Source organism: Chryseobacterium artocarpi (genome assembly GCF_001684975.1).
GTDB classification, from domain to species: Bacteria; Bacteroidota; Bacteroidia; order Flavobacteriales; family Weeksellaceae; genus Chryseobacterium; species Chryseobacterium artocarpi.
In genome coordinates this window covers 461371-576713 of record NZ_MAYH01000001.1, presented here as the reverse complement: position 1 = coordinate 576713, position 115343 = coordinate 461371, and the positions used below count along the sequence as shown (strand labels likewise).

Here is a 115343-nt window from a genome sequence, read left to right as displayed (position 1 = left end):
GTTCTCTTCCCAACATTGAGTTGGGTTCAGCATAGTCCCAGAAGTACTTAAGTGCATCTTGCTGTACTTTATCCATCAACTGTTCATCGGTAATATTACTTTTGACAGTTTTATTTTCTGTTGTTTTTGGTTGGGAAACCTGAGCATTTTTACAGGAATAAGTAAAAAATAAAGAAGTTACGGCAATTGTCAGTAGGGTCCTTTTCATTGGTATCGTTGTTTACTGGTTATAAAATTAGAGGAGAATTTTCACTCTCCTCTAGTTTATGATTATTATTAATATCCTGGGTTTTGTTGGGATAGACCTCCTGATTCCATGATGAATTCATAAGGAAGTGGGAATAGCTCATGTTTTCCAACCTTGAAAACTTTTCCGCCATCCGCAGCCATTGCAGCTGGCGCCTGACCTGTTCTAACAAGATCGAACCATCTGTCATGCTCAAAAGCCAATTCTAATCTTCTTTCTTTCCAGATTGCTGTTCTTACATCTGCTTGGGAAGTTGCTGTAGTTGGATTAATCTTAGCTCTTTCTCTTACTTGGTTTAATAATGTAATCGCAGTACTTGTCTGACCTAATTCATTAGCTGCTTCTGCTTTGATTAAAAGAACCTCAGCATATCTCAGATAACGGATATTGGTGTCTGTATTTTCTTTATCGTAGAACGCAGATGAATAAGCCTTATAATTGTAGAACTTATTTTCCACTGTTTTAGGAATATATCTTCCATCATACAAAGTCATATCTCTGTGAATGATAGTAGCATCTCTTCTTTCTGTATCTCCTTCTGCTGTATAGGCATCATACAATCCTTGAGTAGGCGTTGCAAATCCCCAGCCCCAACCTCCGGAACCACGAACTCCTTGTACCTGACTATATTGTTTTATAGCTCTACCAGCATCGGCACCTGAGCCTTGGATTTCAAAGATAGATTCTGCATTATTTTCTCCTGAAACTTTATAAATATCAATAAAATTAGGAGTTAGAGAATATCCTGTTACCAAATCGCATTGCTCCGCTGCCAATTGCCATTTTTTCTGATATAAATAAACCTTAGCAAGAAGCGCATGAGCAGCTCCTACTGAAGCTCTACCAATATTATTTCCGGAATATACAGATTTATTAGGCAACGATTCTATAGCATCTTTCAAATCCTTTTCAATAAAAGCATATATTTCCTCTTTGGACACTCTTGAAAGCTGCATTTTCTTATCTTCTTCATTTCCTAAAACAGGCACTCGATCTACCATTGGTACTCCTCCAAATGATCTTACCAACGTAAAATACATAAAAGCTCTTAGGAATTTTGCTTCACCTGTTAATCTTTTACGTAACTCAGCATCTGCCTTATCCAATTGTGGAATATATTTCAACGCCTGGTTAGCTCTATTGATCCCCTGATAATTAGACGTAAACAATTCTTTAAAAGAAGGAGTAGTTGCAGTAATATCTAAAGCATCCAAAAGATTTTTATCTGAACCATTATCCCCAACCGTAGAACCTTTATCTGCATCATCAGAAATAATAGAAGTTACTCCGATCCAGGCAAATGTACTCATATCCCAATCTAGAAACTTAGCATAAATAGAGTTTACAAAGTAAGTAGCACCGTCATTATTATTAAATTTATCAAGATCATCAATTGTCATAGATTCTGAAGGCTTCACATCTACAAACTCATCACTGCAACTTTGTACAGCAGCTACTGATCCTAATAACATTAAAGAGACTAATAATATCTTATTTCTTTTCATTTTTTCTAAAAGTTTACGTTTACACCGAATACAAAGGATCTTAAAGTAGGATAAGCATTCAATTCTACCCCAGCCAATTTGTAAGGATCACCTTCTGTTTTTGCATCTGCAGGATCATATCCTGATAATTCTGTTGAATATCCTGAATATTTTTGCCATACAAAAGGATTGATTGCACTTACATAAAACTTCACAGATTTCACATAATCCACTACATTTTTCACAGTATAACCAATTGATATATTATTAATTCTAAAATAATCTCCGTCTTCAAGGTAATATGTAGATGCCAACGGATTATCTGTAGCTGGTTTTGGATTTGTACCAGTTGGATTGGCTGAAGTCCAATAATCTTGTGCTACTGATGATTCAATATTTACGTTGTTACTTCTTTGAGCTTTTTTACCATTATAAACACTAAACCCAAATGCTCCGTATCCATTTGCAGCAAAATCCCAGTTTTTATAACTTACTGAAACATTAACTCCTAACATTGACTTTGGAATATAAGAGTTGAAGTATTTTCTATCACCAGCATCCGCTCGTCCTGTAACACCATTTCCGTTAAGGTCTTTATACTTCATATTTCCATTAGCATCCAAGCCGTCGTATTCCCATAAATAAAAACTTCCTAACGCGTGACCTACAGTAGAACCATTAAATAATTTTACCCATTCTCCGTTACTTAAACTTCCTCCACTTAGCTGAGCAATATTTTTGTTTGTATCTACTCTGGTAAGTTTATTTTCATTGAAAGAGTAATTAGCTCCTAAAGAGTAAGACCAGTTTTCACCTACTTTATCAGCCCAGTTCATGGAGAATTCCATACCTCTGTTTCTTACTGCACCAACGTGAGAGTAATAAGTTTCAGACTGTCCTGATGTCATATAATTCGTAATACCAAGAATAAGGTTCGTTGTTTCTCTGTTATAGGCATCAATGCTACCTGTTAATCTCTTATTGAACATTCCGAAATCCAAACCTAAAGAGCTTTCTTCCGTAACTTCCCATCCTAATACCGGGTCATACCCTTTGTTTACAGTAATACCGTTACTTACCGGATTTGCATTTCCAAATCCATAATTATAATTTACACCAGAATTTAATGGAAGATAATTTAATGGAACTTTTTGGTTTCCTAATTTACCCCAACCTCCTCTTAATTTTAATAAGTCGAAGAATCCGTCTTTCATAAATTCTTCTTCAGAGATAATCCATCCTGCACCGAATGAAGGGAAAGTACCCCATTTTTGTCCAGCTGCAAACTGAGAAGATCCGTCACGTCTGATTGTTGCACTTAATAAATAACGATTCATTAATTTATACTGAGCTCGAGCAAAGTAAGAAACTGTTGTATTTCTATCGTATTTCACTGATTTTAAACTCTGAACATTATTCACATAATCAGTTCCATTTAAGTTCCAGTAGTTAGAATCATTTAATAATAAATTTTTTCTTTTAACAATTAACTGATCAATACCATTCATAACAGTAGTTTCAGTACCTATTGTTGCCTCAATATCATGAACTCCTAATTTTTTATTATATGTTAAATAATTGGATAAAGCCCAGTTATAATAATCTTCTCTTGTATTTTCAAGCGTATTTTTAGGGTTTGTACTAGAAAAACCGTTTGGAACTCTTGTAGGATCCCCAGCAAGCCAGATAGCAACTTCATCTTTAAAATTATAAGCTTTATAGTTACTATATTCTCCACTAAATTGAGATGTAAATTTCAATCCTTGAATAATATCTATATCTAGTTTCAGCCCTCCTTGTAATACTGTATTTCTATTCTGCTCATTATTAAGCAATAGCTGACTTACAGGGTTTGTTACATCATTAAACTTATAACCGGTATAATCCACAATACCTGTTGTAGTATTTACATAAGGCATTCCAAACTGTCCAGAAGCATAATATACAGGAACCATTGGAGATTGCTTATATGCTGTAGTAAAAGCATTAAAAGGTTTAGGAGTAGCTTTTGTGAAGGCAACACTTAAATTTTGAGATAAAGTAATTCCCTTTGTAATTTTAAACTCATTATTAGTCCTAATTGTAGCACGGTTATAATCTGTACCTCTCAAAATAGACTGCTCATCATAATTACTTAAACTAAAGAAATATTTTGCAGCCTCGGAAGAACCAGAAATAGAAAGATTATGCTGATTGTAAACCCCAGTTCTTGTTATTTCTTTAAACCAGTCAGTATTTACAGGCTGATTAGTAGAAAACCTATCCTGGTTGAGTGCTATATTATTATAAGCAGCAAATTCTGACGCGTTCGCCATTTTTACTGTTTTCAGAGGAGTTCTTACACCCACTAATCCGTCATAAGAAATATTTAATTTTCCTTTTCCTGATTTTGTTGTGATAATAATTACTCCATTAGCAGCTCTGTTACCATAAATAGCCAATGCAGCTGCATCCTTTAGAATATCATAAGTTAAAATATCATTGGAATTGATATTATTGATATTATTGAAATACATTCCATCCACAACATACAATGGTGATCTTGCACCTGTAACAGTTCCCATACCTCTGATCATTACAGAAGGAGTAGATCCCGGCATATCAGATGCGATAATCTGTACCCCTGCAGCTTTCCCTTGAATTGCCTGCGTAGCATTCAAAACTTTAGTCTTGGTCACTTCCTCGGCACTGATAGAGCTAATTGATGTGGTGTTATCTACTTTCTTACGACTACCATATCCAATCATGACAACTTCGTCAATTTTCTGGACCTTGGTGGAGTCATTTGTAACCTGTGCATTCACGTTCATTCCGAAGTATAAAACGGCGATGAGACATGGATACTTTAAATTACTTTGTTTCATATAGTTTCAATTTTATTCGTACAATCAAAATTTCGGTAACATCTTTGTTTGAGTTAAATTAATTTCTCAAAAAAAGACATTAGCCAAAAATATAAAAAAAACCGAACCATGTTAAATTTTGTTAAAAATTTAAAAACAATTCTGTTTTTTTAAACATAAACAAGTAAATATTTAAATTCCACAAACTAAAACCCAATTTATACATCAAATAACCATCATATCCCTAATTATAAAATATCAATTTCCGTTAAAAAATTCACCAAATCATAACACTAAATTTAATATTTTGTTAAATAGATAATAGTATTTACCTTTGGTGCAGTTTTTGAAAAAAGCAATAAAAAGATCAATGAAAAAATATATCATTGCAGCCGCTCTTGCAATCGGGACCGGTGCTGTTATTACAACTACGGTACAATCTTGTACTACACTTGCCACTTCCGATATGGGACTTTCTATCATCAAAAGAATGCTACTCAATGGTATTGATAAAGGAATGGGAATTTATACCAATAAAGAAGCCTTTTTACAAAATAATATGGTAGACAAAGCCCTTCCTAAGGAATTGAGAGAAATAAACTCCCTTCTTGAGAAGATTGCACCATCATTGGTGGCTAAAGAAAGAGATTATATTGCTCAGGCTGCGGCTTATACCGTAAACACTTCCAGACCCATCTTACAAGGTGCAGTAAACAGTCTGAATGCACAGGACGTTACCAGAATTATTCAGGGAACTACAGCCACTCAAATTTTGAAGGAAAAAACATCGCAGCAACTTATTGCAGCTATCGCTCCAAAAGTAGATGAAAAGCTGAATGAATACGGAATCGTAAAAACCATCAACACAGCCTTGTCCGGAAGCAATTTTTTGGGAAGCCTTTTAGGCGGAAATACAAACACTGTAAATTCAGGTGGACTGAGTAAACTTGCCTCTGAACAATTGGTGAGCGGGCTTTTCAATATTATCGAGGATTATGAACATCAGAACTCCAAGTCCCTGTTAGGACCATTTGGAAAATAGGAAAAATTTCGTTATATTTATATTATATTAATAATTGCAGATGGATATATTACAAGGAAATCAACACGCAAGTCCTGAAGATTTCTACAAGTCTTTAAAGGAAAAACTGGAAGGTCATCATGATTTTCCTGAGGATTATTTATTTAAATTTATTATTCCTACAGACCAGACAAAACTTACTGAAATTTACAGGGTTTTTGATGGCATCAAGTTTACATTAGGAAACCGCGAAAGCAAAAATGGAAAATACACAGCCTGCAATATCAATGCATTTGTATTGGATGCTAATCAGGTAGTGAATATTTATAAAGAAGTAGCAAAAATAGAAGGCGTTATTCTATTGTAAAACATTAAGGACTGTCAGATTTGACAGTCTTTTTTATTTTTAAAAATAAATAGCATCTTAATAAAAAACAAAACCGGCTGTTTCATTTAGAAACAGCCGGTTTTTATATGTATTTATTATTTCTCAATAAAGAACTTTACATTTTCAATAGGTCTTCCCAACATTGCAACTGAACCCTTTACCAATATTGGTCGCTGGATCAGTGAAGGATTTTCAGATAGGATTTTGATCCACTCTTCTTCTGAATAATTTTTATCAGCGTAATTTTCCGTATATAGCTTATCCGTTTTACGAATGATATGGAAAACACTCTGGTTTAGCTTTTTCAATACTGTTTTAATCTCCAAAACACTTAATGGATCTTCAACAATATTGATAATCTCAAAAGACACTCCGTTTTCATCAAGATACTCTAATACAGCATTTGACTTTGAACAGTTTCCGTTATGTAAAACCTTGACTAACATTTCTAATTATTTTAAAATTAAACTTGCTCTGTAACAAATTTAACAACAATCTAATGGATGTTCTCTTAATACAGTGATAAAAGTTTGTTAAAACAATCCGTGTAATTCTGCTTCTATTTTTTCTAGGATAAAACCGAAATCTTCAGGTTTTTCCACGAAATCCAAATTATCTACTTCAATTACTAAAAGCTTTCCTTCTGTATAGTTGGAGATCCATTTTTCATACTTCTGATTAAGTTTTGAAAGATATTCAATACTTATTGAAGCTTCATATTCTCGTCCTCTTTTGTAGATTTTCTTTACAAGATTCGGAACGTCTGATTTTAGATAAATTAAAAGATCCGGTGCAGATACAAAAGATTTCATCAGATCAAAAACCGATGAATAGTTGTTGAAATCTCTGTCGGAAAGAAGATTCATATCATTTAAGTTTTCTGCAAAAATATGTGCATCTTCATAAATGGTACGGTCCTGAATGATATTTTTACCGCTTTCTCTGATTTCTTTTACCTGACGGAATCTGCTTCCCAAGAAATATACCTGCAGTGCAAAGCTCCATTTGCTCATATCTGAATAGAAATCCTCCAAATAAGGATTATGATCTACGTCTTCAAACTGTGCATCCCATCCGTAATGCTTAGAAAGCATCGTAGTTAAAGTTGTTTTTCCTGCTCCAATGTTTCCTGTAACTGCAATATGCATATTCTTTTTCCTTGTATTTACTGATTAATTGATAAGCTTTTATACGCCTGCAGTCTGAACTTCGGAAGCATCCTGAATCAATTTTTCCAATGTATTGTCTTGAGGTTTTATTTCTTCACCTTTTTCATTGGTTTTTTCTTCAGCACTTTCCGCTGGTTTATCTGTCGGTGGCTGTATTGCTTCAAGCTGTGTTTCCAGTTGTTTTTGCTGCCTGGCTTTCTTTACTTTTTCAAGACTGTAAAGATAGAGTTTGTTCCCGTTGATTTCAAAATAAGAAAGGATGTTTTTATCCACAATTTGTGCATCCTGATCTTCAAAAAGAATCGTCATCCCTTTTTCGGGAACATATTTTAAAATTGAATTATTAGCGATAACTAATATATTATCATTCTCTCTTCTAAAACGTTTTCCGTTATTCACAGGAGCTTCAAAGAGTTTTTCAAATTTGAGGCTGTAAATTCGGATATGATTTTTAGTAAGAATATAGACTTTACTTTCATACACCAGAAGATCCATAAAATCTTCAAAGCTGATATCGAACGGAAATGAATTAATGGTAGTATCATTCCTGAAATTGTACTGTATCAAACGTTTTGTACTGTCATCCAATAGCCACAGCTGCTGTAAATCTTCAGCATATGCCATTCTGATGAACCCGAATTTCTGTTTGAAATCAATACGTTGAATTTCATTCATATTTTGATCTACAAATTTCATTTCCTGGGCATTTTCAGAAAACAAAGGTACATTCAATGGATTTTGTACAGATTGCACCTTATACGGAACCGTAAGCATCATTTTTCCGATCTGCTTTCCTAAGGAATCGTATTTCGTAAAACTAAAGTCTTTATTTTTATAGATATACAGATTTCCGTAGTCATCGGCAAGCATATCTTTGGCTTCCTTCAACTTTAAGGTATCTAAAGGAAGAACTTTCTGTGCTGCGGAAGAACAGAAAATGAAAATGCATATTAGATAGATTAATCTCAATTTTATAATATTAAAGATCATTTCTTTAAAAAGAATGCAAGCAATTTACACTTTTATTTAATAACAATTTCATAGATTTTTTTCCAATTTTTTCCTGTTATCAGCATATTATCACCTTTAAAAGCAATTCCATTCAAGACATATTCACTATTGCCTTCGTTGTTTTCGTTCGTCAACTTTGTAAAATCAAATTTTCCAACAACTTCTCCTGTAGCAGGATTAATCTTTAAAATGATAGGTTTATGCCATACATTTGAATAAATAAAACCTTTATGATATTCAAGCTCATTCAGATTTTCATAAGTTTCAGTATTTCCGGCAACAGGAACTATTTTCACAACTTTTGAAGGGTCATTTACATCTAAAAAGTAAAGATTTTTTGAACCATCAGTCGCTACAAGATTTTCACCATCATAAGTAAGTCCCCATCCTTCTCCAATGATATTCGGTAAAGGAAATTCTGAAAGTTTTTCCAATGTATTTTTATCATAAATAAAACCAATTTTATTACGGTAAGTCAGCTGGTAAACTTTATCTCCGACAATAGTACAACCTTCAGAAAAAACATTTGCAGGCTGTTTTTTTATGATAGTAGGAACCGTTGCACCCAAAGTATATTTTATAAGTTGAGACGCATTGTCCAAACCATCACTTTCATATACAGTGTTTCCTTCTACTAAAAATCCTTCAATGAAATTATCCGGGTTATGAGGGTAATCTGCTATAATCTGATAAGGTATTTCCTTTTCTTTATTCTTTGTGAATACATTAATAGTAGCATCCTGACTGAGAGTTTCTCCGTTTTTTGTTTTAATAATAAACACAACCTTATTATCTCCTAAAGTAAAAAATTTAGGATCAATCGTTAAATTGGTAGTTTCTTTATCATTAAAACTAATTGTAATACTTTCTGCATATTCTGAAACTTCTTTTGGAAGCTCTAATCTATCACCAAAATGATAGCCTCTTGTTTCTCTTTCATTATTATAGTCAGCAAGAGAATCCAGCATTTTTTCTTTATTGTTGCAAGATACTAACAGAAAAAAGGCAATAAAGCCAGCTATTACTTTTAGTCTCATGGTTTTTTTCATCATTTTTAAAGAATAAAGATTATACAAAAATAGCGCTACCTAAGGAACGCTATTTTTTATAGATAAACTAATATTAGAATATTATTTCAACTTAACTTCATAAATCTTCGACCAGTTCTTACCTGTTACCAGCATATTATCACCTTTAAAAGCAATTCCGTTCAATACATCATCGCTTCCTTTTGTATTTTGTTTTGCAATTTCTGTGAAATCGAATGTTCCTACTACTTCACCAGTTTCCGGATTGATCTTTAGGATAATTGGTTTTTGCCAAACATTAGCATATACAAAACCTTTGTGATATTCCAGTTCATTTAATTGGTCATATGCCTGAGAGCTTCCTGCCACAGCAATATATTTGATCAGTTTTGAAGGATCATTCACATCAAGGAAATATAAAAGCTTACTTCCGTCTGATGCAATCAGGCTTTTACCATCATAAGTAAGCCCCCAACCTTCACCAAATACATTTGGATAAGCAAATTCTGAAAGAAGTTTTAATGAATTTTTATCATACACATATCCTTTCTTACTCTGCCATGTCAGTTGATATACTTTATCTCCTACAATGGTACTTCCTTCAGAGAAGTCTTCCTGAGCCTGTTTTGTAGATGCGAGAGGCGTTGTAGTTCCTAATGTATATTTTAAAATCTGAGAAGAACCGTTCTGTCCGTCACTTTCATAAATGGTATTTCCTTCAATCTGGAATCCCTGTACAAAGTTTTTTGGATCATGAGGATATTCTGCGATAATTTCATACGCTAAATTCTTTTCAGGATTTTTCGCGAATACATTGATCGTTGCATCCTGATTCAATACTTCTCCGCCTTTGGTTTTGATATTAAATGTAACGGCATTGTCTCCCAATGTAAAAAACTTAGGATCAATTGTTAAATTGGTAGTTTCTTTATCTCCAAAGCTAATGGTTACGCTTTCTGCATTTTCCGTCACCTCTTTCGGAAGCTCCAGCTTATCACCAAAATGATATCCTTTTGCTTCCATTGAATTATTATAGTTATTCAATGTATCAAGGATTTCTTTATCCTTATTACAAGATGCCAATAATAAAATCGCTGCGAAACCCGCTATTATACTTTTTTTCATTGATATTCTAAATATTTCCCCAAAAATAGCAAATTTTATTCCGTAATGCCAACATTATCCACAGGTTCACCAAATTGTAGGATATAAGCATTATTGTTACAGATCTAAAACCGTCTCACTTTCCATTCAAAACGAATCTAAAATATGGAACAAAGTCTGGTAAATTAATCATGCTTCCTGTAATTCAAAAGTTTCTTTCTCAATCTTCATATTGATTGAAACCCAGATTTCATTGTCGATTTTTGCTTCTTTTCTAACATCCGGATCAATAGTAAAACCTACTTTTTTGTAGCACTCAATGGCTCCGGTATTCCAATCATAAACATTCAGTTCGGCAATTTTTCTGTTATAGTGACTGAATCCATATTTCAGAAGTTCCTGCATTACTCTCTTCCCATAACCTTTACCACGGTTATTTTCGTCCCAGATCAATATTCTTCCCAGCAGAAAAGTGTCTTCTTTTAGAAATATCTGAGCATGACCAATGATATTCTGGTTCTCCAGATCAACTATTTTGAATAATGTTCTCTTTTCATCAGACAAATCTCCTTCAAGCTGATCTTCCGTCAAAGGGAAGTGATACATAGGACCCGCGAACTGAAGTAATGATCTTTCATCTTTTATATTTGAAATCAACGCTGGAGCGTCATCGATGGTAAATAACTGTAACTCTATCATGGTTTATTTTTCTACGTACTCTTTTAAACTTTGTCTTATAATAGCATTCCATCCTGCTGTAAAATTTACTCTTGAAAAGCCGTCTCCCAAATCTTTAAAATTCTCAATTCCTTCATGAATTAACTTCACCAATGTCTCTTGCTCTTCCGGCTGTAATTCCCAAGTAACTGTAGTTTTCAGAGCTGAAAAATCAGGATATGCCCAGGAATGTTTTAATTTTTGATTGGGAATAATTTCCAGGATTTCGCCTTGATGATGATATTTATTTTCGCCACCAGGTTCATAGAAATTAAACACTTTCCCTACTTTCAGTTCAAAGTCTTCGATATTAAAATACCAGGACTTCATTTCGCTTTTTTCTGTTAATGCTTTCCATATTCTTTCAGCCGGAGCATTGATCTTATATTGAACGATGATTGGTGTATCCATATTATTAAAGTTTAAATGAACTCCTATTTTTAACAACAAAAGTCACAAAAGAATTTTAGTACTTAAGTTGTTTTAAAGTTAGTCATCTTACAGTTGTAAAGAGCACTTAAGTTTGAAAATTTGTAGATTTTCACTTTGTGTTAACTTTAATTTTAAACTTAGCTTAAATCCTTTTGTGACTTTTGCAGTTTATAGCTTTAAATATTATCAGTGAGAAAAGCCGGTAATTTTCGCTTCATCAAAATCCAATTGCATTTCGATGGTTCTCATTACATGATCATCAAATATTTTCTCTCTTTTCATTCTGTGAAGTTCGTTTCTCTGTGCCTGAATGACTTGACGGAGCACATCTTTATTTTGATTGATCGCTGTGACATAATCTCCCGTGGATGCCATACATTGAGCTTTATCTGCCATCAGCATCATTTCATTTTCCAGTTTATGCTTTTGATGGCGGACTAAACTGTTGGTTACTGCTAAATCTGCAAAATCATCATCTAATTTACGTAATGCTGTTTCTTTCAACTTACGCATTAAAATGACTTCCTGCTTTTCTTCAGGCAGCTCGCTTCCCGCATCTTGTATGTTTAACAGTTTCAGGATCGGGCTAAGTAATAACCCTTGTCCTACCAATGTAATTAAGATAATAACAAAGGTTACAAATAAAATAATATTACGGTGCGGAAAGGCTTCTCCATTAGGTAAAAAAGCAGGAATAGATAATGCTGCTGCCAATGAAACAACTCCTCTCATCGCTGCAAAACTGATGATAAAAGGTTCTCTCCAATCTGGTTTCGGAACTTTTAGCCTTAATTCTTTAGAGCAAAGTCTTGGAAAATACATCAATGCATAACTGTACACGATTCTCGTTCCGATAATAGCTCCACCGATTATCACGCTATAGAAAATACCTTCTGAAACAGTATAATCCGTTAATCCTTCAACTACTATTGGTAATTCAAGACCGATGAGGATGAAAATAATGGTATTCATCAGGAATATTAAAACACTCCAGACGTTTCCGGACTGAATTCTCGAGGTATGGCTTAAATAGCAATGCGAGTTATAAGACATCAATAATCCGCCCGCAACTACCGCTAATACTCCTGAAAAGTGAAAATGCTCTGCACCAACATACATGATATAAGGAACAATCAATGTAATAACCGTATCAATATTGGAATTTGTAGGAATAATTCTCAGTAATGCTCCAAAAGCAAAGCCTACAGCCACTCCTACAGCAATCCCACCAATCGCCATGGTAAAGAAATCCTGAACGGCATCTCTCCAAATAAACTGACCTGAAATAACGGCTGCCAAAGCAAATTTAAACACAATTAAACTGGATGCATCATTGATCAAGCTTTCTCCTTCCAGAATATTGGTAATCTTTTTTGGAATTTTCATGTGTTTCAATACCGAAGTGGCTGCTACCGCATCTGGTGGCGAATTTACGCCTCCTAACAAGAATCCCATTGCCACTGTAAGCCCCGGAATAATAGATGATGAAAGGTATGCAACAACAATTGACGTTAAAAACACCAGTCCAAACGCCATGGAAAAGATCTGTTTTCTCCATTTGTGAAAATCCTGCCATGAGGTAAACCATGCGGCTTCAAAAAGAATGGGCGGAAGAAAAATAAGGAAAACAAGATCGGGTTCTATTTCTACACGAGGCATTCCCGGAACGAAGCTTATCAGCAACCCTGCGATCACAAGGAAAATAGGATAAGCTACCTTCAGTTTCTGCCCAATCATTACTAATATCATTACAGACAGTAAGACTACAATAGATATTATAACATAGCTGTGAATCATTTTGATGTAGTTTTTTTAAGTATTATTTTTTGTTGAAGTTTAAACAACGATTTATTTGATTTTTGTTCAAACTGTATCGTTTTTTTATCTGACCTAGATTGTATTAAAGTACAATATTATTTTTCGGAGTAATGGCTGGCGGAAGATCAGTTTCATCCAGCATATCTCTCATATCAATTTCTATGGTACGGCTGATCTGAGTGATAGGAACATCATTGGCACTTCCCTCGAAAGGATTTACAGATGCCTCTCCTACGCTATCCAAGGTATGAAAACACCATGTAACCAATAGTGAAAAGGGAATATTAAACCAAATTGTCAAGCCTTCTACTGCAGAACCTTCTCCCAGTTTATCAAATTCTTTTAGCAATCCGAAAGGAACAAATACAATGAATAATAATAAAAGATAAGTCGTAATGGAAGAAAAGTTTCTTGGATAAGGAAAATTCTTGATACGTTCAGCTTTCCCCTGACTGTCTGTGAATTTCACCAATTGCTGGTTGATTTGCGTCCATTGAAAATCATTGATCTCTCCTTTTTCATAAGCTTCAGATAATTCTTTACTTTGACTTGCCATCAATTGAGTAGCTCTGTTCTTTTTGCTTAAAATATAATGAAGTTCTGCTCCCGAAAGGTACTTTTTCAATTCGTCATCCAGTTTTGTAACCCTTTCCGAGATTTCATATTTTTTGGCATATTCATCAAACTGTGCTGTTCCTGTATTTTCCCAGACTCTCGGTTCTCTAAGCTGAAATCTCAAAGCCGTAAGCCATGCATAATGACGGAGAAACATTTCTTTTACTTTATTCGGATCTTTTGAAATAAGAGAATCTCTTAGAATATATCCAAAACTACGACTGTCATTGATGATCGCGCCATAAATCTGTCTTGCTTCCCAAAGCCTGCTGTAGCTTGCATTATTTTTAAATCCTACAATAAAGGCAACGGCGGTTCCCATAATTGCAATGGGCTGCCAAGGCACGGAAAGGAATTTCCATCCCAGAAAATATAGAATGGTAGGAATGGCTGCCAGTACAATTAAGGCGTAAATACTGCGACGTGTCCAATTGATAAATTCACGCGCGCCAAATCTTTTTCCTGAATGCATATGTGTTGTTTTTTGTGTTAATAATTTAATGTTTTTTTCATCAGGTCGCATTCAGCAAGGAGTGTCAATATTAGTTTTTGGTAAACGGAATATTGTTATAAAAACCAATCTGAATCTGTCCTCTGTTTCTGTTTTCCTGAATCTGGTTCATATACCCTGCTTCAATTCTCATATTTTTATTAATGACATATCCTAAAGCGCCATATACCCTGTTTCTATCGAAGACCGGACTGTCAAAATGCAGGAAAATCTCATTATAAACGGATGCATAGAGTGTTTTCGGCAGCATTTCCTTTTGGGTAATCGGGATATTAAATCCTAGCATATAACGGAACCTCATCCTGAAATCATCCTCTAAAAAACGTTCTTCTAAACGATAACGATGCTGAAGATTAAAACGTCCAAACTTCTGCTTGGTAATAAACTGCTGGAAAATTCGGTGTTCTATATTTTCTTTTTTCTCTCCGTTTACATAAGGCTGGCTGAGAATAAATCCATATCCCAACAATACATTATTATTGTTTTCCGTTAAATCATATCCTATCCCAGTACGAATCAAAAGCTGTTCAAGATCTCCCACTGCATCAAAGTTTCGGTACTGAATCTCATTATGCCAGTTCAGTTTTTTGCTGATCTTATTATTCCCAAAATACATATACCAGGCACCCAGATCACTTTTCTGCGCAAATGTAAAAACGGATCCCAAGCCCAATACCGTGAATGCCAACTTCGTAAAAATCTTTTTCATGTTTATCAATTACTATTATCTATCGTTTTTAACAAAATTAATATTTTAAATCAATAATAGCAAAATAATTTTTACCTAAACACTTTACACTGAAATCAATAAACAATTTTTCCCTTTTTACTCAAAATTAAAAATAAAACCGACAGGTTGTACTGTCGGTTTACATTTATAGTTTTATCTATATTATCTTACGGGTGTTGTTGCATTTTAGCCGGATCATCATAATTTACCATCCAGTTGATCCCGAATTTATCGGTAAACATTCCGAAATACGCTCCCCAAAATGTATCAGCCATCGGCATCGTAATATGTCCTTCAGAAGAAAGTCCATTGAAAAGTTTGTCTGCTTCTTCTTTAGATTCTGCATTGATGGAAATAGAGAAATTGTTCCCTGCTTTAAAGTTAGAAGCCCATTCTCCACCTGTATCGCTTCCCATTAAAACCGTTTCTTTGGAAATCGGAAGGGTAACGTGCATGATTTTGTCTTTATCTTCCTCAGGAGTTTCTTTTCCTTCCATTGGAGGCATTTCTCCGAAAGTTCCGATGTAAGGATATTCTCCTCCGAAAACTGATTTATAGAAATCAAATGCTTCTCTACAGTTTCCATTGAATGTTAGATAAACGTTTACTGATGCCATGATTGTTTTTTATTAGTTAAGTTTTAATTAGTTTTTAAGAGATGGTAACTTCAACTGTATCTTAGGACTACCTGTGCTGATCAATCAGAATCATATTCCCATCAGGATCTTTCAGATAGATGTGTTCCGGTCCTGAAGTGGTTTCATCAGCTTCTTTTTCAATTTCTATTCCTCCTTCTTTTAAATGTTTCTGGATCTCTCTGACATCATCAAAAGATTCAAGATTTTGTGCATTTTCATCCCACCCAGGATTGAATGTAAGCATATTACCATCAAACATTGCCTGAAACAAGCCGATCAAGGTAGATCCGTTTTTCATGATCAGATAATTTTGTTCTGTACCCCCAGCCATTGTACTGAATCCTAATTTTTCATAAAAATCCTTAGACTTCTGAAGGTCTTTTACACTTAAACTGATTGAAAATGCTCCTAGTTTCATATATTGATTGAGTTTAGATTGAGGCTGATTTTGAATATCGAGCCTTATTTAGAAGTGTATTTCTTATAAATAGGAATGAACTGATTATTGATTTTTCAGGTTTGTTTTGAACTCTAATGTTCCATCATAACTTTTCCAGTTTCCGATCAGTTCAATATACTCGCCTTCAATTTTTTCGGTTTTCCTGTTCCATTTAAAATTATAAACGAAACGACCTTTAAATAATCCTGAATGTTTTCCTTTATTCTCTTCAGCCAATTCATATTCCCCAAATACAGTTCCCTGTTTCTTGGAATCTTTATATTTTGAGATTGTGATTTTACCTTCAAATTTTGCATAGTTGGTATCCACGAGCGAATATCCTGAAACAAAATACTCCTGATCATTCTTTTTATTCTGTTCAGCGGTATTGATTTTAAGCTTCAATTCCTGTCCCTTACTTCCGATTGTTCCTACGTAAGGTTTACTGTTATTCAGCCATGCATTTGAAATATCTGGCATTTGCCCCAACATAAAATTGGCAGCCAGGATGAAGAGCAATAAAAGTTTTTTCATACGGTGATTTTTAAACTCCGAATTGTGACAGGTGATGGTTCAGATGTTTTGCAAACATATTATTCCATTCCTGCGCATTTAGTTTTCCAAAAGAGAAAGATTCTTTACCATCGAAGGCATCTGCTCCCAACTGCTGTGTTTTCTGAATAAAACCAATCAGTCTTACTTTTTCCTCATCAAAGTTTTTTCTTCCCGTCACTAAAAACTGAGGGGCTGTAGGGGAATCTCTCGGGTATGATTTCTCACCCACCACTTTAGGTTTCACAAAAGTTTTCAGAATAAACTTAGCAATCGCTCCCGGCTTTTTATGCTTTTCCGGCTCGTATATCATTTCATAAGTTACACAACAGTGCGCCAACATTTGGTCTACTGTCATTTTCCCCCATAATCCATGAGTATCTTCAACGAGTTTGTTTATTCTATCTATGTAGTTCTGAGCATCTTTTGCATCAAATACATTTTCCATATACTTTCTAAATTAACTATAGACAAATATATTAGTTTTTTCGTTTGATTTTTATCGACTACAAATTTTTTGTTGCCGGTTTTGAGATAATAATTAATGAGGTTAAGAATCAGAGGGATTAAAAAACATACTACTCTATTTCAGACGTTCCTTCTACTTCAATTTCCTGAGATGTTTCTTTTTTAAAGATAAACCAAAGCTTAATTTTTAAAGCAATCCATCCTATAATAGCATAAATTATCAGAAGAATACTTAGATGTTCTAAATATGGATAGGTAAGTTCTACAGAACCTTTTTGAATCAATAAGATTTTAAACGCCTGTAAAAAAGGGGTTAACGGGATAATATTAGCGATAAACTGAACGAATGCAGGCATCGCACTTAATGGCCATGTAAAACCACTGATGATGAAAGCTGGTGAAGCAATAACCATAAGAATCTGTGTTGCTTTCAATGCATCCGGAATTAATATACTGATAAATACACCAAGGAAAGAGGCAGAGCCCACAAAAACAGAGGTCAGAAGAATAAAATTGAATATTCCTTCCGGCATCGGAACCCTGAAAATCATATGCATAAAGTAATAAATACTTACGATCAGAATAGAGGAAATCCAGATGGGAATTACTTTAATTAACATCGTTGGAAATGCCCATTTTTTCATTTTTCGGTATTCTTTTACAAAGGATCCTCTTTCAAATTCTGCGGCAAAACTCACTGCCATTGCCAATAAAATCACCTGTTGTAATACTACAGCCAGCATTGCAGGCCACATAAAGATCAGATAGTTTCCCGTGGTATTGAAAAGTGTAATATAATTGGCTTTGAAAGGCTCGTATTGTGTAGCGGCTTTTGCAGCCGGCATTCCCGCTTTTTGTAGGGCTTTGATAGATGCTCCAGCAGAAAATGTTCCGATGGTAAGCTGAAGTGCTTTTGAAGCGAAGTTTGCTGTGAGAACGTTTCCTGTATTGATATAAACGTTCAGTTCAGGATATTTTTTCTGAAGCATATCTCCTTCAAAGCGCGAGGGAATAATAACAACCGCTGCTGCTTCATGCCTGATTACTTCATCTTTTATACTTAAAGGTTCCTGTAAATACTTGATGATCTTGATGCTTTTATTATCATCCAGCATTTCCGTCAATTGGTTTGACAAAGGAGTATTGTCTCTGTCAACAACGAGTACAGGAGTATTTTCAACTTTTCCGCTTTTGTAGACAAACCCCAGCAAGGTTGCATAAAAGACTGGTGCCAAAAAGAACACAGTCCTTAAGGTAGAATTGCCGATAAAAAGCTTGAACTCACGTTTTAAAAGACGGAAAAATTCCTTCATCTGTATATTTTAATATTTAAAAAAGTCAACGAGTAAACATTTCTTTACGAAAAGCCTTCATTGTGTTTTGTTTCTTATTATTTCAGGATTACATTGGCGTTTACCAAAAGACTTTTTGCTTTATTCATGTCTTTAGGTTTTACCTTAATCTCATAAATTGCATCCTGTAGCTGATAATCCGGATAAGCTGTCGTAATATCTGCATATCTTGTCAATTGCTTGATATAAACTACATTTCCTTCAAGATTCTCTTTATTGTAAACTACCTGCATATTCACGTTCTGCCCTTTCTTGTATTTCGAAATAGCACTTTCAGGAACGGTGAATCTGAAATAGGTACTTTCGGGAATATATCCGTTGAATAATGCAAAACCGGCTGTTGCCAATTCTCCGGTATTCAGGCTTATAGTTTCAATTTCCATATCGTTTGTAGCAATGATATATCGTTCTGAATATGCTACATTAGCTTCCTGCAATGCACCTTTAGCCTGAGATGCCTGTCCTGCAGCCATTTCTATTTTTTCGAAACGGGTTCCTCTGTTTACATCATCCAATTCTGCTACTACTGCATCATATTGAGCTTTTGCTCCCTGAAGTTTTGCATATACTTCATCGTGTGCCTGTGGAGACATTAAGCTGTCCCTGAACATATTGTTAGCTCTTCTGTAGGATTTTTGTGCAAATTCGTACTGTTCTTTTAGTCCTTTATATTTTGCCTGAAGCTGTTTCAGCTGATCTGGTGTCGCTCCGTTTTTAGCCATCTGTTCCTGAGCCGTTGCTGCACTTACCGCACCCTGTGCCTGTGCTATTTTTGCTGAAACTTCCGGTACATCAAGCTGAGCCAGTGTATCTCCTTTTTTCACTGTTTGCCCTTCGGATACGTATATTTTTAAGATTCTTCCTGTAACCTTTGGAGCAAAAGAGATCACTTCTTTTTTCGTTTTTCCTTCCGGTTCCTTGATCTTTTCATTTTTCTTGTCGCAACTTCCCAATAAAAACAGAGAAGCAATGAGTATAGATATATTTTTATGCATCATTTTAATTTTTAAGGGATTAAGTAAAATTTGGTAATATCCAGTTCCTGAGTAGATCTCATCAATTCTATTCCTGCCCTTCTTTGGTTGAAAATAGCGTTTTGGTATTCCAATTCTGAAGTTTCAAGATCATTTTCAGCATCAATAAGCTGTGAAGATTTGCTCATCCCGTATCTGAATTCTTTTTCAGCCTGTACCAAAGCATTTTTTGCCAGTTCTTTTTCTTTAGCCTTTAGAGTAATCTGTGCCGTAGCAATATCATAATTGGTTTGATTATTGGCTAAATTCAGGGTAAGTTTTTTCAGTGCATCTTCTTTCTGATTCTGTAATACCTCTTTACCAACCTTAGCTGTTTCTTCGGCATGCTTTCCTTCTTTTCCGTCAAAAATTTCCCATTTAAAACCTACTCCTGCTGTGATCAATGGAAAAACATTAATATTGTTTGGGCTCCAGTCTAACTTTTTACCTTCATAGCCTAATAAAGGAACTGCTGGCACTACATTTTCAGAGCTTTTAATTCGGTTTCCATACAGTCCGATATAATATGCAGAAGCCATCAGCTGTACTTTTGGAATCATCCAGGTTCTTTCCGCCTTTATTTTATAATTGGCAGCACTGATCCCATGTTCAAGGGCACGAATTTCCGCTCTCTGTTCTATTCCTTTTTCTGCGGCAAGCAATTCTACAGGAGACAAAACAGGATCTATCATTCTCAGACGTTCTCTGTCAATTCCCGTTAAAATATAAAGCTGAGTAAGAAGTAATTCTTTTTTTCCTTCATATTCTACCACTTTTGCATTTAAAGTAGCCTGAGCCAATTCAATCTTTTTATGGTCATAAGGTGTGATCAAGCCGTACCCTAATGCTTTATCTGCTGTTTTTTTGTTGATGTCCAGTCTTTTTTTACTTTCATCCAAAACTTTTTTAGACTGATGGATCAATGCCAGCTGATCATAAGCTTTGGAAATAGTTGCCATCACCTCATCTCTGGTTTTTTCTAAGAGAATATCTTCGGATTTTTTCTTTTCTTCAACGGCTTTTTTGAGGTATTTAACTTTTCCTCCGGAATATAGAAGCATTTTAGCATCGGCTTTGGCAACGCCTGAAAATCCGGATACATTAAAGTTATTGTTAAAGGTTCCTTCGGGAATATTTATAAAGGGAGCCAGATTGATCTCTGGCGACGTCAGTCTTGCTGTTCCGTTAAGGTAACCTGCTTTACCGCTTAATTCCAGAGTAGGAAGAAAGATATCTTTTAATTTATGTTCGTCAAGATCGGTAAGTTTATTTTGGGTAACCTGCATTTTAAGATTCGAGTCCCGAACCATTGCACTATCCAGAAGTTCTTTAAAGTCCGGCGCAGACTGTGCCCAGCCCCAAGCAGGAAAAGCAAAAAAACTAAACGTAAAAATCAATAAATTGTTTTTCATGGTTTATGTTTATAACAAATATAATGCAAAATTTGTTAAAATAGTTAAAGAATAACAAACAAAACAGTGAATTTAAATTAAGTTTAAAATACGTTTAAGTATAAACTCCTTTGAAATAAAGTATTATCAAATCCGTTTAAATCTTAATTAAAAACTAAAAAACTTTGAAAAAAAATATAACTCTACTTTTAACGCTTCCCTTTTGTGTTATTTTTGCTCAACAAACAAAGGTTTGTAAGTGCTTTCAGCTTGAAAAAGTAAAGGACAGTATTGCATCTCATTCCATAAATAAATTCTTTCCGATATCTGAAGAAGAAGCCCTGAATCCGCCTTATCATTTTGTTTCGGTAGAATTTGTAAACGGACAAAAATCATTAAAAAAGAAAAGTCATCTTAAAAGACCGAAGCTTGTAAAAACAGTAGCAGATATTCCCAGTAATCTAATTATAAAGCAAGGAGAATTAAATGATTCAAAAGCCATCTTATATGCTGATGAAAGATTTGATTTTAAAAGTTATTATGTAAAAATTTCGAAAGATAATGGGAAGACATGGAAAAATTATTTTACAGGTTTGATTGTAAATAATAACTATTTCTTTAAACGGAATTCACAATATCCACTGTGGAAAGATCAAGATCACCTCCAGATCGAGACCGATATAAGAAGAATGATAAAATCGGCTGTACTTCCCGATATGCAGCCAGTATATGAAACAGTAAAAAGTAATGCTCTGATTACATTTGATCTTAACGAAATCACCAAAGATTCTGATGAAGATGGAATAAATGATATTGAAGAAATTAAAATGCTCTTTACCAATCCTTATTCAAAAGATACGGATGAAGATGGCATCAATGATTCTGAAGATAAAAACCCAAGATACAGAAACCCGAACAATGATTTTTCAAAACTTTGGGAGGGAATTTTATATGGATATTATGAATTTATTCAAAAATCAGATCCGGTGAATGAAGAATTCAACATTAATCTGACAACCTTCAGAGAAGATATGAAAAAACAAAGAGAGGATCTTCCATCGAAGAGAAATAATTTTATGAATTCTCTTCGGGATAAAGTGATTGTAACGGAAGACGAATATTTAAGAGGTATTGAACCTTATGATGAAAAAATCATTTTCATGTCTTTAAAGGAATATTCCATCTATAAAACATTCACCCATTCAGACTGGTCTGATATTTTTTACAGCAAAATGTTTCAATGTGATGAGCTTCCCGATACGTATGTTTTATTAGTAAATGCAGAGACTACCGGATACACTTATCTTATCAAAAGGACTTCGAGTGGATGGAATGTAAAAGTTATTGATCATTGGATTGCGTAATCTCACCCGTTTCAAGTAAAGATTTCTCCAAACAAAAACTCCTCACATTGCTGCAAGGAGTTTTTATATAATAATAGTCTTTGTTCGAGGTTTATTTCTGAACGGCTTTTTTCATTGCTTTATCAGCTCTTAGAACTCTGTAACGTACTTCAATATCTTTTGGTACATAGAATACTAAAGGAAGTTTACTGTTATATCTTACAATTTCCGGGCTCATTGTAACAAACTTTTTAGTCAGCTTATTATCCAGACATCCTTTCAATGTTCCTGCTGTATCACCATTGGATTCTACTTCATAATAATTGTACCCCCATCCTTGAAGATCCTGGCTTTTCATTTGCCCTGAAAGAAAATAATTGTTACAATCTAACATTTTCTCAATTCCTACAAAAATTTCAACTTTTAAATCTTCTTCATTTTTTGCAACCGGAAGCTGAATATATACTTGTTTAAATCCTTCTTTAGCTTTTGGGAACATTTCAATCTGCAGTTTTTCAAACTTTTCTGCTTTCTTCTGTGCGAAAGCACTTACCCCTACCATTAATGCCAATCCTGTAAATAAAGTTTTTGAAAATTTCATTTTATTTGGTTTTAAATTTTACGTATTTGCTAATAGCCAAAAATCATTCCAAAATTAAAATTACTGTTCCTTTCTGTATAAATTCACTTGTATAGAATGGTAGTTTTTCATTGTAAAAATAATACTTTATAACAATCTTGAAACATTACCAATCACATCATATTCAAACAATTGTTTATTTTTTAAACATGTATTAAATATAGAAATTTGTGGGTACATCTTTAATAAATCAATAAAACAAAAACTCCCCACATTGCTGAGAGGAGTTTCTATATAATAATAGTCTTTGTTCGGGGTTTATTTCTGAATGGCTTTTTTCATTGCTTTATCAGCTCTTAAAACTCTGTAACGTACTTCGATATCTTTTGGTACGTAGAATACTAAAGGAAGCTTACTGTTGTATCTTACAATTTCAGGGCTCATTGTAACAAACTTTTTAGTTAGTTTACCATTCAAGCATCCCATATTCGTTCCTGCTGTATCTCCATTGGATTCTACTTCATAATAGTTGTATCCCCATCCCTGAAGGTCTTGACTTTTCATTTGTCCCGAAAGAAAATAATTGTTACAGTCTAACATTTTCTCAACGCCTACAAAAATTTCAACTTTTAAATCTTCTTCATTTTTTGCAACCGGAAGCTGAACATATACCTGCTTATAACCTTCTTTGGCTTTTGGGAACATATCAATCTGTAGTTTATCAAACTTCTCCGCCTTTTTTTGAGCGAAAGTGCTTACTCCTACCATTAATGCTAATCCTGTAAATAGAGTTCTTGAAAATTTCATTCTATTTGGTTTTTTAAATTTACTTACTTCCCTATAGCCAAATATCATTCCAAAATCTGAACGTTTACTCCTTTCGTGTGTGAATTCATCTGTGGTGCATAATAATTCTGCATCGTTGTAATACCGTTTGAGAACTTACCTGAAGCATTAGCAACTACATCATATTCAAACACATATTTACCTTTTGGCATATATTGAATATAGAAATTTGTGGAGGCATCTTTTGTGGATTGATAATAGCCTAAATTATTCTTCCACTGATATCCTGACAAGGCATCAAGAGGTTCAAATCCTGCTGCTCTCATATCTTTAATATGAATAAACTCCATGGCTCTGTCTGTATTCAGGATCATTCTTACCGTTACTTTATCTCCAACTTTCAACGGGGTTTCCGCAGAAATTTTCTGAAGTTCTTCACCATTTACTGTTTTCACTTTTTTATAAAGCTCTTTGGTTACAGAAATATAGTTCTCGGATGATTTTATTTTATCCAGATCTTCATAATACTGCCAGAATAATCCTCCCTGAACTATTCCAGGACCTGGTTTGGTAATGGTAACGGTTCCAAGATTTTTATCTACAATATCTGTTTTCACAGTTGATTTCACATATCCTGTTGCATGAGTCTGAGGAACCAATTCTTTTCCGCCCCAAACGATCGTTGCTTTATCACTTTCAGCACCTGTCCATGATTTCCCTGAGTTTAAGATGGTAAAAATCACTTCAGCCGTACCTCTTGAACTTCCCCATGAGTTTACTTCTTTCTGTGTGACCAGCCAGATTTTCATTTCTTCAATGAATTTCTGATTATTTGGCTGCAACTTATTGAAAGCTTCCAAAGCTCCTGCATGGTTCACTACTTTTGAACTGAACCAGCCCCAATCATTTAGGTTTTGCTTCCAATAAACACCTTGAGTTTTGGTGTCTGTAGAAGTTTCTTTAAGGTAATTCATCAACTTTCCGGATACTTCGTTCATTCCATAATCGTTCATTAATAATGCAGCACGGTGTAATCCGAAGAATGTAAAATCTGTAAGTTTTGCTGTTTTTGCTTTTTCTTTTACCTGAGTTTTAAGTAAAGCTCCTTTTCCTTTTAAAGGATACTGTTTTTCCCAATAGTTTCTGGTATCAAGATAATCCATCACCCAATTATTCAAGACACTTTCCTTTTTATTCCCTGAATATTTATTGATCTCATTATCTACATACTGAATCAATTTTGTTATCAGTTCTTTTTGATCAGCACTTTGATAATCCTTCGCATTATCTTTTAACCAAACATTGATTTTACCAAGGTTTTTAAGAATATATAATGACACTCCGTAAGAGCTTGGATATCCTGCATACCATGAGAATCCACCGTCAGGGTTTTGTAGTTTTTTAAGATCATCCCAATCCTGACTGATTGAGTTTTTCATTGTATTGGCATCAAACAGAAGAGCGAGTTTTTGCATCTGTTCCTGCTCGTTTTTACTCTGTAATACCCAAGGAGTTTCATCCAGCAATAATTGTTTCAATTCCTGATTTTTTTCAAGATTTGAATTTAATAATCCTTTACTCTGATATTCTTCGAAGATGGTTTTCATTTTCGGATTTGCCTTAAAGATTTCAGAAGCCAGTACATCTGCAAACCATTTATTGAAAATAACATCTGCTGAGCTATTCTGATCATTCTTCAGACTTGGAAGCGCAAACATGATCTCCCAGATCGGATTGGTTGTCAATTCCAGCGTATTGGAAACATTAGAAGCTGTTGTAGAAGTATTATTTGTAAGGTTATCCAATACAAAGGTTTTCGTTTCTCCTTCTTTCACAAACACAGGCACAGCATCTGTTACCAGCATTCTGTTTGGCAATACTGCTATCGCTTGTTGTTCTCCGTCAGAATAATTCCCCGCTTTAGCAACGACTTTTAAAATAATGGAAGAAACGTTATTCGGAACTTTCAATTTCCATGTTAAAGCTCCGTTTCCCTTTTCATTCAGGTCAAAGTGCTGTGTTCCTGAAGTGATTCCGAATTTTGAAGATATATTTTCATTGGTGAAGGCATCCAGAATCTGTAGTTCTGCAGAACCGCTCATTTTTTTATTGGTTAGATTAGAAAGTTTTGATTGTAAATTCAATTCATCACCTTCTCTTAAGAATCTTGGATAATTTGGTGTTACAGAGAATTCTTTCTGAGTTACTACTTCTTTTTCCAATGTTGCCGATCTTGCATCTTTGGTATGTGCGAGGAACATCAGTTTCCATTTTGTAAGGGCTTCCGATGATGTGAATTCAAAGCTTACATTTCCTTCAGCATCTGTTTTCAGATCTGGATAGAAGAATGCTGTTTCGTTTAAGTTCTGGCGTACCGGTACTTTTTCTAAAGACTCTTCTGCCCCGCTTCCCTGGTTAGAAATATCTGCAACAGCAGCATCTGCCATTGGTGATGGTGGTGCAGACATTTTTGCTCTGTTTGCTCTCACTTCCATTGCCGCCATTTCTGTAGGTCCGGATTCCATTTTAGCAGCTGTCTTAGAAACAGGACGCACGCCATATGCCATTCTTTTAGGAATTCTCACAGCATCACCTTCTGTATTATAATAGAAATCTCCATCAAACCAATTGAAATTAGGAACCTCAATAGTATTTCCTTCCACATATTCCAATTCTTTGCTATATCTTTTCTGCATCAGATAATTACTTATCGCATAAGAAGATATTCTTGAGAATGGCGTAAGTAATTTATCCCAACTGTATTTATTGGCTGCAAACTGATCCAATGACATATCGTACATATTCGCCAGCACTTCTGCATTTACTTTTTCTTTATCGTTTCCTGTAACTTTTACTGTCCATTTTTCTTTTGAATTGGGTTCCAGCTTATCTCTGAATGTTACTGTTTCGATCTGTAAAGGCTTCTCTGTATCTTTTATTTTAAGAGAAACATTTTCTGTATTCACATCGTTGAATGCTACCAATTGAAACTGAAGATTCAGTTCGCTTACTTTTTTATCTTTTGGAATATTTGCTGTATACTCTAAAATTCCTTTTTTCAACGGATGAATTTCTGAAATTGTTTTTCCTGATCCATCCTGAACAAAAACATTCACCAATGCATCCGGAACTGCCGAATACACATACACTTTTGCCTGCTCTCCCCTTGCCACTTCATCTTTAGGAGCAATTACGGTAAGAAATGTTTTTTGAGATGGCTTCAAAGAGCTTTTCTCCCAAACACTAAAGTATTGTGACGCTTTAATGGTGTCTTTCCCTTCAATATTAAAAAGCTCCAATTGATAATCTCCGGCATCCAGTTTTCCTAAATCTAAATCAGAATAAGCTTTTTCGGCTGATGGTTGCTGTTGTTTTTCTATAACAACTCTTTCTGTTTTCCAGTTTTTAATTTCATCATTTTTATCAAACAGATCATGTGGAAACTTACTGATAAATTCTTCCTTGGAATATTTTGGAGCATCCTGAACTGCAGATTTAAAGTTATCTCTGAAAATTCTGTCTGGAGCCGCTAGTTTGGACAATTTCACCTGATAGGACTTTTTAAGATCCTGTTCGTTATAGTTTTTTGTTTCTACTTTTAGTTTTACATTTTCATCACTGAATGTATTCTTAACCTCATCAGCTTTAATATAATGCGAAACAGAGGCTACTTTCAGCTGAGTATTGGCAGACTGAGTCTCACCATTGATGTCTGTAGCTGAAGCATTAATCTCGTAATTATCAATCTGTATTCCATCCAGTTTTTCATCTTTCTTAAGATCAAGACGGATAACAAATTCTCCTTTTTCATTGGTTTTCGCTTCTCCTAATATTGAATTTTCATTATCATTATCTCTCGGATACCATCCAAAATATCTCCATCTGATATTATGTTTCTTGATCTCATAATTGATGGTTGTATTACTCAAAGCAACACCGGAAAACATCATTGCCTTACCTTTCAGCTCTATAGACTGTCCGTATTTGTACTCATCTTTTACAGGTTCGAAGGTGACTTCAAATTTTGGTCTTTTGTATTCTTCTACTCTGATATCTTTATATCCTTGACCTGTACCATCTGTTTTCAGATAGAACACTCCGTTCGATTTTCCTTTTGGCAGCATAAAACTTCCGTGGTAAGAACCGAATTCATTCGTTGTAAAATCCTGTGAAGAGATTTCCTGATTATTGATATCAAATAAAGTGATCTTTTGTTTTACCCCTGAAATCACAGATTCCGCTTCTTTGTTCAGCTGTGTATTGATCGCTTTGAAATATACTGTTTGCCCCGGTCTGTAGATAGCTCTGTCCGTAAAGATCTGAACTTTGGTTTGCGATACCTGATTGGGATTGTAATCATCTGCAATATTGTTTCCATAGACCGGCATGATATAGAAATCATTGGTTTTTGGCTGCTGAATCAGGAAAGTTCTGTAATAAGTCTTATTGTCAGTACTCGGGAATTGGAAAGCTCCTTTTTCATTAGTTTTTCCTTCCATTTTTTTAACAGGTTTATTTCCTGCAAATTCGTAGAAGGTAAGGTTTTCATTTACTACGGGTTTTCCGTTCTCACTATTAACCAATTTCAGTTTGTCCAAGTTTGCATTTTTGGAAGATTTGTTCTGAAAAATGATTTTATTTCCGGAAACCAAAAAGAAAAAATGTTGATCATCATTCATATCTTTTGCCTTTGCTCCGGCAACTGAATACTCCACCATATAAATACCAGATGGAAGTGGTTTTATCTCAAGTGACGTTTTATGCTCTTTATAATCATCAGGATTTGAAAGCTGATAATTTTCTTTTCTCACCAGACTTTTCTTTACCTTTTTAAAATACTCACCGTAATAAGGATTCTGAGCATATTTCATAAAGGGTTCAAAGTCTTCTTTTACTTCATAAATATTTAAGCTAAATTCTTTGACATTCTGTGACGATGCAACGAAATGAATGGGCAGATTATTCTGTGTCTGCTTCTCATATTGAATCGTTAACGAAGGATTTTTAATCTGATTTTCCTTGCTTTTTATGTTTCCGATAAAAGAAGATTTCGGGTATTCACTCTTTGCCTGTTCTGCTACAGCAAGTGCTTCTTTAAACTTACCTTTGCTGCTCAGCTCATCCATAATATCTTCCATGATCACCACTTTGTAATCTCCTTCGATATTGGATTTTGCAAGATCCTGAAGCTGCTGAAGTCTATCTTTACAATTATTGAAATTACAGTTCTCCACCAGCTTATCTTTCATGAAATACAATTTTGTATTCCCATTATTCTGGGCAATTAATTCATCAAATATAGTATTAATTGCTGTTCTGTTTTCAGTAAGTTCATTTTTGGTAAACAAATTATTTTCTGATAAAAAACCTATTTTTTTCACCGCATACCAATCATACAAACTTGGGAAATAAGCAATATCCCTGGTCTCCAGAAACAAAGATTTATATTTTTCCAAAGCAATCTTTTTCAGTTCCTGCTTCTGAAGATCCAGTTCCTGATAATTTTTGGTTAAATAATTTTTAAAATCCAGCTTGGTCCATGTTTCAATCTGTGAAACATCCTGGGTATTATTATTTGTTCTGCCATTTATTTTCCAGTAATTCTCATTGAAGTAATCCATAAAGAATCCGTTTACCAGCACTTTATAGACCATCTTTTCTTCTCCTTTCAGTTTTGTCTCTGTTTCCTGAAGTTTTTTGAAGAATTTTGAAGCAGAATCATTTTTATCATCGTCTACAGTTTGCTTTACAATACTGAACTCTGCTTTCAGGGAACGGATCAGCTGAATGGTGTTATTTTCTTTCATGGCTTTGTTTTCTAAGTCTAAAATGATTGGAAGATTAGATTTATAAGCTCCTTTCTGACTATTTTCTGCTATTTTTTTCCATTGGTCATCGTAATATTTTTGTGCGATAACCGGCGAAAAGCCCAGTGATAAAAGCGAAAGCATAAATATCTTGGAAAATCTTTTCATATATATTAATTTTGATAAATGAACATTTTAAAAATACTGAAAAAATCCGTCATAGACAGCCAGGTTTACGTATCCTTAATGGGAACCCTTTTTGCAGTATTTTTCATGAAAGAGCAAAACACATTCCGTTTCCCTACTATTCTGTTGATTTTCATTACGTATTTCAGTGGTTATCTTTATACTAAATATCAATACACTAAACATTTTTTTAAAATATTAGTTCTAAATGCTATCGCAGGCGTTATATGTGCTTTTCTTATCATTCATAATCATAATGAGATAAGACTTCTTAAATGGTTTATTATTGTAGTACTAGGATTGTTGTATAATAGTTTTTTTCTGGATGTTTACATTCGGAAGATTCCTTTATTAAAAGTGTTTTATGTGGGATTGGTCTGGGCATTGGTGAATTGCTGGCTTACTCTTCCGGAATTTAATTTCCCTATTTTTCTGATCAGTTTCTTTTATATTACCGCACTTGTCCTTCCCTTTGACATTCGTGATATGAAAAGTGATACGGTAAAGACCTTTCCAATGCTCATTGGTGTACAGAATACGAAATACATTGCCTACTCCCTTGTTTTTATCAGTAGCCTTATCGGAATTTTCTATCTGAAGCCTTTATATGCAACAGCTTTTTTTCTATCAAGTATTGTTACCTATATTTTAATTTATTTCTCTGAAAATAAAAGAGATGACTCCTATTTTTCATTTGGCGTGGAAACATGTTCAGCATTACCTTTTTTATTTTTACTAATAATGGAGTATTTTTGACGAATGATTATCAAGAAGCTTTCCCTGTACAATTTCAAAAACCACTCTGAGAAAAAATTTGACTTTTCCCCGCAGATCAACTGTTTTGTAGGTAATAACGGGGTGGGCAAAACCAATATTCTGGATGCATTGCATTATTTATCAGTTGGAAAAAGCTTTTTAGGAAATACAGACCTCAACAATATCAAAAAGGAGGAAGATTTCTTCACCATTGACGCTGAAATTCAAAATGATGACAGTGAAGACATTATCAGAATCACTCAGCCAAAAGAGGCAAAAAAAGTGATCAAAAAGAATGATAAAAGTTATGACAGACTTGCAGACCATATCGGTTACCTGCCCAGTGTCATGATTTCTCCTTATGATTCAAACCTTATTTCCGATTCCGGGGAAAGCAGAAGAAAATTTCTGGACTCAATGATTTCCCAAACGGATTCTGAGTATCTTTTTGATTTGATACAATACCAAAAAACCATTCAGCAAAGGAATGCCTTACTGAAATATTTTGCTAAAAACAGAACCTGGGATAAAGATTCTCTGGAAATTTATGATGAACCGATCACCAGATTCGGGACTAAGATTTTCAATAAGAGAAAAGTATTTGTAGAGCAGTTGAATCCTATTGTTCAAAACTTCTATCAGATCATTTCGGGTGGAAAAGAAACTGTTTCTGTCATTTATGAATCTCACCTTTTGGAAAGTAATTTTGCAGAACTTTTAAAGGAAAGTCTTGAAAAAGACCGTATGTTAACTTATACTTCTAAAGGAATTCACAAGGATGATCTTCTTTTTGAAATGGATCATGTGCTGATCAAGAAAATAGGTTCTCAGGGACAGCAGAAGTCCTTTCTGATCTCTTTAAAACTTGCTCAGATGAGTTTGGTTAAAGAACTGACAAAAAAAACACCAATTCTATTGCTTGATGATATTTTTGATAAACTTGATGATACAAGAGTGGCTCAATTGATTGAGTTGGTCAACCGTGAAAGTTTCGGACAGATCTTCATTACAGATACTCACAGGGAACGTACTGAAAGTGTTGTAAAAAAGATTAATGAAGAAAGTGTAATTTTTGATATTTAGTGGGATATGGGTTTCGGGATACGAGATGCGAATTATAATGTGTAAAGTAACTTTTAAGTAATAAAGCTTAAATAATATAAAGAAGAACATGATAAATCAAGTAATAGCTTGCAAATAGTTATTTTTTTATCTTACCTTTCATAAATACACAAATAAGATGAGCTATAGAAATTTAGATATTTACAAAATAGCTTTTGAGTTGTTTTTAAAAACACATAAAGCATCCTTTCTTCTTCCTAAATACGAATTATTTGAACTAGGAAGCCAGTTGAGAAGATCTTCTGATTCAATAATTACTAATATTGTAGAAGGATATGGAAGATCGATCTATAAAAATGACTACATTCGCTTTCTCGTATACTGCCACGCAAGTAATGACGAAACAATTAATCATCTTGAAAAGCTTATCATTCTATATCCTGATTTTTCTAATGAATTTGAAAGCTTAAGAAATGAATACAATATTTTAGGTGGAAAAATCAATGTATATAAAAAATGGGTAAAAGAAAACTGGAATGAAAATAAACAATAGAATATTAAAAAAATTCTTGTAAAACTACTCTAAATAGTATATTCCAACCTATAAGTACGAACCACGTAACACGCATCACACATCTCGAACCACGCAACACGACTATGAAGAAGAAAAAACGCGAATATCAATCATCTGAACTTGTGAAGTCCTTCGCAAGAATTTATGGTTTTGAAGATAAACTTGTGGCTTTTGACATTAAAGATTTCCTGGAAGATTATCTTGATGAAAGTCTTTTCAATGAGATCAGAAGTGTAAATATTGAAGACAAATGTATCATTATTAAGATTGATTCTCCCCTGCTTAAAAATGACTTTAAAATGCGTAAAACATTCTATCTTAAAAAGTTTCAGGATAAGTTTGGTGAGGATAAATTTGATAGTATTCAGATTCTATAGTTCTTCCTGTTTGAATATCACTTTATCATCCTGATTTACAACAAACTCTGTATTCATCATTGTTTTAAGGGAAAATATTTATAAAAAAAACTCCATTATATCTATATTAAGTGATATATTTAATACTCATAAAAAAATTAATATTTACCATGAAAAAAGTACTTAAGTCGAAGAAATTATCAAGAGAATCATTAAAAAAAGTTAAAGGTTCAGGACAAATGGTGTGCTGTGCAGTAAGCTGCATAGATATGACGGGATGTGGTTTTTGGGAAGAATTACCAGCAGAATGTCCGGAACTTCCTTATTGTGTATAATGAATACTTATTTTATAGAAAAAAAGCTACCAAAAATGGTAGCTTTCTTATTTTTATTAATGTTCCTCTGATTTATTGGAAACTGTACTGTTCATCAGGTCATCTGCTTTTTTATCCAATCCTGAGCGTAATGGCAGGAAGAACTTCAACGGATGTTTTATAAAATACCTGAAAATTTCTTTATAGATCTCGCTTACCTGTCCGAAATTCATTTTTCTCGATCTGAATGCCAGGAACATGGATAAACTGAAACTTACCAGGAAGTTAAAGAACCCTATTAAGAAAACGGTTACAAAAGAGATCCAGAATGTATAAGAATCTACTGAAAAATCTTTCCCGTAAAGCCCTAAAGCAAAGTTTCCTGCCGCAAAGGTAATGTGTCTGATATCTAAGTCTAACCCGAAGAACATTCCTACAGGTGCTGTGGCACCAAGGAAAACTCCAAACCAGAAATTCGATACAATTCCGGGCCAGTTTTTAGCATAGTATTTAGATAAGCCTTTAGCGAATTTTTTACCGAAAAAGTTTCTGATAGAAAGGTTTTTGGCAATTCTCTCCGGAATCTGGTAAAACACGGAGTTGTTTCCAATATTCCCTGAAATAATCCCCGAAATAAAAAGATAAAATCCCGCAATACTGGCATGTAGAATCGCTTTAGATTTGAAAGGATCAAGGTCTTTTAAGAGTTTGTCGGATCTGTCAACAGCAAGATTCTGTGAGAAAAATACGTCTAACCCGTAGATTATAGCAAGAGCTATCGGAAAAGCTAGTAATACATTTCCTACAAAGGCGATAAACTGGCTTCGAAATAGCTTGGATACAAGATGGGCAAATTCGGTATTATTTCTTTGACTGTTTCCTTCTTCGGATAATACTTTGGTCATGGTTGCAGCAGTCATCGCCGGTTGCTTTGTAGCCAGGGTGAATCCCATCAGATAGATCATCACAAACCCCATCGCATAGTTCATAGAGTATAAAAATGCGTGCGAAAAATCACTTCCCGGAATGTATCCATAAAGCATTTTCAGTACACAGAGTGCTCCTACGATAATCCCACCACCACTTGCTTTATAGAACATTGTCATATATTCCTTGCGTGTAGAAGTAATATAATGGGTTCCGGCTTCTGCGGTGTGATTGGTAATAAGATGTGAGATCAATCTTGTACTGTCATTGATCAGATCTGCAATATTATTTTTATGGGATTTATAATTTAATATATTAAAAACCAACTGTTTGGATTTAACCAGAACATCACCTTCATTATCAATCACCAATAATTGAACGATCTCATAAATTCTCTTCGTCTGTTGACGGATTTTCAGCAAAGATTGATTGATCTTCCCGGAAATACCATATTTATCAGAATTTTTAAAGGCTATATTTACAAATTCCAGACATTGTTCTGAATAAATTTTGATTTGCTTAAACCTGCTGTCTTTAGAATGCAGTTGCATTTCTGGATCTTTGGTAAGGTCTTCAGCCAAAGCCTCCAATTCATTTTGAAGCGCAAGAAACGGGTTATCCAGATTTCTGTATTGAGGAGCCATTCTCACGACTTCCACTTCCATCGCCATTCCTGTTACCCTCCATGAAAGGATATTCATAGAAAATATCAGTTCTTTTTTCACATTAGGCTTAATGATAAAATCTGAAGCTCCAATAAGAGTTAAAAACTCATCTATCTCATTTTCAGGAAGATTATGTAGATATTTTAAATCTTTTTTAGGTCTAAGGCTTACATTATCAATCATGTACCACACCGTTTTTTCATTTTCTACGGGAGGCAAAACCTTGTTCAGGATTCTTTTTTTAAGTTCAGGGAAAAAGGCATTCTCAGAAAGGATATTGGCTTCTGTCAATGAAAGATTGAAGGGTCTTCCTTTAAAGATATTATGGATATAATATTTAAAGTTTTCCGCAAAATTCGGATGGTTTCTAAGAAAATTAAGTACATCTGTAAAGTCAGCAGTTTTCACACTTTCCAAAAACTCTGCAAAGGGTTCCAAAGAAAGTGTTTCGTTCTTAAAAGAAAAGTATTTTTTAAGAACTGACTCAAAATTTGTACTGGAATTAAAGAATTTCATTAGTACAAAGATACTATTTCAAACTCACATTCCTCATCTGTCTCATGATCCAATTGTGTTTCTTTCTTAAATAAGGGGATGGATTCTTTGGGTCATATTTCTTTGGATTCGGTAATACAGCTGCAATCCACGCAGCATCAGACGCGCTAAGATCTTTGGATGATTTTCCAAAATAATATTGTGCTGCGGCTTCTACTCCGAATACTCCCTGTCCCATTTCAATGGAATTCAGGTATCTTTCAAGGATAATATCTTTACTCCATACTTTTTCGATAATAAAAGTATAGACCGCTTCCAACCCTTTTCTTACCCAACTTCTACCCTGCCAAAGAAAAACATTTTTTGCAGTCTGTTGAGAAATTGTGCTTCCACCTCTTATTTTTTTGCCTTTCTCATTATATTTCATTGCTTTTTCAATAGCTGTATAATCAAAACCGTCATGATCAAAAAATTTCTGGTCTTCAGAGGCAATAACAGCCTTTTTCACATTATTTCCCATTTCGTCGTAGGAAATATAATCTCTGTGCAGTTTTCCGTACTCAAAGAGTCCTCCTATCTGTGTAAGGGTAATCGGTGGATTAAAAAATCTCCCCCAAATGATGAAAACTACGTTCAGTACAAGAACGATGAAAATAAACTGTTTAATTTTTTTCCACATAACGTTATAAAAAGGAAAGGCAAAAATAAGCAAATACTCCGAGTTACTGCAATTCTTTCATATAAGTAAACTGATAATTCGGTAAAAGTTCAGGATGGAAGATCTTAATGTAATCTTTAAGGATTAAATCTGCTCTTACTACACCACTTTCAAAGAAATCATTGGCTTGCTTTCTCTCTCTTCCAGCCATGGTATACAGTTTTCCGTTATTGAATACATCGAGCTTTCCGTAGAAAGGATTCATCTTCAGCATTTCATTTTTCGAAGTATGATTTCCTGCGTTTACCCAGTATTGAACGCCGCTTGTTTTAGCATATACTTCTTCAAAGCTCATTGTCAAAGCTTTTTCATCCTTATTATCTTTCATAATATAAGTAGCGTTAGCATCAGCAATATAGTGAGCTACAGACGTGTTTCCACCAGGAAGATACCAAACATCACCATACATTTCATTCGCCAGAACTAAAGGTTTGTCTTTTGCTTTTAATGCCAGTTGTTTTAAATCATTGTAGTTCTTCTCAACCTCCTGATATTTAGCTTCAGCTTCTTTTTCTTTTCCGAAGAGTTCCCCGAACAATTTTATATATGCCGTTTTCTGCAATGGTTGCTGTTCCATGTACTCATCAAGGAATACAACCTGAATTCCATTATTCTTCAACAATTGATAAGCATTATCGAAACTTGCAATATAATTGGTGAAAATAGCATCCGGTTTCATGGAAATAATTTTCTCCACATCATATTTCTGATCACTTCCTACATTCTGGATTTTTCCTTCTTTGATCAGATTCTGGATTTTTTCTGAATAAATATACTCTGGACTTGACACTCCAATGATTAAATTTTCTGCTCCAAGCTCTGAAATATACCCAGCCATACTTGCATTAAGTAAGATGATTTTCTTGAAAGGAGTCTGATTCTGCTTGAAATTATAGGTAAAATTTCCAGATTTCAGCTCCAGATTTCCATCTTGTTCCTTGTATTGGGTGCGATTTGAGATATTTGTCCAATCTGAGGACGAAATTTTTGATTCTCTTTTACAGGCAATTAGCGAAAATACCGTAAATAAAAGTAAAATTTTCTTTTTCATGTTTCAAAGAACGGAAAAAAGTGGTATATTTGCAACCGTTAAACAATAACAAACAAACGGGCTCGTGGCGCAACTGAATAGCGCATCTGATTACGGCTCAGAAGGTTACAGGTTTGAATCCTGTCGAGCTCACTTAAGGAGACAACTATTTTATAGTTGTCTCTATTTTTTTACGTATAAAAGTTTCTATATCAAACTTTTACAGCCTGACATTTTATGGTTTGATCACTCATGTATAGTATTTTCTTTCTGTTCGTAAAACTTGAACCGCAACATGAGTTTACAGAAATATTTTGATAGTTATCACTAAAGGACTTTTGACTACTGACATCATGTTGTCACAAACCAGACTTAAATTTGTCTCACAATTATTTATTAAACAATAAAAACATGAGAGACTTACACAGTACAGCATCCAATCAAACCGAATTTCCAAAGCCTACTATGATTTCAGTTAACAATGTAGTATTAGAAGTATTTGAAGCAGGAAAACAAAATTCAGACAAACCGATTGTTCTCTGTCACGGTTTTCCAGAACATGCATTTTCATGGCGTTTTCAGATACCAGCTCTTGTTGCAGCAGGTTATCATGTCATTGTCCCAAATCAACGTGGCTATGGTAACTCATCTTGCCCAACCGAAGTAACTGATTATGATATAAAGCACCTGACGGGTGACCTTATTGCTCTACTCGACTACTACGGATACAAGGATGCCACCTTCGTCGGTCATGACTGGGGTGCAAATGTTGTCTGGAATCTGGCACTATTGTATCCTAAACGGGTTAATAAGATAATAAATTTAGCTCTGCCATATCAGGAGCGCGGAGAACAACCATGGATTGAATTTATGGAAACCATATTTGGAGAAGACTTCTATTTTGTTCATTTCAACAAAAAAGTGGGAGTTGCAGATTCTATAATGAATGAAAACACACCTCAATTCATGCGTAACATATTTCGCAAAGATGTACCTCCCGCTCCACCTGCTCCGGGAATGCTAATGATCAATCTTGCAAGAGCAGAAAAACCTTTTGGGAAACCTCTAATGGAAGACAATGAACTGTCTGTATTTGTTTCTGCCTTTGAATTATCCGGGTTTACCGGAGCTATAAACTGGTACAGAAACCTTGATAGAAACTGGCACCTGATGGCGAACATAAAGCCAATCATTCATCAGCCAACTCTGATGATATATGGAGAACAGGATACGATTCCAAAGTCTGAAAACCTGAAAAATATCGTTCCTAATCTGGACATTGTCAGTTTAGATTGTGGTCATTGGATTCAGCAGGAAAAACCGGAGGAAACAAACCTTTCAATTTTAAAATGGTTAGCACAACAGAATGCATCATAAGGAAATTGAAACATATAGTCCACAAAGCCAAACAGATTGGAGACAATGGTTGGAAAAAAACCATCAGTCCAAACAATCTGTTTGGCTTGTCTTTTATACAAAAAAGTCGAATATCCCTTCATTAAGTTGGAGTGAAGCCGTTGATGAAGCTCTTTGCTTCGGTTGGATTGACAGCACAAGGAAAAAGATTAACGACATTTCGTTTATGCAGTTTTTTAGCAAACGTAAACCGAAAAGCAACTGGTCAAAAATCAACAAAGAAAAAGTCCAGCAGCTCATTGGCAACAAAAGGATGACAAAAGCGGGTTACGAAAGTGTTGAGATTGCGAAACAAAACGGATATTGGACAATCTTGGATGAAATAGAAGAAGTGATAATTCCGAACGACTTAGAAATTGCATTCGAAAAACATAATGGCTCAAAAGATTATTTCCTAAGTTTGAGCAAATCAACAAGAAAAATAATATTGAGCTGGATTATCCTCGTCAGAAAACAGGAAACCAGGCAAAAGCGCATAGAGGAAGTCGTAGAAAGTGCAGCACTGAATCTTAAACCAAAACATTTACGATAGAAAAGCCTCAAACGGGTAGCTATTAATAAAGACTAGATGAAATTTAAAAAGTTGATTTTTTTTGTTTTATTTGGTTCAAATTATAAACACAACTACCTTTGGATTAATAATCATCAGTTTATCAGGTAATTGTCATTCAGCCATCCCTCAAAAACAGTAATAATCTATAGATCAATGAGGTTCATTTTTTGTATCGAAATATTAAAAATTGTCAACAGGATTCAAACAAAAATATAAATAATTCATTTTCAAATACATATTTCTAAAATATTTTCTATATCAGTAAAAAAGGAGTTTGGATAGCGTCCTGTCAAGTTCACACAACAAAAAATCGTTACTTTTTAAGTAGCGATTTTTTTATTATTAAACATGATAGGATTAATTCCTGCTATACTATATAATTCTGTAAATTTTTTCGGATCCGGGGCAAAAGTTGGGACTAGTACAAAATCTATACTTTTTATTGAAGCAACAGGTCTTTTTTTAATCGCAAAGAAAGATGATTCAAATGTTTTATTTTAGGGAGCAAAGAAGTGCAACTTTGTCACTGAAGAAGCTTCATGGATATGTATTCGCTTAGAAAGAATCAATAAAATTGATTCTATTCTTTGCTCTTGAAAACACGAGATAAGAGGCTAAAAACTTTGCTTTAAATTAAATTCCATAAATACAATATTCCCCCAGCTTTTGAGACTGATTCATTTTTGCTCTTTATAGAAAATTATTTTTTGTTGGCTTCAGCGTATTCTTCATCTGAGACAGCCTCTAAATTGTTTTTATGATTTTCGCAGGAATCCCTCCCACCACAACATTATCTGGAACATCTTTGGAAACCACCGCTCCAGCTGCAACTACCGAATTTTCGCCAATCGTAACTCCAGGAAGAATGGTTGCACTGGCTCCTATCCACGCATTTTTTTTAATATGAATAGATTTTCCTATCAATCCTTTTCTGTGCTGAGGTTCTAAAGGATGATTTTCAGTGATCAGACTAACTTTCGGACCGATTAAAACGTCGTCTTCAATCGTAATTCCGCCCAAAGTAAGAAAGGTACAATCAAAGTTAATGAATACATTTTTACCGATGCTGAGATGCTTTCCGTAGTTGATATAAATAGGTGTAAATACCGCTACATTCTCCAATTTTTCACCTACAATCTCACTTAATATTTTTAAAATCTCATCCGGTTCTGTGGAAGTATTTAATAGAATCAACTGTTTCTTAACTTCATAAGAAGCCTGCAGCAATTTATGAATTTCAGGATCATCAGGCATTATTGTTTCACCATTCCGAAGTCTGGCAAAAATATCTTTGTTAAAACTCATTTTTAAATATTTAGAAAAATAAAAACGCTAAAAATCCGCCAATTTAAAAAGTGGATTTAACTATTGCAATGTTCAATTATTTTAAATTCGTTCTGAAGAAATTATCCAGTTTTTCAAAAGGAATCACATCCACTTTGTCATATAAATCTACGTGAACAGCATTCGGAATAATCATCAATTCTTTCGGTTCCGCAGCCATTTTGTAAATATCTTCACTCATATATTTGGAGTGTGCATTTTCTCCGGCAATCAGAAGCATTGGTCTTGGAGAAATTTCTTTGATATAACTCAACATCACCGAGTTGGCAAAAGATATCGAATTGGTTTTCGTCCAGCCTTTATTGGAGTTTAAAGAACGTTTGTGATACCCTCTCGGCGTTTTGTAATAATCAAAATAATCCTTTACAAACTGAGGTTCATCACCGTTTAATTTTTCAGGTAAATGGGTTGTCGGATATTCAGGCTTTCCATTTTCAGCATCCACCCAACGTTGCAGGCTCATTGTTTCGAAAGCTTTCGTACGTTCTTCAGAAGTCATTTTATCATAATAGCCTTTAGCGCTCACTCTTGAAATATCATAAGCACTTGTTGTCGCTACTGCTTTCACTCGTTTGTCGGCAATGGTTGCATTCAATGCAAAAGTTGCAAAGCCACAAATCCCAATGATTCCGATTTTGTTGCGGTCTACATTGTGTTGAAGTCCTAAGAAATCAACTGCCGCACTGAAATCTTCCGTATTGATGTCTGGAGAAGCAATATCTCTCGGCTCACCTCCACTTTCTCCGGTATAAGAAGGATCAAAAGCGATAACAGCAAAACCCCTTTCCGCCATTTGATTGGCATATAAACCTGAAGATTGTTCTTTCACCGCACCAAAAGGTCCACTGATTGCCAGAGCTGCCAGTTTTTCGTTCCCTGCATTTTTGGGAAGGTATAAATCTCCGGAAAGCGTTATTCCGTAACGGTTTTTGAAGGTAACGGCTTTTCGGGTAACTTTATCACTTAGCTCGAAAGTATAATGCTCGTTTTGTTCTGTTGCATTCATTTTGGTTTGATTTGATTTTTTATTCTGCGCAAATGCCTGTCCGATAAAAAGAAGGGACAGAGCCATCACTGTTGTTACTATTTTCATATCTGAATTTTGTTTAAAAATTACTAATACAAAATTAGAAACAGCGGATTGCTAATAGTTAATGATAATCAAACCAAAAATTAAGAAAATCAAACCTCCGTCAAACGAAAAGCTTTTGGATTGGTTCCTGTTTGCTTTTTAAAAAAGTTATTAAAATACGTCGGATAATCGAATCCGAGCGCAAAAGCAATTTCTGAAATATTCCAATCGGTGTGTTGCAACAATGCTTTTGCTTCTGTAAGTATACGTTCTGTGATATGAGCTGTCGTCGATTTTCCTGTAACTTCTTTTACTGCACGATTGAGATAATTGACGTGAACATTCAGATTCTTCGCAAAATCCTGAGCGGACTTCAATTGCAGAGATTGGTCTGTAGTTTCAATGGGAAATTGTCTTTCCAACAGTTCCAGAAAAACGGATGATAGCCTTGATGCCGCATTTTTATTCTGATCAAAATTTTCTGCAGGTTCCAGCTTCAGAGATTCATGAATGATAAGACTGATGTAGTTGCGTATCAGCTCATCCTTATAAACATAATCGCTTTCCTGTTCTGCAATCATCTTTTGGAAAATAGTATTAAGAAATTGTCTTTGCTCTTCGGCAATTTTCAGGACAGGAGTTCCACCGATTTTAAAGAAAGATGACTGCTGTAAACTTTCAGAACGTTCAGAATTCTTAAAAAATTCTTCAGAAAAAAGAATGGTATACCCTTTATAAGTTGTTGAAATCGTTTCCCAGGAATAAGGAATATGTGGGTTTCCGAAAAAAAGCACCGTTCCTTCCTGCTCGAAACTTTTATCAGAATAATGAATTTTACTTTTCCCGGTTGTAAGGCAGATTTTATAGAATTCTTTTCTGCTGTATACACGGGTTTCACTCCCGTCCTGCTCAATCTGGAAGGCACGGAAACCTTTTAGTTTTAATTCACTATTAAACTCCGAAACAACTCTTTTTACCTTTCCTTTCATTTTTCAAAGTTAAGAAAATCAAACTATAAATATAAATACTAAAATGTATTTTGCTATAGCTTAATTATTCCTAGCACTAAAAAAAACCATCCATATCTACTAATGAGATGCCATATTTATTAAAGTTTATTTAACCATTGTCATGTACCCTTTAAAACAAGGAGTACCATTTTTATTTATAACAAAATTAATTCATCCTTTATTAAAAACGAATTTGGGAAAAACATACTTTTTTAAAATATCTCTTTTCCCGAATACAACTTAGAATATGATGAATCCCTGCTAATCTAATCAAGTGGTTTCTTTCCGGTAATAATATTATAAAGAACCACAATAATTGCGATTACCAATAGAACATGTACTAAATATCCTGTACTAATCCCCGGTATGATTCCTAAAATTCCTAAAAGCCACACCACAATACAGATAACTGCTACTAACCATAATATACTTCTCATAACAAAAAAATTAAAGTTATACAATAAAAATAGTCTCATTGCCCAGCTATTGGGACCTCATCTACCCAAAGGTATCTCTTTAAAAATGTTTTATTTATGATTCAGGTCATAAACAGAATTCTATTCTTTAATTAGCTCTACACAACCGTCATCCATATTTATTTCCAGCATTATTTATGAGACTGTCTCAAAAGTGTCATTCTGAATGAAATGCAATGTAATGAAGAATCTCAAACAATTGACCAACAATGAGATCCTTCCTTCGTCAGAATGACAAAAGCTAAATTATTTTGACTTTTGAGACAGCCTCTTTTTATTATCACATAGAATAGAATCATTTAATATTGCTCTGCCAATTATTTTTTTTGGTCGAAGGATCAGCCTTATTGAAGGATTATTTGTAATAAATAATCTTAACCAATCCAGGGCTAAACGGAGCTTATTTCGAAAACCTACCAAAGGAATAATATGAATAAACAGCCAGGTTAGCCAAGCTGTAACTCCCTTAAATGAAAATCCCGGAAGATCTACTACTGCATTGAATTTTGAAATAATGGCCATTGTTCCTTTATCTTTATATATAAATGGAGATAGGATTTTTTCATCTTCAATTCTTTTAAAATTCTTCCCTAAATTTTTACCTTGCTGAATAGCAACCTGTGCTAATTGAGGATGACCTTTAGGGTATTTTTCTTCCGTGGTCTGCAAGCATATATCTCCCAAAGCATAAATATGATCCGTTTCTTTAACTCTATTGTATTCATCTACTAAAATCCTTCTCCCTTTTCCTATACTTTCCAGAGGTAGCCCTTTTACTTCCCGTCCAATGACTCCTGATGTCCATATTAATGTTTCTGTTTCAATAGATTTTCCATCCGCCAGTATGACTTTTGAATCTACATAATCTTTCACTGCAACATTTAAAATAATTTTAACCCCAAGCTTATCCAATTTATCATAAGCTGCTTCCTGAGCCATCTTACTCATGGGAGAAAGTAAAGAAGGAAGTGCATCAATAAGATAAATATGAGAAAAACTCCTATTAATTTCGGGATATTCTTTCTCTGCTATATATTGTCCCATTTCAGCAATCATTCCCGCCAGTTCTACTCCTGTGGGACCACCTCCTGCAATCACGATATTCTGCAACTTCGGTGAGTCTTTCACATTCTTATTTCTTGCTGCTTCTTCCATGGTCAAAAGCATATAATTTCTTACATAAATTGCTTCATCAATAGTTTTCATAGGCAGGGCGCATTTCTGGACATTTTCCATTCCAAAGAAGTTAGATTCTGTTCCCATCGCTAAAACGAGCTCATCATATTGAAGTTCTCCATTCTCCGTTTCTATCGTTTTGGTTTCAGGAATCACCCTCACTAAACTTCCCATGTAAAACCGTACGTTTTTATAGTTTGAAAATAACTTTCTGAACGGATAACTAATATTAGATGCTTCAATAAAAGAAGTGGCAACCTGGTAAATAAGCGGCGGAAAAAAATGGTAATTGTTCTTATCTACCAATGTTATTATAAATCTGTTATCATTTACCAAAGATTTTATAAGATTAATCCCTGCGAATCCTCCACCTACAATGACAATATGTTTTTTCATACCTGATCGATGTTAAAGTTAAAATACTCTCACCTTCTAAACCTTGAATTATCACTATACATTTCCTAATCTATTGATAGCCTTTAAAAGATCTATTCCTTTTCCTAAAATTGGCTTGAAGAGATCTCCCTTTTCCTGTAAACGTTCTGCCATGTTGTAAATAGTAAAATCAGTTGGATGAAGTCCTTTTTTTACTTCATTCCATTCTAATGGTGCGGAAACAGGCGCTCCGGGTTTTGGGCGTACACTGTATACACTTGCCAAGGTCTGCGCTCGTCTGTTCTGTAAATAATCCAGATAAATTTTATTTTTATCTCTTTTTTGAAGACTTCTTTCCTGTGTCGTAAGCTCTGGAAGTTCCTGATGAACCAGCTGCATAAGCACATGTCCAAAATCTTTCACCTGATCATAGGTATATTTCGCTCCCATAGGAATATATACATGTATACCGGAACTTCCTGAGGTTTTCGGATAGCCGATAATACCTGCCTTATCCAGAACTTCTTTAACAGCCAATGCAGTTTCTATCACCTCTTCAAATGTATTTTTTTCAGAAGGATCAAGGTCAAGTACCAAATAATCTGGAAAATCGACCTTTGGTATACGGCTTGTCCAGACATTCAGTTCAATACAGCCTAGATTATTCAGATAGGCCAATGTTTCTTTATCATTACAAATGATATAATTGATGTATTTGTCATTACTTTCAGAGAATATTTTTTGCAGATTCACCCAGTCCGGCGTATGTTCATCCGCATCTTTCTGATAGAAGCTCAGCCCTTCGATTCCATTTAGAAAACGGTTGAGTGATTGGGGACGGTTTTTCAGATGGGGCAAAATAAATTTCGAAACACTCTGATAATAGTCTATAATATCACCTTTTGTAATTTCGTCATCAGGAAAATATATTTTATTCTGATTGGTAAGGGTAACCTGCTGTTTTCCGATTTTCCTGACTTTATCTGTTGCTTTTTTTGTCGTTGCTTTAGCTTTCATTTCAGGCTGTTTTTGAGGTGAATCCGTATCAAATTTTACATCTCTATTATCAATATCTTCTCTTAGTCTTAAAAAAACCGGATGCCGGTAGATATGGTCTTTCGTAAGTTCTGTATATTTTATCTCAGCTACCAATTCAGGTTGAAGCCATGTTGCTTTGGAATTGGTTTTAGGAGTTATTTTAAATGCCGATTGCTTCACCATCAGAGGTTGTAATTTCTGATAAATCTCTTTAAGGCTTCGCTCTGTAAATCCTGTTCCTGTATGTCCGCAAAATATGAGTTCCCCATTCAGGTATTTCCCTAAAATAAGGGACCCGAAGTGTTTTCTTGAGCCTTTTGGAGTAGTAAAACCACAGATCAGTGCTTCGTCACTTTTATGGATCTTTATTTTCAGCCATTCGGAGCTTCTGATGTTTTCTTTGTATTCACTGTCAGCTTTTTTAGCAATAATTCCTTCCAGTCCCATATTTTCGGCGACCTGGAAGAAATCCTTTCCGTTTTGAAGAACATGGTCGTGATACTTAATGACATCATCTTCAATCAGAGCATCTTTAAGCAGTTCTTTTCGCTGTAGGTAAGAAAGATTTTCTGTGGAATGTCCGTTCAGCCATAGCAAATCGAACACCTGATAGATGAGAACCAGGTCTGTATTTTGTTCCGCAATTCTCTGCAGCCATTGGAAATTAGGTTTTCCTTTATCATCATATGCAACGATTTCACCATCCAGAACCATTTCGTGACTCTGAATTTTGAGTGCATCTGCAACTTTTTTAAATGACTTTGAAAAATCCAGTCCGTTTCTGGAATACAGCCTGATTTCACCATTTCTGGTATCGGCAATCGCTCTATATCCATCCCATTTTATTTCAAAAGCCCAATCTTTGTCGTCAAACGGTTTTTCGCTTGTTTTACAGAGCATGGGCTTTATAAAATCGGGAAGTTTTCTCTCTCCGGAAAGTGCCGGCGTATAATTTTTGTAATGCTTTAAGCTTTCGGCGGTATTATTTTTTTTTTACTGCTTTTCTCCTGGAGATAAGCTGTGACTTTAGAATTTTTTGAAGTATGTTCTTCAGCATCATAGTCTTCTGCAACGGCATAGCGGTCTTTATGTTTGATAAGAAGCCATGCGTTTTCGTCTGTTGAATTTTTAATTTTCACCAAAGCAAACTCACCTTTCAGTTTTTTACCATGCAAAATAAACTTAAGGGATTGCTTATGCAGTTCTGAACGCATTACCAGATCATCGCTTTTTCCGTCTATTTTTTCCAAAGGTTCATAGGTTCCCTCATCCCAGATTTCCACTTCACCGGCACCGTAATTTCCTTTGGGAATACTTCCTTCGAATGTGCGATATTCATAAGGATGATCTTCCACCATCATTGCCAGTCTTTTATCTGAAGGATTAAGGGAAGGACCTTTCGGAACGGCCCAGCTTTTAAGAACTCCTTCCATTTCCAGTCGAAAATCGTAATGCAGACGTGTTGCTGCATGACGCTGAATCACAAATCTCAGTTTTGTTTTACTTTCTATTTCTTTGCCTTCCGGTTCGGAAGTTGCCTTAAAGTCTCTCTTTTTATGATATTCTTCTAATGGCATCTTACAAAAATTTAAAGTTGAACGAAAAATTATTATCTGATTAAAGTCTTATCCTGCTTTTCTTTTTCCGGATTCCAGGCTGGCTTTCAGCATTGCCATAAGGTCAGTTGCTTTTCCCGCAGGCTGTTTTGTTTCTTTAACTTTTTTTATTTTACCTTTTGCTTTCTGTTTTATAATTTTCAAAAGGTCTTCATTGTATGTATCCCTGTACTTTGAAGGGTCGAAAGTTTCTGCTAAAGATTTAATTAATGTTTCCGCCATTTTAAGTTCTTCAGCTTTCGGTGCTTTTCCTGATGGAATTTTCAGGTCTTCATACATTCTCATTTCTTCCGGATACCGCATTCGGTTTACCATGAGAATTTCATCCTGATAAGGACGAATCATGCAAAGAATTTCCCTTTCTCTTAAAATAAAGGAACCTATTCCTGCCATTTTTGTTTTCATTAAGGCTTTCAGCAATAATTTATAGGCAGCTTCCCCATTTTTTTGAGGTTCTAAAAAATAAGGGGTTTCAAAAAGAGCGGGATCCACTTCTTCTTCTTTTACAAACTGTAAGATGCTGAGAATTTTTGATTTTTCAGGACTTACCGCCTGGAAATCCTCATCTTCCAATACAATGTATTTGTCTTCTATTTTATACCCTTTTACTATATTTTCCCAGGCTACTTCTTTGTTGGTATTTTCATTTACCCTTTTGTATTTGATATTGCTGAGATCTTTTTTATCCAGCATATCCAGATCTAATGTACTCGATTCACTGGCCGAGTACAGCTTGATCGGTATATTCACCAATCCAAAACCTATTGCTCCATTCCAGATCGCTCTCATATTTTTTTGTTTTTAGCTGTTAGAGTACAAAACCTTTTCCAAATTGATCTAAATAGTATTTATTGGGATATTTTTATAAATTCTTTAACACCTTTATTTTCAAATCATTAAAAATCCAACAAACCATTCACCAGTGTTTTCCATTCAATTTTTGACACCCCAATCATTCCACCGGCTGCAATCAACAGGTTTCTGGCTTTGTCTAAAAACTGAGCATCCATATTAGGTGTTTCATTTCTCCCGTATATTCCTGCCTGAATAAAGTCTCTTCCTTTAAAGATTCCAAATGTAGAGGTAGCCTGATCAGAATAAAAATGTACTATATGTTCAGAGGTCTTATCCTGAGGGCTTTTCGAAGGTCTGCAAGTCATCATTACAAAATCAAGACAAATACCATGGGTTTGCTCTTCAAACAGATCCACAATTTCAACCCAGTCAAACCCCTTAGCTTCTACGGTTCCTGGTCCAGGAATATCTATCCTGATATAATCTCCGATTAAAGGATATCTATTAATCATTTCACCCTTCGAGTCGAAAAGTTTAAAATCTGCAAACCCTTCACCACAGTAGCTTTTCCAATTGTTGATTAACATAAGTCTTTCTCTAAGTTTGTTGAAAACCTGATCAACACGCTCAGGGGCAACATACTTTTTCTTAGATTCTGTGTCGTGGTAACTTCCTTTCTTCTGAATGGGAAGACCGAACATTTCTTTAGGTTTCATAGGTTTCATTTTTAATTTTCGTCGTAGGGTGTACCGATGTCTATTCAAGAGATCCTAACTTGTGTGTGACCTATTTTTCGGCTTTAAAACTGACAGATAATTACCTCTGCTCCAAGCAAAAGCAAATAAGCTGAGGACTCCTAAAATAAATGCTGTTGTTTTAATATTTTAAATATTTTGATGGGTTACTTTTTAACCATTTACAATCAATCCGCCATTGGGATGAAGTACCTGTCCTGTTATTTGTGAGGCATCTGAACCCGCCAGAAACAGAAAACTGAAGGCTATTTCTTCCGGAGTTGCATTTCTTTCCAAAGGAGGTATGTTAGGGTTTTCTTCTTTTTCATCAAATGTTTCTTCAGTAAGTGGTGTAGCCACAGGTCCTGGAGCAACGGCGTTAATACGGATTCCTTTTGGTTTAGCCTGTAATGCCAATGAACGGGTAAAAGAAACAATAGCTCCTTTTGTTGCAGAATAATCAAGGAGTTCAGGATGCCCCTGATAGGCAGAAACCGAGGTGGTATTGATCACGCAGCTTCCTTCTTTCAGATAGGGAAATACGACTTTCGTTAATAGAATCATTCCCACAATATTAGAATCAAAGGTCTGTCTGATGTTTTTTTCTTCAAGCTGTTCAATACTGTCTGCAGAAAACTGAACTCCGGCATTATTGACAAGAATATCAATTTTTCCAAATCCTGAAATAACTTCTTTTACCGTTTTTTCACAAAAATCATAATCATTGATATCACCTTGAAATATGATGCATTTTCTATTTAGGCTTTCAATTTCTCTTTTCGTTTTTTCAGCATCGTTATCACTCGAATGATAAATAATGGCAATATCTGCTCCTTCCAATGCAAAAAGAAGTGCTACAGCTTTACCGATTCCGCTGTCGGCTCCGGTAATCAAAACAGATCTGGTGTCTAATTTTCCCATTTCAAACTCTTTTAATTGATTGCTTCATCCACAGATTTTATTTTAAGATTAAAAGTCTGTTTAATTCGCTTTTAAAACACCCCAGAATAAATTCGGTATAGTATAGCTGAGCATTCAGAGCCTGGGTTTTAGGATGCAGTTCCAGTTTTTTAGTCAGAATAACCTCACCTTTATAGGAAAATGAGAAATAAGCGAAAATTTTATAACCGGAATTCCTGATGGGTGTACAATAGCCTGTTGTGGCAATAGCCCAGTCAGATTCATACAATTCTGCTACATTCAATGCCATTGTTTCTGCAATATTTTCAGAAACACAGTCGCATTCTTCTGCTTCCTTCCTGTTGACCTTTAGCAGTCTCACTTTTTCAGGTAAGGAATAGGTTGTCATTCCTCCTTTATAGAACATTGAAGCATTGGGCATCTGCGAAAAAGCCAGCTGCAAACATCCTGACGTAACACTTTCTGCAATGGAAATGCTCTCACCGATGGTCATAAGTGACTGGCTTATATATTCAAGAAGATTCTGTTGAAAATCCATAATAGTATATTTTTAATGAGGTTAAAAAAAGAAAGCTTAAAAAAGCTGCTGAATGAATAAATTGCAGTATTGCTTTCATATTAAAATACTTAAAGTGATTGTGTGTGGCATGAAGGATGTGTATGATTTAAGCGTTTCTTTCCATTTCATGGTCCCAAACTCTGTGTTTGGCTATTGCGTTAATGAATTTACCTGTCTGGTCTCCGTCTTCCCATGTTATAATTCCCGGGTCGTCATGCTGTTTCGCTGATACATTGGAATTATGATAAAGCACCTGAGTATCTGTCCCGAAATAAATGGCTTTACAATGTTTATAGGCTTCATTGATAAAATGTAGCACTAAATGTCTGTTTTCCGGGATTAATAATTCTTTAACAGCGTCTTCACCTCCTGCAATGTATAAAGCATCAAAGCAAACACTTGCCGTACTCGTCAGCGAATGTTTCGGAAGTAACGTTGAGCCATCGTTGGTTCGCACAGGCGCTAAACTCGGAGCAATAAGTTCCACCCTCGCCCCTTCTCCTTCTAGTTTTACTTTCAAATCATTAATCGCTCCGGCATCTACCCCTCCAGCAATGATAAACCCAATCTTTCTGCTTTGAATCGTATTTTTAACTGTATTCTGCATACTCAGAGCTTCGGAAATTTTTATTTTGGGTTCTCTTTCCTCACTCTGAAGCTCAATAATATTGCTGTCTGCCGGCAGGCTCTGATTAGGCCATTCCAGTTTTTTAACTTCCACACCTACTTTTTCTGCTACTCTCCATGCAAGGAACATATCAACGTACCCCAATTGCCCTACCATTCTTTCTCTGATTTCAGGACGTGTGACTTTAGACAATTCAAAAATCAGAGCATTCTGCAAGTGTAATTTTTCTGGTGTTGACTGGCTGTTGTAAAATAGTTTAGCCTGTGAATAATGATCTACAAAACTTTTACTTCTTTCTCTCACTTTCTCTCCGGAAATTCTTTCCTGCTGGGAAGCAAATCCACCTTCAGACATCATAGCCTGAAAAGGGCAGCCTCCTCCGATAGAATTTGGCTCATAACTGCTTTTTCCCTTGACAATCTGCTGCCTCATATGACCATCTCGCTGGTTGTTATGAATGGTATTGATTGATCTGTTGATGGGTATTTCATGAAAATTAGGAGATCCCAGTCTAGAAAGCTGAGTATCTGTATATGAAAACAGTCTTCCTTGCAGAAGTGGATCATTGGTAAAATCAATTCCAGGAATAATATGTCCCGGATGAAAAGCAACCTGTTCTGTTTCTGCAAAGAAATTATCCGGATTTCTGTTAAGCGTTAAAGTTCCAACGATTTCTACAGGAACTTCTTCTTCAGGGATCAATTTGGTAGGATCAAGAAGATCAAAATCAAATTGATGTTCATCTTCTTCAGGGATCAGCTGTACTCCGAAATCCCATTCAGGATAATCACCATTTTCGATGGCTTCCCATAGGTCTCTTTTATGAAAATCAGAATCTACTCCTGAAAGAATCTGGGCTTCATTCCAGGCTACGGAATGCACTCCCAATCTGGGTTTAAAATGAAATTTCACAAAATGAACTTTTCCTTCTTCATTGATGAATTTAAAAGAATGTACACCAAAACCTTCCATCATTCTGAGGCTCCTAGGAATGGCTCTATCACTCATTACCCACATAATCATGTGCATACTTTCGGGCATGAGTGAAATAAAGTCCCAAAATGTATCGTGGGCGGAAGCAGCCTGTGGAATTTCATTATCGGGTTCCGGTTTTACAGCGTGTATCAGATCTGGAAATTTGATGGCATCCTGAATAAAAAATACAGGCATATTATTGGCTACAAGGTCATAGTTTCCTTCTTCAGTATAAAATTTTATAGCAAAACCTCTTACATCTCTTGCCAGGTCCGTACTTCCTTTACTTCCCGTAACGGTTGAAAATCTCACGAAAACCGGAGTTTCTTTTCCAAGCTCTGTTAAAAATCTGGCTTTGGTGTAGCCTACAAGACTTTTGTTAAGTTTAAAAACACCATGAGCTCCGGAACCTCTTGCATGAACAACTCTTTCAGGAATTCTTTCATGATCAAAATGGGTAATTTTTTCTCTCAGAATAAAGTCTTCCAGCAAAGAAGGCCCACGCTCTCCTGCTTTTAAAGAATCCTGGTTGTTATTGATTTTTAATCCCTGATTAGTGGTGAGCTTTTCATTTTCATTGGAAGTACTGTGTACATCCAGCTGCTCTGCTTTTTGATTAGGTTCATTGGTTTTCATATTCATAATCTTTTTGTGGTTGGTATATTGTTAAAGCAGTTAATAAGGGAATACTGCGGCACTAATCTGCTTTGCTTTCCAGAATTTTAAGAAGGCTGTTGATATACTCTTCTTCTTTCAAAACTTTATAATAGGCTGTTTTAGCGTACAAAGTAAAGGCTGGGGATTCAAATCTTATTTCAGCATCCATATCTGTAGTTTCTGTTGTGTTTTTAGAATGAAACTCACGGATATTAAGTATATATTCTTCCAGATAAGTATCTATTACTCCTTTCAGAACTTCACAGGTAGCATTGTTTTTAATCTTTTCCAATGATTTGATCAGAAAAGCTGTAACTCCGTAAGAGTTGATGATAGGCGGAAACAGAGACTCATTCTCTATTGCATTGTTTTTGTCATTTAACCCGGAATGTTGCAAAGCGTCGTTTTCAAATGTCATATTTAAAAAATGGTATTAGTTATGGGAAGCTCTCAGATATTGTTCAAAATAATGAAGGTCATTTTTATCTTTTATGGATAAATAAAACATGATCTGTTCCGGTTCTTTTAATCCAATACTGCTGAAACAGTCGAAATGAGCAATTAATGCCTGTATATTTTCGATATCAATATCTTTCAGAATGATAAATAAAAGGAAGATATTTTCTCTGATCTCTTTGGCATAAATTGCAGCTCCATCCTCGAAACACTTTCCTGTATGGGATACTTTTACAAAATCAGTGTGTTTCAGTGTTTTTACAATTTTCTGACAGTCCATATATTTTGATTTCATGATTAAAATAAGCCACGTAGAAAAGACTACATGGCTCATTGCATAGTTTAGTCTTCTTGTTCTGCATCAAAATTGATGGATGTCTCCGCAATATCCGTAAGATGAGAATCTGTATCTTCTTCTTCCTGAAGGGTTCTTTCAAGAAGATCCGCAGCCTTGTCATGCCCCATCGTTATGGCTAGCTGAGCCAACCCGCCGTAAGTGGCAATTTCGTAGTGTTCTACTTTTTGTGCGGCAATAATTAATGCTACGTCTCTTGTTGCAGAACCATCTTCTGTTGATTTGATAACCTCTTCACCTTCTTCGATGATTCCTTTAATGGCTTTACATTCCTTCTTTTCAGGCTTTTCGTCAACGAGCTGGAAGACTTTTTCCAGACGCTTAACGTGTTTTTGGGTCTGAAGATGATGATCTTCAAAAGCATCCTTCAGTTCTTCTGTTGTAGCGGCTTCCTGCATCTTTTCCAATGCTTCAAGAATGGCATTTTCCGCATAGTAAATATCTTTCAGGGCACTCACGAAGAATTTGTGAAGCGGAGCATTCTTCATCTCATCTTTGTTGATGGTTGACTTATCTCCCGTACCTTTCTTGGCAGCAGGAACAGTACTGTTCGTTTCTAATATTTTATTGGGCATGGTGTGAATGGTGTTTATTTTGAAAAAGATTACCCCTTTATAAATATTTAAAGAGGTAATCCAGGAAAAAGAATTATGAATTACGTCTGCCTCCGAATCCTGAACGGCCTGAGCTTCTTCCACCTCCGTGGGATGCCTGTCCACCCATTCTTGCGATTCTTGTACGTTCTGCTTTACTCATTGAAGCAAATCCTCTTTTTGATGTGCCTGAGCCTGAATTAGAGCTTCTGCCGGAACTATTGCTGCTTTCGGATCTTGAATTAGAATTTCTTCCATTTCCTGATCTTCCTGAACCAGAGCCGGAATTTGAATTGCCGGAAGACCTGCCTCTGTTATCTGATCTTGATCCCGAACCGGAATTAGAACGTCCACGGGAGCTACCTCCTCCGCCAGAAGTAAATCTTCCCTGGCTGTCTCTTTGTTGGTTTCCGCTATTTCCTCTGCCACGGCGTCTATTATCGTCGTAATCGTCATCATCCTCGTCGTCATCATAATCCTCGTCGTCATAATCATTGTCATAACTATTATGATAATTGTCATCGTCATCATCATCTTCGTCAAAATAATCTTCATATTCTGCAAAGTCATCATCATAATCTTCATCTCTTGATGCATCGTTATATCCATGGTCATACCCTAATTGATATACTTCTTCAAGATTACTGGATGAGCGTCCTCTTGAACTTCGATTTTTTGAATTTCTAGTGTTCATAACTGAATTTTTATAATTAATATTTAGTGATGTCTATTGCTGGCCGTGACTAGTATTAGACAGCAATCAGTTAAGTTTATTTGATATTGAACGCCGAAGCACTGCTTCGTAAAATGATCCCCCAAACGGGATTTAGAATAATTTGTAATTCAAATGTACAGCTTTATATTTCACTTATTTATGACTCCAGTCATATTGAATGATTATTAGTATAGAATTTTTCTGTTTTCTATTTTAATTTTACCTTCCTGTTCCATTTTTTTCAAGGCTCTGATCACTGTCTCTACGCGGAGACCTACCAAATTGGCAATCTGTTGTCTGGTAAGCTCTACGGGGAAGCAATGCTCACAGTCCTCATCATGAAAACTTCTGAGATAGTCCAATAAGCCTTTTAATCTTACGGAAGGGTTTAGTGAAGCCATATTCTGCATCATCACCAGCTTATAATATAACCGCTGGGACAAACAATGATTCATTTCCATTGAAATATGCGGATATTTTTCCAGCAATTTCATAAAGTTGTTTTTTGGAAGTCTTATGATTTCTGTTGGAGATAAGCAGATTGCATTCATAGGATATTGCTTATCCAAAAAAAGAAGGGAATCGCCAAAACTCTGCTTTTTCCCAAGAATATTATGAATAAACTCTTTGCCTTCTTCATTATAAGTATTAAGCTTCATTTTTCCTTCCACAATCTGAAAGTAATATAAAACCTGGTCTCCTTCTCTAAAGACCATTTCTCCTTTTTTAAAGGTTTTCAAGTCTGCACCCGATGAATACAAAAGCGACTCTTCTATGTTCATACAACTTTTTGTCTTCATGGTCTCTAGTTTAAAATAAAGTTTTTTGGTGACGAAAAGTTTTAATACATAATTTTACGATCTTCTATCCTCAGCATCAGCGCTCTTTCCATTCCTTTGATGGTTCGTATTGTAGTTTCTACGCAAAGACCGGTAAGCCCCGCCATCTGCTGTCTTGTTAGAGGAACTTTAAAAGAATATTGCTGCTGATCTTTTGCAAAGCTTTTCAGATAATCCATAAGTGCCATAAGTTTTAGCATAGGGCTTTGGGAGGAAAGGTTCTGAGTCATAATCAGTTTAAAATAAAGTCTTTGAGAGAGACATTTATTCATTTCATAAGAAATTTCAGCATCTTCTCTCAATAAATTGAGAAATGCCTTTCGCGGAAGTTTTACTATTTCACATTCAGTGATTGCAACCGCATTCATAGGATAAGGCTTCTCCATAAACAATAAAGATTCTCCGATACTCTGACCATCTTCTATGATAATCTGTATGGTTTCTTTTCCTTCTTCATTGTAATTGTTCAGTTTTGCTTCTCCTTTTATAATCTGGTAATAAAATGCTGGCCAGGCTCCTTCTGAAAAAATCGTTTCTCCCGCTGAATACATATTAGTACTGGCTCCCATTGCATACAACAAATTTTCTTTAATAACCATAATTATTTTTTTTAATGTTTTCTGACGTTTAATAAAAAATATTACCGGTAACTTATAGATATGAGTACAAATATTAAACCTTCATGCTGTTAATTAAAGTTAAATCATTAAAAAAGGAAAAACATAAAAAGTATATTGTTGTCAGCTCATCATTAGCTCCCTTTATCAAAAACATCTAAATCAACAAATCAGATAACTCAATATAATTCAACAAATTAGATCAAGTTATAAAACGTAGATAAAATAAAGGTTAGGATGTAAGACTCAGCAGTATGCTTAAAGGTAGGGCTGAAACAATACTGATTTCATAATAATAAATTTTGCGGTGTGATTTACAAATTTAATTCATTATTTTCCCTTTATCTTATGATACTGATCATAAAAACAACATTCAAAATAAAGATAATCAAATCTCAAACACTATAATTCTGAAAAGCTAATAGAATATTTTACCCAACTCTATTTTTACCATTTTTTGCTTTTCCATTTTTTTTACCACCCGTATTACAGTCTCGATTCTTAGCCCAGTTAATGAAGCTAATTGCTGTCTTGTAAACGGGATCTGATAAGAAAAAGGTTCTTTATACTGATGATAGGTTTTCAAACAATCCATCAATTGTCTCACCCGATACAAGGGATTGCTTACCGAAAGATTATTAAGCATAATATACCTATAATACATTCTCTCCGCAGTATATTCATACAACTCCCATAAAGACTTGGGACATTTTTTTAAAAAAGCCAGAAATTTCAGTTTGGGAAGTCTCAGAATATCTGAATCTTCCAAAGCAATAGCATTGATAGGATATGGAACTTCCGAAAATAAAAACGTTTCTCCGAAACAATGCCCTTTGAAGGGAACACTATGAATAAATTCTCTTCCATCTTCATGGTAATTATTCAGTTTTACGCTTCCGTGTATTATTTGATAAAAATAATTAGGCTGTCCACCCTCTGTGAATATTACCTCATTTGCTTTATAAGTCTGCATTTCTGCTCCTAATGAAAGCAAAAGTTCTTCATTAAATATCATTTTTGAAGGCTAAAAGTTTTATTATTAATTTATATAAAACGAAAACATTAAAATTGCATTCCGGATAGTTATGCAAACGTTGACTAATTCAACAATAACGTTTCTTTATTGAGCCTCAAAAATAGATAAAGACAATATCAAAATTTATGATTACGATCATAAGTTATCTTCCAGAGCTTTTATCTTGAAAGAAATAGGAAGCATACTATCTTACCTGAAAAATTGGCTTTAACAATTTAGCCGTTTACAATTTCTCCACCATTAGGATGCAGAACCTGACCACTGATAAAACGTGAGTCATCACAGGCTAAAAACAAAAAACAAGGTGCAATTTCGTTGGGCATTCCTGCTCGTTTCATAGGTGAATCACTTCCAAACTCAGAATTTTTTTTAGGCTTAAATGAGGATGCAATTAATGGGGTCCAAACCGGTCCCGGTGCCACAGCATTTACTCGGATTCCTTTTTCAATAAGGTTTGCAGATAAACTTCGGGTGAAGGAAATGATGGCTCCTTTGGTTGCGGAGTAATCGATCAGTTTGGGACTTCCTCTGTAAGCAGTAACTGAAGAAGTGTTTATAATGCTTGCTCCTTTTTTAAGATAGGGCATTGCATATTTTGTAATCCAGAAATAGGAGAAAAAATTATTTTGAAAAGTTGTTAGCAATTGTTCTGTGCTAATTTTTTCAATAGATTCTGCTTCCCAATGGAGCCCTGCATTATTGACTATGATATCAATTTTCTTATGAATTTTAATACTGTTTTGAATTACTTTTTTGCAATGGTTTTCTTTTCCTAAATCTCCTTTAATCAAAGTACATGTTCTGGAGAATGCTTCCACTTCTTTTTGAGTCTGTTTGGCATCTTTTGTTTCGCTTAGATAAGCAATAATAATATCAGCTCCTTCTTTTGCAAACAATAAAGCTACCGCCTTTCCTATTCCACTGTCTCCTCCAGTAATTAATGCTACCTTATTTTTTAATTTCCCTTCTTTCGGATATTTCAATGGTGCTGTCTCCGGAACCGGATTCATATTTGTTTCTGATCCCGGTCGGTTTTGTTGCTGTAAGGGACGAATCTTTTTTTTAGCTGCTTTTTCCATTTTCTTCTTTTTTTAAAGAGCAACAAATAATATGCTACTTTTCAATAAGAATACTGCATCTAGTTTAGCTCACAGCAAAACCAATATTAATATAAACAATTGAAAATCTATCAATTAAAAACAAACAAAACACTTTACAAACCTATCTACAGCATAAATAGCTGAAGGCTTATTTCTTTTGCCTGAAGGATCCAAATTAAGTAATTTGTGGAACCAAATAGATTTTATTTTCAATGTGAAAATACGGCTCCCCTCTTCAACATAAGTCGACTGATATCTTTGGGTTAGTACGATCATAGCCATCATCTGTCAGCCTTTCTCTTACCATACATGAGATATGAGGAGCCATATTAATTTCATCATCAGACTCACCTTTTTTCTAATACTCCCATTTTATTTTGGCGTTTTATATAACATTTCTGGCAAATTTAATAAAAACGCCAATTGTAAATTTGTATTACAAAATAGATACACCTCCTACTTTTCTATAATTAGATGAGTTTATAGTAAGTATTTACTGTTAAAAGATAAAAATTCCTCAAAGGGAAAGGCATAGGAAGTTATATATTCAATACTTGGAAACTTATCTGTTGAAATTCAAGCTATCTTTGAGATAGATTAATAGTAAAAATAACATTCAATACATAAAAAATAATATTATGAAAAAAGTTTTTGTTGCGGGAGCCACCGGATGGGCGGGTTCTGAAATTAGCAGAGCAATATTTAATAATAACGAAATGATATTAACAGGCGGACTTTCTTTATCTCAAGATGGGAAAAATCTGTCAGAGATTCTGTCATTAAAATCGGACAACAATATACCATTGTTTAAATCTATAGAAGATGCAATAGAAAATGTAGAATTTGATATTCTTGTAGATTTTACCAAACCGGTGATCGCGAAGCATAATATCCTCACTGCTTTGCAAAAAGGCAAAAAAGTCATCATTGGAACTTCAGGGCTTACAGATAAAGATTACGAAGAAATAGAACGTATTGCCAATGAAAATAACACTTCTGTTCTTGCTGCTGGGAACTTTGCACTCACTGTTGTTTTATTGCAAAAGTTTGCTGAAATGGCCGCAAAATATATCCCTCACTACGAGATCATTGACTATGCGGATGCTAAAAAAATTGATGCACCAAGCGGAACAGTAGCAGAACTGGCTTATCGTCTTTCTAAAGTTCAAAAGCCTGAACTCTCTGTAGCCATAGATGATACCATAGGAAATAAAGAAACAAGAGGTGCAACAATAAACGGGATACAGGTTCATTCTGTTCGTTTGCCAGGTCACACGCTCGGCGTTGAAACTATTTTTGGACTCAAAGGAGAAAAATTAATACTAAGACATGATTCCGGAGAAAGTGCGGAGCCCTATGTAAAAGGAGTACTTCTTGCCATCAAAAATATTGATACTTTCAAAGGGTTACGAAGAGGATTAGACTCAATCATGGAATTTTAACAATACGTGTTTGAAGATACGCTTGTTTCGCCACCAATAAAAAAAAATCGTTGCTTAAAAAAGTAACGATTTTTTATTTTATTAATCTTTTTACCCTGAATGAGTGCCGGTCATTTTCTTTTCTCTCCTTCTCTGAAGAATAAGGTGAGCGGCATCCAGCATTTTAACGGTATGAATGTAGGGCATCACGATATTCCTTTCCGGGAGATTTTTATAGACACCCATTGAGAAATAGACGATGCCAGACATAAAATAATCAAATTCTTTGAGGGTGTATTCCCTGAATGCTTTTTTGAAAACCAGCAGTGGATTCCGATATTCCTTCTCCGAAAGCAAGCCAAGAACCCACGGAGAAATCTTTTCATTCTTGGTATATACAGTCCATTTTCTGTCCTTCAGCATGATGAGATAGCCTGCCCGGATGAACGACCTCATCGATTGGTAAAACTCAAATATCTCCGCCGGATCTTCATTGATCCAGCTATTCCTCTTTACGGCATAATTCATTATGTTACTGAGCCTTTCTTTGGAAATATCCAGCTCATTGAATTGAAAGAAAGTTTCCATCAGCTGTACCCCTGAGCGTTTCTTCCCTGCCCGAAACCGGGGATTGAAATCTGTTTTTATCTTTTTCATTGTTTGTATTTTTTATGTTATGGTCTACTATGCTTTTTTATAATTTCTCGCTGATTTTGCAGATAACGCAGATATTTATCAGCCTGTTTAAATAGTTAGATCTACACAACCCCTATTTTTTATTTTGAGCAGTGCTTTTATTTGAACCATTAAGGTTTTTAAGCGATTAAGAATAGTTAAGATCATAGCTGAAGTTATTTTTTTAAACCACAAAAGTCACAAAAGATTTATTTTAAACACTTTAGTAATTTTTAAGTTTAATTACTTTGCGCATAGAAGTTCACATAAGCCTTTAAAAATCTTTGATTTTTATTCTTTTGAGAACTTTTATTATATCTTAAATCTGCACAAATAGCTTTTGTGACTTTTGTGGTTAAGCTTAAAAAGTTTAAACAAGTTTTTTACTTAAATCCTTCATTTTTCTTAATGTTTTTTTTCATTTGTTTGTATTTTTAGAATGCATGAAACCATCAGCCTACCGATGTACGCTGAATTGTATGGTAAATGATGAATAGAAATAAAATCTGTGTTCCCGTGAAAGCCCTGAAGCCGCAATGGATTGTACACTCCACTGTACCCTATCATGATACTTTATATAATGAAGCAGCTTAGAAAAAGATGATTGTAGAAAAGCAGAACAGCATGAAATAAAAACGGCATGAGACTCTACAATATCTGAACTAGAGGTACTGGTATACCCAACACACAGATAAGAGAGCCCACGCCTAGGTCGTGAGCTTCCTGCTTATCGTCTTGTGTGTTTAAAAATTACCAGTTTTCTAGTACAAGATTCTAAGCAATAGCTTCTATTATTCTTTGAAGTATCGCAAAGCTACCTTTTTTGTAGCTTATTGGACAAATATAATACTATTTTTCATTATTGCGCACAGAAAACCGCATTATTTTTTTCACCTTTCTCGTAATTTGTTTTAATGGACGAAGAAAACGAAGTAACTATTGCCATCTGCAAATACATTTACACAAACTGGGTTTCGAAAGCAAAATCGCAGAGAGACTTTGCATCTAAATGTGACATTGAAGAAAGTACTGTTAGGAAAATTAAAAATATTGCCCTAGGAACTGCAAAAACCGAGTACAATATGTCTATAAAAACTCTAGCAAAAATTTGTCGAAAGAAAGAAATTACTCTAGAAGAGTTTTTTAGAAAAATAAACAAATAAAATCCTGATGAGAGTTGGGATTTCTTATTTTTATGGAAATCCGTAATGAGATTTTTTGGCTTTTTACTATTTTTATGTTTTATAAAATACTAAAAACTATTTCCACAATATTTAAACATGAAAATAACTAAAATTTCAGTCACCAACTTTCGTTTATTAGATAACATTTCAATAAATATAGAAGATGATATAACATTAATTGTTGGAAAAAATAACACTGGAAAAACTTCTCTTTTTGAAATCATTAACTTATTTCTAGGAGGAAAATATAAAATTTCCTTTCACGATTTTTCTCAAAATAGTTATGAAATTTTTGAAAATTGCTACAAAAAATTTAAAGATGAATTACTTGTTGAAGTCGACGAAGTTGAACGAGATCGACTGGAAAAGGAAATTATCTTAAATATTCCCAGAATTACACTAGAAATAAAAATTGAGTATAATAAAAATGAAGATTCTCTAATAAATATAAGCGACTTTATATCTGATTTAGACGATTCAAAAACAGAAGCAACAATACTCTTTAAACATGAACCTAGTGATACAATTAATCTGTTTAAAACATTTCATAACAGAGTAAATCAAGACATAAGATTAATTGAATGGTTAAATGAAAATATTACTGGATATTATTCCACACGTCTTTTTGGAGGAGATAACTTAATAGAAGATAATGTTTTAAGTAGAATTTCAAAAGTTTTATATTTTGAAAGTATTCAAGCATCTAGAAAATTAGATGACATTAAGACAGATAGAAATAGATCATTAGCAGTTGGATTTTCGGATTATTATCAAAATGTTCATGGTGATCAGGATGCTGATGTCGAGGCACTTAAGAATACTTTAAAAAATGTATCTACCGAATTGGATGAAAAATATGAAAAAGTCCTTGAAAAAATTCTAGAAAAGCTTAAATCATTCGGGGTTGATAAGGAAATAAATATTCCTGAAATAATACTAAAATCTAAATTTGACCCAGAGAGCATCATAAAAAATAATATAAAATATTTTTACAAAAATGGTGATATTGAACTTCCTGAAAACTATAATGGATTAGGATATAGTAATCTAATTTTTTTGGTTTTAAAAATTGTTTCCTTTATCGAAAATTTTAAAAAAAATAAAGCGAAGCATGAAACTGAAATCTTAACCATTCTTCTTGAAGAACCAGAAGCGCATTTACATCCACAGATGCAACAAGTATTTGTTGAACAGGTGAGAGAAACTATTGAAAAAACTTTATCAGAAGACAAAGTACAAGTGCAATTAATTGTCAGCACTCATTCTTCTCATATGATTGCTGAAGCAGGTCTAAATGTGAAAAGGAGTTTTGAGAGAATTAGATATTTCAACAAATTCAAAAAGGACAATAAAAATATTGTCGAGGTTAAGGATTTTAATGACTTTAAGCATAGAGAAACTAATAAAGATACCTTTAGATTTTTGAAACAATATTTAAACTTAAACAAATGTGATTTATTTTTTGCAGATAAGGTAATTATGGTTGAAGGTATCACCGAAAAACTTTTGATGCCTTTGTTTATAAAGAAAGTTGCTAAAGAATTGGAAAATGAATATGTTTCAATTATTGAAGTAGGAGGAGCTTATACTCATAAATTTAAAGAGTTTTTTAAATTTCTAAATACAAAAGTTCTTGTTATAACTGATATAGATTCTGTTGATTCTATCACAGGTAAGTCCTGTCATGTATTAAAAGCTGATGCAAATACAAGTAATTCAACATTATCTATATGGCTTCCTAAGAAAACGAAAATTTCAGAACTATTAGCTTTAGCTTATGAAGAAAAATTAGATGAATCCAAAACCATTAGAGTCGCTTTCCAAATTGCTGAAGATAATGAAAAATTTGTTGCAAGAAGCTTGGAAAATGCAATTGTTAATTGCAATCAAATATTTTTTAAAAGTAAATATTCTTTTGAAGAAGACGTAGAGGTAAATGTGTATAAATCTTTTTCTTATCAAAAACTTAGAAATTTAGATGACTTAATTTATATGGATACTGAAAAAGATCAATCAGAAGTAGACCCATCTTCTAAACAAAAAACAGATTTCACTTTCGATTTGATGACTTTTGATGAAAATTTAACTAAGCTTGAATGGAAAGTCCCCAAATATATTAAAGAAGGTTTGGAATGGTTAGCAAAAAATGATCACATGGAAATTACAAAAATTGACTAGAATGGTAGCATTTGACGAAGTAAAAGAATGTATTGATAAAAAATCAAGTTTTGTTGTTGAAGCTGGTGCTGGTTCAGGTAAGACATATTTATTAATCCAAACATTAAATCATTTAATTGAATTACAAGGTGATACTTTGAACTTGAATAATCAAAGTATTATCTGTATTACATATACCAATGTAGCTAAGAATGAAATTATCAAAAGAATTGAATTTAATGATTTGGTTAATGTATATACAATTCACGAATTTTTATGGCAATCTATAAAACAATTCCAAAAACAACTTAAAATTGAATTATGTAAACTCAACGAAATAAGATATCAAGAAGACATTGATAATGATAAAACGTCTAAGTATGTTAAAAACTTAAAAGACCGAGTTAGTAATATTGAAACAGTATCTTATAATGACTCCTCTTACCGTGATTTTGAAAATGGAGAGTTACATCATGATGATGTTATCGAATTGGCTAAAATGCTTTTTGAAAATTACTCTCTACTAACATCAATTGTAGCTCAAAAACATCCATATATTTTTATAGACGAATATCAAGATACGTCTTTAGATACAGTACAAACTCTAATAGATTTCTTATTAAAAAGGAATGAAAAATCTATTGTATTAGGTTTCTATGGGGATTCTCATCAAAAAATTTATGATACAGGTGTTGGGAATCTGGAAAACTATTACGCAGGAGAGAATAAAACTTTAGTATTAATTAAAAAAGAAGAAAATTATAGATCTTCAAAAGAAGTTGTAAAGTTGCTAAATAGCTTCAGAACAAATATTGAACAGAAGCCTCAAAAAAAAATACAAGGTTCAGTTAAATTTCTTTATTGGAAAAATCATCCTGAAAAAGGAGAAAAGCAAAAAGTAACTGAATTTGAAAATTCATTAAAAAGTTTCAAAAATGATTTCTATGATAAAGTTGTAAATAAATTAATAGAGCAAGGATGGGTTTTTAATACAGAATCAGACAAAATTCTAGTTCTAGCAAATAGTCGTATAGCAGAAAGAGCAGGGTTTTCGAATCTTTATAAATTATTTTCTCAAAGATTCACACAGTCTGTTAAAGAACGGCTTTTAGACAGAAATCATATTCTTATAAGATTAGTTGCTGGTTATGTTGATAAGAAAAACTCGCAGGAAAGACCAGTTGGATTAGAGCATTTATTAATTTACTGGAATCAGAACAACCATAATGAAGTAATTAGATTTATTAAAAAAAATGGCACTCTATTAAGTGAATTTAAACATTATAAAAAGAAAATAATATCTGAAACTTTAGATGATTTAAATAATAATAGAGGAACAAGAACAATCAAAGAAGTTTTAAAAACTGTTTTAGATAAAGGAATAATTTCATCAAATTCTTTGGATGAATATTTAAAAAGGATACATCAAAATTCAGAAGAATTAGACCAAGACAATAAAGAAAAAATTGAAAAAGACAAAAAATTCTATGAAGCCTTTATAAATCTACCTTATAAAGAAATTTTAAATTTCTGGAAACATATACAAAATGAAACTGTCTTTTCTACCAAGCACGGAACCAAAGGTGACGAATATAGAAACGTTTTAACTGTAATTGATGATACCGAGTGGAAACAAGAATATAACTTCAATAATTTTTTTAATGACTCAGAAGAAAAACCAGAAAGAAAATTACGTACACGAAACCTTTTTTATGTAGAATGTTCTAGAGCAAAAGAGAATTTAGTTGTGTTGATGCTATCTAAAATTGATGATGCAGCACTCGAAAACATAAAAAAATGGTTTGGGCAAGACAATATCATTGATTTACAATCATTCATTTAAAATCTTTATGAATTTTTCCTGACTTTGAAACAATTTTAAAGAAAATAGTCTTAATTACCGCTCAAAGTCGGGAGAATTTACAAATCGGAAATTAAAAATATCCTCACTCTCCGAAGTCTCCTGACTTCGGAGCAAGTTAAAAAAAGCAGCCTTATTTACGAGCTCAAAGTCAGGAGACTTTGCACAGCAGGGAATATCATGAATAGATGCCGGACTTAGGGCTATACTTTGAAAAACACCGTTCACAGAACAAACCACATGAATTTTGTAGCCATAAAAAAACATTTGCTGTGATGCGCAAAAACCTCTGTTTGGATAACAATACTGTTCATCTTTACCTATTTTATTCCGACACTTAAAAATAATTTCTATTTTTACAATTAATTTTTAACCAAAATGGCCAATCTATTTTGGAATATGAAATAAACATGAAAATAAAAAAAATATTATTTAGCATATTAGCCGCTCTTGTTTTAATGATATCAATATTCCTTTATATGAATAGGGATAAATTTGTCTATGTAGGTTCAGTAGATATTATTGAAGTCGATTGCAGCAAAAAACGTCAAATCTTGAGCGAAGTTTTAGAAAGTGACCAAAGGATTAGAAAATCAAATGAACTCATCAAATACGCTAAAGAAGACCATAGGAATCAAGAATTAGTGATTAGCATTATTGAAAAGTGTGGTATGCCAACATTAAAGGAAGTGAGTCAAAAACAAATGGATGCAATCTGGTTGGGACTGCAACATACTACTAAAGAAATCAGAAAAAAGTATTTTCCACAAATAGAGAAAGCGGTAAAAAATGGAGACTTATCTAAACAACAATATGCATTGATGAAAGATAGGATTTTAATGGATGAAGGAAACCCCCAAATATATGGTTCACAAATAGAAAATGGTAAATTGTATGAATTAGAAAATCCTGAAACGGTGAACGAAAGAAGAAAAGAAATGGGAATGGAACCAATAGAGGTTTATTTAAAGAATTTCAATATTCAGTTCAAGCCGAATTAACAACACAACATATAATCACGTAGACGACTCCGTTCATCATTAAATAGAGTGTGTCTTTTACATCAATTTTATTAAAAAACATCAACCTAGAGCAGTATAATACAAAATGCTAACTATCAACAAATTACACGTAAAATAATTTCTATATCAGTCATAAAAGAGTTTGAATAGCATCCTGTCAAGCTCACCAAAAGCTAAATGGCGCTACTTTAAGACAAGTAGCGCCATTTTTATTCTTATCAGTATCAAGTTGGATTTTTACAAATTTCTTGAAATTTCAGCACAAAATTTATGATCTAATAATCCTTCAAACCTATATTCATATAAGGAAAATCAAGTTTGGAGCTCTATCAAAAAGAATGTGGACCTAGCTGCCCACGTTCTTTTTTAATTACACCTTCTTTTGGTGACTGGGATAATTATTAAGTTTCAGTTTACTCTTTTAATCCAGGTATACTAGTTCTTTATTTTTTGAAAATCCAGATCCTGAAAATCAAAACTAAAATCTATATTAGGTGATATCCCTTTCATCTTTATACTTTGTGCTTTGCCTTCTTCATCTAAGCTAAACATAGCGAATGCATCACAATTCATATCTTTATAATCCCATTGAATGGCAAAAGTATTTGCCTTATAAAAACTCATAGGTCCATTTAGCTTTGGTGAGCGAAAAGATTTAAACCACAATTGATTTCCCTTAGAGAAAATTTCAATTTTTCCAAACCATTTATCTTCATATATCCCAATTACATCCTCATTTTTTATGGTTGTATTCTTTGCTTTGCTTACTGTCTCCCAAACTTTTTTGGTAACCTCATCTCCACTGCTTTTTTTCGATTGAAAATAGGCTGCATATTTATCTACCCACCCAAAATCATTAAGCCCTAGATAACTATCAATAATGGTTTGGCTAACTGCGGAGAAAACACCGCTCCCTCCGTTTTCTGTATTGGTCAAAATAACAATTCCCAAATTCAGATCAGGAATCATAGTAACGATAGAAAGCATTCCCGGCAAACCACCCGTGTGTGATACACTCAGATTTCCTTTTATATCAGATAAATTCCAGCCCAAGCCATATCCATTGAAATGTTGGTTATATCTTGGATTAGGATTCACGTGATCCACAGTATGTATGGTCCACATTTCATTTTGTCTTTCTTTTGTAAAGAGTTCTTTATCCAAAGCAGGACCATATTTACCTTTGTTTAATTGCACAAGCATCCACTTCGACATATCATCAACATTGGAAACAATTCCTCCGGCTGCTCCATTAATCATTGCTCCATATAAAGATATTTTTTTTAAGGTTCCTGATTCTGAAGAATGAGGGACTGCCATTAAGTTTATATCTTTTACCTGATTGACAGAACTGAACGAATTTTTCATTTGCAAAGGTTCCATAATGCGTTTTTGAACAAAAGCTTCCCAGCTCATTCCACTTACTCTTGCAATTACTTCCCCAGCAACCAAGTACAGCTGGTTATCATAATTAAATTGTGTTCTAAATCCTGAAACAGGGGTAAAATACTGAAAAGATTTCACAACATCTTTGATCGTAAAATCTGTACCATCCGGAAACATCATTAAATCACCTACTCCCAAACCAAGTCCGCTGCGATGACATAACAAATCTTCTATAGTGAAGTTCTCAGTGACGTAGTCATTATACATTTTAAATTCAGGAATGTATTTTTTCACAGGGTCTTGCCAGGAGATTTTTCCTTCATCTACTAAAATTGATAAAGCAGCTGTTGTGAAAGCTTTACTATTCGAAGCTATTTCAAAATTTGTATACTCATCAACAGGTAATTTCGTGTCTATTGATTTTATACCATACCCTTTTTTATGAATGATTTTTCCATCTTTTACAATAGCCACGGCTGCTCCAGCAACATTGAACTTTTTTATTGCATTAATAACAAGCGCATCTACTTCTTTAGAATTTATTTGTCCAAATAAATTACTATTTGAAAATAATGCAGTAATTGTAAAAATGAATAGAGACCATCTCGTTTTTGTCATAATTGATAATTTTATCATGGTTTTATCGCCACTAACTTCTTATTGTTTGAAGCTGAGGTTGTTTTAGATTTTAGATGGTTAAATATAGCATGAAATTGGAGAAGTTTTAGAGAAAGTAGTTGATCATTTGTATGATGACATCATGAAAACTAAAAAATAAAAATCACTTTACAATCGTTTACACATTTTCATAATCATTCTGTTCACATAAAAGACCTGATTAAATATCTACTCAAATTAGTATTGCTTCATCACAAAATCCATTTGCCTGTCAAATCCGGTTCTCAGATCATCTGATTCTGTTTGTATTTCAACGTCCGGCTTAATTCCTTTTGGATCATTGATGAAATGAGGAGTTCTCATTCCGTATTGAAAAGTAGGGATCCAAACCAGTGTTTTAGAATACGGTAAAATAAATGCCTGCCCTCCTGCATTGCTGTAATTGCTTCCTTGTGAATATTCCCCGTAAAATTTCCCGATTTTATGTTCTCTCATCAGTGCTAACAGATGCCCGGTGGTTGAAAAACATCCGCCATTGATCAGAACGCTAATCTTTCCTTTGTAAAAATTGGATTTGTTGTGTTGAAGTTTAAACCACCAATCTGTACTGTTGGTTTCTGTGTAACAGTTCAATCCGTCTTTGAGTTTTGTTTCGTTCAGGTTTATTTCTTCAATATTGTCTGGATATTGAGCATAATGCTTCCAATCTTTTACGCTTTTATATTTTGCTCCCATATAATCAAAATAGTAATAAGGGGTGCTGCTTATATATGAAAAAAGGTAATTGGCAATATCTGCAGAGCCACCGCTATTATCCCGTAAATCGATAATTAAGTTTTTAGTTTTTAAACTGTCAAGTTGTGTAAAAAAGTGGTCTAACTGTTTCTCTGCTATTTTTCTGTCGGCTTCATTATACCCATTTTCAAATGAACGGAATTTTAAAACAGCTAAATCATTTGTCCGGAACTCTGTTGTTAAGGGTGCTGTTTTTTCTGCAATACTACTATAGGTTTTAAATGTAATTCCCTTAAATATTTCTTTCATTTTAAGGTTGTTACGATCTGCATATTCAATTTCAAATTTTTCTGTTGGGTTGTAAATGAAATAATAGAAAGGAAAATTACTGAATCTTACATTTAATCCTGTTTCATTTCTGCCTTCAACATGAATGTATTGTTTCATTTCATTTACCACAGCATTGATGTCTTTCCCATTTATTTTTAAAATTCTTAACCCGGTATATTCTTTATTTTCCTGAGATGATTTATTAAAGTAATACTTGTCCCTAATTTTATAGATGCTGAATGGAAAAACTAATCTGTCATTGAGTAAACCAATAATTCGCCCCCTATCAACAGCTGTATGTCCGTCTTTAATTTTTGCCATTAAAGAGGCTGTCAATTTATAATATTCTATAAGGGAAAGATCTGTTTTTATAGAGTTTTTTAAAGATAAATAGGTTTTATCAAATTCATTTTTTGAGCAAAACATAAATTGCCCTGGATGAATTGTGTTCGTTAGATTATAGAGTTCTGCAAACTCGGCAATAACACTGTCTTTTTTCAACGATTTGTCAAGCAACCCCAGGTTTTTTAATGTTGTATTTTGTCCAAGAGCAAAATTGGCTGTAAACAATAAAAGTGGTAATACTGTCTTTACGTTTATCTTAAATATTTTCTTTACTCTACAACCTAGAGTTATGAAAGGTCGAAATTTCATTTGATAAGCTTGTTGTTTAATAAGAATGTTTTAATATCGTTCACTACGTCATTCGGGCGTTCGTCTTTTACGCCATGCCAGGTATTTTCATATACTTTATGAACAATAAAAGGTTTATGTTCTTCTGTAAGCTTATCATTTTCTTCTTTAAAATCGAACCAATCGTTTTTACTCACAGGGTCTAAAATAAGTAAAGGTTTATTGAGGTTTCGATAAATAATTTTTGGGTTTAGCTGATGTGTTGAAGCACCGAAAGCTGTTTTGGAAGTAAAGGGTGTGTAAATGATGGCAATATTTTCTTCTGCTGAATTTTCGCCGGTAAGTTCTTCTGCACCTGGATTTATTTCATACTTCCCGTTAGTATTTTTCTTGATGCGGGCATAAGAAGTAAAAATTTCTTTTTTCAGTTTTTCTTTTTCTTTCCCTTTTATTCCCCAATTGTTATACATAAACCAATAAGCATCAAACTCGTTGTCAAAAATCATTTCTTTTTTGTTGACATAATATTGTTTGGTTTCTTCAATATCTTTCCCAATATTAGCTGCCTTTGCCTGAAAGTCCCAAGCTACAGAACCACCATCTTCTAAGATAAGAGCCTGAACCATTTCCGGATAAGCATCATAAAATGCAGAACTTATGGTCCCTCCTCTTGACCAGCCTCCAATAATTGCTTTTTTGATGTTCATTTTATCTAAAAGGAATTTGATGTCATCTGCAACGTGATAAACAGAAAGATTTTTTGAAGGAATTGGGGTAAACCCGTGCCCATAATAGTCAATGGCAATCACATGAAGATTCATTTTGACCAATTGATCTATTATTTCGTACAATTCATATCCATTGCTATACGTTCCTGGAATCCAGACAAGTGTTGGATTTTTTTTATTTCCCCATTCCAAATAATGCATTTTTACATTATCCGTCTGAATATAATTACCGTGCTGCTTTTCGTATTTCTCAAATTCGGGTTTAAATTTTTGGAATAAACTCCGTTGTGTAATGGAATCTGTGGAAGTGTTTGTTTGGGCTTTTACTGAAAAATAGACCATGAAAGAAAGCAATAGACTGATATTTCTCTTCATAATTCACATGTTTTTACTTTGTTTTGGTTTGTTCTGGTTATTAGTTTACAAAACATAATAATACAGAGTTATTTCTTATGTTTCGAGGGAGCAATATAATGAATTTGAGGGTTACAACCGATATAATTATAAACAATCAAAATGCGCCACTTAAAAAATGACGCATTTTATATTAATTAATAACTTTTTATCTGTTCAAATCTGAGAAATAGAGACCGTAGAATATTTCTTTACGGAATAAACTTACACGGCTGCTCTCTCTCTATGATTATTCTTCGTGATTCTGTCACATATAGCCTAAGGAAAGATCCACCACTAATCGTATATATTCTGTTTCCAAATAACTGAAGGTCCATGTAACCATTATTTTGATCAAAATTATATATGACAATCTGTTGTTTTGGATAGAGTTCTTCTAAATTAACAGCCATTTTCATAGATTGACCAATAATATGAATAAGCCTGTTTTTATCATTTATACTCAAATAGCTGGTATTCATTTCATATTCGCGCGGATCTAATCTAATGGCATAATATTTATCCGATTGATCATTTACAATTTCATTGGTAAGAGTAGCCAATCTACCATTGGGAATAAAAATGGTATCAGGGCTTTCCTCTTTGGATTTAAAGTTTTCACTTGCTTTTACGGAGCCTTCTACTGTTAGCTTATCGTCCATATTAGCTTCCATTCCCATTCCGAAGGATAGGTTTTTCCAATTAAAGTTTAACCCATCAAACGTTTCATGTTGAGAGCCATAAAAATAATATTCATCCTTTTTTACAGCTACCAATCTACTTTCTGGTTTATCTACAATACCTGATCCCAAAGAATTGTCTGCAATTAATAAACCTGATCCTGTATGTATTGTGAATTCTGAATTGAGCTGTATCCCATTCTGAGCCATATAATTCCATTGCTGAATATTTGCACCGGAAAAATCTCCGTCTGTCCAGAATTTATACCAGGTTTTAGACCAGCCTCCATCAATTCCTTTTCTCATTTTCAGCATGGGAATCCCGGAACCATTCATCCCTGTCTGATTGGCAAATGCTAATTGATAAGATGAATCTCCTGTAGAGGCTGTTGTCCCGTCAAAAGGTGCGTAAGTCATTACTCCTGCATAATTTCCAGCTGCTTTCAAACCTGCACTCCCTGCATTTATAAAATCAAATCTGACTCTTCTGCCGGTTGAATTGGGTGCAATATCATCCGGATTTCTTGACCCGTCTCTTGATGTCACAAAAAAATTGGTAAGATTAACCGAATTATTTCCGCTTATCTCTAATTTTTGTCCTCCTTCAATTTCAGGATCTACATTGAGTTGAATCTGATTTTTGTTTACGGCATGCGTTCCCAGTGTTCCATTTGGGATAACAGGACTTTTTGTAAAAGTATTGGTATTTGTAAAAGTCTGATTACCGTTAAGTGCCGCATAATTGGTTAACTGAGAATTCAAAGATACTTGTGTTACATACCCTGATGAATTAAAGTTTCCTTCGTGGAATATCATCCATGATTTAGATCCATCTGCACTTTCAACCCGAGGATCCAGCTCATTATTTCCTCTATTAATATAAACACCACCGCCGGCTTTTTTATAGATCTTACTGTCACCATAAAGATTAATTCCAGTATTATCTTTATTAAAATTAATATTTCGCTCTGAATAAACTCCCTTGACATCGAATGTATAGAGGGAACCTGCTCCCGGATAATTGAATTGAGTATTAGTAGTTGTTTGAAATACCATATTGGGCAAAACTGTATTTCCCAAAAGCAACATATTTCCCTGAGAACTGAATACCTGACTTCCCATCAGGCTATTTGAACCCAATGCCGATATATTACCATTTAAAATTCCGTTCTGGGAATATCTGAGATAAGCTCCGTTATCCTGGTTTCCCGGAACTCTTAGTATAACCTGGTCTCCATTATTTCCATCCCATGATGTAGACAATAATTTTTTCTGAGCATATGAATCTCCAACTGTAATTAAATCAGATATTGCCCCATTAAAATGGATGGTTTCATTCTTAGCATAGAAGGCTTCTTTTATTTTGGAAAACACCGAGCTGTTTACTTCATAAATTTCTGCAAAAGCTAAGCTGAATTCCATTGCGGTATTCGGACCTGTAACATATACGTGACCTCCATTTGAAAAACCGGTTCCGGTTCCACATATCACTGCTCTCACATAAGTTTCCCATTTTCCAGTCCCGGCTTTTGATGTTAACCAGTTGACTGAAGCATTGGCTCCCATGTAATTTTCAGCATTATTAAATGTATATCCTACAGGAAGTTTAGCCATAAATTTTTGAATAAATACGGCATTAGCTCTTGCAATAAATCCAATGATAAATCCGCCTAGTCCCGGATCAGCTCCATTCCCATTGTAATTGAACCTTAGCTGCATTCCTGATCTATTCGGAAGATTAGCGGCAGCTTCTCTGGTCATCGTTACATTACCATTGCCGGCATTATTATAAATAGCGATATTATTGCTTCCGTTTCTGAATTCCTCATCTCCATATAAAGGATAAGCTCCCTGCAATGCGAGATTCAGTAAAGAGATTGGTCCCATCTGTGGATTGGCTACTGATGATCTGTTCCATCCGGAATATATCGTATTCTGAAAACCTACCGTTTTGGTAGAATCTATGGTCTGCTCTGAATTTCTATTAATATACTCTGTACTATCTAAAGACCCGTCAGCCTTTAAAAACTGGGCAGCTGTACCGCCCGTGACTTTATAGCCTTTAGAAGTATTATAATATGCGTATTTTATATCCATGATTAAAGATCTTTACGGGTTACTGTGATGGAAACAGCATTAGGTAAAGCAGAATCAAATTCAATGTCTATTTTATTTTGATCGGTTAATTTTACTCTACCATCAATTCTGTAAAGGGTCACCGTATCATACATTGTAACATCTACGTTTCTGCTCCCCAGATTGTGTGCGATACTTGCAGTACCGGAAATAGAAGTAGTGTATGATCTTGATGTATTACTTCCACCTGTTACTCTACCTTTAGCATCTACTGTAACCTGATTATAAGTTCCCGCCGTTACCCCTGTTGCAGCTAATGTCAGCGCTCCGGTAACATTTGCTGAACCGTCAAAAGTTGTTGTCCATGCAGCATCACCTGTAGCAGAAATTGTTCTCGGTGTGGTTAGTTTGGCAGCAGACCCGGTTGTATTGATGGATGCAGTACCTGTTAATAATGTCGCAGGAACGGCAATAATAGGGACTGTTACATTTCCAGAACCATCAATATTCTGTGCTGTAGCGGTAACTCCGGAAAGGGTAATCGTTCTCACCGTAGACCATTTTGTAGCAGAAAGAACATTTTTCGCTGCGTCTGCCGTATTATCTACGTTACTTAAACCTATATGGGATTTGTTTAAGACTACAACACCTGTTATTCCGTTTACAGAATCTACAGCTCCGGAGGTAATATATACGAATGCACTTCCCGTCCATCGGTAAGTTTTGTTCGTATCAAGAGATACATAGATTTTACCAGTTTCTCCGGCAATAAGGGTAGTATAAGATGCTTCTTTGTAAAACTTCTCGTCTGCAGCTTTATAATATCCTTCTAAAACATCATCCACATAAGATGGCAATTGAGATGCAGGAACCAACCCGGATCCATCTAATGTTGCCACTCCATTTGCGGCGCCTTTTTGTAATAACGGGATATAATTAGCTAAGTCCGATGAGGTAGGCATAGAACCCAGATTTACGGTAATTCCGTTGGCTGTCTGAACAATTCCTGTCACCACATTCCCTGTTCCTGAAGTAGTGACTGGTAAAGAAAATGTAGTTCCGGCTAGTGTCAAGCCATTTCCTGCACTATACGTTGTATCCGTAGCGACTAATGTGATTGTATTTCCAGACTGGTTAATTGTCATATTAGCACCAGCAGAAAGGGTAACATCACCTGATACCAAAGAACCTGATGCACCACCTTTCAGACGGGTAATAGTGTCTGGTGTTGTGAATGATCGGTTTGCCGAGAGATCATAAGAAGTACCGTTAATTGTTAAAGTTCGTGTTTTGGGTACATAATCTAGCGGATTTAAATTCCCGTCATGCCAAAAAGAACTGATTGCTCTGGTGCCACCACCGGCGGTTAAAATATCATTGTCTGTTTTTCCTTCTATTTTATACCCTACTGAGCTTCGATAATAAGCGTATTTAATGTCCATAATTATATTTTTTTGATTGTTATTTGGATGATGTTTGGTGGTACTGAATCAAATACCACTTCTATAGTATTGTTGTCTATTCTTTTTACTTTGAGAGGAATTGTAAACATGGTAACTGTGTCGTAAGCATCCATCACAAAGCTTAATGTATCCAGATCATGTTTTATTCTGGCGTCACCTCTTATTCTCTCTTCATATCTTATTTTTTGGGAATTCGCTGCATCTTCTATGGTTTTAATTTTACCATATACCACATCATTAAACTGGTTTTGATAAGTGACAGCACCCCAATTCGAATAGCTTCCGGCTAGATGAACTTTATCATCTGATATGCTTGTGATCATGGTGTCTTTAAGCAATTCTACCTGAGCTCTGTTTTCTTTGATATAGTCTACAATTTCCTGAAGGGTGTCAAGGCTTACATCATTAGAAATCAGCATTCCATTAATTTTTGTAATATGCTCAAGCAATTCATCATCTTTTGTTTGAAAAACATTTACAATTTCTCTGATCTGCTCTTTTGTATAGACGTTTCCTATCTCTCCATTTCCGTCTATAGTAGCTGCTAAATTGATTTTTAGTTTTTTCTTCCATTCTTCTACATGAGCTGTAGTAAGATTGGATGCGTTAAGCTTTGCCAGCACTAAATTATGTGCGTTCTGATCTTCAAGATGGTTTGTAAAGGTTGCGACAGAAAGCGTTTTTTGAAAAGCTTCCTGCAAGCCTGTTACCTCATCCATTTTGATTTTTTCATCTAAATGCCGGAACGAAGAAAAGGTTTCCTTAAACTGGTCTTCTGTAGGAATATCTCCTTTTTCGAACCAACTGAAAATTATGTTTAATGGTGTACTCATTTGATTATTGAAATTAGTTTTGATAAAATTGATTCGGGAAATACCTATATTGTTGATAGGTCAATCGGCTTGATTGAAATTTTTGAATAACTTTTGACTATATCCCTACTCCATCAACCTATAAATAAGTGAATTATTGATATGTCACCATCGCAGGAGCCATTTATATTGCCAATGTTTTGTAATTTTTTTGACATGAAGAACATCACTTACATTTCCCCTTACTCTCTCAGAATGATATTGTTCTGTAATTACAATGCTCAAAATTCATTTTTTTAAAATTCATATCAAAGTTTTTTGACCTCCCTATTCTGTAGTTGCAGCAGACCATTCTTAAAAGTGATCAGTATTATGTGAGTTATCAGGTAAAATATTATCGTAAACTTTTGTATTTTTAGGACAAAATACATTTTCTGCTTGCTCAATATAAGCGCAGCAAGCATCCACCCTATTATTTATTCATGAAAAAATTAAACCCAAGTTATTTCGAATTTTTCTTTTTCAGATATGGAATCATTGTTGTTTTTGTTCAGATAGTTTCCATATCACTACATATTTACCTCAAAGAAGAAGACCTTGTTTATCTGGCTATTCCAGCTATTTTATGTGTTCTATTTCTACTATTTATCTGTTCATCAGAATATCGGATTCTGAGAAAAAATCTTCCTCCTGCGAATGTTTTTCTAACTGATAATAGTCTTATCATTAATGAAGTTTCTTATTCTTCCGAACAAATTGAAGAAATTAGCTATATGTCTGTAAGAAATACGCTGAACAAATTCCCGGACTATTTTTATGAAATTAAAACTATTGATGGCGTATATTTTTATTTTCTGGATAAAAGGATGAACTGGAAAGGTGAGTCTCCTACAATGAAGTTATTAATTGCTAATCCTCTATTCTCTTCAAAAACAAAGGAAAAAGGGCAATCCAGTGAGGGATTTTCAGCATTTCACAAACAGGATAAATTGTAAAAATTTATATCAGATACCTATTTCTTTTATTTACCTTTGTTAAAGACCTAAATTTTCTCAATCATGAAGTTAGAATTATATCAAATAGATGCGTTTACAGAAGAGATTTTCCATGGCAATCCTGCCTGTGTTGTTCCTTTGAAAAGTTGGTTACCCGATGAGATTCTTTTAAAAATAGCCCGTGAAAATGCCGTCGCAGAAACAGCTTTTTTTATAGACAATGGGGACAGCATTCACCTGAGATGGTTTACTCCGGAAATAGAAATGGATTTATGCGGACATGCAACCCTTGCCACGGCTCATTGTCTTGCTTCCATTTTAAATTATGAGAACACCAGAATCGTTTTTGAAACCAAAAGCGGAGAATTGACGGTAGATGTAAAAGACGGATTTTATTATATGGATTTTCCATCAAGAATGCCTGAAGCGTCTACTCTTCCAGATACAATTTCCAAATCACTCAATATACAGCCTAAAGAGGTCTTCAAATCGAGAGACTATGTCCTTGTATATGAGTCTGAAGAAGAGGTAAAGAATATCCAAGTTGAAAGATCTATTCTTGACCTCATCAATCTGGATCCGGGTGGTGTAGTTGTAACTGCTCCAGGGACTGACAGTGATTTTGTTTCCAGATATTTTACACCGCAGTCATCTATTCTTGAAGATCCTGTGACGGGTTCTGCACACTGCTCACTTATTCCGTTTTGGGCGGAAAGATTAGGAAAAGATCAGCTTTTTGCCCGCCAGGTATCGGAAAGAGGTGGTGAACTTTATTGTGAAAACAGGAATGAAAGAGTGATTGTAGCAGGTAAAGCAAGAACTTATTCCAGTGGATATCTATGGATAGAGTAATGTGGTCTTGCATGGCTGCATTTTAAATATTAAGCTTGATTAGTACGACTAAAAGTATATATAAACAACAACGCCACTTATTTTTAAGTGGCGTTGTTTTGTAAAGATGATAAACTTAAAAAGTCTAACTATTATTCTGTTTTATCGTCTACCTTTTGATTATTTTCGCTGTTTTTATGAGGTTATTCACTAACTTCACGTTAATCTGATAAACTCCTGATAATACTCCGGAAAGATCTATATTTCCTTTTGTATCATTGATTTCTTTCGTAAGTATTGATTTCCCTGCTGTATTGTACACTGTTACCGAAAGAATCTTTTCTTCAGACGAAATGGTCACAATATCCTGCACAGGATTTGGATAAACTCTCAGCTGATTTTCCTGTATTGAAACTTTCTCAGCAGCAAAGTTATTTACCGGAGGTGTTACATTATTTACAGGACAGGCAATAGCTCTAAAAATCTTACTCTGAGTATTTGTACCATCTCCTAGCTCTCCTCTGCTATTATAACCGGAAATCCCCAAAGCTCCATCAATACTTATAGCAAGGGTATTTTGAGCTCCTGCTTCTATACTTTGCCAATCTGTAGCAGTCCCAATACGCATTGGTGTAGATCTGTTCGTCTCTGTTCCATCCCCTAACTGTCCCGTTGTATTATCTCCCCATGTCCAAAGCGTTCCATCTGTTTTGATTGCGATAACGGAGCCATTTAAACCGGTACGAATATTTCGCCAATCTGTTGCTGTTCCCACTTGTGTTGGAGTATTTTTTGAAATGGTGGTTCCATCTCCCAACTGCCCTTTTGCATTATCTCCCCAGCCCCAAAGTGTACCGTCTGCTTTGATTCCCATCGAATAAATACGTCCCACATTAATATCTTTCCAATCCGTGGCTGTTCCTATTTGAATAGGAGTAGTACTGGCTGTTAAAGTTCCATTTCCCAGTTGTCCTTTGGAATTATCTCCCCAAGCCCAAAGTGTCCCATCTGTTTTGATGGCAAGAATATGATTTCCTCTTGATGCAATATTTATCCAGTCTGTTGCTGTTCCTATTTGTACAGGTAAGGTTTTACTAACGGTGGTTCCATCTCCTAACTGTCCATACTTATTATTACCCCAAGTCCAAAGTGTTCCGTTAGACTTTACGGCTGCTATATGAGCCTCACCTACTGTAATATTTACCCAATCCGCTCCTGTTCCTACTTGTGCCGGTATATTTCTGCTGGTTGTTGTTCCATCACCTAATTGTCCATCATAATTCCGTCCCCATGTCCATAGTGTTCCATCTTCTTTGATTGCGGCTGAATAAGAAAGTCCTGCCTTGATGTTCATCCAGTCTGTTCCTGTTCCTACTTGTATTGGTGTATTTTTGTTGATAGTAGTTCCATCTCCCAATGCTCCATTAGAGTTATCTCCCCATCCCCACAATGTTCCATCTTTTTTTAATCCCATAGAATGATATAAACCAATGCTTGCACTTTCCCAACAACCATTATCACCTACAGGAAGTGTCGTAAAGGAACCTCCCGGCATCCAGACCACCTGGCTGAAACCACAGTCAGAGGAAACCCACCAATAGTAAGTGTTGTTGGGTAATAAATTGGTTAGATTTGCAGTTGTAGAGACAGTTGTATTTTTATTCCCTTCAGGGGCAGGATTTGTACTGTAAATATATACATAGCCTTTACTAGGAGTCTGAGCTGCTGCTGTCCAGCTAATAGTAGCTGTTGAAGAAGTAATATTTGTTACTGCCAATTGTGTTGGAAGAATACATACTTCAGGACAAGCAATAGAAACAAAAGTATTTTTATCATTATTAATCATATTCGTAGTTGTAGTCCCATCACCCAGCTGTCCTTGACTATTTTTACCACAAGCTTTTAAGGACCCATCGGTACCCTTTACAAGAACATGATTTTTTCCGGCATATATTTCCAGATTATCTAAAGAGGTACCTACTTGTACAGGAGGACCTACATTGATTACTTCATCTGTTCCATTTCCCAGCTGTCCATAATAATTATATCCCCATGACCAAAGTGTTCCGTCTGTTTTTGTTGCAAATGTATAACCATTTTCCGCGGCTATATTCAGCCAGTCTGTGGCGGTTCCTACCTGCATTGGAGTTTTATTTGAAACAGTAGTTCCATCCCCTAATTGCCCATAAACATTCGTGCCCCATGTCCATAATGTTCCATCTGTTTTTACGCCTACAGAATATCCACTTACAGCATCAATACTTTTCCAGTTCATATCTGTCCCGATTTTTGTTGGGATTGATTTTTCCGTAGTGGTCCCATCTCCCAATTGCCCGCTAAAATTCGATCCCCATCCCCATAGCGTTCCATCTGTTTTAATTCCTAATACACTATTGTATGCAGCATTTACAGTTTGCCAATTGGTATCCGTTCCTATTTGTATTGGAGTTTTTTTGGAAATGGTAGTCCCATCTCCCAGCTGCCCATATTCATTACGTCCCCATGCCCATAATGTTCCATCTGTTTTGATTCCTACCGTAAAGAATTCTCCTACACTAACACTTTTCCAGTTGGTAGCTGTTCCGATTTGTGTTGTAACTCTTTTTGAAATGGTAGTTCCATCTCCTAATTGTCCATATTCGTTACGTCCCCATGCCCACAATGTTCCATCTGTTTTAATAGCGAAGGTCTGGCTTGCACCGGCACTTACTATTTTCCAATTGGTTAACTTCCCTATTCGGGTCGGGGCATTTCTGCCATTCACATTCAGGTCCGCCAATTCTCCTGAGAAGTTAACTCCCCAGCCCCATAGCGATCCATCTGTCTTTACCCCTACGGAATGTTCTTTTCCTACACTAATACTTTGCCAGCACTGGGCAAAAGATTGTAAACTGATGAATACAAATAATAAAAATGTTTTTTTCATATTTTAATGTTGTGATATTTTCCTACTCGTATAGCTTTTCGGTTACGCTTCGTTTTAATGGTTTCTGAACTCCATATCATAAGTCATTTGAACACAAAACAATTTTGCGATCAGATAATTTCACCTTTGGTCAGTAGAAAATGATCAAATAAAGCCTATGTGACTTATTGATTTATAGCGTTAAAGAAATTTTGATAGATTAAAGTTGTATTACATTGCTGGAAACAATGAGTTTTGACGTATTCCAGAGAATAAGTACAGGTAATTCCGTTCATGATTTGATTAGTTTTCTGGTTATTTTTTAGTTTTTATTATACAAACAATATCATATATTAAAATAAAATGTATTATTTATTATAAAAATACATTTTTATTGAAAATATTCAAAAATAAAAGGAAATAAAAAGAATTTTTTATGATCGAATCAAATTCAAAAGATTTTTCCTCTAAAAATTCTTCAAAAAACAGCATCTTTCAAAAGAAAACGCTAAATATTCCGTTTAATTCTTAAATTTGGCTAATGCGAAAGAATCTTTATTTCATCATTTTATCATTATCTCTTACCAGTTGCTATACTTATCAGGTAAAAAAGCAACCAGATCCTGAGACCAACAATAAGCAGGCATCCCAAAGGAGCACACCTTCTTTTAATAACACTGCTGCACCCATGAAAACGTTAACGGATGAACCCAAAGCTCTAAATATACAGCAAACGCCTGTTCCAATCAATATTCAAGACAAGCTTACGCCTAATAAGAACGTTAAAATTGATGTTGATGGCAGAAGCTATAAAATAATAGTTGACAGATGGGAAAGTGACAGCCTGGTTGCTCACCCGGTTGGTAGCCCTAAAAAAGTCCTGAAATTCCATAAGAACCAGATCAATGCGGAGAAAATTGCCGAAAAGCGTTTTTCACAGCCTATCGCTGATATTATTACCGTTACTGCTTATGCCGGAATTGGTGCTTTAATCTGGTATCTTGTCCGTTAATTTTTATAAGTTATCTGCTTTGTGGATTGAATAGAATTATGATTATTTTTATAATCAACCAATAAACTAAAACCAAGTGCAAAATTTTAAACATTTGAACACTGCAAAATCATTTGTCCGTAATTCATCAATTACAGGAAAGAGCAGTTTTAATAAACCTTTACGAGGATTAAACTTCAATATATTAACGACTTTCCTATTGGTATTGAATGTTTTATTCAATAATTTGTCAGCAGCCAATCCGAAAAGCTTTACCACTACAAATGTGACATTTACCAGCTCAGGAATATCTCTTTCAGGAACAATTTTCAAGCCTGATCATGCTACTGCTGCGGTAGTGATCGTTCATGGTTCCGGACAGGAAAAAAGAATGACAGAGTTTGCAACGCTTCTGGCTGATAATGGTATTGCTGTTCTTACTTATGATAAACGGGGAGTCGGGGAATCCGGCGGAGTGTATGCAGGACCGGAAGTGGGAACCAACAATGTGGATGCCTTTAATCTTAACCTGCTTTCTTCAGATGTAAGCTCTGCTGTAGATATACTCTCTAAAGATTTACAAAATAAAGTACCCATCGGACTGATTGGGGGCAGCCAAGCCGGCTGGATCATTCCTTTAGCTGCTCAAAAAAATAAGAAAGTTAAATTTATGACAATCTTCAGCGGAGCGCTTATTACTGTAAAGGAACAGCTTCGTTTTCAGTTTTACACCAATGGAGATTCCAATTTCTGGGATACTCATACTGAAGATGATGCAAGGAAGCACATTATGACAGACCCTGACCGATATGAGTTTGAAGATACAGATCCCAACAAGACTCTTGCTGAGTTGTCTATTCCGGGATTATGGATTTTTGGAGGAAAAGATATTCAGGTTCCTGTAAATCTGTCTATTGAGCATCTGAATCAGTTAAAGCCTAACAAGACAAATTATGAATATAAACTGTATCCGGCTCTAGGACACAATACTGCATTTTCAGATTCCAAAGAACCTGTAGAATACGCTATAGCATGGATTAAAAACAGAAAATCATCAAAATAATATAGCACAGCTATCATCAAAAAAACCTAATCTCCGAAGTCCCCCTAACTTTGGAGATTTTTATTTTCTGACAGACAAAAACACTATAAAAGTGTTCACGAGATAGCTGTACCCCATTCTAAAGTGGCTATAGGTACTTATCTAACCCTCTGGAGGGACTTCCTAAGGGGCTACACCCCCTTGATGAACGGGTTCTACCCCCTTAGGTAAGGGGGTAGAGCCCCTTGTCTAACGGTCTGTAACCCCTTATCGAACTGGCTCTATACCGTTGTTGAAGGGCGTACAGACAGTTGTTGTACTACCTGGAGGGGGTTACCTAACGGGATATGGTACTTTGAGATAGCAAAAGGTAGCGACAAAGTCGCTGATGAAGCAGGATGAAGATGTGATTGTTTGGTTTAAACCACATAGAAACATAGGATTATAGCTACTAGCGAGTTGTTTTCTATGGATCTATGTGGTTTAAAAAAAGTATTTGACCACTATGATTATGTTAAAAGAATATCTTTGGCTTTTATTCACTTCTTAATTCTGCTATTTCTTTTACCAATTTGGGATACATCTTCTGTAGATCGGCACCTCCTTTAGGTTTTCGGTTCATCTCCCGGCTCATGCTGTCATAATGATTATCAGGATAAAGTTCGTTGACGGTATCTCTGATCTCAGATTCATCTTCATTATCATGATTTACTGAATATGCTTCATCAGATACATATAGCAGCCCTTCTGCCCAACAGTCCCCAATATTGAAACTATACTTTCCACTGACAAATGCCTGGATATCTTTTTTAATATCTTCATAGAACTCCTTCCCTTTCAGCAGTAGCCAACAGCGGAAGTAAATGAATCCGTCATCCGAAAGATAATCGTTAAAAGTGTAATTGCCATTTTCGGAAGTGAATTCACATTCAAGAATGATGGATAGTTCTGCTATTTCAGCGGTGTAGAGTTCGCTCAGCTTTTCCTGAAGGGTCTTTTCAAAAAGAATCAATCTTTCTTTTCCAGATCTGGAAAGATATGTTGTCAGGTTTTCCAGATGTTCATCGATATCATATTCGCTCCAATGGGCGTTTTTGTATTTATTTGATTTTTCGATGGCTTCCCAGAAATAGATATCTGCCTTTTCAGCTTCGGAGAGTTCTGTTTTTTGTGGTATTTCGGCATTTCCGAGGATTTCGGTGTATCCTTTTTTGGTTTTTTGACTGATCAGTTTTTCAGACTCTCGGATACATTCATTTTCATCTGCGAATTCTTTAATGGTTTCACGTCCTTTAGTGCCTGTCTTACCAAAAACTATTTTTTGTGTGTTTCCTTCATATTCAATATTCCAAAACTTGTCTGAGACTCCGTTTTGATTGATAAGATTCCTTTTCATAGTCTATAATGTGGCTTATGGATTTAAGGGAATGAAACTACAAAAAAATAAGGACCTCAGCTATTTTCTTCAGTTTTATCTTCACATAATACCCATAAAAATCCCCGGATTTCTCCAGGGAACTATTCAAATAAACTAATGATGAAAAACTTAATGTTAAAATTAACATGTTTTAATTCACCACATTATGAGTATAATCATAAAACTTTTCCAATACAGCTTCAAAATATCAAATCCTGAGTACTTCAATAGCATAAATAAAAAATCCCCGGATGTCTCCGAGGATAAAAACTAATAACCATGAACTCAAATTAAATATGAGAATCGGGTGCAAAGTTAGAACATAATAATCGTTTTTGCAATTGTCAAGTCAATGAAATGCATTAATATTTTATTTGAGTCAATATATTTCAAAAAAAAGCCCTATAAAAAGGTCTTATATAGGGGCAGATTTCTAATGACCACGCGTGTTTAAGTGTATGATATACGTAGTTTTACGGATACAGTTGTAGTAATAACTCTACAGGAAACCGTAAGGCTGTTTAAATCTTATTCAGTAGTTTCGCCAAAATTTCAAAAATATCACTACATATCTCATTATTAAACACTATTTTCGTGAAAACTAAGAAAAAAGCCATGGATAAAAAGCTAAACATAAATGCGTATATCCCAATTTGTAATAATAAATACCTAAATTACACGTGTTTAATTCTCATAATTACGAGTATACTAATTATCATTTATAGTCTTAATACTACAACTGGTGCAGAATATAGTAGAACATTGTCATCTCTTATGTTGATTCAGTTTTTATCATTTTTTGCAGGTAGCTTTTTAGGATTCCTTTTTGGCTTCCCTTCTCATAACAATAACAACAGCTTACTAGAAAAGTATCAACGTAATTCTTCACTAAAAGAAATAACTAGCTGGTTAACAAAAATTATTGTTGGTATTACTCTGGTTGAATTTAAAGATATTTTTAAATACTTAAAATTAATCATTCATCATCTATCTTATTCGCTAAGTAAAGACGATAGTCATACAGTTATTATTGGTTCTATCATAGGAACATTTTTTATTTTAGGATTTATAGTTTTCTTTATTTTATCTGTAACTACTATTTTTGAAGAATTAGTAGTTAACGATAAAAATATAGAATCAATATTAACAGGCGAAGCAATGAACCCAAATATTGTTTATGTCCATAATGAGGACAAATTAAATAATCATTTAAATTCTGACTTTTCTAAAATGGAACAAAAAGATAAGCAAGAAATTTTAAATTATGTTTCATCAAATGGTGTTGACAAATTAAACCCTTTATTAACAAAAAGACTTGGTAAGTTTTTATACGCAATGGATGAATACGAATTAGCAGCAAAAGCTTATGAAATGGCATACATTAAAGATAAAGATGAAAAAATAAGCTTATTAAACGCATGTTATATCAAAAGTAAATTACTTAAAGATTTCGATAACTCAAACAAAAAATTAAAAGAGTTAATAAAAAATGAACCAACTTACGCTCCCGCTTATTACAATTTAGCATGTAATTATAATAGGGAATATCTTGAATTCAAAGATGCAATTAAAACTGATTACGTGAATACGTTAAAAAGCAAAGCCGAAGCTAATCTTACCGAAGCCCTTAGGCTTGACAAAGGTCTTTATAGTGAAGCAAAGCAAGATGAAGCCTTAAATGGTATAGATATTGAAGATATATTTAGTAAATCTAAAGATGATAACACAGAATAAACATAGATAGTATGTATATTTAATATGCAAATATTGCGTATTAAATATATTTAATTAATTTTACACTCGAAAACTGACACAATTTCAAAAAACTACCATATGAAACTTCAAGATTTGATCAACATCTAAGATCTAAATGTCGAGTTTATTTAAACTCGTCACACATTCAGCAACTACAAACTAAGATTACATTAATGTTAGTTTGAAAAAAAAGAATCCCCACCTAAAAACAGTGGGGATCAGTTATTTAAAGACATAAAATTCAACAAGTTCACCTCTCAAAGAATAATAATCCTCACTCTTTCTTCTCCGGATCAATCCATTTAAAGTTTTTCTATCTACCGTAATTTAGCGGTTTCTTTTAGGTATTTTCACGGTTATGCTTGTAGTAATAACTCTACGGAAAACCATAATGCTGGAGTTTAGATTGTTTATATATTTGAGATATAAATTAATAAAGATGAGAAGTTTTACCAAAAAAGATTATGATCAGTTAAAAATTGAATTGGAAATATTTAAAACTAACGCTAAATTTACAGTAAATAATGACCACATATCAATTGGTTATCCAGCAAGAGATCAAGAATGTGAAAACTTTGCCGATTTAATTAGTAATTTTTTTGAAGAAGAAAAAATAAAGGTAAATAGATGGGATCTAATTAGAGAAGGTGAGTTACCCGATACAGATATATTGTTTCAAGATGCGCCCGATAATTCTATAATGATTTCTATATTTCCTAGATAATAACAATCCCCACTGTTTAGTGGGGAATTTTTATTTCGCAAAGAACAAATCAGCCTCCGCTTTTCTTCTTCGGATCAAACCATTTAAAGTTTTTCCGCCTGCTGTAATATATTTTGTGGTAAACCAGGTTCTGATTGCATCCTCGCCTGCTCTTTTGTTGATCAGGGAAAACAGAGTATCAGATCCGCCTGTATTGTAAGTGTGTGATACAAGGGCATCAAATTGGTTTTGAGTAAGGGCTATTTTTACTTTATTGTTTACTATTTTTTCATAGATTGGTAAAACAGATGAAAATAATTCTATTCCTTTTTCTTTTGTGATAGCCGGATCTTTCATGGTAACTTTCTTTCCACCCGGATAGTAAGTATTTCCGTACCCTATGGTTGGAATTCCCGCAGAATCAAGATAAGGTTTGGAGCTGAATCCTTCGAATGATACGATCAGATTGATTCCTTTTTGTGATGTTTTCATTTTTTTAAATATTTATAGATGAAAAAGACGATGATTAAAGCGATTCCTATCAGAGTGATGAAGATCCAGGCTGCAACTTCAAAACCTGTTGATTTTATCTTTCTTGTCTCTTCTGAAACCTTCGCCTTCACTTCTTTGATGGTTTCTTTTGAAACAGCTTTCTGAGCCACATCCTGAACAATATATACTGATTCTTCTTTTTTGACCTCTGATTTTTTATGGTCTGCTTTTGTATAATGGTTGCTGATGGTATATTCTGCATTTCCCATGATAGAAATACTTTGGACGGTATCTTTTCCCAGTACATTATGAAAAACAAAGGGATTGGATAGATCAGATTTTCCTTTGATCACCATATCTCCAGACATTTCATTTTTTGATTCTTTGAGAGATACGTCTTCAGATGTACTTTGAACTGATTGCAAGTTTTGTAAGCTTGAGGAATCGGTTTTTACATTTTCCGTTTCTGTTCTGTTTTCTTTGTAAGTGGTTGTAATTTTATGTTTACTCCTGCAGCCGAGCATGAGACCGCTCAGCAGAAGCAATATTAGAATTTTCGCTTTCATTGGTTTTATTTTTAAGTCTTTTGTTTTTTTAGTTTTCAATGCGAGGAATTCTAATTGAAATTCAATTCCTTACATGAATATTTTATCTTCTTTCACATATTCTTTTCTGATGCTGTCTACCAGCATGTCTAAGCTTACTTTATAGCTTTTATCTTTTAATGCAATGGCTTTTAAGCTGACATCCTGTATCACATTCATAATATTGGAACCGGTGAGCTCATATCGTTGGGCAATTTGATCTAAGTTGATATCATCCAGCTGTAATTGTACCGGTAAGTTTTGCTGCCAGATACGCAGACGCTCTTCATGCTTTGGATTATTGAATTGTATGCAGCTATGAAAGCGTCGCGTAAAGGCTTTATCCATATTATTTTTAAAGTTGGACGCTAGAATAATAAGCCCTGAAAAGGTTTCTATACGTTGTAATAAGTAAGAAACTTCCTGATTGGCATATTTGTCATGCGCATCTCTTACAGTGGTACGTTTCCCGAAAATAGCATCAGCTTCATCAAAGAATAAGATCCAGTTTTTATTTTCTGCTTTATCGAACAGTTTAGCCAATTGCTTTTCTGTTTCTCCGATATATTTGGAGACAAGCATAGAAACATCTATTCTGAAAACCGGACGGTTGGTATATTTCCCTAAAAGACTTGCTGCAAGGGTTTTTCCTGTCCCCGGATCTCCATAGAACAATACTCTGAATCCTGGCTTAAGCTTTTTCTGCATGCCCCATTCTTCCATAAGGATATGCCTGCTATTATACCATTCTTCGATATTCTGAAGCTCGTTTAGTGTAGCATCAGGGAGTATTAAATCTGACCAAGATCTAAGGGTTTTCACTTGTTCTGCCGGAAAATCATTGCTCATTTTAGGGAGAGATTCTAAGCCGAAGATCATCGTACTGAAGGCTTCAGGATGAATGCTGATCTGGCTATTCATTGCTATAGGATCATGACTGGAAAAAACAAGAATTTCTTCTCTGATTAAAACGGAATCTGATCCGAAATAATCCAGTGTTTTTAATCTTTCAGAAATATTTTCACCTCCTAAAATATACTGAATGGTCTGGATTGTAGGATAAAAGAGCCTACCATTATCATTGGTTGAACAGAAGTCGAACAATGTATTTCCCGGAAATTCGAGAAAGATACGCTTCAACAATGTTGGTTCCAATCTTGGAAGTAATGCTATTAAAAGGATAATAATTTCCTTATGGGTAAGCCCTTTCCCTGAAATATAATGTCCTAATTGAAAGTTTTCATGGTTATTGGGATTAAATTCAGGGGCTCCTATATTAAAATCCTCTGAAGGATTGTTGATACGCCATGTAATAACCTTTTCTAAATGAGTAAATAATTCTTGTAATTGTTCTGACTCCATGAGATTTGATTCTTGTTTATTGTTGAAACGATCTGTTTATTTTCCATTAAGGATAACCTCAGCTGACACGCTCCGATTTCACGGAATTTGTTAACTGATTTTGGAAAATTAGATATGGTAATTGTTGATGATGCTTCTCCGTTGGAAATCAATGGTGACACATCGGAAGTTTCCAGTATTTTAAAGAGTTTTTTACTGGATGAGGATTGTATTTTCAGGAATGGCAATAAAGTACATTACCTATTTTTTATCTATGATTCTGGAATTATATTTAATTTTTACAGAATGTGGCGTTTATATTGTGATTATTCCTGAACCTCAAAATAGGCACATTCAATTCTTACATTTCTGGTTTGTCTTACCTGCCCACCAATCCATCTATCTTGGTTAATTCCAGCTTGTAAATACCCCGTAGCTAGCAGTGTATCATTATCAGCATCAAAAATATCACATCGTACAGATTGAGTGAATGCACGAAGATCTGCATTAAAATTAAAAATCAGAAAATCCCATGCGCTATAATGATCCGTAACAGAATCTTCACTTCTGGCTCTGTCACCCCAATACTGAGAGGATACCATATATTGAATCGGAACTTCGGTTTTATTAATAAATTTAATTTTCGTGTTGATAATCTCTATTTTTTGTCCAAAATCTGCTTTATTAATTTCTAGTGCTACATTAAAATTATTCACTTCTCCAAGATAGAATCCATCAGGAATACCCGGCAAATTATTTCCAAATAATCGACTAATACGATAGCTCTTATTCAAAGCATAATTCAGACTATAATATACAGTTCCATTTAAATCACCTGATACTGTTTTTTTAATTTCAGCTGTATAAGGTGCGCTACCTAATAAGTATTGTTTTACTGCACCTAAACTCATAGCGTTTTTTATGGTAATCATTTGATCTTCTTCATTCGATGAACTTATGGCAACCTGCATTTTAATATCATCAATATTATTTGTAGTATAGTAAAATGTTGCATCATCTATAGTTACTAAACTATTGGCAAGGATTAATAATTCTCTTCTATTAAGAGTATCTTCCTTATGCTTTAAAGAGTCTATCAGGTCTGTGAACTGGCTTTGCGTTGGATATTTTCCGGTTTCGAAATAGGTTTTTAACTGGTCTCTGGTTATTAGTTTATTATCCTCCATACTATTTTTATTTCGTTTTGTTTTAAAGTTCAAAATTCATCATTTTTTAATTCCTGAGGAAGTTTTTGGGTTTATCTATTCTGTAGTTGCAGCAATTTTCAGATTAAAAATCATAAAATCATTCATTATAGTTGACAAAATAAATTTAAACCTATTTAATCTACAGAATAACTACATTCGATTCTTATATTTTTCATTCCCTTAACATGACCACCATCCAAAGAGGTATGATTTTCTCTGGCAACAAGATAAGCTGTTGTCAAAAGAGTATCATTATCGGCATTATAGATATCACATTTTATCGTATTCTCTATCTTTGTAAGATCTGCTTTGTAATTGAGATATAAATAGTCTCCCAGATCATAATGGTCAGTAACAGTATCTTCTGTTCTATACCTATCACCCCATCCGGTGGCTTGAAGTCTGTATTGGATAGGAACTTCCGTTTTGTTCACAAACTTCACATTGGTATGTAAAATGTTTATCTTTTTCCCGTAATCCACTTTTGAAAGCTGTATTGGCAATCCTACGCTTTCCAGTTCGCCAAAGTCGAATCCCGCAGAAACGGTCTTGAGATTATTTCCGAACAATCTCGCAATAGTATAGGTTTGATTTAATTGGTAAGTCAAATTATAATATTCATTTTCTTTTAAATCACCTTCTATAATTTCTTTTACTTTAATCGTATAAGGTGCGCTGCCTATAATAAACCTTCTATCTAATAAGCCTTTGAAATCTCCCGCTGAGAATACCTGATCTTCTGCATCGTTTGTGCTTATCACAAATGAAAATTTCAGGTTTCCCACATTATTTACTAAACAAATAATATATACATTATCGATAGATGCTAAATTATTAGCAAGGATTGCCAATTCTTTTTTGGTAAGGACATCTTCCTTAAGCCTTAGAGAGTCTATTAAGTCTGCAAATTGAACTTCTGTTGGATATTTACCGGTTTCAAAATAGGCTTTTAACTGATCTCTGGTAGTTAGTTTATTTTCTTCCATAATACTATTCTTTACAGCTTTGCATTCAGCATCACTGTTTGGGTTTTCAATGATTATTTATATTGTATTTTAAATTTGAGATTATTTTTGGGGATATATTTATAGCAGTATTATTTTTCATTTCTGTAATAATCACACTCAATTCTTACATTTCTGATTTCTTTTATTTCTACTCCACCTGTAGTTTGGATGTTCTGCCCAGCTTCCAGGTTAATGGTCTTTAAAAGCTTATTGCTATCCATATCATAGACACTACACCCTATAGACTGATTTGTGCCCCGAAGGTCTGCTTTAAACACTAAATAAAGAATATCATGCATATCATAATGATCAGTAACGATGCTTTTACCCGTATAAGGATTTGCCCATTGTCCTGCCTCTATCTTATATTGAACAGATACCTCTGTTTTATTAACAAATTCAATATTTGTGTGTGCAATTTTTAATTGTTGTCCTGCATTCATCTTATTTATCCTTGCGTTTAACCACCTATCCTCAGACATCACAAACTCTAATCCCTCAGGAATTGTTGGAAGAGTATTTCCAAATATTCTTACCATTCTGCTGGTAGTATCACTCGAAACAATCTCTAAATAATAATACTCATTCTCTCCTAATCCTTCTGCAGGGAATTTTTTTGTTCTAAAGGTATAAGGACCATTACCAAATAAATATTGCTTTATTTCACCTCTGGGCGTATTCTCTATAATGATCTCCTGAACCTCTTCATCATCAGAGCTGATCAATATTGGAAATTTTTGATTTTCAACACCAAACGCATAAAAACCAAGGTATACATTATTTATAGAGACAATGCTGTTAGCCATAATGATGGCTTCCTTATTCGTAAAGCGGTCTTTTTTATGCTTTAAAGAATCAATCAGGTCCGAAAACTGACTTTGTGTAGGATATTTACCTGTTTCAAAATAGGTTTTTAGCTCTTCTCTCGTGATGGGTTTATTTTCTTCCATGATAATATTTTTTACGGCTTATTGGGTATAAAAGCCTTAGGTTTTAGATGATTATTTATAGTATGTTTTTAAGATTCGAAACTTGTTTTTTGTGTTGGGAAAAATTTTGTAGCCCGTTATTCAGTAGTGTCAGTCCTTTTTTTTAAAAAATCGGATAGCTGGTTGCTTAAGTTTCAGTGCTCAAAATTCATACTTTTTTTGTTCATGGGAAAGTTTTTTGACCTTACTATTCTGTAGTTGCAGTGGGTTCTGTTTTTTTGGAGAATGAGATGTATTAGTGCTGGAGAGAAGAATTGAGTAATGGAGATTTTATAAACGCAAAGGTTTCTTCTTAGTTACGCTTTATTTTAAGTAAGCTAAGGAGGGAATCAATAATCGATTCTGATAAAGCGGCTGATTGATTTGCGTGATATTTTTTTTAAATTCTTTCATAGATGTTTCAATAAAAAGGCTCGGATTATAAAATCCGAGCCTTGTTTTTTACTATATGTTCAAAGTATAGTTTCCTTTATGAAGAGATCATTTATTAATCCAGTTTAAAGAAGAAATATACTACTGCCGCCCATTCTTTTTTGATGCCTTTTGCATAGCCTATAGTGCTTCTGCTACTACTTTCTACCGTTCCATCATCTTTGATATAACCAATGGTTGAACGGCTGCTGTTTTCTACTGTTCCATCGCTTTTCACATAGCCTACCGTAGAACGGCTCTTATTTTCAATTGTTCCGTCACTTTTGATATACCCAATTGTACTGCGACTTTTATTTTCAATCGTTCCGTCACTTTTAATATATCCTACTGTGGAATGGCTGCTGTTTTCTATGGTTCCGTCACTTTTGATATAACCTGTAGTACTGCGGCTCCCGGATTCTATAGTCTGTGCACTTATAGCAGAAAGCCCGAAGAACAAAGAGCAAAGGAATAGTGCTTTTTTCATATTTAAGATTTTAATGGGTTATTAATCTGGGGTTATTTGATGTATTCAAAAGTATTGATTATTCTTTTATGTTGGATGATTGAAATGAGACTGGGTGATGATTGGGGAAAGAAAAAGCGAAACTTTTTGTAAAGTTTCGCTTTATAAATTATAGTTTTATTTTATAAATTTAATGCTTTTTCTAAAGCATCACATCTTTCTTTGAAATAAGTTAGATCTACATCAGGAAATAACTTAGGAAAACGTTTAATAATATTTTTCATTTGATGTAAGACTCCCTCTGCTGAATACGTAAACGTACCGTCTTTAAATTTATCAAGAAAAGGTTTGGGACCATTAAAATAATAAGTACCAGCTTCCATATAACAAGGTTTGTAAGTGCCTAGTTTTTTTACAATATCCTGTGTATCAATATAAAAATATTGCCAATAATATACAGCTTTGCAAGCAATCATAGTATTATAGTATTCTTCGAAATTCATATCCATTTTAAACCAGATACCTGAATCAAAAAAATAAATAGGACAAGGGTAAACACCTTCCTCTCTTAATATACAACCATATGTCCCATCATCTCCATGACCTGACTTATGAAAATAATTAAGTTTAGGTAAAAACTCTTGCCAGATAGCTTCAGCTTCAGGTTGAGAATTGTTTTTCCAAAAACGGCTGTCATTATTGTAATTATCCCAAAAATGAGAAGGATACCCCAATGATTCAAAAAGACCTAAGATTTTAAAACCTCCCCAAAGATATTCTTCATCTAAATCATTAGTTGTAGAAGACCAATCTAAGATTAAGCTACTTATAGAATTGTACTGATAATCTTCTTCAGGAATTTCAACTTTAATCCAATCTTTAGCCCTTGTTAATATTCTTTGGCTTAAAAAGTCAGCATTTTTTATTACTTCTTCAATATTATTTTTATTTACTGTTAAGTTATTATTATACAACTCTTTAATAAAATTATTTAGTTTTTCAATTACTACCATGTTATTTGTTTTATAAATATAAATTAGAATGTTATTTGATTTGATGTTATTAAATTATCTATGGTAATCATTCCTGAAACAAAAATATCTTTATCAGCTCTATTTGCATAGTAATTTGTCATGCTCATTTCAAACATATTAAAATCATTAAACCATTTTATCTTTTTTCGTTCTTCATTTACAGCTAAAGCAAATTTAGGATTTAAATTTAATTTATCAACTAATAAAGTTTCCCCTAAATCATTAATATTATATGGCATCGCAGGCTTTCCTTGTACAAAAACAGCTTCTTTTTTGTCTACCAATTGACCATTAGCGTCATAATTCCCGTCTTTGTTTTTATAATCCCCCCATTCTACTTTTATTTCCTTAGGAAAATATTTATTATTTTCGTTTTCGTTTCCGATGGGATCATGATATTCTATAATAGTGGTTTTATACCACATAATCCTATGTCTTTCTTTTTCTTCTAGTACTTTTTTACCATTCTTTTCCGCTTCCTCTTCCATATTAGAGTTTACGACTCTTGTAATAGGTACTAAATTCCATTTTACTCCAGGTCCATGTATTTTATCATTCAATAAATGACCTCTAATATAGATAAGATCACGGATTTTGACTTCTTTAGCCGTACCTTTTTCTGTAGCATAATTCCATCCTAATGGATCTTGATAAGGACCACTACCTTTTGTATTTCCTGGCATCCAAGTTAATGGTTTAGCTTCCACTTCACGAGCTCTTCCCATATTATCTTGCGTAGATGTTACAAATGTTTTTACAGTAGTTGGCTGTACTCCATCGTCAAATTTAATTGTTTTAAATAATATTGATAGTTTATCTAAAGCTTTATCCTGCAATTCATTTTGCTCACTTATAATTTTTTGTTTTGCTTCAATTTTGGTTTCATTTTCACCATTTTCATTATTAACTTTTAACCTTATACGCTCATTCTCTAATTTACTTAGTTTCGAATTTAATGGTGCTACTACACTTTCATAATGTGCTATCCCAGCCTCAACACTTTTCTTTTCACCTTCTGTTTGAGCAACTTTTTTAGCATTATTCAAATGACTCATAACAGAAATAGGTGTACTTTGCATATACAATTCTGCATTTTCCCCTTCTCCTTTAAAGTAAAGTTTGTGATTAACATTTTCTATATTTTTAAAAGTAATTTCGTCATTCCACCACTCAATTCCTTTAGTTACTTTCCTATGTTCTCCTACTCTTTCCTCTTTCTTATCTTTCTTCCCTATTCCAAACTTCCCAAGTAATCCTCTAGCTTTACCTTTCACAAAAGTCCAGAACTTCACAATCGCATTTTCAATACGCTGACGTATTTTGCGTATCACTCCTACAACTTTATCTGCTAATCCGCCAATTCCCAGTAATGAAGCAAGGAAGCCAATCAGTACCGGAACAGCTTTACCTAATGCATTTTCTATTGCTTTGGCTACTGCACCTACATTTCCGCTGGCAATTGCTTTTATACTATCTGTAAAGGCTTTCACAAGTTCCATAATCTGAGCTGCTCGCTGGATGAAGAATTTCACTACATCTATAATCGCCATAGCGGCTTTTATAAAGGCTCCAACCGGAGTCAGTAATCCCATCACCCATTTAATACCTGCCTGGATCACCTGATTTTGGATGATGTCCATAATAGCATCCATTACTGTTTCCTTCAGGTCTGCAAACTGGTCTTTCAAATGTTCCCAAAGTCCGGCAACACCTTCCTTACGAACAATCTGAACCATTTCAAAACCTGTTTCAAGAACTTTCATTACAGGTTCTCCTATTACTCTGGCTCCAATAGCTCTAATGCCATTCCATGTTAAACCAAGCATCTGTGTGGTGATAGAGAATACTCCTTTTAGAGAAAATACATCTTCCGGCATGATTAAAGAAATACCTTTCATCGCTCCGGTCAACCATCCGAAGAATCCGGTTTTAAGGTGAGTCCAGATGTTAGCTCCAAAATTGGTAAACCCTTGTGAAACTCCTGCAATAAGGTTTCTGAAGAATCCTATCGGATCTGTTATTATTGCCTGAATTGCTTCTATCACACCAGACAATAGATTGGTAAGGGTGTTTTTAATTTCAATAATGATTGCAAAAACGCTTGTTTTAAGCACATCAAGAGCTTTATTAATCAATCCGCTGTTCTGTGATTTCAGTTCAGTAATTCTGGCATCAATACCTGCTACATTGTCTGCGTATTTTTTAGCTAACGTATCAATTAATGCATTTTTTTTGTTGTTTACACTTTCCTCCAGGGCATTGAACTTATTCTGGATTTCTGTGATAGCTTCCTTACCTATTTTACGTAAACTTGGTGATAAACTGTCGACATATGTTTGCACATCTTTTTTGCCTTTAGCGATTCTGGTCTTAGCTGCATTAAGCTGAGTGGTAACATGGGTCGCGATATCGTCGATATAACGGTCCATAACTTTAATGTACAGCTCTTTACCACTATCAAAATATTTATTAACCTCATCAGGCAAGCTGGTAAGTTTATCCCATACCAATAAACCTAGAGCCGCCATAGCTCCATAGCTCATACCTGCTCTTCTGTAACGTCTCATCTTGTAAGCTTCCATTTCTTTATGTACATGATCTTCAAATGCTTTTTTGGCTACCTTACTTCCTCTGTCAAATTTTTCTGCTACAGATTTATCAAGGTTATTTAAAATACCATCCACATCCGTTTTGGAGCTATTATAAATACTGTTAATACGATCTGCAATTTCTTTACGTTTCTGGCTGTCTTTGGTTGCAGTTTGCTTTTGTTCACCATGAGCATGATCTAAACCACCTTTACGGGCACTGTGCATCCCACTGATTTGACGGATAGCTTGTGATTGAGCTTCTTCTTTGGTTTTCGCCAATTCACTTCCTTCTGTTTTTCTAAACTGCTGTGTAGCGGCGGCACTTTGGGTTTTTGCGTTGTTCTTTTCTGCCAACGCTTTTGTAAACGATGGTTCATTGGAATTAGCAAGCATACTATCAGTCACACCATTAGCTTTCATCTCGTTATCAATACTTGCGGTTTGCTCCTGAATAGGCTTCTCCACGCTTGCTGCATCTCTTTTAACAGGCATTGCCTTTGCCACACTTGGTGTACCCGGAGCTTTACCAACGTTAGGTGTTGGCATTTTGGCAACAGGTCGTACAGGTTGTCCTGTAATATCAGGTTTTTTAGCTGTTGCATCAGCGATATCATGTGAAGCTGCATTTTTCTCGTTCTTCACATCACCCATTGCGCTTTTATTTACTTCCTGGATGTTGTTATTTTTCTCAAATTCATCTGCCTCTGCTTCATTTGCAGGAAGCTTTATTCCTTTGATTTTTGCAGTCAATAAAGCTTTAAACTCGTTTTTACTGAATGTTCCGGGTTGTTGTTCATCCATAACATTCACCTGCCCTGCCTGTGCCATACTTTCACGTTCATTGGATGGTGATGGCGCAGCAGCCTGTGCATCGTTACTTGCTTTTGGTGCAGACTCGTGGCGTTTCTGTAATTTGGCTGTGGTATTGATGCTACCACTCAGCTCCATAAAGCCTGGATTATCTTTAGCACTTGCAGGTGTTTTAACTTCACTATTCATCTCTACGACATCATCCGCAGGTAGTGATTTGGGTTGCTCCATAGGTACAATACCCGATTTCTCCGATGTACTTTTTGCCGTTGCCTGTTTGACTGTTCCGATTACTCCCGTACTGTTTTTACTTCCCTGATAAGCTACTGCTTGTTCCTGCACGGTTTTTGGAAGATAAGTTCCCGATTTACCATCATTGTAATCACGTGCCTGATCAATGCTAGTAGTCGCCATATAGCTTTTTTCGGCTACTTTGGTTTGGGGATGGTTGATATCGCCAGTTTTTGCCAGGCTATTCTGGAACTTTCCGTTCATTATTTCTGACCCTTGATCATAAATGTTTTGTAAGCCAGAAGTTGCTCCAACACTTCCATTACGTCGGGATTGTTGTGTTTGGGTTCTGACCACATCTACCTCAGATAGAGGGATGACCACCGAGTCTTTGGGGCTTTGTTTTTTGCCCTTACTCTGATGGGATTTGTTGTCTTTTTCTACAGGATTTGCTGTTTTCATTGACTTAGTTTTTTAATTTCATATTGAGTTAAAAGGCGAACAAAACGCAATGATACTACTGCGTTTTATATACCTGCTGAACTGAAAAATCAGTCCGTGTATGGTGGATTTCTTTAAGAAGGTAAATAACCGGAAGCGTGTTCAGCGCTGCAATGAGAAACAGGGAATGCTGAACCACTTCTGGCTTTCTCTCTTTTGAGTTTTCAGGTTATTAGTTTCAAAATTCACTCTTTTGGGGGAGAATTACCCTTTTTTCAAGTGATGGATTCTGTAGTTGCAGCAAAGTATTTATCAAGAAATATTTTGCCACAATGGTGTAAGTATTTGAGTTGAATTATTTATCGTTATGGTGTCATTAAGTTTAAATACTTACTATTTTCAACTCCTACTTTCCCGCTTCCTATTCTATTGAATCACATCATCTTTCTTTTCTTCTTCATCAGGCTGTCTGTCTGATCTCACTCCATATCTGTTTTCAATAAAAAGATTGACTGATTTGTCGATCCAGTTAGGTAAATTCGTTGTGATCATCTTCAGGAATTTATCGTAGCCGTAACCGAGAACAAACAATATTCCTGTTGAATACCATTTGTCGTGCAGCTCAGCTCTGTTCATCAAATAACTCATTGTAAAGCCTACAATGATGACGATCATCAGGGTGATGAAGTGTTCCCACGGCTGTTTTTTCTCTTTATTTTGTATGGAGACCAATACCCTTAATAATCCTCCTGAAAAAGCTATTGCAGTTCCGATCAAAAGGGCTTTTATACTATCCAAATTCATCTTAGTATTATTGATTAAAGTTTTTTATTTTTTTCAGTAAGTCTGATCGGCTCATCATTCTTGGCTCAGAATGTACATATCGTCTAAAAATTTTCTGATTTTTTTGATATTCTCACTATCATCGGCATAGGCTAATTCGTCAATAAGATCATTGATATCTTTTCTTTGATCTTCCAGCTTTTCCTTATTTTTTTTCTTTTTCTTCTTTTCTTTTTTTTTCATGGTTATAGAATTTTATTAAATGAGTATTAGTTTTTTTAATCTTTAGAACATTAATTCAGACTGTACCTCAAGGTCAAACGGTTTCTTTTTTAAGCTCATCTTTAATTGAAAGCAACAGAACTAAAAAGCAAAAACAGTTTTTCACCTGAGTATTTCACCTATAAATTTAAATTTGAAAAAGATTCAGACACCGTCTTCAGTGGAGTCCGGTGAGGTTGTTATTGAGGGTTTTATATTACCATCAAGCCTGTTCTTATCTTTTTGAGAATGAATAATTTCAAGATCTAATTCATGGTATATATTAGTTCTAAAAGATTATTTAATAATAGCATTCGACGGAATGCTTGCCCTGAATTTTGTTTAACGATCTTCAAACTAAGCCTGAAGGATGATATTGTATATTGTTCTTTCCGATAGAAACAGCATTTCTGTAAGCTCTGTTACAATCACCTTCATTTGTTTATTTTGATTACGTCTTACATAATCGATCACAAAATCTTTTCTTTTTTCTACTAATTCTTTACTACGTTTCATTTTCTCTGGTTTAAAAAGTTTTTTGGTTATAGTTTTTTGAATCAGGCTTATAATTCTTATTTTCTGAATGTTTAATTAAGTCCACAAGAACTCCGTAAAGGTTATTTTTTTAACCTTTGAGCAGAAGCATGATTCCATTATTAAGTTTTGTTTTTTGGGAAGCCGATATCAGGTTTTTTCGAATTGAAATATTACTGGGACTTCTGTTTTTTTAATTTTACTTTCATATAAATATTTCTATTGATAGTTGTAAGGAATTGATGTTTTATAGACAATTCAATAGGCAGATTTATATCCAGTGGCTTGTTTTGTAAAGTTGCACAACAGTCTATTTTGTTTTTATTAAATTATTATTAAAAAAGACTGAGTTTGTTTTACAAATTTCATTTGTCCTTCAGAATGTATTAGCTATTTTGCCGTAAACTATAATTAATCGATTTTTTATATGCTCAACGGAAGCATTCTACATTTTGGGATAGTTTTTATTTTTCAAGAAAACAAAGAACAAAAGGACTGCTTTATTCAGATAAGAATCAAAAACAAACGCATTTTAACGCCACAAAAACGAACAACAAACGAACAAACAACACTTAAATACAATTAAAAAAACGTAATTATTGCATTTAAATTAGATTTAAAAGGTTATCTTTGTCTTAATCAGCGCTGAAAAAAGCAAAAAACTTAAAATCCATTTATAAAAAGAACCAGGTAAAAATCAAACCCCACAATCCTTTTAATTACAATATTTTACAATATAATATCAAAGCTTCAAAACATCAATCCAGCATTAAATTATAAATATAATTTTGTATATTTGCCATGTTTCGTTCTAACGGCGAAACAAATATACGAACATTGTTCGTTTTTCAAAATATAAAAGCGAATATTTTGCATATTTTTTCCATGTAAACTATTAAACACATCAAAATGAACTATTTAGAATTTAAAGAAATCAGGAAAAAGCTCAACATGAAGCAAGCTGATATAGCAAAATCTATAGGAGTAGGTACCCGAGCCGTACAATATTGGGAAAAAGGCGAACGGAAAATACCGGAAACAACGGCTTATTTCGTCACCAATTTATTACAGGAACAACAAAATAAACTTAATGATGACACTGCTTCTCCTGTAGTTTTTTCAAATTTAAAGATCATGAATGTTCCGCTTGCGAATCAATATGCACAAGCTGGCTACCTAAGCAGATTTGCTGATGAAGAGTATATTGAAAGCCTTCCTACCATTCCTTTTACTGATGATATAGAACATCGTGGTGAATACATGTGTTTCGAAGTAAAAGGAGACAGCATGGATAACGGATCGTATGAAAGCTATCTGGAAGGTGATATTATTTTATGTAGAAATATCAGACAGGATTACTGGATGAGTAAGCTGCATTATGATAAATGGGATTTTGTTATCGTTCACAAAGAGAAAGGTATTTTAGTGAAACGAATCATCAATCACGATGTTGAGAATGGTATTATTACCCTTCATTCTCTGAATGAATATTATGAAGACATGGAAATCCACCTTAAAGATGTTGCCAAACTCTTCAATATTATAAGTACAAGACGTAAGAATAACAGAAGATGATCAAAGAACGGATTTATTCAATAAAATCCTCAAAAACTGAGGATTTTATTGAGATTTTTTGGTAAGCAATATTAGGTACTAGTACAATCCACCTCTTTAGTATCTTCAATCTCAGCGGTGTCTCTTTTTATACTATAAATTATATCAGGAGTAACATTCACAAACCTAATATAACCTAGTCCACGCGTTTTATATTTATCCTCTGCATCTATAAGAAATTTTCTTATATTTTCTTTTAATGCCGGTACAAGATTAGGCAAAAGAATTGTACTTCCTTTCTTTGGAACAGGTGTATCATAAGTAGCTCTAGTCTTCCAGGAATATCCGCGTCCTCCATTACACATCACAGGTCCTGTATCATCATCCTGTGCTAACCAATAGCATTCTAAAGGATCTTTCCATTCGCCGGATTTAAACTCCAAAACATCAGACCAAACCGAGATCACATCAATTCCTTTTGATTTACAATATCTTCTCATTCTTATGTATAAAAGCTTACCATCAGGGAGTTTTGCATCATTCATATCAATATATTCTGATGGATTATCAAACCCAACCTTTGAATGAATAATGTGCTTAAATTCTTTATCCAATGCTATCTGATATTCCAATGTTATAAGGTCAAAAGGATCAGCAAAATAATTTATTACCAACTGACCATATTCCACTTCATCTACCGTATGTACCTTTGGAGGTTCACAAGTAGCACACTTCCCGACTATAAATTCAATTTTCTCTTCATCACTAACAGCACCTGCAGACAATTTAACTCTTAGATCGTAACTACCAAGACTATTAATAGGCAATTTTATAAATTCTTTATCCAAATCATCTATTATATTATGGGGAATTTCAGTATCAGAGTCCGAAGGTTTATAATATGCAGTTGCTTCTCCTATCAAGTCGGAAGATTCGTACTCTAGTTTAAATGAAATATCACATTTTAAACTTTCCATTTTTATTATGTTTTATTGTGTTATTATTATATTTTTCCTAATATCCAGAGAGGTACAGTTCTACTAATGAAAAATACCTCCCTTAGATTATCAGATACGATATAAAGAATTTGTAATTAAGAAAGCTCTTTATATCATATATTGAACTGAGATTAATTCTAACTCACCACGACTTTAATTATACTGACCCCAAATGCATCACTACTAACATCTTTAACCAAAAGCTGGAATCTGTAAGTTCCACGACTTGGATTTTTAACGACAAGACTAGAATTATTAATATTCTCGAGAGTTACTTCCGGACCTTCTAATTTACTCCAGAAATATTCAAGATCATCCAGATGAGGTATTGCTCTACCTACACCTTTTAACCCAAAAGTATTATTAGTAAGACCAAATAGATCAACATATAGAACATCATCCCCTCCCGGATAAGATGTAATAACAGGCAACTCAGGAGTACAGCAAGTTGAAACAGGCTTAAGACTCTTAACTACAATCGTTGGGCGGTATTCTTTTTTATAAGTAAGTGTGTTTGATGTTGCTTTGTTATTTTCTTCATCTATTACAATAGCCTTATAGGAATTTGTACCGACATTATTTATAGAATCCTCAACTACATTTCCTGATGGATTTTCCGCGAATAGACTCCATGTACTACCTCCATCAGTACTTTTATGAATCTGAATATCTTTAATATCACCATCTGCATCACTTGCCAAAACTTCAATTGAGTAGCTACAAGCAGGTTCTGTACAATCTCTATCTGCATTTCCTGATATATCATTCCATCTGATTGAGACTGATGGTGCGTGACTTTCTTTTCTATAAGACAGTATATTAGAAGTTACTTCATTTCCTTTTTTATCAATAACAACAGCCCAGTACGACTGTTTACCTGCCTTGTTTATTGAATCCGAAACCATATTTCCTTCTGGATTTTCCGCGAATAGAATCGATGCACCTCCTTCAATACTTTTATAAATCAGAATTTTATCAATATCACCATCTACATCATTTGCAGAAACTACAATTGTGAAATTACAAACCGGTTCTCTACATAATCTTTCATCAAGTACTGAAGTGTCTTTCCATTTGATTGAGACAGTTGGGGGATGATTATTTTCATCTGGTCCGATTCCGATACTATTAAATCCAGGAAGACCTGCAATACCTCCTTCTTCTCTACATGACCCCACTAAACCAAATCTAAAGTAGTATTTTTTACCTATAGGTCTTGTGATCGTCCTTTTTGGGCTATAAGATCCGGATTCAGTACTCCATCCCGCTGAAGGATTTTCCGAAACAAAAATATTCAAGCCAGTAACTGTCGAAAGGTCTGATGGTAAGTCCCAATTAAATGTGAATGTCTGGTTACCATTATCATTATCAACTACTGTGTAGGTAATATCTGAAACCACCGGACAAGTTTCTGTCAGAGGCAGATTTACCTCAATTGTTTCAGCACACTCACCACTAATTACTTTTACTTTTACGGTTGGAATTCTATAAATGTTCAGCTCAGAGAAAGCATACGTAACAATTCCTCTTTCATCCGGCGCCATATTAACCCAACGACCATTATCCCAGAAGTCCCAACTGTAAGTATAATCTCCAATATTTTCTCCTGAAATCTTAAAGTTAACTATAGTATCTTTTGAATCTCCTTTTGGATAAGTAATAGAATCAGCTTTTATTTTGATATCCGGTTGTGGAAGTACTCTGACGGTGCATTTAGTAGGTTTTCCGTTTACAGTAAAGCTAATTTCTTTATTATAAAGCTCAGCGCTCACCAATGATGGGTTAAGGAAATACCTTCCGTCTACTAACACAACACCTCCGTTTAAGCCACCAGCTACAACAGCTCTCACATCACCATTCATAGGATATACAGTGAAAGGGATCAGGTCTGATTTGGCGCAAGCAATAGGGCTTGGCAAGCTTAATTTAACGTCAATTTTTGGAGTACAACATATGTAAGGAAGCGAAAAATCTGCAATCACTTTTGTATCTCTTCCTATATTATCAAAGATCAGTACAAAAGTACCTCCACGTTCTACACCGCGCTTATGTTCTAGCCCAGGATGTGCTTCTGCATACTCATTGAAATACGCTGTTGAAAGGTCTTTGTTATTCACCAATTCCTGTAAAGACAATGCCATAATATCAAATCCCAGCTGTTGTTGGTCTCTAATTTCCTTTATCTTGTCAAAAGCCTCTCTATAATCCATTCCCTGATGCCCTTCAATATTATAAAATGGATTATTGAATGTCAAATTCTCAAGAAACGAGCGATTGCTTATTCTGTCAAAATTCCATGTTTTTAGAAGTGCCTCTGAAGCCTCATAATAAAAAGGAATAGCTTTATTACTTAGTGGGTTTAACTTTTGAGACGGAGTAATTCTAATTTGGCTTTTAGTGCTTGAAAGTCTAAAGCTTTGTACCTGCTGATTAAAACGACGGATCAATAATTTAACCCTTTCCATTGCTTTTTCTTCATCTAAAACAGGTGAATTGTAAAACTGATGCCTAAAAGGATCCAGTTGCTTGTTGGGTATCAATTTCCCAAGCATTACATGTTTAGGAAAAGAAATCAAATCTGGAAGAGATACGGTAAATGCCTTAGGAAGTAATTTGATAATCTCAGAATAAGTATCCGCCAAATCCTGCACTACATCATAAGCATACTGGAACCCTATTTCTTGGGTAAGAATATTTTCTAATGTGCTTTTAAAACCTGGATGAGATGCTGTTCCCATTCCTATTACCTGAGAAATTGCGTTGATTTTCTCAAAAATAGCCTGTCCGTAATCATTTTTTTGTAAAACCTCCTGATAAAGCTTTTTGATATCGGAAGGGAGAATATTTGTATCAGTTTTATCATTTAAAATAAGTCTTTCTACAACTACTCTTTCTTGTTTTACCGGCTTCATAATATCCTTTAGAAACAAAGGATGGGTCTGAATACTATCTCTTCTGTTTGGCACAGGTTCACCGGTCACAGGATCAATGGTAAAACCAATCTGCCCGATAATATAAGCCATTTGTTTTTCTGTAGTAACCAGCACTTTGAGGTTTCGGATTTGCTGGATTCCGTGATTATCACAATCTACTCCTCTACAGGGTTTAATATCTTTTTCGTAATCTTCCAGATATAGCAAAACACATTTGTTTTCCAGATTTGAAAGATCATTAATAGGTTGAAAATCAGTAGTTGCTTCTTCAGCTGTTGCCAGTTCCCAAAGTTCAATCTGTTTTGTCTTTTTATCGTCATAAAACGGAGCATACCCTACTTTAAAGTTATCATATGCCTTAAAATGTGTGTATTTTTTGTTTTCTATGTTGATAGTTTTCAAATCACTCACATACAAATCTTTGCTCACTTCACTTGTTTTATTGAGGGTAAGCAAATCTCCGTCGGTTGTTATAGCTACTCCCTGGGAAAGCTGTATATTGTTCAACCGTTTATCAACATAAACGAGCTTAGGTTTGAAGCCACATACAACACCCACTCCCTCCAGCATTACTCTGGATAAACGATCCTGATCTTCAAAATAATCCAAAAATTCATTGAAGTGAGTTTTTTCTATGTATTGTCCTTTACTGAACTTTCGGTATCGGACTGCTATATTACTTAATTTATTATTCATTATTTTTCATTTTTAATGATTGATTAAGGTGATTTTTATAAACTTCTCAGGTAGAAATTCATCTACCCAAGAAGTATGTTATCACTACAGAATATATCATTCTGAATTGTGAGATTTTTTCAGATGTTTATTTACCTCCACAACCATTTATAATTGCAGACTGGATGTCACTTGCCTTATAACTTGCGTTCCAAGAACCACCTGTTCCTGTAGCTAATTCTTGCCAGATATACACTCCGTTTATAGCTGCATTTACTCCTGATCCTAATACAATCACTTTAATTGATCTGGCAATACATTCATTCTTCAGCCTGTTTATTTCGTTAACATCAGCAGCAGTAGCTTTATCATCATCTCCTCCAGGAACTTCGTCTGTAATAATGATAACATATTTAGCTACATTATTTCTGAATGCTCCGGCGATATTGTGCTCTATAACTCTGCTTAATGCCATATCGGTAGGCTCTGGTCCTCCTACTCCATATCCAAGGCTTAATCCACCTCCTGAGTTATTCAGTTTTCCAAGCTGCATAGTAAATGATGAAACGTTATTGTCTTTCATCACTTCCATTGCAGTGATCCATTGAGAAGTTGTAGGTCCGTTATTAATAAATTTCTGAGCTGCAGGTAAGCTTGTATAAGCAGGAACTGCTCCATAAGGAGACTCTGCTCCTCTTCTGAATTCATCTGCCAATACGATTCCTAATCTATATGCATTAGGCTCGGACTTTTTACGAATAGTTTCTACGATATCACTAGCTCCAGCTTTTGCTTCCTCGATCTGATATGCCATACTACCTGTATAGTCAAATATAAACACAACGTCCATACCTGAATCACATGGCGGCGGTGCAATAGTGATTGTAACTGTCGCAATATTACTGTCAAATTCACCATCGTTGATGTAATATGTGAAGGAGTCAGTAAGGTTTGTTGAACCATTATGTTTGTATTTAATCGTACCATCACCATTTAAGCTTGCTGTTCCATGAGTTGGCTGAGTTTTTATAAATACCGTTAACGCAGTATTTCCTAGGTCATAATCGTTAGCTTTAACTGCTATGTCAACAAATCCTCCTACTTCTGTTGAAGCGTGATCATTCACTGCTACCGGAGGTGACTTAACGTCGATAAATACCGTTGCAATATTACTGTCATCTTTACCATCATTAACACAATAAGTAAATGAGTCTGAAAGATTTGATGATCCATCATGGGTATAAACGAAAGTTCCGTTATTGTTTAAAATTACTGTTCCATATGAAGGATCTGATTTTTTAACAACAGTTAATAGATCGTTATCCGCGTCATAATCGTTGTCCAGAACAGATATAACGATTGTTTGCCCATGCATACATGAAACTTTATCATCCACAGCAATAGGTGGAATATTTGGTTTCCCTTTAGAACAACATACATACGGCAATGAGAAGTCTGCAAGCACCTGACTATTGGTTTCATCTTCGTAAATTAAAACAAAGGTTCCCCCCGGCTCTACTCCTGCCATGTGTTCTAAGCCTGATTTTCTCTCTAAAAACTCGCTTAAAAGCTCAGTTACCACTTCACTTTTCCTAGGATCTTCTTTTACAACAGTAATCCCGTCAGATGGTCCTTCTTTTGAGAATTCAGCTTTATTTAATAATTTTAATTTCTCGTCTAGTCTGGAGAGATTCAGCAGGGTACTTTTAGCGTCACCTTTATCACCACTGATCTCGCTGGAAATTGATTCTAATTGTTTTCTAAGTTCGTCAATAGACACTGTTTTTTCTCTTGATTCTTCACCGCTAGGTTTTCCTCCTTCTTTTAAAAACAATGCAATGACATCGAAACCTAATCCGTATTTCGCTTTAAGATCATTGATATTTTGTAATGCCGTTTTATAAGGCAGACCTAAGTGACCTTCAATTCTATAGAAGTCATTGTTATCAATGTTATAATTCAATGGATTCTGAACGAAATCATCTTCCGCCAGATTGGCTGTGTGATAGCTCAAGTTGTAAGTTTCTCTATCTGTTTTTGTTTTTTCATAGTTCCATTGAGTCAATAATGGTGTATTGACATTATAGTAATAAGGGATTGCTTTATCCCCCAGCCTTACATTAATATTGGAAGGGGTAATTTTAATCGCCCCGATATAGGTTTGGAAACCATTTACTTTCTGCACAAAACGATTGGCAAGCATCATCACTCTTTCATAGTTCTCATCATCATTTGTTGTAATAGGTGAATTATAGAAACCATGACGGAAATCTGTATGATCTCCCAACTGCAGCTTAGCTCCTACAGGTCCCAGCATAAGATGTTTTGGGAATGCTGCTATATCCGGACAGCATTCAGCATTAAGACGTAATAGCAATCCTTTAATTTCGTTGTAGGTATCTATAAGATCTTTTAATAAATCATATCTATATTGGTAATCATCCAATCTTGACCTTGTACTATCCAATAAGGAGTTTAGTTTATCATAAAGCGTCTGCCCTCCCAGGTTCATACTTACGCCAAGTGTAGCTGCAATCATATCAAAGCCCTTACTAAGGTCTCCCACAACGGTATTTGCTTCCTGGAACTTAATTTTTAACTGCTTTGCTTTTACAATACTAGGATCAAGAATGATTCTTTTATTTTCTATCTTTGGTAAGTTATCAAAAAGTGTTTCGTAAGCATTATGAACTCTGTAAATATTGTCTTTTGCATCACCTTCAGTCATAAGACCAGAGAGTGACGCAGGATCTGCTAAAAGCACTTTAAGATTAGAGATCTGCTCAGATCCTGTATGATCACAGTCTGCATCCTGACAAGGGTTTTCGTCATTCGAATAACTTTCTAAATAAAGAATTACAATTTTATCAAATAGCTTATCAATATCTTTTACAAGCTTAAAGCTTACGGCAATGTCTTTAGGAAGTTCCGCATATTCACTTTCTGTAATTAATTCTAAAAGAGGAATCTGGTTCCCTGCAATACGAAAGTTTTTATATTCAGCTACATCATCATATTCTCTATAATACTTATAAAAGTTAGTATTAAAGTTTATCGCAGCTACTGATGGCGTATATGATCTTCTTAGCATAATCAGGTCTCCGTCTGTAGTAACTCCGGCTCCTTGTGTAATGGCAAGGGTATTGCTGTTATCTTCTCCAGGTCCGGGTCTTGTTTTTCCTAGCTCTCCAGGCACTAAAACAGAATCTACGAAACTTGTTTTAAAACCACATACGATTCCTACACCATTCAGACGTGTTCTTGACAATCTGTCCTGATCTTCGAAATAATCTAAAAATTCGTTTAATTGCCCTTCTGTTAACGCCTGATTATCGTTGAACTTTCTATATTGGGTTGTTACATTATCTAATTTGGTATTCATTTTTTATCAATTTTATATAAGTTTGATTGTCCTAATATGATCTTTCCGTCTAATATGTCACTATCATCCGCGGCACAGTCCAGAAGCCTTCCTGGTTTATAGATATTATTTAAGTTACCCAGTGCATCCAATAAATCTGTAATGCTGTTTCCTAGGTTCTCAGTATTGTTTCTTGATTTATCTGAGAGATATTTTTTATAGGCAGCTTCAAATTCTGCCAGGTCATTCTGTGCTGCTTGCTTTTCGCTCAATCGATCTCCTACCCAGCAAATTTTTGCCAGAATATGAGCAGGAATTTCCTGTCTGATCACGGTCTCTGCATAACGTCTGAAATCAGGATCCTGAAAACGATAAGCAAAGCCTGGAAGAACAACACTTACGCGGTAAGAATAAGGATCATAAACTCCGGCTTCACAACCTTCACAAGATGACATAAGAGCTTCTGAATAATCTTTCGAGCCTGTTGTAGAATCTTTTTCTACAAGGTCATATGCAACTTTAAAAGTTTCTCCGATTGCCATACAGCCAATACCTCCCATCAGCTTATAATCTTTAGCGGTTGGCTTCAGCAGTAAGTGTTCAACAAGGAAAATACCTTCTTCTGTGAACTCATATTTAAAATACTTTACTGTTTCTTCGATTCCGTCTGCCAGATCATTTAAAGATGCATAAGGGTTGGTTTTCTTATGGGTAGCAATTACATTTTTCTTTACAGGATCGTCTACAATTTCAAAATAGTAGTTTCCGCCTCCTGAAAGATTAATTTTTATATTTCCTATGATATCACCTTCATATTCACCCTTTTTCAATTGTTCCAATGCATTTTCAAGGTCTTCCTGATCTATCTGAATGGTCTGATAGATTGCATCATTCAAATTCTGGGTTGCAATATGTTCAAGTTTGTAGCTGTTTACAGATGATAAGATAATATTCCCTTTACTATCTTTTATTTTCCAGGTATAGCTTTTCTTCCCTTCATTATCTTCTGTTACAATGATTGAGACCGGAGATTGTGAAAGATTTCTCTGTCTGTAATCTTTGATTCCAAGCAAACGGGCAACTCTTTTCTGAACACCGGAAACGTTTTTACTATTCCAGATATCCAAATCTCCAATCAATGTATAGTTATATCCTAAGCCTCTGTCTTTACTTAATGAAGTATATTCTTTTAAGAAGTTCTCTTTGTTCATTAAAACAATTTCATCGGTAGATTTTCCGTACAATGATTTCATTAAGAAAGTATAATCACTGAATGTCTCAGCAAAACGGGAAATTAAGTGATCTAAAACTTCATTTCTACGTTCAACACTGTTATCCAACTCTCTATATAATGAATCGGTCAGCTTATCATCACTTTCAGTATCATACTCATGGACCAGTTCATCAAAACCTTTAATATCTTTAAGGGCTTGCGTGAAATACGTTCTTTTTAAATTACCATTAACACTTAACACTTCTTTGATCTTCTCAAGGTGTTTGAAGTAACCGGCAAGGATCTGGTCAAAAAACAACAGGTAACCCTTCATTTGTTTAGCCAAAGCTTCTCTCTCCGGGGTTTGATTTCCTATAATTCCTGATTCTCCTACTCCATAAGTATCGGGGAATTCATTCAGAATGGTAGCATAATTTGCTATATCATATGAAGTTCCCTTCGGTAAGGCTAATTCTTTATTTTGTTTTGCATCATCTCTGAGTACTTTTTCTTCTCTTTTAAGAGTTTCTAAGTAATCCTGAACTTTTTTCTCATTGATGTTCAAAGGAAGTGAACCTTTGCTGTAACTGAATGAACTCAGCTCGCACATTTCCGGTTTTCTTCCTTTTTCAATGCAGATCATCCAATCATTATTTTTTCTGATCACATTGTCACAACCTGCAATAGAAACGTCATGAATCTCTTTAACACCATCAATCTTCATAATTTCACTGATGATATCAGAAAGACGAACTTCTCTTCTCAACTGGCTGTTTTTAAGCTCTTCAGTATCAATAAAACCGTTATTCAAAAGTGGTCCTTCAAAAATCTGATCTGTGCTCAGACCTTTTTCAAGCATTTGTTTCAATGAATAGAAATGAACCTCAGGAGACAGATAGTTATTGATCGTTCTTATTACTTTTGCATGCACCAATTCTTCATCTGCTTTACTTACAAGTCCGATACGGGCACATACCGCTACTTTTTGAGTTTCAACTTTTTTAATTTCAGCCAAATCTTCACAAAGCCCTCTATTGGAATGATAACGATCTAGTATTTGGGTATTTACATTTGATTTCTCACACCCCACTCCATCAGCATCAATTTCTTCAGCATAGTCTACGTAAAGGTCATACAAGCCTTTTATATCAAAGCTTTTATTCTTTTCTCCTATAGGTTTAAAGTCTAAGTTCCCGGTTTTACAATCAACGTAAAGCTTTTCGGTTTTGGGAACCAACCAACAATTTCGGATCGGTCTTACAATCCCTCCAGCCATGCTGATATCGATAAACAGTTTTCTGTAATCCAGCTCAGTTAAAGGTCTTGAAGGTAAAATTTCCGTAGCCTTCAGGAACTGTGTATGAATGTCCTTTTTTACATCATTGGATGCTAAGATATCTTCCATGTTCAGGTTCATTCTCATTCCAAGATCCGTTATGGCATAGCTTAAAACTTCCAAAGTGGTGATCCCGGGATCATGAGAGTTATAATCGGTCCAAAGTTTCCCGCCTAACTTTTCTATGTATTCAATCCCTGTTTTGCGTAGAAAATGAAAATCTGTCTGATCCCCGGTTTCTATATTTTTTGATATACTAATATGTTTATTTTCTGACATGATTATGTTTCTTCTTATTTATTATTAAATACATACCTGATCTGTAATAGTAACATTATGCTGCTTGGCTGATACCAAAATTGATTTCGGATCTACTTCGATTAAAGATTGTCTCTGTATAATATTATTTACCAGGATTTTAACTTCATCAATGTAATCTACATAATACAGCTGCTCCAGGTAGTTAATCAACTGATTAACATTCAACTCCACATTAAAATCTATATCTTTAGTATCTGTGAATGCCCAAGGCGATATGTATTTTTTAATATCTTCGTCCAGCTGCTTGAGGTAGAATGTTTCATCATACTGTTCGAAGAACTTCACCTTTGCCTGTACTTTTGCTTCTTGATAGTTAGGGTTAACCACTTGAGCTTTTACATGCATTGTATTCAATTCATTGATGTAATTTTGAATTTTATTCAAAGTAGCCCGGCTTACTCTTGGCTGATAGACATCAAAGGCGTTTTTATTCTTAATATTCGGTACTACCATTAGAGTTACATATCCAGGAGCCATATAGGATATTTCGGAAGTGTGGTTTAAACATTTTACTTTAAAAACCTCCGGGAATTCCTGCAATACAAGCTGTTCGTAGTCCCATTGTGTAATAGCTCTGTGCTTGTGTCTCAATCGCTCACTTACACGTCTGTAAAACTCAGCATCTGTTTCTTTATATTTACCGTCGAATGAGTTATACGGCTGATCTACTGATTTTACCTGAGCGACTCTTGTAATCAGCTTAGAAATGGTTTTTGCTGCCAATCCGTTATTAAGATGAGACAAGTCATTGTCCTGATTCTGGAATGTAGCTGCAACTGCCTGAGTATAAATTCCCTGAATTTTGCATACCGCATCGTAACTTCTTTGTGATTTTGCTCTGATCCAGACTAATCCGTTGGTAAATCTTGTATGGTTTGTATTGATATCCTTAGGAACTTTAAACTTTACAATCCCCGATTCAAGGAATTTTCTGGTTTCATTCTGCAGCATATAATTTGATAAGCTCTTCCAGGTATCTCCTGAAAGGTAATGCCATTCTATAAATTCTTTTTCAAGAAAGGAATCCACTAAAGGATTTTCGCTTCCTTCCAACATCTGAATCAATAATGAAACTGTGGTTTGAGGTATTGCTTCCAATCCGATGTATAATTCACCTCCGTTTTGATGTACCGGTACAATTGCTTCTTTATCAGCTTCTTTCTCATATTGTCCAAAAGCGTCTTCATGATATACCTCTACTTCTTTAGTTTTTGAGGCAACTCCTGCAGAACTGATATCCAGATAAGAATATGCTGTTTCCTTTGCACTGTAACTCAACTCTATATCTTCAGCAAGAGGAATATAAGGTTCGTTTGGAATCAGCTTTTTATATTTTGGATCACTTGAAAGTGTCAATGTATAGAGTTTCGGATATACATCCTGTAATGATGACTGGTTCAGGGTTAATCTGATGATTTCACTTGCTCCTGCCTCATTATTTAAATTATTTATGGAAAACTGGGTTCTGTAAGCGTTGTCCACTTTCTTAAATACATCAATGCCATTGGCTTTAGAATACCAGACTTCCTTATGTAGCAAATCTACATCGGCTTTAAAATAAGAATCAGAACCTACGATTGATGGGCTTTCAGATGCTTCAAAATCACTTAAGCTGATGTTCTGATTGGGCTGAATTACATATCCGCCATATAAGTCTTTGATGGAATCCGGAGTATTTTTCCAGTTTATCGTAATGTCTGCATTCTGCCATTTTTTGGAAAACATTTCAGGACATTTGATGAAAAAATTGGATCCTTTAATAGGCTGTGCAGTGAAAGGATAATAAGGCTTTTCTGAATTTAGTTCACCATTATCATTTTCAATCTGAATTGATTTCATCCCTTTTACATCAACTGCAATTTCAATGTTTTTTATCTGTTTTTCTGAAAGTCCTTCGTAAACATCATAGTATTTTTCTCCTTCGATCATAAACCTTACGATAGGGAAATTGGTTTGAAATGTTTCAGAAAGTACATTTTTATCATATTTTACTACGGAAGGGAAATCTTTAGATAATGTAAAAGAAAGTACTAATCTCTCCTTTTCGTTTTTAATACATTTTAAAACAATACCGGATAACCATTCTTTTTCTCCGCTGCAAAGCACCTTGATATTATTTTCAATATCTGTTGTTGAAAGGTTATATAATTTCTCATCCGAATTTTTATTAAAATCAATCTTAAGGGTTACTGTTCTTTCACCTTCTTTCAAATCAAATAATGGTGATGCTATTGAGAATCCCAGTTTAGCTTTGGGAAGATCTGTATAAATGGATTTATTTGATTTTGCTTCATCAGAATTATATCCAAAAGGCCACCAATAATTGCTGTTTTCCGGCAATTTATCACCTAATCCGTCTGCAGAGTTTGCTACGGGAGCCATTTTCAGTTCTCTTTTTTCAGCATCATTTAAGAAGCTTTTGATCTCAACTACTTTTGCCTGATTGGCAATAAGTTCGTCTCCTGTTTTGTAGATTCTTTTTTTTCCGCCAGCGTCTTTACCGCCATCCAGCAATGTACCTGTTGGAATCTTTTCCTGAATTGCCTTTTTTGCGAGTTCAAAAATCACATAAGCTTTGTCTGCTTTGGCTTCATTTTTTTCAATTTGAAGTATTTCGTTGTAGTAGAAATCAAGATGTCTTTTGGTAAGGTTATTGAATGCTTTTTTTGAGAAATCCAATAATTTCAAAAAGCATACAAATAATGTCAGGTGTGGAGTCAGACTGCTATCCTGTTCAAACTGGGACATAAGATCTGCAACCTGTTTTTTCATACTTTTATACTCAACGCTTTCTCTACGTGGGATTGCTTTGGTATCATCACCCAGGAAGAAGTTTCCCCATTTTCCTTTTGGTTTTGTATTATCACCTTTGTCAAAATAGTGTACACTTCTGGCAAAATTGTTTGCGAATAATAGCCAATCAAACAAATCGAAATCGTGTAATTCAAGATTGTCAGGATCTAGTTCTGCTAAAAAGCGCTGCATTTGTGATTTTCCTTCACGATAATGTGAAAATGTATCTGTTTTTTTCATTTGTTTATATTTATCTTTCTATGGTCAGATGCAATACTTAGTGTAGTGTTTGGTAGTATTCAAAATGGCTACAGACATCCCGTAATTCATTATATTTCGGTAGCTTCTCCTTTGTAAAAAGGGAAAACCATATTGCTTCTTGTATTAGTATTTCTTACTTCGTAGTCAACTTCTATCAAAACTTCTCCCTGAAGTTCTTCCTGGGTATTGATTTCAATACTTAGAATATTAATTCTGGGTTCATGATATAAAATAGCACGCTCGATGATTCCTTTCATTTGGGTAATCAGCGTTAAG

95 protein-coding genes, 1 tRNA gene and 1 pseudogene (2 of these 97 only partly in view) are annotated in these 115343 nt (G+C 34.6%); 23 read left to right on the top strand and 74 right to left on the bottom strand.

The window, feature by feature from the left end; all coding sequences use genetic code 11:
* The 3 genes from BBI01_RS02435 to BBI01_RS02425 form a co-directional block, all read right to left on the bottom strand.
* On the bottom strand, window positions 1–208 hold the 5' portion of the coding sequence (locus BBI01_RS02435) for a glucoamylase family protein (protein WP_065393090.1). Its footprint begins 1184 nt before the window's first position; only the first 208 of its 1392 coding nucleotides appear in the window; its start codon is at window positions 206–208; its stop codon lies beyond the left edge, outside the window.
* A gap of 68 nt (window positions 209–276) precedes the next feature.
* Window positions 277–1752, bottom strand: coding sequence for a RagB/SusD family nutrient uptake outer membrane protein (locus tag BBI01_RS02430; protein WP_065393089.1), 1476 nt, complete (start codon window positions 1750–1752; stop codon window positions 277–279).
* A 5-nt stretch (window positions 1753–1757) separates the two neighbouring features.
* On the bottom strand, window positions 1758–4595 hold the full coding sequence (locus BBI01_RS02425) for a SusC/RagA family TonB-linked outer membrane protein (RefSeq protein ID WP_065393088.1): 2838 nt from the start codon (window positions 4593–4595) through the stop codon (window positions 1758–1760).
* A 349-nt stretch (window positions 4596–4944) separates the two neighbouring features.
* Between BBI01_RS02425 and BBI01_RS02420 the strand changes: the two genes are divergently transcribed.
* Together BBI01_RS02420 and BBI01_RS02415 are read left to right on the top strand one after the other, a co-directional pair.
* Entirely contained in the window at window positions 4945–5616 is a 672-nt protein-coding gene (locus BBI01_RS02420; RefSeq protein WP_065393087.1) for a DUF4197 family protein, read from the top strand.
* 40 nt (window positions 5617–5656) lie between these two features.
* Complete coding sequence (locus BBI01_RS02415; protein ID WP_065393086.1) at window positions 5657–5962, top strand: DUF493 family protein; 306 nt, start codon at window positions 5657–5659, stop codon at window positions 5960–5962.
* A gap of 116 nt (window positions 5963–6078) precedes the next feature.
* Here the strand turns inward: BBI01_RS02415 and BBI01_RS02410 are convergent, their stop codons facing one another.
* From BBI01_RS02410 to BBI01_RS02330, 17 genes are all read right to left on the bottom strand, one after another.
* A complete protein-coding gene (locus BBI01_RS02410) occupies window positions 6079–6429 on the bottom strand; it encodes an ArsC/Spx/MgsR family protein (protein WP_065393085.1) in 351 nt (116 codons plus the stop codon).
* 87 nt (window positions 6430–6516) lie between these two features.
* Window positions 6517–7131, bottom strand: a complete 615-nt coding sequence (locus BBI01_RS02405) for a deoxynucleoside kinase (RefSeq protein ID WP_065393084.1) — start codon at window positions 7129–7131, stop codon at window positions 6517–6519.
* A 39-nt stretch (window positions 7132–7170) separates the two neighbouring features.
* On the bottom strand, window positions 7171–8121 hold the full coding sequence (locus BBI01_RS02400; protein ID WP_165602209.1) for a hypothetical protein: 951 nt from the start codon (window positions 8119–8121) through the stop codon (window positions 7171–7173).
* 53 nt (window positions 8122–8174) lie between these two features.
* Window positions 8175–9200 (bottom strand): glutaminyl-peptide cyclotransferase, encoded by a 1026-nt coding sequence (locus BBI01_RS02395; RefSeq protein ID WP_065393341.1) that lies wholly within the window; start codon window positions 9198–9200, stop codon window positions 8175–8177.
* A 93-nt stretch (window positions 9201–9293) separates the two neighbouring features.
* The gene (locus BBI01_RS02390; RefSeq protein WP_065393082.1) at window positions 9294–10316 is read right to left on the bottom strand and encodes a glutaminyl-peptide cyclotransferase; all 1023 of its coding nucleotides are present in this window, start codon (window positions 10314–10316) and stop codon (window positions 9294–9296) included.
* 168 nt (window positions 10317–10484) lie between these two features.
* Entirely contained in the window at window positions 10485–10994 is a 510-nt protein-coding gene (locus BBI01_RS02385; RefSeq protein ID WP_065393081.1) for a GNAT family N-acetyltransferase, read from the bottom strand.
* 3 nt (window positions 10995–10997) lie between these two features.
* Complete coding sequence (locus BBI01_RS02380; protein WP_065393080.1) at window positions 10998–11423, bottom strand: SRPBCC family protein; 426 nt, start codon at window positions 11421–11423, stop codon at window positions 10998–11000.
* Between the two features lie 207 nt (window positions 11424–11630).
* Complete coding sequence (locus tag BBI01_RS02375) at window positions 11631–13241, bottom strand: Na+/H+ antiporter (RefSeq protein ID WP_065393079.1); 1611 nt, start codon at window positions 13239–13241, stop codon at window positions 11631–11633.
* A gap of 103 nt (window positions 13242–13344) precedes the next feature.
* Window positions 13345–14349: a bestrophin family protein gene (locus BBI01_RS02370; RefSeq protein ID WP_065393340.1), complete on the bottom strand. Its 1005-nt coding sequence runs from the start codon at window positions 14347–14349 to the stop codon at window positions 13345–13347.
* Window positions 14350–14419: 70 nt separating this feature from the next.
* On the bottom strand, window positions 14420–15097 hold the full coding sequence (locus tag BBI01_RS02365; protein ID WP_065393078.1) for a DUF2490 domain-containing protein: 678 nt from the start codon (window positions 15095–15097) through the stop codon (window positions 14420–14422).
* A 188-nt stretch (window positions 15098–15285) separates the two neighbouring features.
* Complete coding sequence (locus BBI01_RS02360; protein ID WP_065393077.1) at window positions 15286–15735, bottom strand: VOC family protein; 450 nt, start codon at window positions 15733–15735, stop codon at window positions 15286–15288.
* 67 nt (window positions 15736–15802) lie between these two features.
* Window positions 15803–16174, bottom strand: coding sequence for a VOC family protein (locus BBI01_RS02355; RefSeq protein WP_065393076.1), 372 nt, complete (start codon window positions 16172–16174; stop codon window positions 15803–15805).
* An 84-nt stretch (window positions 16175–16258) separates the two neighbouring features.
* Window positions 16259–16729, bottom strand: coding sequence for a hypothetical protein (locus BBI01_RS02350; RefSeq protein ID WP_065393075.1), 471 nt, complete (start codon window positions 16727–16729; stop codon window positions 16259–16261).
* Between the two features lie 10 nt (window positions 16730–16739).
* Window positions 16740–17195: a DUF1569 domain-containing protein gene (locus BBI01_RS02345; RefSeq protein WP_065393074.1), complete on the bottom strand. Its 456-nt coding sequence runs from the start codon at window positions 17193–17195 to the stop codon at window positions 16740–16742.
* Window positions 17196–17325: 130 nt separating this feature from the next.
* On the bottom strand, window positions 17326–18528 hold the full coding sequence (locus BBI01_RS02340; protein WP_065393073.1) for an ABC transporter permease: 1203 nt from the start codon (window positions 18526–18528) through the stop codon (window positions 17326–17328).
* A gap of 77 nt (window positions 18529–18605) precedes the next feature.
* A complete protein-coding gene (locus BBI01_RS02335; RefSeq protein ID WP_065393339.1) occupies window positions 18606–19562 on the bottom strand; it encodes an HlyD family secretion protein in 957 nt (318 codons plus the stop codon).
* Window positions 19563–19573: 11 nt separating this feature from the next.
* Window positions 19574–20992 (bottom strand): TolC family protein, encoded by a 1419-nt coding sequence (locus tag BBI01_RS02330; protein ID WP_065393072.1) that lies wholly within the window; start codon window positions 20990–20992, stop codon window positions 19574–19576.
* 164 nt (window positions 20993–21156) lie between these two features.
* Between BBI01_RS02330 and BBI01_RS02325 the strand changes: the two genes are divergently transcribed.
* Entirely contained in the window at window positions 21157–22335 is a 1179-nt protein-coding gene (locus BBI01_RS02325) for a hypothetical protein (protein ID WP_065393071.1), read from the top strand.
* A gap of 91 nt (window positions 22336–22426) precedes the next feature.
* On the opposite strand, the gene BBI01_RS02320 is transcribed toward BBI01_RS02325, so the two are convergent.
* The 3 genes from BBI01_RS02320 to BBI01_RS02310 all read right to left on the bottom strand — a co-directional run bounded on the left by BBI01_RS02320 (window position 22427) and on the right by BBI01_RS02310 (window position 29655).
* Window positions 22427–22915, bottom strand: a complete 489-nt coding sequence (locus BBI01_RS02320) for an ecotin (protein WP_065393070.1) — start codon at window positions 22913–22915, stop codon at window positions 22427–22429.
* Between the two features lie 297 nt (window positions 22916–23212).
* A complete protein-coding gene (locus tag BBI01_RS02315) occupies window positions 23213–23701 on the bottom strand; it encodes an ecotin (protein WP_065393338.1) in 489 nt (162 codons plus the stop codon).
* A 44-nt stretch (window positions 23702–23745) separates the two neighbouring features.
* The gene (locus BBI01_RS02310; protein ID WP_065393069.1) at window positions 23746–29655 is read right to left on the bottom strand and encodes an alpha-2-macroglobulin family protein; all 5910 of its coding nucleotides are present in this window, start codon (window positions 29653–29655) and stop codon (window positions 23746–23748) included.
* 18 nt (window positions 29656–29673) lie between these two features.
* On the opposite strand from BBI01_RS02310, the gene BBI01_RS02305 reads away from it, so the two are divergent.
* From BBI01_RS02305 to BBI01_RS22680, 5 genes are all read left to right on the top strand, one after another.
* Complete coding sequence (locus tag BBI01_RS02305; protein WP_065393068.1) at window positions 29674–30429, top strand: UbiA prenyltransferase family protein; 756 nt, start codon at window positions 29674–29676, stop codon at window positions 30427–30429.
* 3 nt (window positions 30430–30432) lie between these two features.
* Window positions 30433–31512, top strand: a complete 1080-nt coding sequence (recF, locus tag BBI01_RS02300; protein ID WP_065393067.1) for a DNA replication/repair protein RecF — start codon at window positions 30433–30435, stop codon at window positions 31510–31512.
* Between the two features lie 157 nt (window positions 31513–31669).
* The gene (locus tag BBI01_RS02295) at window positions 31670–32044 is read left to right on the top strand and encodes a four helix bundle protein (protein WP_065393066.1); all 375 of its coding nucleotides are present in this window, start codon (window positions 31670–31672) and stop codon (window positions 32042–32044) included.
* A 104-nt stretch (window positions 32045–32148) separates the two neighbouring features.
* Entirely contained in the window at window positions 32149–32442 is a 294-nt protein-coding gene (locus tag BBI01_RS02290) for a hypothetical protein (RefSeq protein WP_065393065.1), read from the top strand.
* 149 nt (window positions 32443–32591) lie between these two features.
* On the top strand, window positions 32592–32756 hold the full coding sequence (locus tag BBI01_RS22680; RefSeq protein ID WP_165602208.1) for a hypothetical protein: 165 nt from the start codon (window positions 32592–32594) through the stop codon (window positions 32754–32756).
* A gap of 56 nt (window positions 32757–32812) precedes the next feature.
* Here the strand turns inward: BBI01_RS22680 and BBI01_RS02285 are convergent, their stop codons facing one another.
* The 3 genes from BBI01_RS02285 to BBI01_RS02275 are packed head-to-tail and all read right to left on the bottom strand — an operon-like array spanning window position 32813 to window position 36591.
* On the bottom strand, window positions 32813–34843 hold the full coding sequence (locus BBI01_RS02285; RefSeq protein WP_065393064.1) for a transporter-like protein: 2031 nt from the start codon (window positions 34841–34843) through the stop codon (window positions 32813–32815).
* Between the two features lie 13 nt (window positions 34844–34856).
* Window positions 34857–35501 carry a monofunctional biosynthetic peptidoglycan transglycosylase gene (gene mtgA, locus BBI01_RS02280; RefSeq protein WP_065393063.1) on the bottom strand — a complete coding sequence of 215 codons (645 nt, stop codon included), beginning with the start codon at window positions 35499–35501 and terminating at the stop codon, window positions 34857–34859.
* A gap of 43 nt (window positions 35502–35544) precedes the next feature.
* On the bottom strand, window positions 35545–36591 hold the full coding sequence (locus tag BBI01_RS02275) for an ABC transporter substrate-binding protein (RefSeq protein WP_065393062.1): 1047 nt from the start codon (window positions 36589–36591) through the stop codon (window positions 35545–35547).
* A 58-nt stretch (window positions 36592–36649) separates the two neighbouring features.
* Between BBI01_RS02275 and BBI01_RS02270 the strand changes: the two genes are divergently transcribed.
* From BBI01_RS02270 to BBI01_RS02260, 3 genes are all read left to right on the top strand, one after another.
* Window positions 36650–36723, top strand: a tRNA-Arg gene (locus BBI01_RS02270).
* Window positions 36724–36981: 258 nt separating this feature from the next.
* A complete protein-coding gene (locus tag BBI01_RS02265; protein WP_065393061.1) occupies window positions 36982–37947 on the top strand; it encodes an alpha/beta fold hydrolase in 966 nt (321 codons plus the stop codon).
* Window positions 37937–38518: a YdeI/OmpD-associated family protein gene (locus BBI01_RS02260; RefSeq protein WP_065393060.1), complete on the top strand. Its 582-nt coding sequence runs from the start codon at window positions 37937–37939 to the stop codon at window positions 38516–38518. The genes BBI01_RS02265 and BBI01_RS02260 overlap by 11 nt, the downstream gene beginning before the upstream one ends.
* Before the next feature lie 765 nt (window positions 38519–39283).
* Here BBI01_RS02260 and BBI01_RS02255 read toward each other — a convergent pair.
* From BBI01_RS02255 to BBI01_RS02165, 20 genes are all read right to left on the bottom strand, one after another.
* Window positions 39284–39844, bottom strand: coding sequence for a sugar O-acetyltransferase (locus tag BBI01_RS02255; protein ID WP_065393059.1), 561 nt, complete (start codon window positions 39842–39844; stop codon window positions 39284–39286).
* 76 nt (window positions 39845–39920) lie between these two features.
* Window positions 39921–40976: an alpha/beta hydrolase gene (locus BBI01_RS02250; protein ID WP_065393058.1), complete on the bottom strand. Its 1056-nt coding sequence runs from the start codon at window positions 40974–40976 to the stop codon at window positions 39921–39923.
* Between the two features lie 89 nt (window positions 40977–41065).
* Window positions 41066–41944, bottom strand: a complete 879-nt coding sequence (locus BBI01_RS02245) for a helix-turn-helix domain-containing protein (protein ID WP_065393057.1) — start codon at window positions 41942–41944, stop codon at window positions 41066–41068.
* Between the two features lie 287 nt (window positions 41945–42231).
* Entirely contained in the window at window positions 42232–42402 is a 171-nt protein-coding gene (locus BBI01_RS22445; protein ID WP_123862057.1) for a lmo0937 family membrane protein, read from the bottom strand.
* Window positions 42403–42687: 285 nt separating this feature from the next.
* Window positions 42688–44013, bottom strand: coding sequence for an NAD(P)/FAD-dependent oxidoreductase (locus BBI01_RS02240; protein WP_083189988.1), 1326 nt, complete (start codon window positions 44011–44013; stop codon window positions 42688–42690).
* A 54-nt stretch (window positions 44014–44067) separates the two neighbouring features.
* Complete coding sequence (ligD, locus tag BBI01_RS02235) at window positions 44068–45930, bottom strand: DNA ligase D (RefSeq protein ID WP_065393056.1); 1863 nt, start codon at window positions 45928–45930, stop codon at window positions 44068–44070.
* A 65-nt stretch (window positions 45931–45995) separates the two neighbouring features.
* Entirely contained in the window at window positions 45996–46607 is a 612-nt protein-coding gene (locus BBI01_RS02230) for a DNA polymerase ligase N-terminal domain-containing protein (RefSeq protein WP_065393055.1), read from the bottom strand.
* A 48-nt stretch (window positions 46608–46655) separates the two neighbouring features.
* Window positions 46656–47435, bottom strand: coding sequence for a non-homologous end joining protein Ku (ku, locus tag BBI01_RS02225; RefSeq protein WP_065393054.1), 780 nt, complete (start codon window positions 47433–47435; stop codon window positions 46656–46658).
* Between the two features lie 107 nt (window positions 47436–47542).
* Entirely contained in the window at window positions 47543–48157 is a 615-nt protein-coding gene (locus BBI01_RS02220; RefSeq protein WP_123862056.1) for a hypothetical protein, read from the bottom strand.
* A gap of 192 nt (window positions 48158–48349) precedes the next feature.
* Window positions 48350–49096 (bottom strand): SDR family oxidoreductase, encoded by a 747-nt coding sequence (locus tag BBI01_RS02215; protein ID WP_065393052.1) that lies wholly within the window; start codon window positions 49094–49096, stop codon window positions 48350–48352.
* A 37-nt stretch (window positions 49097–49133) separates the two neighbouring features.
* Window positions 49134–49634, bottom strand: a complete 501-nt coding sequence (locus tag BBI01_RS02210) for a CinA family protein (RefSeq protein ID WP_065393051.1) — start codon at window positions 49632–49634, stop codon at window positions 49134–49136.
* A gap of 127 nt (window positions 49635–49761) precedes the next feature.
* Window positions 49762–51900, bottom strand: coding sequence for a catalase (locus tag BBI01_RS02205; RefSeq protein WP_065393050.1), 2139 nt, complete (start codon window positions 51898–51900; stop codon window positions 49762–49764).
* A gap of 55 nt (window positions 51901–51955) precedes the next feature.
* Window positions 51956–52333 carry a hypothetical protein gene (locus BBI01_RS02200; protein WP_065393049.1) on the bottom strand — a complete coding sequence of 126 codons (378 nt, stop codon included), beginning with the start codon at window positions 52331–52333 and terminating at the stop codon, window positions 51956–51958.
* A 15-nt stretch (window positions 52334–52348) separates the two neighbouring features.
* Window positions 52349–52651, bottom strand: coding sequence for a hypothetical protein (locus tag BBI01_RS02195; RefSeq protein ID WP_123862055.1), 303 nt, complete (start codon window positions 52649–52651; stop codon window positions 52349–52351).
* A 62-nt stretch (window positions 52652–52713) separates the two neighbouring features.
* A complete protein-coding gene (locus BBI01_RS02190) occupies window positions 52714–53445 on the bottom strand; it encodes a ferritin-like domain-containing protein (RefSeq protein WP_228393922.1) in 732 nt (243 codons plus the stop codon).
* Window positions 53375–54013 (bottom strand): KGG domain-containing protein, encoded by a 639-nt coding sequence (locus tag BBI01_RS02185; RefSeq protein ID WP_065393046.1) that lies wholly within the window; start codon window positions 54011–54013, stop codon window positions 53375–53377. The genes BBI01_RS02190 and BBI01_RS02185 overlap by 71 nt, the downstream gene beginning before the upstream one ends.
* Window positions 54014–54219: 206 nt before the next feature.
* Window positions 54220–54834 carry a Crp/Fnr family transcriptional regulator gene (locus BBI01_RS02180; protein ID WP_228393921.1) on the bottom strand — a complete coding sequence of 205 codons (615 nt, stop codon included), beginning with the start codon at window positions 54832–54834 and terminating at the stop codon, window positions 54220–54222.
* A 41-nt stretch (window positions 54835–54875) separates the two neighbouring features.
* A complete protein-coding gene (locus BBI01_RS02175; protein ID WP_083189987.1) occupies window positions 54876–55472 on the bottom strand; it encodes a Crp/Fnr family transcriptional regulator in 597 nt (198 codons plus the stop codon).
* A 436-nt stretch (window positions 55473–55908) separates the two neighbouring features.
* A complete protein-coding gene (locus BBI01_RS02170) occupies window positions 55909–56505 on the bottom strand; it encodes a Crp/Fnr family transcriptional regulator (protein ID WP_065393044.1) in 597 nt (198 codons plus the stop codon).
* A 236-nt stretch (window positions 56506–56741) separates the two neighbouring features.
* Window positions 56742–57605, bottom strand: coding sequence for an SDR family oxidoreductase (locus BBI01_RS02165; RefSeq protein ID WP_065393043.1), 864 nt, complete (start codon window positions 57603–57605; stop codon window positions 56742–56744).
* Between the two features lie 659 nt (window positions 57606–58264).
* Here BBI01_RS02165 and dapB point away from each other — a divergent pair.
* Window positions 58265–59068: a 4-hydroxy-tetrahydrodipicolinate reductase gene (gene dapB / locus BBI01_RS02160; protein WP_065393042.1), complete on the top strand. Its 804-nt coding sequence runs from the start codon at window positions 58265–58267 to the stop codon at window positions 59066–59068.
* A gap of 90 nt (window positions 59069–59158) precedes the next feature.
* Here dapB and BBI01_RS02155 read toward each other — a convergent pair whose 3' ends face one another.
* Window positions 59159–59704 carry a hypothetical protein gene (locus tag BBI01_RS02155; protein ID WP_065393041.1) on the bottom strand — a complete coding sequence of 182 codons (546 nt, stop codon included), beginning with the start codon at window positions 59702–59704 and terminating at the stop codon, window positions 59159–59161.
* 932 nt (window positions 59705–60636) lie between these two features.
* Between BBI01_RS02155 and BBI01_RS02150 the strand changes: the two genes are divergently transcribed.
* The 3 genes from BBI01_RS02150 (at window position 60637) to BBI01_RS02140 (ending at window position 64906) form a co-directional block, all read left to right on the top strand.
* Window positions 60637–60885, top strand: coding sequence for a helix-turn-helix domain-containing protein (locus BBI01_RS02150; protein WP_065393040.1), 249 nt, complete (start codon window positions 60637–60639; stop codon window positions 60883–60885).
* Window positions 60886–61002: 117 nt separating this feature from the next.
* Complete coding sequence (locus BBI01_RS02145) at window positions 61003–63084, top strand: ATP-dependent nuclease (RefSeq protein ID WP_065393039.1); 2082 nt, start codon at window positions 61003–61005, stop codon at window positions 63082–63084.
* Between the two features lies 1 nt (window position 63085).
* The gene (locus tag BBI01_RS02140) at window positions 63086–64906 is read left to right on the top strand and encodes a UvrD-helicase domain-containing protein (RefSeq protein WP_165602207.1); all 1821 of its coding nucleotides are present in this window, start codon (window positions 63086–63088) and stop codon (window positions 64904–64906) included.
* 192 nt (window positions 64907–65098) lie between these two features.
* Here the strand turns inward: BBI01_RS02140 and BBI01_RS23205 are convergent.
* Window positions 65099–65257 (bottom strand): annotated as a pseudogene (locus BBI01_RS23205) (IS982 family transposase); the annotation flags it as partial.
* Between the two features lie 77 nt (window positions 65258–65334).
* Here BBI01_RS23205 and BBI01_RS02135 point away from each other — a divergent pair.
* On the top strand, window positions 65335–65925 hold the full coding sequence (locus tag BBI01_RS02135) for a DUF6624 domain-containing protein (RefSeq protein WP_065393037.1): 591 nt from the start codon (window positions 65335–65337) through the stop codon (window positions 65923–65925).
* A 456-nt stretch (window positions 65926–66381) separates the two neighbouring features.
* On the opposite strand, the gene BBI01_RS02130 is transcribed toward BBI01_RS02135, so the two are convergent.
* From BBI01_RS02130 to BBI01_RS02105, 6 genes are all read right to left on the bottom strand, one after another.
* On the bottom strand, window positions 66382–67950 hold the full coding sequence (locus BBI01_RS02130) for a serine hydrolase (RefSeq protein ID WP_065393036.1): 1569 nt from the start codon (window positions 67948–67950) through the stop codon (window positions 66382–66384).
* Between the two features lie 237 nt (window positions 67951–68187).
* Window positions 68188–69669, bottom strand: a complete 1482-nt coding sequence (locus BBI01_RS02125) for a S41 family peptidase (RefSeq protein WP_083189986.1) — start codon at window positions 69667–69669, stop codon at window positions 68188–68190.
* Window positions 69666–70751, bottom strand: coding sequence for an alpha/beta fold hydrolase (locus BBI01_RS02120; RefSeq protein WP_065393035.1), 1086 nt, complete (start codon window positions 70749–70751; stop codon window positions 69666–69668). The genes BBI01_RS02125 and BBI01_RS02120 overlap by 4 nt, the downstream gene beginning before the upstream one ends.
* Window positions 70752–70981: 230 nt before the next feature.
* Window positions 70982–73546 (bottom strand): hypothetical protein, encoded by a 2565-nt coding sequence (locus BBI01_RS02115; protein ID WP_065393034.1) that lies wholly within the window; start codon window positions 73544–73546, stop codon window positions 70982–70984.
* A 2-nt stretch (window positions 73547–73548) separates the two neighbouring features.
* Window positions 73549–74967, bottom strand: coding sequence for a phage tail protein (locus BBI01_RS02110; RefSeq protein ID WP_065393033.1), 1419 nt, complete (start codon window positions 74965–74967; stop codon window positions 73549–73551).
* 2 nt (window positions 74968–74969) lie between these two features.
* Complete coding sequence (locus BBI01_RS02105) at window positions 74970–75821, bottom strand: hypothetical protein (RefSeq protein WP_065393032.1); 852 nt, start codon at window positions 75819–75821, stop codon at window positions 74970–74972.
* A gap of 461 nt (window positions 75822–76282) precedes the next feature.
* Between BBI01_RS02105 and BBI01_RS02100 the strand changes: the two genes are divergently transcribed.
* Together BBI01_RS02100 and BBI01_RS02095 are read left to right on the top strand one after the other, a co-directional pair.
* Entirely contained in the window at window positions 76283–76795 is a 513-nt protein-coding gene (locus BBI01_RS02100) for a hypothetical protein (protein WP_065393031.1), read from the top strand.
* A 63-nt stretch (window positions 76796–76858) separates the two neighbouring features.
* Window positions 76859–77647 (top strand): PhzF family phenazine biosynthesis protein, encoded by a 789-nt coding sequence (locus tag BBI01_RS02095; protein ID WP_065393030.1) that lies wholly within the window; start codon window positions 76859–76861, stop codon window positions 77645–77647.
* Between the two features lie 148 nt (window positions 77648–77795).
* Here the strand turns inward: BBI01_RS02095 and BBI01_RS02090 are convergent, their stop codons facing one another.
* Window positions 77796–80552 (bottom strand): RCC1 domain-containing protein, encoded by a 2757-nt coding sequence (locus tag BBI01_RS02090; protein ID WP_065393029.1) that lies wholly within the window; start codon window positions 80550–80552, stop codon window positions 77796–77798.
* A 520-nt stretch (window positions 80553–81072) separates the two neighbouring features.
* On the opposite strand from BBI01_RS02090, the gene BBI01_RS02085 reads away from it, so the two are divergent.
* Window positions 81073–81543 (top strand): hypothetical protein, encoded by a 471-nt coding sequence (locus BBI01_RS02085; protein WP_065393028.1) that lies wholly within the window; start codon window positions 81073–81075, stop codon window positions 81541–81543.
* 94 nt (window positions 81544–81637) lie between these two features.
* Entirely contained in the window at window positions 81638–82585 is a 948-nt protein-coding gene (locus BBI01_RS02080) for an alpha/beta hydrolase family protein (protein ID WP_228393920.1), read from the top strand.
* Window positions 82586–83099: 514 nt separating this feature from the next.
* Here BBI01_RS02080 and BBI01_RS02075 read toward each other — a convergent pair.
* Window positions 83100–83960: a DUF4240 domain-containing protein gene (locus BBI01_RS02075; protein WP_065393027.1), complete on the bottom strand. Its 861-nt coding sequence runs from the start codon at window positions 83958–83960 to the stop codon at window positions 83100–83102.
* Between the two features lie 615 nt (window positions 83961–84575).
* Here BBI01_RS02075 and BBI01_RS02070 point away from each other — a divergent pair.
* Together BBI01_RS02070 and BBI01_RS02065 are read left to right on the top strand one after the other, a co-directional pair.
* Window positions 84576–85715, top strand: coding sequence for a tetratricopeptide repeat protein (locus BBI01_RS02070; protein ID WP_123862053.1), 1140 nt, complete (start codon window positions 84576–84578; stop codon window positions 85713–85715).
* A gap of 460 nt (window positions 85716–86175) precedes the next feature.
* The gene (locus tag BBI01_RS02065; RefSeq protein WP_123862052.1) at window positions 86176–86460 is read left to right on the top strand and encodes a hypothetical protein; all 285 of its coding nucleotides are present in this window, start codon (window positions 86176–86178) and stop codon (window positions 86458–86460) included.
* Between the two features lie 30 nt (window positions 86461–86490).
* Here BBI01_RS02065 and BBI01_RS02060 read toward each other — a convergent pair whose 3' ends face one another.
* From BBI01_RS02060 to BBI01_RS22665, 12 genes are all read right to left on the bottom strand, one after another.
* Window positions 86491–86931, bottom strand: a complete 441-nt coding sequence (locus tag BBI01_RS02060) for a lysozyme (protein ID WP_065393024.1) — start codon at window positions 86929–86931, stop codon at window positions 86491–86493.
* A complete protein-coding gene (locus BBI01_RS02055) occupies window positions 86928–87497 on the bottom strand; it encodes a hypothetical protein (RefSeq protein WP_123862051.1) in 570 nt (189 codons plus the stop codon). Before BBI01_RS02055 ends, BBI01_RS02060 begins: the two co-directional genes overlap by 4 nt.
* Before the next feature lie 69 nt (window positions 87498–87566).
* A complete protein-coding gene (locus tag BBI01_RS02050) occupies window positions 87567–88877 on the bottom strand; it encodes an ATP-binding protein (RefSeq protein WP_065393022.1) in 1311 nt (436 codons plus the stop codon).
* Between the two features lie 305 nt (window positions 88878–89182).
* Complete coding sequence (locus BBI01_RS02040) at window positions 89183–90043, bottom strand: hypothetical protein (RefSeq protein ID WP_065393020.1); 861 nt, start codon at window positions 90041–90043, stop codon at window positions 89183–89185.
* A gap of 155 nt (window positions 90044–90198) precedes the next feature.
* Window positions 90199–91050, bottom strand: coding sequence for a hypothetical protein (locus tag BBI01_RS02035; protein ID WP_065393019.1), 852 nt, complete (start codon window positions 91048–91050; stop codon window positions 90199–90201).
* 110 nt (window positions 91051–91160) lie between these two features.
* On the bottom strand, window positions 91161–92021 hold the full coding sequence (locus BBI01_RS02030; RefSeq protein WP_065393018.1) for a hypothetical protein: 861 nt from the start codon (window positions 92019–92021) through the stop codon (window positions 91161–91163).
* 526 nt (window positions 92022–92547) lie between these two features.
* A complete protein-coding gene (locus BBI01_RS02025) occupies window positions 92548–92958 on the bottom strand; it encodes a 5-fold beta-flower protein (protein ID WP_065393017.1) in 411 nt (136 codons plus the stop codon).
* 161 nt (window positions 92959–93119) lie between these two features.
* Window positions 93120–93950: a hypothetical protein gene (locus BBI01_RS02020; RefSeq protein WP_065393016.1), complete on the bottom strand. Its 831-nt coding sequence runs from the start codon at window positions 93948–93950 to the stop codon at window positions 93120–93122.
* A 23-nt stretch (window positions 93951–93973) separates the two neighbouring features.
* Complete coding sequence (locus BBI01_RS22675) at window positions 93974–98065, bottom strand: hypothetical protein (RefSeq protein ID WP_065393015.1); 4092 nt, start codon at window positions 98063–98065, stop codon at window positions 93974–93976.
* Between the two features lie 405 nt (window positions 98066–98470).
* A complete protein-coding gene (locus BBI01_RS02010; protein ID WP_065393014.1) occupies window positions 98471–98848 on the bottom strand; it encodes a hypothetical protein in 378 nt (125 codons plus the stop codon).
* Between the two features lie 54 nt (window positions 98849–98902).
* Window positions 98903–99070 carry a hypothetical protein gene (locus BBI01_RS22670; protein WP_165602206.1) on the bottom strand — a complete coding sequence of 56 codons (168 nt, stop codon included), beginning with the start codon at window positions 99068–99070 and terminating at the stop codon, window positions 98903–98905.
* 375 nt (window positions 99071–99445) lie between these two features.
* A complete protein-coding gene (locus BBI01_RS22665) occupies window positions 99446–99604 on the bottom strand; it encodes a hypothetical protein (protein WP_165602205.1) in 159 nt (52 codons plus the stop codon).
* A gap of 927 nt (window positions 99605–100531) precedes the next feature.
* Here BBI01_RS22665 and BBI01_RS02005 point away from each other — a divergent pair.
* Window positions 100532–101197, top strand: a complete 666-nt coding sequence (locus tag BBI01_RS02005; RefSeq protein ID WP_065393013.1) for a S24 family peptidase — start codon at window positions 100532–100534, stop codon at window positions 101195–101197.
* Between the two features lie 71 nt (window positions 101198–101268).
* Here BBI01_RS02005 and BBI01_RS02000 read toward each other — a convergent pair whose 3' ends face one another.
* From BBI01_RS02000 to BBI01_RS01975, 6 genes are all read right to left on the bottom strand, one after another.
* Window positions 101269–102153: a hypothetical protein gene (locus BBI01_RS02000; RefSeq protein WP_065393012.1), complete on the bottom strand. Its 885-nt coding sequence runs from the start codon at window positions 102151–102153 to the stop codon at window positions 101269–101271.
* A 158-nt stretch (window positions 102154–102311) separates the two neighbouring features.
* On the bottom strand, window positions 102312–105803 hold the full coding sequence (locus BBI01_RS01995; protein ID WP_065393011.1) for a PKD domain-containing protein: 3492 nt from the start codon (window positions 105801–105803) through the stop codon (window positions 102312–102314).
* A gap of 127 nt (window positions 105804–105930) precedes the next feature.
* Window positions 105931–109164, bottom strand: coding sequence for an Ig-like domain-containing protein (locus tag BBI01_RS01990; protein WP_065393010.1), 3234 nt, complete (start codon window positions 109162–109164; stop codon window positions 105931–105933).
* Entirely contained in the window at window positions 109161–111971 is a 2811-nt protein-coding gene (locus BBI01_RS01985) for a baseplate wedge protein (RefSeq protein ID WP_065393009.1), read from the bottom strand. The genes BBI01_RS01990 and BBI01_RS01985 overlap by 4 nt, the downstream gene beginning before the upstream one ends.
* Window positions 111972–111995: 24 nt before the next feature.
* A complete protein-coding gene (locus BBI01_RS01980; protein ID WP_065393008.1) occupies window positions 111996–115046 on the bottom strand; it encodes a baseplate J/gp47 family protein in 3051 nt (1016 codons plus the stop codon).
* 89 nt (window positions 115047–115135) lie between these two features.
* A protein-coding gene (locus BBI01_RS01975; protein WP_065393007.1) for a GPW/gp25 family protein crosses the window boundary here: on the bottom strand, window positions 115136–115343 show its 3' portion. Its footprint extends 203 nt past the window's final position; 208 of the gene's 411 nt are visible here — the last part of the coding sequence; its start codon lies off the right edge, out of view — the gene reads right to left on this strand; the stop codon is at window positions 115136–115138.

What these genes read in the sequence shown, in the direction of transcription:
- BBI01_RS02430 (WP_065393089.1), bottom strand. Translation starts at nt 1,752, where the DNA reads ATGAAAAGAAATAAGATATTATTAGTCTCTTTAATGTTATTAGGATCA.
- BBI01_RS02425 (WP_065393088.1), bottom strand. Translation starts at nt 4,595, where the DNA reads ATGAAACAAAGTAATTTAAAGTATCCATGTCTCATCGCCGTTTTATAC.
- BBI01_RS02420 (WP_065393087.1), top strand. Translation starts at nt 4,945, where the DNA reads ATGAAAAAATATATCATTGCAGCCGCTCTTGCAATCGGGACCGGTGCT.
- BBI01_RS02415 (WP_065393086.1), top strand. Translation starts at nt 5,657, where the DNA reads ATGGATATATTACAAGGAAATCAACACGCAAGTCCTGAAGATTTCTAC.
- BBI01_RS02410 (WP_065393085.1), bottom strand. Translation starts at nt 6,429, where the DNA reads ATGTTAGTCAAGGTTTTACATAACGGAAACTGTTCAAAGTCAAATGCT.
- BBI01_RS02405 (WP_065393084.1), bottom strand. Translation starts at nt 7,131, where the DNA reads ATGCATATTGCAGTTACAGGAAACATTGGAGCAGGAAAAACAACTTTA.
- BBI01_RS02395 (WP_065393341.1), bottom strand. Translation starts at nt 9,200, where the DNA reads ATGAGACTAAAAGTAATAGCTGGCTTTATTGCCTTTTTTCTGTTAGTA.
- BBI01_RS02390 (WP_065393082.1), bottom strand. Translation starts at nt 10,316, where the DNA reads ATGAAAAAAAGTATAATAGCGGGTTTCGCAGCGATTTTATTATTGGCA.
- BBI01_RS02385 (WP_065393081.1), bottom strand. Translation starts at nt 10,994, where the DNA reads ATGATAGAGTTACAGTTATTTACCATCGATGACGCTCCAGCGTTGATT.
- BBI01_RS02380 (WP_065393080.1), bottom strand. Translation starts at nt 11,423, where the DNA reads ATGGATACACCAATCATCGTTCAATATAAGATCAATGCTCCGGCTGAA.
- BBI01_RS02375 (WP_065393079.1), bottom strand. Translation starts at nt 13,241, where the DNA reads ATGATTCACAGCTATGTTATAATATCTATTGTAGTCTTACTGTCTGTA.
- BBI01_RS02370 (WP_065393340.1), bottom strand. Translation starts at nt 14,349, where the DNA reads ATGCATTCAGGAAAAAGATTTGGCGCGCGTGAATTTATCAATTGGACA.
- BBI01_RS02365 (WP_065393078.1), bottom strand. Translation starts at nt 15,097, where the DNA reads ATGAAAAAGATTTTTACGAAGTTGGCATTCACGGTATTGGGCTTGGGA.
- BBI01_RS02360 (WP_065393077.1), bottom strand. Translation starts at nt 15,735, where the DNA reads ATGGCATCAGTAAACGTTTATCTAACATTCAATGGAAACTGTAGAGAA.
- BBI01_RS02355 (WP_065393076.1), bottom strand. Translation starts at nt 16,174, where the DNA reads ATGAAACTAGGAGCATTTTCAATCAGTTTAAGTGTAAAAGACCTTCAG.
- BBI01_RS02350 (WP_065393075.1), bottom strand. Translation starts at nt 16,729, where the DNA reads ATGAAAAAACTTTTATTGCTCTTCATCCTGGCTGCCAATTTTATGTTG.
- BBI01_RS02345 (WP_065393074.1), bottom strand. Translation starts at nt 17,195, where the DNA reads ATGGAAAATGTATTTGATGCAAAAGATGCTCAGAACTACATAGATAGA.
- BBI01_RS02340 (WP_065393073.1), bottom strand. Translation starts at nt 18,528, where the DNA reads ATGAAGGAATTTTTCCGTCTTTTAAAACGTGAGTTCAAGCTTTTTATC.
- BBI01_RS02335 (WP_065393339.1), bottom strand. Translation starts at nt 19,562, where the DNA reads ATGCATAAAAATATATCTATACTCATTGCTTCTCTGTTTTTATTGGGA.
- BBI01_RS02330 (WP_065393072.1), bottom strand. Translation starts at nt 20,992, where the DNA reads ATGAAAAACAATTTATTGATTTTTACGTTTAGTTTTTTTGCTTTTCCT.
- BBI01_RS02320 (WP_065393070.1), bottom strand. Translation starts at nt 22,915, where the DNA reads ATGAAATTTTCAAAAACTTTATTTACAGGATTGGCATTAATGGTAGGG.
- BBI01_RS02315 (WP_065393338.1), bottom strand. Translation starts at nt 23,701, where the DNA reads ATGAAATTTTCAAGAACTCTATTTACAGGATTAGCATTAATGGTAGGA.
- BBI01_RS02310 (WP_065393069.1), bottom strand. Translation starts at nt 29,655, where the DNA reads ATGAAAAGATTTTCCAAGATATTTATGCTTTCGCTTTTATCACTGGGC.
- BBI01_RS02305 (WP_065393068.1), top strand. Translation starts at nt 29,674, where the DNA reads ATGAACATTTTAAAAATACTGAAAAAATCCGTCATAGACAGCCAGGTT.
- recF (WP_065393067.1), top strand. Translation starts at nt 30,433, where the DNA reads ATGATTATCAAGAAGCTTTCCCTGTACAATTTCAAAAACCACTCTGAG.
- BBI01_RS02295 (WP_065393066.1), top strand. Translation starts at nt 31,670, where the DNA reads ATGAGCTATAGAAATTTAGATATTTACAAAATAGCTTTTGAGTTGTTT.
- BBI01_RS02290 (WP_065393065.1), top strand. Translation starts at nt 32,149, where the DNA reads ATGAAGAAGAAAAAACGCGAATATCAATCATCTGAACTTGTGAAGTCC.
- BBI01_RS22680 (WP_165602208.1), top strand. Translation starts at nt 32,592, where the DNA reads ATGAAAAAAGTACTTAAGTCGAAGAAATTATCAAGAGAATCATTAAAA.
- BBI01_RS02285 (WP_065393064.1), bottom strand. Translation starts at nt 34,843, where the DNA reads ATGAAATTCTTTAATTCCAGTACAAATTTTGAGTCAGTTCTTAAAAAA.
- mtgA (WP_065393063.1), bottom strand. Translation starts at nt 35,501, where the DNA reads ATGTGGAAAAAAATTAAACAGTTTATTTTCATCGTTCTTGTACTGAAC.
- BBI01_RS02275 (WP_065393062.1), bottom strand. Translation starts at nt 36,591, where the DNA reads ATGAAAAAGAAAATTTTACTTTTATTTACGGTATTTTCGCTAATTGCC.
- BBI01_RS02265 (WP_065393061.1), top strand. Translation starts at nt 36,982, where the DNA reads ATGAGAGACTTACACAGTACAGCATCCAATCAAACCGAATTTCCAAAG.
- BBI01_RS02260 (WP_065393060.1), top strand. Translation starts at nt 37,937, where the DNA reads ATGCATCATAAGGAAATTGAAACATATAGTCCACAAAGCCAAACAGAT.
- BBI01_RS02255 (WP_065393059.1), bottom strand. Translation starts at nt 39,844, where the DNA reads ATGAGTTTTAACAAAGATATTTTTGCCAGACTTCGGAATGGTGAAACA.
- BBI01_RS02250 (WP_065393058.1), bottom strand. Translation starts at nt 40,976, where the DNA reads ATGAAAATAGTAACAACAGTGATGGCTCTGTCCCTTCTTTTTATCGGA.
- BBI01_RS02245 (WP_065393057.1), bottom strand. Translation starts at nt 41,944, where the DNA reads ATGAAAGGAAAGGTAAAAAGAGTTGTTTCGGAGTTTAATAGTGAATTA.
- BBI01_RS22445 (WP_123862057.1), bottom strand. Translation starts at nt 42,402, where the DNA reads ATGAGAAGTATATTATGGTTAGTAGCAGTTATCTGTATTGTGGTGTGG.
- BBI01_RS02240 (WP_083189988.1), bottom strand. Translation starts at nt 44,013, where the DNA reads ATGAAAAAACATATTGTCATTGTAGGTGGAGGATTCGCAGGGATTAAT.
- ligD (WP_065393056.1), bottom strand. Translation starts at nt 45,930, where the DNA reads ATGCTCTGTAAAACAAGCGAAAAACCGTTTGACGACAAAGATTGGGCT.
- BBI01_RS02230 (WP_065393055.1), bottom strand. Translation starts at nt 46,607, where the DNA reads ATGCCATTAGAAGAATATCATAAAAAGAGAGACTTTAAGGCAACTTCC.
- ku (WP_065393054.1), bottom strand. Translation starts at nt 47,435, where the DNA reads ATGAGAGCGATCTGGAATGGAGCAATAGGTTTTGGATTGGTGAATATA.
- BBI01_RS02220 (WP_123862056.1), bottom strand. Translation starts at nt 48,157, where the DNA reads ATGAAACCTAAAGAAATGTTCGGTCTTCCCATTCAGAAGAAAGGAAGT.
- BBI01_RS02215 (WP_065393052.1), bottom strand. Translation starts at nt 49,096, where the DNA reads ATGGGAAAATTAGACACCAGATCTGTTTTGATTACCGGAGCCGACAGC.
- BBI01_RS02210 (WP_065393051.1), bottom strand. Translation starts at nt 49,634, where the DNA reads ATGGATTTTCAACAGAATCTTCTTGAATATATAAGCCAGTCACTTATG.
- BBI01_RS02205 (WP_065393050.1), bottom strand. Translation starts at nt 51,900, where the DNA reads ATGAATATGAAAACCAATGAACCTAATCAAAAAGCAGAGCAGCTGGAT.
- BBI01_RS02200 (WP_065393049.1), bottom strand. Translation starts at nt 52,333, where the DNA reads ATGACATTTGAAAACGACGCTTTGCAACATTCCGGGTTAAATGACAAA.
- BBI01_RS02195 (WP_123862055.1), bottom strand. Translation starts at nt 52,651, where the DNA reads ATGGACTGTCAGAAAATTGTAAAAACACTGAAACACACTGATTTTGTA.
- BBI01_RS02185 (WP_065393046.1), bottom strand. Translation starts at nt 54,013, where the DNA reads ATGAACACTAGAAATTCAAAAAATCGAAGTTCAAGAGGACGCTCATCC.
- BBI01_RS02180 (WP_228393921.1), bottom strand. Translation starts at nt 54,834, where the DNA reads ATGAAGACAAAAAGTTGTATGAACATAGAAGAGTCGCTTTTGTATTCA.
- BBI01_RS02175 (WP_083189987.1), bottom strand. Translation starts at nt 55,472, where the DNA reads ATGGTTATTAAAGAAAATTTGTTGTATGCAATGGGAGCCAGTACTAAT.
- BBI01_RS02170 (WP_065393044.1), bottom strand. Translation starts at nt 56,505, where the DNA reads ATGATATTTAATGAAGAACTTTTGCTTTCATTAGGAGCAGAAATGCAG.
- BBI01_RS02165 (WP_065393043.1), bottom strand. Translation starts at nt 57,605, where the DNA reads ATGGAAAAAGCAGCTAAAAAAAAGATTCGTCCCTTACAGCAACAAAAC.
- dapB (WP_065393042.1), top strand. Translation starts at nt 58,265, where the DNA reads ATGAAAAAAGTTTTTGTTGCGGGAGCCACCGGATGGGCGGGTTCTGAA.
- BBI01_RS02155 (WP_065393041.1), bottom strand. Translation starts at nt 59,704, where the DNA reads ATGAAAAAGATAAAAACAGATTTCAATCCCCGGTTTCGGGCAGGGAAG.
- BBI01_RS02150 (WP_065393040.1), top strand. Translation starts at nt 60,637, where the DNA reads ATGGACGAAGAAAACGAAGTAACTATTGCCATCTGCAAATACATTTAC.
- BBI01_RS02145 (WP_065393039.1), top strand. Translation starts at nt 61,003, where the DNA reads ATGAAAATAACTAAAATTTCAGTCACCAACTTTCGTTTATTAGATAAC.
- BBI01_RS02140 (WP_165602207.1), top strand. Translation starts at nt 63,086, where the DNA reads ATGGTAGCATTTGACGAAGTAAAAGAATGTATTGATAAAAAATCAAGT.
- BBI01_RS02135 (WP_065393037.1), top strand. Translation starts at nt 65,335, where the DNA reads ATGAAAATAAAAAAAATATTATTTAGCATATTAGCCGCTCTTGTTTTA.
- BBI01_RS02130 (WP_065393036.1), bottom strand. Translation starts at nt 67,950, where the DNA reads ATGACAAAAACGAGATGGTCTCTATTCATTTTTACAATTACTGCATTA.
- BBI01_RS02125 (WP_083189986.1), bottom strand. Translation starts at nt 69,669, where the DNA reads ATGAAATTTCGACCTTTCATAACTCTAGGTTGTAGAGTAAAGAAAATA.
- BBI01_RS02120 (WP_065393035.1), bottom strand. Translation starts at nt 70,751, where the DNA reads ATGAAGAGAAATATCAGTCTATTGCTTTCTTTCATGGTCTATTTTTCA.
- BBI01_RS02115 (WP_065393034.1), bottom strand. Translation starts at nt 73,546, where the DNA reads ATGGATATAAAATACGCATATTATAATACTTCTAAAGGCTATAAAGTC.
- BBI01_RS02110 (WP_065393033.1), bottom strand. Translation starts at nt 74,967, where the DNA reads ATGGACATTAAATACGCTTATTATCGAAGCTCAGTAGGGTATAAAATA.
- BBI01_RS02105 (WP_065393032.1), bottom strand. Translation starts at nt 75,821, where the DNA reads ATGAGTACACCATTAAACATAATTTTCAGTTGGTTCGAAAAAGGAGAT.
- BBI01_RS02100 (WP_065393031.1), top strand. Translation starts at nt 76,283, where the DNA reads ATGAAAAAATTAAACCCAAGTTATTTCGAATTTTTCTTTTTCAGATAT.
- BBI01_RS02095 (WP_065393030.1), top strand. Translation starts at nt 76,859, where the DNA reads ATGAAGTTAGAATTATATCAAATAGATGCGTTTACAGAAGAGATTTTC.
- BBI01_RS02090 (WP_065393029.1), bottom strand. Translation starts at nt 80,552, where the DNA reads ATGAAAAAAACATTTTTATTATTTGTATTCATCAGTTTACAATCTTTT.
- BBI01_RS02085 (WP_065393028.1), top strand. Translation starts at nt 81,073, where the DNA reads ATGCGAAAGAATCTTTATTTCATCATTTTATCATTATCTCTTACCAGT.
- BBI01_RS02075 (WP_065393027.1), bottom strand. Translation starts at nt 83,960, where the DNA reads ATGAAAAGGAATCTTATCAATCAAAACGGAGTCTCAGACAAGTTTTGG.
- BBI01_RS02065 (WP_123862052.1), top strand. Translation starts at nt 86,176, where the DNA reads ATGAGAAGTTTTACCAAAAAAGATTATGATCAGTTAAAAATTGAATTG.
- BBI01_RS02060 (WP_065393024.1), bottom strand. Translation starts at nt 86,931, where the DNA reads ATGAAAACATCACAAAAAGGAATCAATCTGATCGTATCATTCGAAGGA.
- BBI01_RS02055 (WP_123862051.1), bottom strand. Translation starts at nt 87,497, where the DNA reads ATGAAAGCGAAAATTCTAATATTGCTTCTGCTGAGCGGTCTCATGCTC.
- BBI01_RS02050 (WP_065393022.1), bottom strand. Translation starts at nt 88,877, where the DNA reads ATGGAGTCAGAACAATTACAAGAATTATTTACTCATTTAGAAAAGGTT.
- BBI01_RS02040 (WP_065393020.1), bottom strand. Translation starts at nt 90,043, where the DNA reads ATGGAGGATAATAAACTAATAACCAGAGACCAGTTAAAAACCTATTTC.
- BBI01_RS02035 (WP_065393019.1), bottom strand. Translation starts at nt 91,050, where the DNA reads ATGGAAGAAAATAAACTAACTACCAGAGATCAGTTAAAAGCCTATTTT.
- BBI01_RS02030 (WP_065393018.1), bottom strand. Translation starts at nt 92,021, where the DNA reads ATGGAAGAAAATAAACCCATCACGAGAGAAGAGCTAAAAACCTATTTT.
- BBI01_RS02025 (WP_065393017.1), bottom strand. Translation starts at nt 92,958, where the DNA reads ATGAAAAAAGCACTATTCCTTTGCTCTTTGTTCTTCGGGCTTTCTGCT.
- BBI01_RS02020 (WP_065393016.1), bottom strand. Translation starts at nt 93,950, where the DNA reads ATGGTAGTAATTGAAAAACTAAATAATTTTATTAAAGAGTTGTATAAT.
- BBI01_RS22675 (WP_065393015.1), bottom strand. Translation starts at nt 98,065, where the DNA reads ATGAAAACAGCAAATCCTGTAGAAAAAGACAACAAATCCCATCAGAGT.
- BBI01_RS02010 (WP_065393014.1), bottom strand. Translation starts at nt 98,848, where the DNA reads ATGAATTTGGATAGTATAAAAGCCCTTTTGATCGGAACTGCAATAGCT.
- BBI01_RS22670 (WP_165602206.1), bottom strand. Translation starts at nt 99,070, where the DNA reads ATGAAAAAAAAAGAAAAGAAGAAAAAGAAAAAAAATAAGGAAAAGCTG.
- BBI01_RS22665 (WP_165602205.1), bottom strand. Translation starts at nt 99,604, where the DNA reads ATGAAACGTAGTAAAGAATTAGTAGAAAAAAGAAAAGATTTTGTGATC.
- BBI01_RS02005 (WP_065393013.1), top strand. Translation starts at nt 100,532, where the DNA reads ATGAACTATTTAGAATTTAAAGAAATCAGGAAAAAGCTCAACATGAAG.
- BBI01_RS02000 (WP_065393012.1), bottom strand. Translation starts at nt 102,153, where the DNA reads ATGGAAAGTTTAAAATGTGATATTTCATTTAAACTAGAGTACGAATCT.
- BBI01_RS01995 (WP_065393011.1), bottom strand. Translation starts at nt 105,803, where the DNA reads ATGAATAATAAATTAAGTAATATAGCAGTCCGATACCGAAAGTTCAGT.
- BBI01_RS01990 (WP_065393010.1), bottom strand. Translation starts at nt 109,164, where the DNA reads ATGAATACCAAATTAGATAATGTAACAACCCAATATAGAAAGTTCAAC.
- BBI01_RS01985 (WP_065393009.1), bottom strand. Translation starts at nt 111,971, where the DNA reads ATGTCAGAAAATAAACATATTAGTATATCAAAAAATATAGAAACCGGG.
- BBI01_RS01980 (WP_065393008.1), bottom strand. Translation starts at nt 115,046, where the DNA reads ATGAAAAAAACAGATACATTTTCACATTATCGTGAAGGAAAATCACAA.